This is a genomic window from Enterococcus sp. DIV1279b (assembly GCF_050531515.1).
GTDB lineage: Bacteria > Bacillota > Bacilli > Lactobacillales > Enterococcaceae > Enterococcus_D > Enterococcus_D casseliflavus.
Genome location: NZ_CP172891.1, coordinates 2,975,781 through 3,091,123 on the forward strand (window position 1 = coordinate 2,975,781; position 115,343 = coordinate 3,091,123).

At 41.8% G+C, this 115,343-nt stretch carries 109 protein-coding genes, 1 pseudogene and 3 other annotated features (1 of these 113 only partly in view); of the genes and pseudogenes, 31 read left to right on the forward strand and 79 right to left on the reverse strand.

The annotated features are described in order from the left end of the window. Positions 1–197: 197 nt before the first annotated feature. Together IGI71_RS14110 and IGI71_RS14115 are read right to left on the reverse strand one after the other, a co-directional pair. Positions 198–818, reverse strand: a complete 621-nt coding sequence (locus tag IGI71_RS14110) for a TIR domain-containing protein (protein WP_430615833.1) — start codon at positions 816–818, stop codon at positions 198–200. A gap of 18 nt (positions 819–836) precedes the next feature. Continuing rightward, on the reverse strand, positions 837–2,279 hold the full coding sequence (locus IGI71_RS14115; RefSeq protein ID WP_430615835.1) for an SIR2 family protein: 1,443 nt from the start codon (positions 2,277–2,279) through the stop codon (positions 837–839). Positions 2,280–3,026: 747 nt separating this feature from the next. Here IGI71_RS14115 and IGI71_RS14120 point away from each other — a divergent pair. The 6 genes from IGI71_RS14120 to IGI71_RS14145 all read left to right on the forward strand — a co-directional run bounded on the left by IGI71_RS14120 (position 3,027) and on the right by IGI71_RS14145 (position 7,180). Further along, positions 3,027–3,539 carry a hypothetical protein gene (locus IGI71_RS14120; RefSeq protein ID WP_430615836.1) on the forward strand — a complete coding sequence of 171 codons (513 nt, stop codon included), beginning with the start codon at positions 3,027–3,029 and terminating at the stop codon, positions 3,537–3,539. A gap of 86 nt (positions 3,540–3,625) precedes the next feature. After that, the gene (locus IGI71_RS14125) at positions 3,626–4,162 is read left to right on the forward strand and encodes a thioredoxin family protein (RefSeq protein WP_430615837.1); all 537 of its coding nucleotides are present in this window, start codon (positions 3,626–3,628) and stop codon (positions 4,160–4,162) included. A 204-nt stretch (positions 4,163–4,366) separates the two neighbouring features. Further along, positions 4,367–5,119: a LytR/AlgR family response regulator transcription factor gene (locus IGI71_RS14130; protein ID WP_430615838.1), complete on the forward strand. Its 753-nt coding sequence runs from the start codon at positions 4,367–4,369 to the stop codon at positions 5,117–5,119. Between the two features lie 14 nt (positions 5,120–5,133). After that, positions 5,134–5,712, forward strand: coding sequence for an accessory gene regulator B family protein (locus tag IGI71_RS14135; protein WP_430616355.1), 579 nt, complete (start codon positions 5,134–5,136; stop codon positions 5,710–5,712). Continuing rightward, positions 5,709–5,876 (forward strand): hypothetical protein, encoded by a 168-nt coding sequence (locus tag IGI71_RS14140; protein ID WP_430615840.1) that lies wholly within the window; start codon positions 5,709–5,711, stop codon positions 5,874–5,876. Before IGI71_RS14135 ends, IGI71_RS14140 begins: the two co-directional genes overlap by 4 nt. Then, positions 5,870–7,180, forward strand: a complete 1,311-nt coding sequence (locus IGI71_RS14145) for a GHKL domain-containing protein (protein WP_430615841.1) — start codon at positions 5,870–5,872, stop codon at positions 7,178–7,180. The genes IGI71_RS14140 and IGI71_RS14145 overlap by 7 nt, the downstream gene beginning before the upstream one ends. Before the next feature lie 186 nt (positions 7,181–7,366). On the opposite strand, the gene IGI71_RS14150 is transcribed toward IGI71_RS14145, so the two are convergent. Both IGI71_RS14150 and IGI71_RS14155 read right to left on the reverse strand, forming a co-directional pair. Beyond that, positions 7,367–7,504 (reverse strand): hypothetical protein, encoded by a 138-nt coding sequence (locus tag IGI71_RS14150; RefSeq protein WP_430615842.1) that lies wholly within the window; start codon positions 7,502–7,504, stop codon positions 7,367–7,369. 105 nt (positions 7,505–7,609) lie between these two features. After that, positions 7,610–8,473, reverse strand: coding sequence for a helix-turn-helix domain-containing protein (locus IGI71_RS14155; RefSeq protein WP_430615843.1), 864 nt, complete (start codon positions 8,471–8,473; stop codon positions 7,610–7,612). A 176-nt stretch (positions 8,474–8,649) separates the two neighbouring features. Between IGI71_RS14155 and IGI71_RS14160 the strand changes: the two genes are divergently transcribed. From IGI71_RS14160 to IGI71_RS14175, 4 genes are all read left to right on the forward strand, one after another. After that, entirely contained in the window at positions 8,650–9,000 is a 351-nt protein-coding gene (locus tag IGI71_RS14160) for a hypothetical protein (protein WP_430615844.1), read from the forward strand. 219 nt (positions 9,001–9,219) lie between these two features. Continuing rightward, positions 9,220–10,059, forward strand: coding sequence for a rolling circle replication-associated protein (locus IGI71_RS14165; RefSeq protein ID WP_430615846.1), 840 nt, complete (start codon positions 9,220–9,222; stop codon positions 10,057–10,059). Positions 10,060–10,104: 45 nt separating this feature from the next. Continuing rightward, positions 10,105–10,380 (forward strand): DNA-binding protein, encoded by a 276-nt coding sequence (locus IGI71_RS14170; RefSeq protein ID WP_430615848.1) that lies wholly within the window; start codon positions 10,105–10,107, stop codon positions 10,378–10,380. 94 nt (positions 10,381–10,474) lie between these two features. Continuing rightward, the gene (locus IGI71_RS14175; protein ID WP_430615849.1) at positions 10,475–11,713 is read left to right on the forward strand and encodes a tyrosine-type recombinase/integrase; all 1,239 of its coding nucleotides are present in this window, start codon (positions 10,475–10,477) and stop codon (positions 11,711–11,713) included. 16 nt (positions 11,714–11,729) lie between these two features. Here the strand turns inward: IGI71_RS14175 and IGI71_RS14180 are convergent, their stop codons facing one another. The 4 genes from IGI71_RS14180 to IGI71_RS14195 form a co-directional block, all read right to left on the reverse strand. After that, positions 11,730–11,993, reverse strand: a complete 264-nt coding sequence (locus IGI71_RS14180) for a type B 50S ribosomal protein L31 (RefSeq protein WP_005233979.1) — start codon at positions 11,991–11,993, stop codon at positions 11,730–11,732. A gap of 99 nt (positions 11,994–12,092) precedes the next feature. Further along, positions 12,093–13,388: a transcription termination factor Rho gene (gene rho / locus IGI71_RS14185; RefSeq protein ID WP_005228301.1), complete on the reverse strand. Its 1,296-nt coding sequence runs from the start codon at positions 13,386–13,388 to the stop codon at positions 12,093–12,095. 2 nt (positions 13,389–13,390) lie between these two features. After that, positions 13,391–14,650, reverse strand: coding sequence for a UDP-N-acetylglucosamine 1-carboxyvinyltransferase (locus IGI71_RS14190; RefSeq protein ID WP_060791464.1), 1,260 nt, complete (start codon positions 14,648–14,650; stop codon positions 13,391–13,393). 173 nt (positions 14,651–14,823) lie between these two features. Continuing rightward, entirely contained in the window at positions 14,824–15,693 is an 870-nt protein-coding gene (locus tag IGI71_RS14195) for a class II fructose-bisphosphate aldolase (RefSeq protein WP_005228297.1), read from the reverse strand. A 368-nt stretch (positions 15,694–16,061) separates the two neighbouring features. Between IGI71_RS14195 and IGI71_RS14200 the strand changes: the two genes are divergently transcribed. Further along, positions 16,062–16,517 carry a YehR family lipoprotein gene (locus tag IGI71_RS14200; protein ID WP_005233973.1) on the forward strand — a complete coding sequence of 152 codons (456 nt, stop codon included), beginning with the start codon at positions 16,062–16,064 and terminating at the stop codon, positions 16,515–16,517. Positions 16,518–16,780: 263 nt separating this feature from the next. On the opposite strand, the gene IGI71_RS14205 is transcribed toward IGI71_RS14200, so the two are convergent. The 5 genes from IGI71_RS14205 to lacG all read right to left on the reverse strand — a co-directional run bounded on the left by IGI71_RS14205 (position 16,781) and on the right by lacG (position 23,989). Continuing rightward, a complete protein-coding gene (locus tag IGI71_RS14205; protein WP_060791466.1) occupies positions 16,781–18,388 on the reverse strand; it encodes a CTP synthase in 1,608 nt (535 codons plus the stop codon). A 525-nt stretch (positions 18,389–18,913) separates the two neighbouring features. Beyond that, positions 18,914–20,545: a glycoside hydrolase family 53 protein gene (locus tag IGI71_RS14210; RefSeq protein WP_060791467.1), complete on the reverse strand. Its 1,632-nt coding sequence runs from the start codon at positions 20,543–20,545 to the stop codon at positions 18,914–18,916. Between the two features lie 15 nt (positions 20,546–20,560). Next, on the reverse strand, positions 20,561–22,234 hold the full coding sequence (locus IGI71_RS14215; RefSeq protein ID WP_010749966.1) for a PTS lactose transporter subunit IIBC: 1,674 nt from the start codon (positions 22,232–22,234) through the stop codon (positions 20,561–20,563). A 12-nt stretch (positions 22,235–22,246) separates the two neighbouring features. After that, positions 22,247–22,564: a PTS lactose/cellobiose transporter subunit IIA gene (locus IGI71_RS14220; protein WP_010749967.1), complete on the reverse strand. Its 318-nt coding sequence runs from the start codon at positions 22,562–22,564 to the stop codon at positions 22,247–22,249. 24 nt (positions 22,565–22,588) lie between these two features. Next, positions 22,589–23,989 carry a 6-phospho-beta-galactosidase gene (gene lacG, locus IGI71_RS14225; RefSeq protein ID WP_060791468.1) on the reverse strand — a complete coding sequence of 467 codons (1,401 nt, stop codon included), beginning with the start codon at positions 23,987–23,989 and terminating at the stop codon, positions 22,589–22,591. 238 nt (positions 23,990–24,227) lie between these two features. Here lacG and IGI71_RS14230 point away from each other — a divergent pair, with 238 nt between their 5' ends. Together IGI71_RS14230 and IGI71_RS14235 are read left to right on the forward strand one after the other, a co-directional pair. Further along, the gene (locus tag IGI71_RS14230; RefSeq protein ID WP_010749969.1) at positions 24,228–25,013 is read left to right on the forward strand and encodes a DeoR/GlpR family DNA-binding transcription regulator; all 786 of its coding nucleotides are present in this window, start codon (positions 24,228–24,230) and stop codon (positions 25,011–25,013) included. 2 nt (positions 25,014–25,015) lie between these two features. Next, positions 25,016–25,708, forward strand: a complete 693-nt coding sequence (locus tag IGI71_RS14235) for an HAD family hydrolase (RefSeq protein ID WP_010749970.1) — start codon at positions 25,016–25,018, stop codon at positions 25,706–25,708. A gap of 71 nt (positions 25,709–25,779) precedes the next feature. On the opposite strand, the gene IGI71_RS14240 is transcribed toward IGI71_RS14235, so the two are convergent. The 8 genes from IGI71_RS14240 to IGI71_RS14275 all read right to left on the reverse strand — a co-directional run bounded on the left by IGI71_RS14240 (position 25,780) and on the right by IGI71_RS14275 (position 33,372). Continuing rightward, a complete protein-coding gene (locus IGI71_RS14240) occupies positions 25,780–26,487 on the reverse strand; it encodes a zinc metallopeptidase (RefSeq protein WP_005228270.1) in 708 nt (235 codons plus the stop codon). Between the two features lie 94 nt (positions 26,488–26,581). Next, positions 26,582–26,914 carry a zinc ribbon domain-containing protein YjdM gene (locus IGI71_RS14245; protein WP_010749972.1) on the reverse strand — a complete coding sequence of 111 codons (333 nt, stop codon included), beginning with the start codon at positions 26,912–26,914 and terminating at the stop codon, positions 26,582–26,584. A gap of 183 nt (positions 26,915–27,097) precedes the next feature. Further along, positions 27,098–27,757, reverse strand: coding sequence for a methionine ABC transporter permease (locus IGI71_RS14250; RefSeq protein WP_016609383.1), 660 nt, complete (start codon positions 27,755–27,757; stop codon positions 27,098–27,100). Continuing rightward, a complete protein-coding gene (locus tag IGI71_RS14255; protein WP_060791469.1) occupies positions 27,750–28,775 on the reverse strand; it encodes a methionine ABC transporter ATP-binding protein in 1,026 nt (341 codons plus the stop codon). The genes IGI71_RS14250 and IGI71_RS14255 overlap by 8 nt, the downstream gene beginning before the upstream one ends. Before the next feature lie 14 nt (positions 28,776–28,789). Continuing rightward, complete coding sequence (locus IGI71_RS14260; RefSeq protein ID WP_060791470.1) at positions 28,790–29,647, reverse strand: MetQ/NlpA family ABC transporter substrate-binding protein; 858 nt, start codon at positions 29,645–29,647, stop codon at positions 28,790–28,792. A gap of 50 nt (positions 29,648–29,697) precedes the next feature. Next, positions 29,698–29,932: a binding site (T-box leader), on the reverse strand. Between the two features lie 92 nt (positions 29,933–30,024). After that, positions 30,025–30,858, reverse strand: a complete 834-nt coding sequence (dapF, locus tag IGI71_RS14265; protein ID WP_005228261.1) for a diaminopimelate epimerase — start codon at positions 30,856–30,858, stop codon at positions 30,025–30,027. Positions 30,859–30,881: 23 nt separating this feature from the next. Next, positions 30,882–32,198 carry a diaminopimelate decarboxylase gene (gene lysA, locus IGI71_RS14270; protein ID WP_010749977.1) on the reverse strand — a complete coding sequence of 439 codons (1,317 nt, stop codon included), beginning with the start codon at positions 32,196–32,198 and terminating at the stop codon, positions 30,882–30,884. 4 nt (positions 32,199–32,202) lie between these two features. Beyond that, positions 32,203–33,372: a M20 metallopeptidase family protein gene (locus IGI71_RS14275; RefSeq protein ID WP_008380505.1), complete on the reverse strand. Its 1,170-nt coding sequence runs from the start codon at positions 33,370–33,372 to the stop codon at positions 32,203–32,205. Positions 33,373–33,594: 222 nt separating this feature from the next. Between IGI71_RS14275 and dapA the strand changes: the two genes are divergently transcribed. The 3 genes from dapA to dapD are packed head-to-tail and all read left to right on the forward strand — an operon-like array spanning position 33,595 to position 35,971. After that, the gene (gene dapA / locus IGI71_RS14280; protein ID WP_008380503.1) at positions 33,595–34,476 is read left to right on the forward strand and encodes a 4-hydroxy-tetrahydrodipicolinate synthase; all 882 of its coding nucleotides are present in this window, start codon (positions 33,595–33,597) and stop codon (positions 34,474–34,476) included. 13 nt (positions 34,477–34,489) lie between these two features. Continuing rightward, positions 34,490–35,245: a 4-hydroxy-tetrahydrodipicolinate reductase gene (gene dapB / locus IGI71_RS14285; RefSeq protein ID WP_005233953.1), complete on the forward strand. Its 756-nt coding sequence runs from the start codon at positions 34,490–34,492 to the stop codon at positions 35,243–35,245. Positions 35,246–35,257: 12 nt separating this feature from the next. Beyond that, a complete protein-coding gene (dapD, locus tag IGI71_RS14290) occupies positions 35,258–35,971 on the forward strand; it encodes a 2,3,4,5-tetrahydropyridine-2,6-dicarboxylate N-acetyltransferase (protein WP_005233952.1) in 714 nt (237 codons plus the stop codon). Positions 35,972–36,115: 144 nt separating this feature from the next. Here dapD and IGI71_RS14295 read toward each other — a convergent pair whose 3' ends face one another. From IGI71_RS14295 to IGI71_RS14330, 8 genes are all read right to left on the reverse strand, one after another. Next, on the reverse strand, positions 36,116–37,069 hold the full coding sequence (locus tag IGI71_RS14295; protein WP_430615852.1) for a DHH family phosphoesterase: 954 nt from the start codon (positions 37,067–37,069) through the stop codon (positions 36,116–36,118). A gap of 54 nt (positions 37,070–37,123) precedes the next feature. After that, positions 37,124–38,455 carry a DRTGG domain-containing protein gene (locus tag IGI71_RS14300; protein ID WP_005228249.1) on the reverse strand — a complete coding sequence of 444 codons (1,332 nt, stop codon included), beginning with the start codon at positions 38,453–38,455 and terminating at the stop codon, positions 37,124–37,126. A gap of 37 nt (positions 38,456–38,492) precedes the next feature. Next, a complete protein-coding gene (locus IGI71_RS14305; protein ID WP_005228247.1) occupies positions 38,493–39,176 on the reverse strand; it encodes a metal-dependent hydrolase in 684 nt (227 codons plus the stop codon). 198 nt (positions 39,177–39,374) lie between these two features. Next, entirely contained in the window at positions 39,375–40,814 is a 1,440-nt protein-coding gene (locus IGI71_RS14310) for an MFS transporter (RefSeq protein ID WP_015510327.1), read from the reverse strand. A gap of 242 nt (positions 40,815–41,056) precedes the next feature. After that, on the reverse strand, positions 41,057–42,739 hold the full coding sequence (locus IGI71_RS14315; protein ID WP_005228243.1) for a ribonuclease J: 1,683 nt from the start codon (positions 42,737–42,739) through the stop codon (positions 41,057–41,059). Positions 42,740–42,861: 122 nt separating this feature from the next. Further along, positions 42,862–43,914: an aspartate-semialdehyde dehydrogenase gene (locus IGI71_RS14320; protein ID WP_060791473.1), complete on the reverse strand. Its 1,053-nt coding sequence runs from the start codon at positions 43,912–43,914 to the stop codon at positions 42,862–42,864. 304 nt (positions 43,915–44,218) lie between these two features. Further along, positions 44,219–46,006: a glycoside hydrolase family 13 protein gene (locus IGI71_RS14325; RefSeq protein WP_005228237.1), complete on the reverse strand. Its 1,788-nt coding sequence runs from the start codon at positions 46,004–46,006 to the stop codon at positions 44,219–44,221. Positions 46,007–46,166: 160 nt separating this feature from the next. Beyond that, positions 46,167–46,652: a MarR family winged helix-turn-helix transcriptional regulator gene (locus tag IGI71_RS14330; RefSeq protein WP_010749984.1), complete on the reverse strand. Its 486-nt coding sequence runs from the start codon at positions 46,650–46,652 to the stop codon at positions 46,167–46,169. A 138-nt stretch (positions 46,653–46,790) separates the two neighbouring features. On the opposite strand from IGI71_RS14330, the gene IGI71_RS14335 reads away from it, so the two are divergent. From IGI71_RS14335 to IGI71_RS14345, 3 genes are all read left to right on the forward strand, one after another. Then, the gene (locus IGI71_RS14335; protein WP_201688376.1) at positions 46,791–49,133 is read left to right on the forward strand and encodes an ABC transporter ATP-binding protein/permease; all 2,343 of its coding nucleotides are present in this window, start codon (positions 46,791–46,793) and stop codon (positions 49,131–49,133) included. Positions 49,134–49,291: 158 nt separating this feature from the next. Next, the gene (locus tag IGI71_RS14340; RefSeq protein WP_201688375.1) at positions 49,292–50,641 is read left to right on the forward strand and encodes an Nramp family divalent metal transporter; all 1,350 of its coding nucleotides are present in this window, start codon (positions 49,292–49,294) and stop codon (positions 50,639–50,641) included. A 149-nt stretch (positions 50,642–50,790) separates the two neighbouring features. Next, the gene (locus IGI71_RS14345) at positions 50,791–52,086 is read left to right on the forward strand and encodes an ISL3-like element ISEfa11 family transposase (protein WP_275851999.1); all 1,296 of its coding nucleotides are present in this window, start codon (positions 50,791–50,793) and stop codon (positions 52,084–52,086) included. A 120-nt stretch (positions 52,087–52,206) separates the two neighbouring features. Here the strand turns inward: IGI71_RS14345 and IGI71_RS14350 are convergent, their stop codons facing one another. The 9 genes from IGI71_RS14350 to IGI71_RS14390 form a co-directional block, all read right to left on the reverse strand. Beyond that, a complete protein-coding gene (locus IGI71_RS14350) occupies positions 52,207–53,430 on the reverse strand; it encodes a DUF1015 domain-containing protein (RefSeq protein ID WP_201688374.1) in 1,224 nt (407 codons plus the stop codon). Further along, on the reverse strand, positions 53,430–54,614 hold the full coding sequence (locus tag IGI71_RS14355) for a phosphoglycerate dehydrogenase (protein WP_016609459.1): 1,185 nt from the start codon (positions 54,612–54,614) through the stop codon (positions 53,430–53,432). The genes IGI71_RS14350 and IGI71_RS14355 overlap by 1 nt, the downstream gene beginning before the upstream one ends. Continuing rightward, positions 54,615–55,694: a 3-phosphoserine/phosphohydroxythreonine transaminase gene (gene serC, locus IGI71_RS14360; RefSeq protein ID WP_201688373.1), complete on the reverse strand. Its 1,080-nt coding sequence runs from the start codon at positions 55,692–55,694 to the stop codon at positions 54,615–54,617. A gap of 125 nt (positions 55,695–55,819) precedes the next feature. Then, positions 55,820–56,746, reverse strand: coding sequence for an alpha/beta fold hydrolase (locus IGI71_RS14365; RefSeq protein ID WP_430615854.1), 927 nt, complete (start codon positions 56,744–56,746; stop codon positions 55,820–55,822). Between the two features lie 205 nt (positions 56,747–56,951). Further along, entirely contained in the window at positions 56,952–58,358 is a 1,407-nt protein-coding gene (locus tag IGI71_RS14370; protein ID WP_201688370.1) for a glycoside hydrolase family 43 protein, read from the reverse strand. Positions 58,359–58,388: 30 nt separating this feature from the next. After that, the gene (locus IGI71_RS14375) at positions 58,389–60,182 is read right to left on the reverse strand and encodes a glycoside hydrolase family 2 protein (RefSeq protein ID WP_151195966.1); all 1,794 of its coding nucleotides are present in this window, start codon (positions 60,180–60,182) and stop codon (positions 58,389–58,391) included. An 18-nt stretch (positions 60,183–60,200) separates the two neighbouring features. Further along, a complete protein-coding gene (locus tag IGI71_RS14380; RefSeq protein ID WP_081117855.1) occupies positions 60,201–61,034 on the reverse strand; it encodes a carbohydrate ABC transporter permease in 834 nt (277 codons plus the stop codon). 11 nt (positions 61,035–61,045) lie between these two features. Beyond that, a complete protein-coding gene (locus IGI71_RS14385) occupies positions 61,046–61,921 on the reverse strand; it encodes a carbohydrate ABC transporter permease (RefSeq protein WP_016609464.1) in 876 nt (291 codons plus the stop codon). Between the two features lie 158 nt (positions 61,922–62,079). After that, on the reverse strand, positions 62,080–63,321 hold the full coding sequence (locus IGI71_RS14390) for an extracellular solute-binding protein (protein WP_430615855.1): 1,242 nt from the start codon (positions 63,319–63,321) through the stop codon (positions 62,080–62,082). Positions 63,322–63,567: 246 nt separating this feature from the next. On the opposite strand from IGI71_RS14390, the gene IGI71_RS14395 reads away from it, so the two are divergent. Then, entirely contained in the window at positions 63,568–64,476 is a 909-nt protein-coding gene (locus tag IGI71_RS14395) for an ArsR/SmtB family transcription factor (RefSeq protein ID WP_008380365.1), read from the forward strand. A 79-nt stretch (positions 64,477–64,555) separates the two neighbouring features. Here the strand turns inward: IGI71_RS14395 and IGI71_RS14400 are convergent, their stop codons facing one another. From IGI71_RS14400 to IGI71_RS14425, 6 genes are all read right to left on the reverse strand, one after another. Continuing rightward, the gene (locus tag IGI71_RS14400; protein ID WP_010749991.1) at positions 64,556–65,584 is read right to left on the reverse strand and encodes a Gfo/Idh/MocA family protein; all 1,029 of its coding nucleotides are present in this window, start codon (positions 65,582–65,584) and stop codon (positions 64,556–64,558) included. A 24-nt stretch (positions 65,585–65,608) separates the two neighbouring features. Beyond that, the gene (locus IGI71_RS14405) at positions 65,609–66,577 is read right to left on the reverse strand and encodes a sugar phosphate isomerase/epimerase family protein (RefSeq protein WP_005228209.1); all 969 of its coding nucleotides are present in this window, start codon (positions 66,575–66,577) and stop codon (positions 65,609–65,611) included. Next, positions 66,574–67,293 (reverse strand): ThuA domain-containing protein, encoded by a 720-nt coding sequence (locus IGI71_RS14410; RefSeq protein WP_005228207.1) that lies wholly within the window; start codon positions 67,291–67,293, stop codon positions 66,574–66,576. The genes IGI71_RS14405 and IGI71_RS14410 overlap by 4 nt, the downstream gene beginning before the upstream one ends. Beyond that, positions 67,290–68,042, reverse strand: coding sequence for a sugar phosphate isomerase/epimerase family protein (locus IGI71_RS14415; protein WP_333718748.1), 753 nt, complete (start codon positions 68,040–68,042; stop codon positions 67,290–67,292). The genes IGI71_RS14410 and IGI71_RS14415 overlap by 4 nt, the downstream gene beginning before the upstream one ends. Positions 68,043–68,072: 30 nt before the next feature. Beyond that, complete coding sequence (locus tag IGI71_RS14420) at positions 68,073–69,146, reverse strand: Gfo/Idh/MocA family protein (RefSeq protein WP_005228203.1); 1,074 nt, start codon at positions 69,144–69,146, stop codon at positions 68,073–68,075. A 234-nt stretch (positions 69,147–69,380) separates the two neighbouring features. After that, a complete protein-coding gene (locus IGI71_RS14425) occupies positions 69,381–70,247 on the reverse strand; it encodes an AraC family transcriptional regulator (protein WP_010749994.1) in 867 nt (288 codons plus the stop codon). A gap of 132 nt (positions 70,248–70,379) precedes the next feature. On the opposite strand from IGI71_RS14425, the gene IGI71_RS14430 reads away from it, so the two are divergent. Further along, positions 70,380–71,168: a PHP domain-containing protein gene (locus IGI71_RS14430; protein ID WP_015510339.1), complete on the forward strand. Its 789-nt coding sequence runs from the start codon at positions 70,380–70,382 to the stop codon at positions 71,166–71,168. Positions 71,169–71,281: 113 nt separating this feature from the next. On the opposite strand, the gene IGI71_RS14435 is transcribed toward IGI71_RS14430, so the two are convergent. From IGI71_RS14435 to pfkB, 12 genes are all read right to left on the reverse strand, one after another. Next, positions 71,282–71,932 (reverse strand): HAD family hydrolase, encoded by a 651-nt coding sequence (locus IGI71_RS14435; RefSeq protein WP_096741693.1) that lies wholly within the window; start codon positions 71,930–71,932, stop codon positions 71,282–71,284. Continuing rightward, positions 71,929–72,609, reverse strand: coding sequence for a fructose-6-phosphate aldolase (locus IGI71_RS14440; RefSeq protein ID WP_151195969.1), 681 nt, complete (start codon positions 72,607–72,609; stop codon positions 71,929–71,931). Before IGI71_RS14440 ends, IGI71_RS14435 begins: the two co-directional genes overlap by 4 nt. Before the next feature lie 42 nt (positions 72,610–72,651). Then, positions 72,652–73,008, reverse strand: coding sequence for a PTS glucitol/sorbitol transporter subunit IIA (locus IGI71_RS14445; RefSeq protein ID WP_151195970.1), 357 nt, complete (start codon positions 73,006–73,008; stop codon positions 72,652–72,654). 22 nt (positions 73,009–73,030) lie between these two features. Then, positions 73,031–74,029 (reverse strand): PTS glucitol/sorbitol transporter subunit IIB, encoded by a 999-nt coding sequence (gene srlE, locus IGI71_RS14450; protein ID WP_333718750.1) that lies wholly within the window; start codon positions 74,027–74,029, stop codon positions 73,031–73,033. A gap of 12 nt (positions 74,030–74,041) precedes the next feature. Next, entirely contained in the window at positions 74,042–74,596 is a 555-nt protein-coding gene (gene srlA, locus IGI71_RS14455; RefSeq protein WP_074934132.1) for a PTS glucitol/sorbitol transporter subunit IIC, read from the reverse strand. Continuing rightward, complete coding sequence (locus IGI71_RS14460) at positions 74,596–75,081, reverse strand: transcriptional regulator GutM (protein ID WP_430615857.1); 486 nt, start codon at positions 75,079–75,081, stop codon at positions 74,596–74,598. The genes srlA and IGI71_RS14460 overlap by 1 nt, the downstream gene beginning before the upstream one ends. Further along, positions 75,078–76,940, reverse strand: a complete 1,863-nt coding sequence (locus IGI71_RS14465; RefSeq protein ID WP_201705313.1) for a BglG family transcription antiterminator — start codon at positions 76,938–76,940, stop codon at positions 75,078–75,080. Before IGI71_RS14465 ends, IGI71_RS14460 begins: the two co-directional genes overlap by 4 nt. 15 nt (positions 76,941–76,955) lie before the next feature. Further along, complete coding sequence (locus IGI71_RS14470; RefSeq protein WP_086337875.1) at positions 76,956–77,756, reverse strand: SDR family oxidoreductase; 801 nt, start codon at positions 77,754–77,756, stop codon at positions 76,956–76,958. A 570-nt stretch (positions 77,757–78,326) separates the two neighbouring features. Then, the gene (gene lacD, locus IGI71_RS14475; RefSeq protein WP_201705314.1) at positions 78,327–79,304 is read right to left on the reverse strand and encodes a tagatose-bisphosphate aldolase; all 978 of its coding nucleotides are present in this window, start codon (positions 79,302–79,304) and stop codon (positions 78,327–78,329) included. 4 nt (positions 79,305–79,308) lie between these two features. Next, positions 79,309–79,758 (reverse strand): PTS sugar transporter subunit IIA, encoded by a 450-nt coding sequence (locus IGI71_RS14480; protein WP_201705315.1) that lies wholly within the window; start codon positions 79,756–79,758, stop codon positions 79,309–79,311. Next, entirely contained in the window at positions 79,755–81,161 is a 1,407-nt protein-coding gene (locus IGI71_RS14485; protein WP_144771069.1) for a PTS fructose transporter subunit IIC, read from the reverse strand. The genes IGI71_RS14480 and IGI71_RS14485 overlap by 4 nt, the downstream gene beginning before the upstream one ends. Continuing rightward, complete coding sequence (gene pfkB, locus IGI71_RS14490) at positions 81,158–82,096, reverse strand: 1-phosphofructokinase (protein ID WP_144771071.1); 939 nt, start codon at positions 82,094–82,096, stop codon at positions 81,158–81,160. Before pfkB ends, IGI71_RS14485 begins: the two co-directional genes overlap by 4 nt. A 154-nt stretch (positions 82,097–82,250) precedes the next feature. Between pfkB and IGI71_RS14495 the strand changes: the two genes are divergently transcribed. After that, the gene (locus IGI71_RS14495; protein WP_008380325.1) at positions 82,251–83,000 is read left to right on the forward strand and encodes a MurR/RpiR family transcriptional regulator; all 750 of its coding nucleotides are present in this window, start codon (positions 82,251–82,253) and stop codon (positions 82,998–83,000) included. A gap of 159 nt (positions 83,001–83,159) precedes the next feature. Here IGI71_RS14495 and IGI71_RS14500 read toward each other — a convergent pair whose 3' ends face one another. The 6 genes and pseudogenes from IGI71_RS14500 to IGI71_RS14525 form a co-directional block, all read right to left on the reverse strand. Beyond that, positions 83,160–84,098, reverse strand: coding sequence for a 2-dehydropantoate 2-reductase (locus IGI71_RS14500; RefSeq protein ID WP_005228196.1), 939 nt, complete (start codon positions 84,096–84,098; stop codon positions 83,160–83,162). A 266-nt stretch (positions 84,099–84,364) separates the two neighbouring features. Further along, the gene (locus IGI71_RS14505) at positions 84,365–85,327 is read right to left on the reverse strand and encodes a rhodanese-related sulfurtransferase (protein WP_201688363.1); all 963 of its coding nucleotides are present in this window, start codon (positions 85,325–85,327) and stop codon (positions 84,365–84,367) included. 107 nt (positions 85,328–85,434) lie between these two features. After that, a complete protein-coding gene (locus IGI71_RS14510; RefSeq protein WP_008379569.1) occupies positions 85,435–86,184 on the reverse strand; it encodes an alpha/beta fold hydrolase in 750 nt (249 codons plus the stop codon). A 97-nt stretch (positions 86,185–86,281) separates the two neighbouring features. Continuing rightward, positions 86,282–87,154 (reverse strand): fructokinase ScrK, encoded by an 873-nt coding sequence (gene scrK / locus IGI71_RS14515; RefSeq protein ID WP_002347415.1) that lies wholly within the window; start codon positions 87,152–87,154, stop codon positions 86,282–86,284. 20 nt (positions 87,155–87,174) lie between these two features. Continuing rightward, on the reverse strand, positions 87,175–87,672 hold the full coding sequence (locus tag IGI71_RS14520) for an LURP-one-related/scramblase family protein (RefSeq protein ID WP_005233908.1): 498 nt from the start codon (positions 87,670–87,672) through the stop codon (positions 87,175–87,177). A gap of 3 nt (positions 87,673–87,675) precedes the next feature. Beyond that, positions 87,676–88,550, reverse strand: a pseudogene (locus IGI71_RS14525) (SPFH domain-containing protein). 165 nt (positions 88,551–88,715) lie between these two features. Here IGI71_RS14525 and IGI71_RS14530 point away from each other — a divergent pair. Continuing rightward, positions 88,716–89,072 carry a hypothetical protein gene (locus IGI71_RS14530; RefSeq protein ID WP_005228172.1) on the forward strand — a complete coding sequence of 119 codons (357 nt, stop codon included), beginning with the start codon at positions 88,716–88,718 and terminating at the stop codon, positions 89,070–89,072. A gap of 39 nt (positions 89,073–89,111) precedes the next feature. Here the strand turns inward: IGI71_RS14530 and queG are convergent, their stop codons facing one another. After that, complete coding sequence (queG, locus tag IGI71_RS14535; protein WP_142437840.1) at positions 89,112–90,287, reverse strand: tRNA epoxyqueuosine(34) reductase QueG; 1,176 nt, start codon at positions 90,285–90,287, stop codon at positions 89,112–89,114. Between the two features lie 259 nt (positions 90,288–90,546). On the opposite strand from queG, the gene IGI71_RS14540 reads away from it, so the two are divergent. From IGI71_RS14540 to dhaL, 4 genes are all read left to right on the forward strand, one after another. Next, positions 90,547–92,871, forward strand: a complete 2,325-nt coding sequence (locus IGI71_RS14540; RefSeq protein WP_430615859.1) for an HAD-IC family P-type ATPase — start codon at positions 90,547–90,549, stop codon at positions 92,869–92,871. 204 nt (positions 92,872–93,075) lie between these two features. Continuing rightward, positions 93,076–93,480, forward strand: a complete 405-nt coding sequence (gene dhaM, locus IGI71_RS14545; protein ID WP_005228160.1) for a dihydroxyacetone kinase phosphoryl donor subunit DhaM — start codon at positions 93,076–93,078, stop codon at positions 93,478–93,480. After that, on the forward strand, positions 93,477–94,460 hold the full coding sequence (gene dhaK / locus IGI71_RS14550) for a dihydroxyacetone kinase subunit DhaK (protein ID WP_008379550.1): 984 nt from the start codon (positions 93,477–93,479) through the stop codon (positions 94,458–94,460). The genes dhaM and dhaK overlap by 4 nt, the downstream gene beginning before the upstream one ends. A 14-nt stretch (positions 94,461–94,474) precedes the next feature. Continuing rightward, complete coding sequence (dhaL, locus tag IGI71_RS14555; protein ID WP_005233893.1) at positions 94,475–95,080, forward strand: dihydroxyacetone kinase subunit DhaL; 606 nt, start codon at positions 94,475–94,477, stop codon at positions 95,078–95,080. A 78-nt stretch (positions 95,081–95,158) separates the two neighbouring features. Here dhaL and IGI71_RS14560 read toward each other — a convergent pair whose 3' ends face one another. The 4 genes from IGI71_RS14560 to hisS all read right to left on the reverse strand — a co-directional run bounded on the left by IGI71_RS14560 (position 95,159) and on the right by hisS (position 101,342). Continuing rightward, positions 95,159–97,027 carry an acyltransferase family protein gene (locus IGI71_RS14560; protein ID WP_194193441.1) on the reverse strand — a complete coding sequence of 623 codons (1,869 nt, stop codon included), beginning with the start codon at positions 97,025–97,027 and terminating at the stop codon, positions 95,159–95,161. Between the two features lie 198 nt (positions 97,028–97,225). Beyond that, positions 97,226–98,101: a YitT family protein gene (locus IGI71_RS14565; RefSeq protein WP_010750004.1), complete on the reverse strand. Its 876-nt coding sequence runs from the start codon at positions 98,099–98,101 to the stop codon at positions 97,226–97,228. A 155-nt stretch (positions 98,102–98,256) separates the two neighbouring features. After that, the gene (gene aspS, locus IGI71_RS14570; RefSeq protein WP_010750005.1) at positions 98,257–100,032 is read right to left on the reverse strand and encodes an aspartate--tRNA ligase; all 1,776 of its coding nucleotides are present in this window, start codon (positions 100,030–100,032) and stop codon (positions 98,257–98,259) included. 11 nt (positions 100,033–100,043) lie between these two features. Next, the gene (hisS, locus tag IGI71_RS14575) at positions 100,044–101,342 is read right to left on the reverse strand and encodes a histidine--tRNA ligase (RefSeq protein ID WP_060791494.1); all 1,299 of its coding nucleotides are present in this window, start codon (positions 101,340–101,342) and stop codon (positions 100,044–100,046) included. A gap of 363 nt (positions 101,343–101,705) precedes the next feature. Further along, positions 101,706–101,913: a binding site (T-box leader), on the reverse strand. A 189-nt stretch (positions 101,914–102,102) separates the two neighbouring features. Between hisS and IGI71_RS14580 the strand changes: the two genes are divergently transcribed. Both IGI71_RS14580 and IGI71_RS14585 read left to right on the forward strand, forming a co-directional pair. Next, positions 102,103–102,537, forward strand: coding sequence for an acyl-CoA thioesterase (locus IGI71_RS14580; RefSeq protein ID WP_008379539.1), 435 nt, complete (start codon positions 102,103–102,105; stop codon positions 102,535–102,537). 90 nt (positions 102,538–102,627) lie between these two features. Then, positions 102,628–102,798, forward strand: coding sequence for a hypothetical protein (locus IGI71_RS14585; protein WP_201688362.1), 171 nt, complete (start codon positions 102,628–102,630; stop codon positions 102,796–102,798). A gap of 68 nt (positions 102,799–102,866) precedes the next feature. Here the strand turns inward: IGI71_RS14585 and IGI71_RS14590 are convergent, their stop codons facing one another. The 6 genes from IGI71_RS14590 to IGI71_RS14615 form a co-directional block, all read right to left on the reverse strand. After that, the gene (locus IGI71_RS14590; protein WP_201688361.1) at positions 102,867–103,505 is read right to left on the reverse strand and encodes a PepSY domain-containing protein; all 639 of its coding nucleotides are present in this window, start codon (positions 103,503–103,505) and stop codon (positions 102,867–102,869) included. Positions 103,506–103,612: 107 nt separating this feature from the next. Then, entirely contained in the window at positions 103,613–104,971 is a 1,359-nt protein-coding gene (locus IGI71_RS14595) for a sensor histidine kinase (RefSeq protein ID WP_201691631.1), read from the reverse strand. Next, positions 104,961–105,668, reverse strand: coding sequence for a response regulator transcription factor (locus IGI71_RS14600; RefSeq protein WP_008379528.1), 708 nt, complete (start codon positions 105,666–105,668; stop codon positions 104,961–104,963). Before IGI71_RS14600 ends, IGI71_RS14595 begins: the two co-directional genes overlap by 11 nt. Positions 105,669–105,809: 141 nt before the next feature. Further along, complete coding sequence (locus IGI71_RS14605; protein WP_201691630.1) at positions 105,810–107,246, reverse strand: ABC transporter ATP-binding protein; 1,437 nt, start codon at positions 107,244–107,246, stop codon at positions 105,810–105,812. Further along, positions 107,243–107,944: an energy-coupling factor transporter transmembrane component T gene (locus IGI71_RS14610; RefSeq protein ID WP_201691629.1), complete on the reverse strand. Its 702-nt coding sequence runs from the start codon at positions 107,942–107,944 to the stop codon at positions 107,243–107,245. The genes IGI71_RS14605 and IGI71_RS14610 overlap by 4 nt, the downstream gene beginning before the upstream one ends. Next, positions 107,941–108,540, reverse strand: coding sequence for an MptD family putative ECF transporter S component (locus IGI71_RS14615; protein WP_142425041.1), 600 nt, complete (start codon positions 108,538–108,540; stop codon positions 107,941–107,943). The genes IGI71_RS14610 and IGI71_RS14615 overlap by 4 nt, the downstream gene beginning before the upstream one ends. 550 nt (positions 108,541–109,090) lie before the next feature. Between IGI71_RS14615 and IGI71_RS14620 the strand changes: the two genes are divergently transcribed. Next, on the forward strand, positions 109,091–109,666 hold the full coding sequence (locus IGI71_RS14620) for a helix-turn-helix transcriptional regulator (RefSeq protein ID WP_201691627.1): 576 nt from the start codon (positions 109,091–109,093) through the stop codon (positions 109,664–109,666). A 24-nt stretch (positions 109,667–109,690) separates the two neighbouring features. Here IGI71_RS14620 and IGI71_RS14625 read toward each other — a convergent pair whose 3' ends face one another. From IGI71_RS14625 to nox, 5 genes are all read right to left on the reverse strand, one after another. Continuing rightward, positions 109,691–111,310, reverse strand: coding sequence for an ABC transporter ATP-binding protein (locus IGI71_RS14625; protein ID WP_060791500.1), 1,620 nt, complete (start codon positions 111,308–111,310; stop codon positions 109,691–109,693). 193 nt (positions 111,311–111,503) lie between these two features. Beyond that, positions 111,504–111,863 carry a 50S ribosomal protein L20 gene (gene rplT, locus IGI71_RS14630; protein ID WP_003128653.1) on the reverse strand — a complete coding sequence of 120 codons (360 nt, stop codon included), beginning with the start codon at positions 111,861–111,863 and terminating at the stop codon, positions 111,504–111,506. Between the two features lie 63 nt (positions 111,864–111,926). Then, positions 111,927–112,127, reverse strand: a complete 201-nt coding sequence (gene rpmI, locus IGI71_RS14635; protein ID WP_003128650.1) for a 50S ribosomal protein L35 — start codon at positions 112,125–112,127, stop codon at positions 111,927–111,929. A gap of 60 nt (positions 112,128–112,187) precedes the next feature. Beyond that, positions 112,188–112,709, reverse strand: coding sequence for a translation initiation factor IF-3 (gene infC / locus IGI71_RS14640; RefSeq protein ID WP_005228103.1), 522 nt, complete (start codon positions 112,707–112,709; stop codon positions 112,188–112,190). Between the two features lie 47 nt (positions 112,710–112,756). Next, positions 112,757–112,880, reverse strand: a sequence feature (ribosomal protein L20 leader region). A gap of 99 nt (positions 112,881–112,979) precedes the next feature. Continuing rightward, complete coding sequence (gene nox, locus IGI71_RS14645) at positions 112,980–114,314, reverse strand: H2O-forming NADH oxidase (RefSeq protein WP_061053308.1); 1,335 nt, start codon at positions 114,312–114,314, stop codon at positions 112,980–112,982. A 333-nt stretch (positions 114,315–114,647) separates the two neighbouring features. Between nox and IGI71_RS14650 the strand changes: the two genes are divergently transcribed. Beyond that, positions 114,648–115,283, forward strand: a complete 636-nt coding sequence (locus IGI71_RS14650; RefSeq protein ID WP_010749132.1) for a pentapeptide repeat-containing protein — start codon at positions 114,648–114,650, stop codon at positions 115,281–115,283. Here IGI71_RS14650 and IGI71_RS14655 read toward each other — a convergent pair. Continuing rightward, a protein-coding gene (locus IGI71_RS14655; protein ID WP_060791518.1) for a magnesium transporter CorA family protein crosses the window boundary here: on the reverse strand, positions 115,280–115,343 show its 3' portion. It continues 842 nt past the right edge of the window; only the last 64 of its 906 coding nucleotides appear in the window; its start codon lies off the right edge, out of view — the gene reads right to left on this strand; its stop codon occupies positions 115,280–115,282. The genes IGI71_RS14650 and IGI71_RS14655 overlap by 4 nt on opposite strands.

A 115,343-nucleotide genomic window follows, 5' to 3' on the forward strand; every position in this document is an offset into this window, starting at 1 on the left:
TTGATAGAGATTGTTTTTCTAAAGTCTAAGTTGACTATTCCTGAATGCTTTTCTGAGTTAAATAACATTGTACTATCTTCATACTATACGATTAAGAAAAATTATTTCACTAGACTTTACTGAATTATAGGTATTCATTATAAAAATAAATTTTAAAAAGAGAATATTATGCAATTTTATGGCTATTACAATAAAAATCACATTCTTTTAATTAGATCAAACTCTTCTTTCCTATCTCTTTTATTTTTAGCATTTTCGATATACGACGTATAATCATTCTTAAAATCATCAATATGAACTAATGATATATAAGAATCATCGCTACTATCATACAACCCCTCACATAGATTAGATTTATAACCTTCTTTAATATTAAGCATATTTTTCCTAACCAAATTATCAAAATCTAAAATAGTAGTACAACTTTTCTCTTTACCACATACATCACATTTGTGAGTACTACTTTTTCTAATCAAGTCTTTACTTTCATCCGTGTAGACTGCAACAACACCATTTGTTCTATTATCTGCCCTATCCTCTAAGGAGTATCTCAACTCGTCGTATAGCCAATCATCATATGTTCCAAAGATATTTTTACGATAGTTGACAGCTTCAGCTGTTAATAACACTATGGTTACAGAAGTTTTTTTTAGCTTTTCATACAAATATTTCTGTATAGTTTCCTCACTCATTTCGCTACGATCCTTATCTTCTGATCTATTGTATACCTCTGTAGATGAATCAAATAATTCTGTTAATTCTTCTTTCAATTCCTTTCCATCACTAAATCGAAACGAAATAAATACATTTGTAGCCATAAAACATTCTCTCCCTCACTATATTTTTTGCATTTCAATAACAATATCAAGAATCAACCGCGCTAAGTTATTAACGTCGTCATAATCTTCAAATCTATGCGATCCCAATTCATTGATTTGCTCAATCAGTTTCTGATTTTTACCATAATATTCATTTGGATTTTGCATTACAGTGTCAAAAATTTGTTTGCTAGCGCCACCTGTACAGCCAACAGGAATAATCTTGATTCCTGCTTTATGTGCTAATTCAAACTCTTCAATCATTCCAGTTGATACTACGCATTCTCCTTTTTCAATCTTATTTCCGAAAAAGAAAATAGAAATACCAACATTTTCCAGCATTTTTTTTCGATATAAAGTCCAATTAGTATTGTTTGTTTGTGGAAAAGGATAGACTTTGAGGTGATCATCTAGTTTAAGCCAAGGATTCCTTGAAACAGCATTGATTACTGCATCTATTACCTGAGAACCTATACCTAATCCAAATCCTGAAGTAAGCATATTACCTTTATCTACAAACATTTCACTTGCTGTTGTTACTAGTTGATCTGCTAATCCATCTATCTTTGTATTTGTCACCTTTGCACCCGATATAAAAATATTATTTAGGTTTACCATTCTTTTTATAATTTTTAAAATTGGGGTAATATCAGCATAACTCTCTAGTGAAACTGCATTTATTCCATATCTTTTTAAATCTCTAATTTTTAGTTCTTGTTTTGTTTTACGCAAATCAAAATCCGGGGTACTTTCATTACTTTTCTGGTGTACCTTTTCAATAAAAAAGTAATGATTTGGTTTATGTTCTCCTACTAAAGCTCTTATTCTAGCAAGGATGTAATTTAAATTAGGATCATCAAAACTAAATCCGATAAATAAAAATTTTTTTTCAACTAAATCTCCCTTTAGTGCAGTGGTATATACTAAATGGGTATCATTGTATGTTTCATAATCGTTTTTAGTAATAATTGCCTGTGCAGGTTGCTGTAAATCACCGTGCATTTTATAAATTATTAGATCACTGCTTTTACCTTTCAGAGAAAAATCAGTTGGAGAACGCTTCACCAAAGCATTCTTGTATTCTTTCTTATAAGCTTGTTCTAAAAGATCATCGTAATTTGTGGTCCAAATAGTTTTTATTGGTAATTGTGCTATTAATTCCTGATTAATATTGGGGGTAATGTAATCCTCAAAACTTGACACAATTATTTCGGAAATTTCCGTTCGAGAGCCCTTAAGATTTTCATAATACTGCGCCATAGTTGCCATATCTGTTGTTGTATCATTAGATAGTTTTAATTCTTCCGCAACATCTTTCAATAAATCCGGCCAACTCATAGTTCCTGAAGGAATTGATAGCCCTGCACCGGCAAATATAGCTGCATTATCATTTTTGATAGCCTTTACAAAATCCTTAATAAACATTTTTTGATCATGCGTTAAAACCATTTGTCTTCCCATAAAATCCTCCTTTTTCAAACTGTATAGATACAATATAGTTTCCAAGATTATTATTTTTGTCCTATTAGTTAATTAACACTGATATTATAATCATTCATTTTCTTAATCAACGAGCTAGCAGTCTAATAAATAGTCCGTGCTTCATGCTGTGAAAAATTATTTTTGAAGAACGGGATATCATTTCCCTTCCGTTTTACCAATGAAGATAATTCACAAATATGAAGAAACTAATTCAATGTGATACAAGATCTATAAATAAGTAGAATATTTCTGAAAAAGCTTCAAAATAAACTTGGACTTGATTTAGTTACTTGGGCTTTATCAGTCATCTAAGACACCTTAATCATCAAATTCTCACCTTAATAAATTTTAACAGAGCAATTTTGAATACACTAGTAATATTCGTTTTTATCTATCAATACAATAATGCCACTATATTCTACTTTTGAAAAGGAGTTTTACTAATAAATTATTTTAATATGGCTATTCTAAAATAAATAAAATTTTATAAAACATCTATTTTTTTAAGTAGGATATACTTGTTAACCCATAAAAAAATTCATTTACTGTTTTTAGTTTGTATTTTTGCTAAATAGGGAAATAAACGACCCGTTTCGGGAATAAGATAGAGTTTTCAGACATTTTCCTGATACACTTAATATACAAACATATGACTATATTAATGTAATTTTTCAGCCGCGCGGATATGCCATTTGTTTGTAAATATAGGGAAGAGAGGATTTCATCATGAAAAAAATTATTGTTTTTCTTGTTGGTGTGCTGTGCTTATCCACTTTTGCTTTTACTGGAACGTCCGTTTATGCCGAAGTTAATGAAGAAAACGTTTCTACGCTCAATTCCGATCAAACTAAACAACTTGCCGAAGTTTTAACTGGACATTTGGGAAATCAATTTAATAACGGACAAAAAGAAGTAGTTATCATTGATGCGGATGGTTTGCAATTAGAGTTGGATAGCATTAGCTCACCTATCACTTATGAAGAGTTGGTGGATGTGGTAAATAACTTCAACTATTATATTAAAGCTGAAAATGGAGATGGTCCAATCTCTGACATAGTAAACACTCCTATCGTAAGAGCACGGGCTATTAATTGTTCTACTGTTATGGCAGCAATAGGTGCCATCCATGCCGGTTCATATGCTGTTGCAGCTTCACTTTTAGGAGTTACAGGTCCAGCAGCAGCTATTGTACCTGTAGTTGTTGGCTTGGCATATCAGCTTGGTTCTTTACTTTGCTAATCGCTATTACTCTATAATTTAGTAAATTTGGATTGAGGATGATTTATCTTTTCCAATTCATCCTCAATTTTTGGGAGGAATTTGATATGCAGAAAATCCAAAACCATAAAAATATATTTCTTTCACTTTTTATAGTTCTTCCAATAATGTTGTCTTTAATCGTATTAGTGTTTTATAATAAAGCTAAAGAAGAAGTCCATACTGATACTGACACTACCACAACCTCTGAAATTCAAGTTTCTGACCAAGATTCTCAAGTAAATACTACTCAAAAGAATAGATATTTAGAATACACCAAAAATTTTTCAACTATCGAACCAAATCAATTAAACGACATTATAGATAATGAATCTCCGTATGTTTATTTTGGAAGAGTGACCTGTTCTTATTGTCGTGCATTTGTGCCAGACTTAGCAAATATGTCAAGTCAGAAAAATATACTTATTTATTATATTGATACTGAAAATACCAATTCCGATCCTGACATACAAGCTATCCGTAAAAAATATTCTATAGATTCAGTTCCTTCGTTAATCAAAATTACACAGGGAAATTCAGATACTTTCATAAGTTATAATACTCAAGACGGTATCAATGAATTGGATAAATTTCTTTCGAATTAGAGGTGACTTCATTTTATGAAAAGCAACAAATATTTATTGTTACTGTACGCATTGCTCATAATGACTGCTGTTTTTTCTGTATTATCAACCAGCTTAATTGTTACAAAAATAGGGTTTATGATTTGTACTGTTATATTCTTCATACTTTTAAATTGGCCTCGAAGAAAAAAATAATTTTGATTTTCAGAAGGAGGTAGATTATTTGTGAGTATTTTTATTCTTGACGATCAACAACCTCACAGAGAAGGTTTAAAAGAATTAATAAATGATGCAATGCTTAAAAATAATTACGCTTTAGAACCAATCTATCAATTTAATAAAGGTAAAGAGTTAATTGAGTTGGCTAAAAGAACTCTTGAGTTGAATTTATTCTTTATAGATATTCAATTGAAGCATGACCGATATGGTGGTTTTGAAGTTGCTAAAAAAATTCGAGAAATTGATACTGAAAGCATAATTGTTTTTATATCCACTCATTCCGAATTAGCTATAGTTTCATATCAATATATGATTTCTGCTTTAGGATTTCTAGAGAAGAGTTTAGAAATCGAAAAACTAAAAAAAGAAATTATCAGAATTTTAGAAATTTTCTATTCAAAAAAACATCTTAATTCTAGTACTGAATTTTTTATTTTCAAGAACAAATCATTAGAATTGAAACTTCCATTAAAAGAAATCCTATACTTCTCTACTATATACGATCATAAGATAGATGTAGTTACTTTTAATCAACTCAAAGAGTTCTACGGTAGTTTAAAAGAGTTAGAAAAGATAAATCCTAAATTTATTAGGATACATCAATCATATCTAATAAATTTATATAACCTGAAGGGAATTGACAAGTCTTCTAAAAAAGCAGTTATGGCTAATAATGATATATTGCCAATTTCGAGAAAATTTTATAAAAAAATAATAGTAGCCTTTGAAACAGAAAAATTGAATTTATCTAGCAACTAAGGGAGGTAACTATCATCAATTCTTTTGTTAATTACATAAGTAAAGTCATTTTCCAATGTAAAGAAGACGATCAATCTTTACATTCTCAATGGGTTCGATATTATGTTGAAATATTTCTCGTTAGTTTGAGCAATTTTATTGGAGTTTTTTTATGTTCACTCTTATTGAAAACCCTACCTCTCACTATTATCTCTTATATGAGTTTTGCCTCTATAAGAATTTATGCTAAAGGCTGGCATGCTTCAACAAAATTACAATGTAATATAGAATCACTATTTTTCTTTTCCTTTATTCCTTACTTTGCTCAAAAAACAGTAATGGGATTTCAAATGAAATTACTGATCATAATTACGGTGTTTATCATATTGCTTTTATGCGCACCTCAAGAAAATTCTTCTACTGGGAAACAGAATATTTTTGTCGAAAAAATTCATAAATGGAAAGCTTTACGTTCCCTTTTTATTTTAACAATAGCTTGCTTTGCGACATCTTCTTGGTTAGCAACAGGTATTATAATTGGCATCGTTATTGAAGCAGTCATGGTACTACCATTTACTAATAAAATAATACAAGCAGGAGGAGTAAAACTATGAATACAATAAAACGGTATTTACAAGCAAAAATGAATAAAATGGTGGAAAAATCTATACTGGGACATGAGAAAATAATACAAGCAGTTAGATTTAGTCCTTCACTTTTTGGTGTTTGGTTTTATGAAGTCAAAAAACCAAATGAAAAAGAGCAGCATAAATGTTAGAGTTTTTTATAGCTACTCTATTAAATATTAGTGCGTTGTTTTATTTCACACTCAAACTTTTACGTATTTCGGAATTAATATCAAAAAGATTTATTATTCTTATGATTATCTTTTTGAGTTCTATCGTATTCGTTTTAGGATATACTACATTTCCTTGGCTACAATATATTTTAGTTTACCTTTTCATGTACTTTTTTATAGGTAAAGTTACCCATTTTTTTAGCAATAAAACAGTATCTTTCATTATATGCTTTTCAATATTATTGAATGTTGTTATAAATTATATTGAGAATTATGCCATTTTAGAGTTATCTAAATATTTCATCAATATTAATCCTATATATTATTATTTACTTGCTCAGATTATCCATGTCATCATTGTTTTCTCTATCTCTTCTGAAATATATGGAAATTTCAATCATTCAATTAGAAAAAATCAGTTTATAAGTACTGTATACCTTATTTCTATTGTACTCCTTCTTCAATTCATCTTATTTACACATTTTATGACTTTAGAAAATTTTAATTCAGAAATTATTAATTCTAGTAATCTAGTCATTCTATTAATCTTTGGATCTGCCGTTCTCTTTGCCTTATTAGGTTATGGTGCATATAAACAAAGTAAGGATACTCAGAAAGAAATAATATCCCGAATCAGCAATTATACGGAACAGGTTGAAAAATTGTATGGTGAGGTATCGACATTTAGACATGATTATCTTGGTATCCTTTACTCATTAAAATTAGCTATTGATAGAGAAGATATGAAAATGATTAAAGAAATTTATGCAAGAACTATAGAACCTACAGAAGAAATTCTGAATAATCAAAACTTCGAGATAGCTAAGTTAAACAAAATAGAAATTCCTGAGATTAAAAGTCTAGTTTACGCAAAGATAAACTCAGCATGTCTTCAAGGTATCAGCGTTTTTGTAGACATTCCCATTTGCATAAAAGAAATAAAAACAGAACCATATACAATGATGCGAATACTTTCTATTTTATTGGATAATGCAATTGAAGATTCAAGAGACTCTGAATTAAAAGAAATGAATGTTTCTCTCATATTAGATGAAGCAAACTTCACAATTATCATCTCCAATTCAACATCACAAGAAACTATAAATCTAAAAAAAATTTATCAGCATGGCTATTCAACTAAAAAAGATACTACTCATAACAAGCAAAGAGGATGGGGACTTTTTTCTTTGAAAGAGATCATTAATGAAATAAAAGGTGCAACAATACACACTACTTTCATTGAGCCTTATTTCAAACAAATCGTTGAACTACCTCAAGAATAACACAATGAGCCACCTACATACAGATTGCAGAAATTAAGCTCAAAGATAATTGGTGTTGTCTGGTGACTAAAATAGAAAAGCACTTAAACTAAAATGACAGTTACTACTCTGTAAGATTTTAGTTTAAGTGCTTTTATTAATTTCTGTAATTCTCTTATAGTATGAGTGTATTGATATCGACATCCACTAGTAAAACCTTTTTTCATCTCCGTAATTCGCCAACCAATCCGCAATTCCAACACTAAATGTTGTCTTCCCAAATCCGTTTTTCATGTTTTTAACAGATATAACCTTACCTTTTTTGTTTTCAAACGATTCATCCATAAAAAGTTTATCTCCTGTACATTCATCTTTACTACTTCTATAGTATCATGTTAGAAAACTTGATTAATGTTTTATCACTCTTTAAGATTAATAATTTCCAAACAATCATTCCTCAAACCAATCATTCAACTCATCTGGCATTTTGTCACGATACAACTTAATCAATGCTGGGCGTATTGATTGGAATATCTGCACCAACTCTTCCCCACCCCATTGAGTGGAAAAAGGCTTATTCGTAAACAACAGTGATAAGGAAGAAATAAACATTTCTGTATCTCCATCTGTGCCTAGAATATTAATCAGTTTGCCTATTAAATACTCTTCATTAAATTTCAAGTTATGTTTCGCATCAAAATTTTTTATCGCTTTTTTGACTAAATGAACGACTTTTTCTTTTTCACCATATTCAACTTCACCACTCTTATCAATATAATCATTGATTTCAGAAGAGATAATAACTATCACATCTTCTTTTTCCTTCTCCGATAGTTCAATTAATGATTTATCATTCAGAAGAGTGTCTCTTGTAATCTCCTCTACATAATCCCGCATGATTTTAGCGGAATACTCCGCAAAATAATTCTGAATAAAATCTTCCTCTGGATAACCTACTCCATTTTCCCAAACATGATTTTTAAAATCTTCATTATAAAATACATTCTCGATTTTATCAACTATTTCTGGATAATCTGCCACCAACTGTTCATAACCAATCAAGATTAAATAATCATGTATATATTCTTTGACACTACCAAAATAAAACCAGCCTACAGGTTTTCCACTGATACTGGACAATTGATTAATAACATTTTCAGGCGCTAGCGCATAACCTTGAACATAGGAGCTGATAGTTGGTTTCTTTAATCCCAAGCGGTTGCCTAACTCCGCAAAGGACAGCCCCATACTCTCTTTGATTTCCTTGATTCGCTGTCCTACCTTTACTTTATCAGGTTGTAATAAACCAAACATAGATGACTTCCTCCTTGTCATTTTTCATTATTATACCATTCGTATAAAGATTCGTATATATATTTTTTAACAAATCTCTTGACTTCGTATAAAAAAACGTATAAAATGCGAACTATAGACGGCCGTCTATTTTTTTAAATCAACCGTATAAAATATCGTATAAAAAGGAGACTGTTATGCCAATTAAAATCAATGATCTCACCCTACCAAAAGAAAAACTCGAAAAAGAATACCAAGTCGTCAATGTCACTCGCTGGCAAAAAGATGGGGAAATTCTAGGCTGGAGCTACGAATGCATCCTACCGAAACTACGCTACGAAAAAATCAGTGTCAAAGTCAAATCCGAACACCCTGTGATTACTCTTGAAAAGCTTAACCAACAAGGCTTAGCTATGGTTACTTTTACCAATTTGGAGATTACACCTTGGGGACGATCGAATGGTCAGTTCGTAAGCTATGGCTTGTCGGCAACGGCAGATGTGGCAACCTTGATTACGAAAAAGCAAGGTTCCACTGTACAAAACTAATTTCCCTATGGGTTCGTTGGGTGGTTAGGATAGAAACGGCGGGGCAACGCCCACAAGCCGTTTCTATCCGCTAAGACCGCCCAATAAACGCATAGGCGGGAAGGACTGCCAAGCAGGACTTCCTACTTAACTTGATTTATAGACCAACATCAGGAGAAAAAGATGCCTGATCTATTCTTGATCTTTGACAACTAAATAGGCACCAAGGAGTGATGATTTTTGAAGGCTTACAATCAAAAAATCATTGAAACTCCCACGTATACTGAAATTTATGACTATGAAACGATCATTACACCAAAACGAAATACTGATAAAAAAGAAGTGACTCTAGAACGAAAAAAACAACTTGCTTGGCTTTATGATGATGAAATAATTGAGAAAAGAAGAAACTTCGATGAATTATCCGCTAAAAAACAATACAGCAGCTTGAAACGAAAGCAACAATACTACAAAAATATGCGTTTCGACATTGCACGACTGGTGGATACAAATTTTGATAATAGAACTAAATTTTTAACACTTACTTTCAGAGAAAATGTTCAAGATATTGATTATGCAAATAACGAATTCAAAAAATTTATTAAACGACTAAACTATGCACTTTATCATACTAAAAAAGCAAAAATAAAATACCTTGCGACGTGGGAAAAGCAAAAACGTGGCGCTGTCCATTATCATATTATCTTATTTGATTTCCCTTACATTTCCGTGAACCACTTAACCACGATCTGGGGACATGGTTATGTCAAAATAAATCAGATTGATGTGGACAGTGTTGAAAATCGTGGGCGTTATATCAGCAAATATTTTGATAAAGAGTTGGATTTAAAAGAGCATAAGAAAAAAGCATTTTTTAAATCAAGAAATCTTAAGTTACCAAAAACAACTCACAAATTAGCTGAACAACCTTTCGATTCTAACAATCAAGACGTGTTATATACCAGTGAATATCTCGTAAGACGTCCAATTTTTTACAGTTCTCTCAATGAATCGGGACAACCAGAAATGAAGATGGATTTTCAAGAGAGTACTGTTCGTTACACCAAGATAAAAAAATGAATTCTAATTTAAATAGTCAATTTTTTGAAGGAAGTGTTAATAAAAATGAAAATACAAGTACCGTTAGAATTTGACGAGAAATTTGCGGAAACTGTCGCTCAATATATTCTTGATTCGCTTCAAGTACAACAAAATCAATTTCACTCTGTCATTGATTTGCCTCCATATCCAAATAGAAAACAAGTTAAAAAAATTTTAAAAATTGGAGATGAACGTTTGAATCAATGGATTGAGAATGGATTGAAGGTTATTCCATTTGGCAAGGAAGCTCGGTTTGATCGTAATGACATACGAAATTTTTTAAACCAACTCAAAACTTGAAATTGACTCGTTAATAAAAAAAGGGTAGCATTACCGACAAGAAAGGAGAAAAAAATTCCTTAATATACTGGCAAGTTATATAAGGAGAATTTACATGATAAAAAAATACAAAAAGAAAAATGGCACTACTGCTTATATGTACAAAGCATATCTGGGAGTTGATCCATCTACTGGAAAAAAACGTTATACTACCAAGCGCGGTTTTAATACTCAACGAGAAGCCAAACAAGCTTATAACCGGTTAAAAGTTCAAGTACAAGAAAAAGATGTGTTAACGGACTCTAATCGCTTATTCTCGGAATTAGCTAGCGAATGGATGGCACAATATAAGAACACTGTTAAAGAAAGCACCTATGTTGTACAACACTTAGCAATGGAAAAACACATTTTGCCACTCTTTGGACATCTTAAAATCTCAAAAATTACTATTCCCTATTGTCAAAAACAAGTCAATCATTGGTATTCTTACTACCGAAAATACTCTAATTTAATTGGTATGGTTTCATCTGTATTTAAATATGCAATCGGCCTACGACTCATTCGTAATAATCCGATGGATGGTGTCATTCGTCCAAAACGAAAGAAAAAAGTGGATGAACAGGCATATATAGCTCCCTATTATACCAAAGAAGAGTTGTTGGAATTTCTAGAAATTGCTAAGAAATATCCTGATCCAATTTATACGATATTTCGTATTTTAGCTTTTACAGGTCTGAGAAAAGGGGAATTACTTGGTCTTCGTTGGAAAGATATCGATTTTGAAAATTATACACTTTCAGTCAATCAAACGCTAGCAACTGTAGAAAACTGGCGATTAGAATTTCAAGTACCTAAGACAGAAAAAAGTTTACGAACAATCTCTCTGGATGATGAAACCATAAAAGTTATTAGACATTGGCAACTTAGACAAAGAGAATACTTTCTGAAATTTGGCATTCAAGCGACTAAGGGTGGTAAGCAGCTCCTATTTACTAACGAAGAAAACAAGCCTTATTATTTAGACTTTGTAAATCACAGCTTAAAACGCATTATAAAAGAGAATCAATTGAAATATATCACACCCCATGGCTTTCGCCATACCCATTGTAGTCTTCTATTTCAATCAGGAGCTTCCATCAAAGAAGTTCAGGTTCGCCTTGGGCATACTGATATTAAAACGACAATGGATATCTATGCCCATGTAAGTAAGAGACAAACCGAAGAAACTGCCAATCGTTTTGCGAACTTCATGGGTGATTCCAAAGAATATCAAGAATCAATTGGTATGGTCAAAAGTATGGTCAAAACACAAAAAAAGCAGACTCCAGCTAAAATGAAGTCTGCTAAACCTTGATTTAACAATGTTTTGATTATTCTGCAGCGTTTGTGTCTTTGAGACCGTATTTTTTGTTGAAACGGTCCACACGTCCGTCTGCTTGTGTGAATTTTTGACGTCCAGTGTAGAATGGATGTGAATCAGAAGTTACTTCGACACGGATCAATGGATACGTGTTGCCGTCTTCCCACTCAACAGTTTCTTGAGAATTCTTTGTAGAACCTGATAAGAATTTGAAACCAGTAGTTGAGTCCATGAATACAACTGGATGATAATCTGGATGGATATCTTGTTTCATTTCTTCTTCTCTCCTTTGCCCTGGCTCATTTGCTTCACCAGAGTTGATTTGTCGATTTTACAACATGACTATCTTACCATGTTTGGTTTTTAGATGCAATTATCTTTTTATATTTCTTTTTTGCCGTTTGTCTCCGAAATGGACATCATGAAAAGCCGCTAAAAATTCTTCATTGTTCTTCGTTTTACGCAAGAATTGAATGAATTGTTCTGTGAACTCCAAGGAATCCCCCAACATGTTGTTGCGTAAGCGCCAGGTTTCTTCCAATTGCTCGCTGCTCATCAGCAATTCCTCTTTACGGGTACCAGATTTCTTGATGTCGATCGCTGGGAAGATCCGACGTTCTGCTAAGCTGCGAGAAAGCTGCAGCTCCATATTGCCGGTTCCTTTAAACTCTTCATAGATGACATCATCCATGCGGCTGCCGGTATCCACCAGTGCGGTGGCAAGAATCGTCAAACTGCCGCCTTCTTCAATATTACGGGCAGCACCAAAAAATTTCTTTGGTTTGTACAAAGCAGCTGGATCGATCCCGCCGCTTAGTGTACGTCCGCTTGGCGGTACCACTAAGTTGTAGGCTCTTGCCAAACGAGTGATACTATCCATCAGAATCACGACATCACGCTTGTCTTCTACCAAACGCATCGCCCGTTCTAGTACCAATTCAGAAACACGGGTATGGTTGCTAGGCTGCAGGTCAAAGGTTGAAGAAACAACATCGCCTTTGACACTGCGTTCCAGATCAGTCACTTCTTCTGGGCGCTCGTCGATCAAAAGAACGATCAATTCCACCTCAGGATAGTTGTCAGTGATCCCATTGGCAATTTCTTTCAAGATGCTGGTTTTCCCAGCTTTAGGCGGAGCAACGATCAGTCCCCGTTGGCCAAAACCCACTGGCGACAGCATGTCGATCATCCGCGTAGAAAGGCGTCCTGACGTTGTTTCTAATTTTAAATGACGATTCGGATAAAGCGGCGTCAGCGCTGGAAAATGCGGACGCTCTTTGGCATCTTCTGGATCTTTGCCATTAACAGACTCAACGTGCATCAATCCATAATAGCGCTCAGATTCCTTGGGCGGGCGCGCCTTACCGGCGACTTTATCACCATTACGCAAACTAAACCGACGAATCTGTGATGAAGAAATATAGATATCTTCTGCACTCGGTCCGTAGTTGATTGGGCGTAAAAAACCGTAGCCTTCTTGGCCTACGATATCCAAGATTCCTTCCATATAAAAGAAGCCTTGTTTTTCCGCCTGCGCCCGTATCACAGCCAATGACAATTCTTTTTTATTCATCTGGCTGTAATAAGGAATTCGAAACTCTTTGGCAAAGGTGTAGATCTCTTTTAAGGTTTTGTTTTCCAACTCTGCCATCGTAAGATAATCGCTCATAATTACTCCTCTATCATTTGAATATCAGCTCCAAGAGCCGTTAGTTTTTCGATGATATGATCATAGCCGCGCAAAATATACTCGACATTAAAGACGCTGGTCGTGCCAGTCGCCATCAATCCGGCAATGACAAGACAAGCTCCTGCTCGCAAATCAGAAGCGACAACTTCTGCTCCGTGCAATTGGCTCGGTCCGCTAACAAAAATCATGTTGCCTTCTGTCGTTGCTTGTGCGCCCATCCGTGCTAATTCAGGAATATGGTTGACCCGTTTGGCGTAAATCGTGTCCATGATCTCCGACGTTCCTTTTGCTTTTAGCAATAATGGTGTGATCGGCTGTTGCAGGTCTGTGGCAAATCCTGGATAAGGATAAGTTTTCACAGTCGCTGGTTTCAAGTCTTTTGAGGGATGCACATAGATTTCATCTTCGCTGATATCCATTCGCACGCCGATTTCTTCCAATTTCGCAATGTAGCTTTCTAAATGCTCATAAATCACATTTTTGACAGTAATGCCTTCCCCCGCTGCTGCGGCTAAAGAAAGGTAGGTTCCTGCTTCGATCCGGTCTGGAATGATGGAATGACGACAACCGTGCAATTCTTCCACGCCTTCGATACGAATTTCATTGGTACCTGCACCTCTGATTTTCGCTCCCATATTATTTAAAAGGGTCGCAACATCAATGATCTCAGGTTCTCGTGCGGCATTTTCAATGATCGTTTTGCCTTTGGCTTTTACTGCTGCCAGCATCACATTGATGGTTGCTCCGATGGAGACCATATCTAGGAAGATACGTTCGCCAGTCAAGCCTTCTTCTTCGGTACGCAAATACATGGCACCATGTTCGTTGGTGACTTTTGCGCCAAGTGCTTCGAAGCCTTTAATATGCAAATCGATTGGTCGCGGACCTAAGAAGCAGCCGCCAGGCAACCCAACGACGCCTTCACCAAACTTCGCCAACAATGCCCCCATGAAATAGTAAGAAGCTCGTAGACTATTGATTTTTCCGTTAGGCATCGGGATCGAAACGATGTTTGTCGGATCGATTTCTAGCGTATTGTTTTCAAAATGGGTCTTCACACCCATGATTTCGATAATCTCAATTAATGAGTGCACGTCTTGAATGTCAGGCACTCCTTCTAAAATGACCGGTGAATCAGCTAAGATCGCTGCCGGGATCAATGCGACTGCACTGTTTTTTGCGCCGCTAATGGTGACTTCACCTTTTAAGGGACGATTGCCGTTGATGACAATTTTTTTCATGGAATTCCACCTATACTCTTTTTTAATTTATGTGTATCATTCCAATTTTAGCACAGATCACTCAAAGAAAAAAGATGCAGGATATTTTTGATCCCCGCATCAAGAATATTTTCTTGGAAAGCAAAAAAACTCTTAGAATCGGTGATTCTAAGAGTTTTGATCTTTGATTAAGATTAAGCTTTACCAGCTGAACCGAACCAGTCGATGTGTTCTTCTGCATCTTTAACGATTGCAGCAACACCTGGTGCTAATAATTTACGAGGGTCGAATCCTTTACCTTCTTTATCTTTGCCAGCTTCGATGTATTCACGAGTTGCTTTAGCAAATGATAATTGGAATTCAGTATTTACGTTTACTTTAGAAACACCCATTGAGATTGCTTTTTCGATTTGGTCTTGAGGAATACCAGAACCACCGTGTAATACTAATGGTACATCAGAACCTACTGCATCAGCGATTGCTTGTAAGTGGTCAAAAGCAAGGCCTTTCCAGTTTTCAGGGTATTGACCGTGAATGTTACCAATTCCGCAAGCTAGGTAATCAATACCAGTTGCAACCATTTGTTTACATTCTTCGATGTCAGCTAATTCGCCAGAACCGATGATTCCATCTTCTTCTCCGCCGATTGAACCAACTTCACACTCAACAGAAACGCCTTTTGCGTGTGCTTTTTCGACAACTTCTTTAGCCAATTTCAAGTTTTCTTCAAATGGTAAGTGAGAGCCATCAAACATAACAGAAGTGTAACCAACTTCGATACATTCCATTGCTGCATCATAATCACCGTGGTCTAAGTGGATTGCAACTGGAACAGTGATGTTCATTGAATCAACCAAGTTTGTAACGATGTCTTTAGCAACTTTGTATCCGCCCATATATTTGGCAGCACCCATTGAAGTTTGGATTAGAACTGGCGCTTTTTTCGCTTCAGCAGCTTTTAAAATCGCTTGTGTCCATTCTAAGTTGTTTGTGTTGAATCCGCCGACTGCATATCCGCCTTGACGAGCAGCTTTTAAGAATTCAGCTCCTGATACTACTGGCATAAAAAATTCCTCCTAAGTTTTGAAAAACTTTATTTGTTAAGCAATGCTTAACCGACAATGCTATTTTAGCAAAGATTTGCGGTATTTGCTACTAAAAAGAGGAATTTCTCTTTTCAAAAAAAGATTGCACAAATATAAAAATCCAGCATTTTCATCATCTTTTCTGAAAGTCTAGGATTCTGTAAGGTTTTGCTCTTCTGTCTGTGGTCGTTAGATAACAAATCGGCATGTGAAAATTCGAGAAAAATTTCACATATTTTTTCGTTATTTTATCATAATCTTCCAGCAAATCCTTTCTTCTTCTCTTTTGAGCATAAGAATAGCCTTGTGAAAGCGGCTATATTATTATGTAAAAAAGGAGGGATAAAATGAAAAAAGCGCTTATTGGATTTTTGGCAGTCATCGGAGTTCTTTTCTTGGCAAGCTGTAGCTCGGGGGCCAAGGAAGAAACCAAAACATTCACAATGGATCAAAATGGGGTTTCGATGGAACTGGTCTTCACTTATGAAGGCGATAAAGTAAAAACTCAGACTGCGAACAATGTCATGCCTTATTCAGCGATCGGGGTAACGACTAAAGAAGAAGCACAAACCGTGCTTGATCCGATTGCAGAACAGTATCAGCAAGTCAAAGGGTTGGACTATTCCCTCGACTATACAGATAGTGAAGCGACTGAATCATTGACCATCAATTATGATGAGTTGGATTATGATTCAGCGAAACAATTGCCTGGGGTTAGTTTCGAAGGAAACACCGAAAATGGGATCAGCATGGAACGTACAGAGGAAATGCTCTTAGATCAAGGGTATAAGCTAAAAGAATAATCCTCTCTAGGCACCAGCAAATCAACATGGGTTTCCCGCTGGCGGATTTCATTCAAACTGCTAGCGAAAAAAATAATGCATCAGCCAAAAACTTCCGGTCGTTTTGACGGAAGTTTTTTGTGTGCAGAAATGGATACCTTCTACCAACGCTCATGCAAGTTTCAACCTTTTACGGACTACTGGGATGGCGCAACTCAAAAAAACTCCCCATCTTGAGATGAGGAGTTTCGCACATTCATTGCTTGGTTTGCCGCTAGCGATTATTATGGTTGGCGGTTATCCAATGAAGCTCCAACAAAGGCTTTGATCAAGCGTTGTGGGCGAGTTGGACGAGAAATCAATTCTGGGTGGAATTGGCAACCCACGAAGAATTTGTTTTCTGGGATCTCAACGATCTCAACCAAACGATTGTCTGGTGATACACCTGAGAAAACCATCCCGTTTGCTTCAAAGATTTCACGGTATTTGTTGTTGAATTCATAACGATGACGGTGACGTTCTTGAACAACTTCTTCTCCGTCATAAGCTGCAGCTGTTTTGGTGCCTTTTTTCACTTTACATGGGTACAAGCCTAAGCGCAATGTCCCACCTAAGTTTTCGATGTTTTCTTGGTCAGCCATCAAATCAATGATGTTGTTGGCTGTTTCAGGATCGGTTTCTGCGGAATTGGCATTTTCCAAGCCAACGACATTGCGGGCATATTCCACACAAGCCATTTGCATCCCTAGACAAATCCCTAAGAATGGCACATCGTTTTCCCGAGCATATCGGATCGCTTCGATTTTTCCTTCAATCCCGCGATCACCGAATCCACCAGGAACGAGAATACCGTCTACTTCACCTAAGTAAGAATCCACGTTTTCTCGTGTGATTTCTTGGGCTTTGATCCAATCGATCTCGATGTCAGCATCAAAGGCAAAACCAGAATGTTTCAAAGCTTCGACAACTGATAGATAAGCATCTGGCAATTCCACGTATTTTCCGACTAATGCGATGCGTACTTTTTTCTTCAAATTCAGTACCTTTTCTTCCAATGCTTGCCACTCGGTCATGTCAGCAGCTGGTGCAGTCAGTTTCAAATGATCACACACGATTTGATCCATGCCTTGCGCTTGCAGTGCCAATGGGATCGAATAAAGGGTCTCAACGTCACGAGATTCGATCACGGCTTCTGGTGCCACGTCACAGAATTGTGCCAATTTGTTTTTCGTTGATTGTCCTACGGGTTGTTCTGTCCGAACGACCAAGATATTTGGTTGAATCCCTAAGCCGCGCAGTTCCTTCACACTATGTTGTGTCGGTTTGGTTTTCATTTCGCCTGCTGCTTTCAAATAAGGAATCAGCGTCGTATGGATGTACATCACATTGTCTGAACCTACGTCTGCTTTCATTTGACGCAAAGCTTCTAGAAATGGTAATGATTCAATATCCCCTACTGTACCGCCGACTTCTGTAATGATCACATCTGAATCAGTCATTTTGGCTGCCCGCATGATTTTTTCTTTGATCTCGTTGGTGATATGCGGGATCACTTGAACAGTCGCGCCTAAGTATTCTCCTTTACGCTCTTTCCGCAAAACTTCTGAATAGATTTTTCCAGTTGTTACATTTGAGTATTTGTTCAAATTGATATCGATAAAGCGTTCATAGTGACCTAAGTCTAAGTCGGTCTCTGCTCCATCATCGGTTACGAATACTTCACCATGTTGGTATGGGCTCATCGTTCCTGGATCGACGTTGATGTACGGATCGAATTTTTGAATCGTTACTTTCAAGCCGCGATTTTTCAACAGACGTCCTAATGATGCTGCTACGATCCCTTTACCAATAGAAGAAACCACACCGCCGGTTACAAAAATATATTTTGTCATAAACTGAAAAACTCCTTTAATCTATTTTACAGGAAAAGCATTTAGAAAATAATAAAAGCTCCCTATCCATAAATGAATAGGGAGCGAAAATTCTAAATCACTTTCTGACTCTTGTAAAGAGTGCCCAAACAGAATGATACATTCTCACCTAGCAAATGTCAAGAAAACTTTATTTGATTTTTTCAGAAAAAAACGAAGTTTCCAGACAAACCGCTTTACTTATTGATACAGCTGGTTCCTTCTTTTTCTCGACTAAATTCTATGGTTATTCTTTCTTAAACAACCTTCATGTTTTCTGCACAACTTTTTGCAAATTTTTCATTGCTTCTTACGAAATCGTTGAACTCTCTTTGGCATAATACAAAGTGTAGATGAAGTCTGGCGCTTTACTCGTTTTGGTAAAAATGATCGGAACGTATTTCTGGTTATTTTTGGCAAAGACGAGGTGCAGGTTCGATTCCTGCCTTCTACGCTAGTGATGCGGTTGAATGGGAGCTCTGAGGATCAATCGCAGCAATCCTTAGACTATTGTTTCACCAACGAAACAAAATCAACGTTCGTCCAAGCATTTGCTGAAGCCTTGCTATAAACCCCGATTTCACAAACACCTGTTGTAATTGGAATGTCTTTGATTGTAATTTTTGTCCATTCACTGGTTTTATCAACCGCAGTATTTAGTTCCGCTCCACCATAATTTTTGATATATAACTGATTGGTATCAAACTCTCCCCCAGACATTACGTAGGCACTCAATGTGTAAGTTCCATCGCTGATGCCACTAATATTTTGATAAGCTGATGCCTCGTAAGCTTGGTCCTTCCAAAAAGTTAATTTGTAGTCTCCAAAAAAAGTCCCTGCTTCCGTTTTGATCGTACCTTCAGCTGTTCCTTGTTGAAACCACGTTTGCCAATCGGAAGGACTGGTCGTTGGTCCATCGCTCTCGAAACTTGCATTTTTAACCAGATTTGTTTGCGTCCCTGCTTGTTTAAACGCACGCAAGCTTGGCAAGGCGTTTCCAGCAAAATCAAACATCGCCTGGTTGTCCCATTCGTTTCCCATAGTGGATTGAACACCGAGATAATTCATACCTGCTTGTGTTGCCCAACTCACGTTTCCGTTGTACCAAAGAGGTTCCCAGTAAAAGAAGCCCGCCCCGCGATCATTCGGCACCGCTTGAATACGATCGGCTAGATCCAGCAAATACTCTGCTTGTCCTGACGGCGTTGGTTCATATCCCCCCGCCGCTGCTTCGGCTTCGCCAAAGGCATTTGGCATAGTATCTGCATTCGCTGTTGTATGCCCATAAGCTGTTTCAACTACGATCACTTCTTTGCCATACCGTTGACTGATCGTATTCATATTGGTTTGAAGTTCATTCATTGAACCGTGCCAATACGGATAATACGATACTCCAATTAAATCAAATGACACACCCCGACTGGTGATTTCATCAAACCACCAAGTAAATGCTCCTGTATCGCCACCATCAGCTAAGTGGAGCATTACTGGAGTTGTTTTAGGTTGAGTGTCTCGAACAGCTTGGACACCAGACTTCAAAAAAGTAGCCAATCGATCAAACTCTCCCCCGTCTTCTCCCCAAGACTTGCCATAAGGCCAGAGCATGCCACTATTCAGTTCATTGCCGATCTGAACCATATCAGGATAAACGTCTAGCTGCTTCATTTCCGACAGAACGTTCTTTGTATAGTCATACAATGCCGTATTCATTTCTTCAAAGGTCAGATCTTGCCACGCTTTAGGAACATTCTGTTTCCCAGGATCAACCCAAAAATCACTGTAATGGAAATCTAGCAACACGTTGAGTCCAAGACTTTTTGCTCGTTTTGCAAGGGCAATCGTCGTTTCCAGATCATTTGTCCCTGCCCCATAACTTTCTCCGTTACTATTATAAGGATCCTGCCACAAACGCAGTCGAACATAGTTGACACCATTATTTTTTAGAATCTCTAAGGCATCTTTTGAAATACCATCTTCATAATATTTTGCACCAGATTTTTCCATATCTGACAAGATTGAAATATCTGCTCCGCGAATAAACTCGCTGGCAGATGCTTCAACTGTTTTTGAAACAGCCCCCAAAGTCCCTATCACAGCTGCAAATAAAGCGACTTTACGCAACCAAGCTCCCTTTTTCATTCATTTGCTCCTCCTTTATTGAAATTGGCTCAGAATAAATTGAACGGCTTTTTCAGGATCTCTCGTTAATCCGATATATTCTGCTCCTTTTGTCGCAACCAGCTTGATTCCTAAGCGATCGGTATCTTCTTTGATATCATCATAGTAAGAATTGACTTGCGGTGCTAAGACCACCATATCAAAATCCTTCAGCATTTCGTAATGAGAACCATAAGCACCCGCCATTGCACTGATCGGTGCTTTCGATTCAGATGCACCTTCTTTTAAAGCATTAGCTAACATCGCACTTGTCCCTGCTCCAGCACAAAGCACCAACACATTGATTTCTTTATTTGTATCGCTGATAATTTGTCTCGCTGCCACAGGTACTTCCTCACGTATAGCAGCAGAAGCACCTTCTTCGGTTGCGATCACTTCCGCTTTTTGTGCTTCTTGCTCTACTAAAACAGCATCGTATGCTTTACAAAATGGTAGATAGATCAGGAAGTCAACGACGATTAGAACCGCTGCTAAAACAAAGGCTAACACCCCCATGCCTGTTCCTAGAACCAAACCGATCGGTGCCGGAGTTGCCCAAGGTAAAACGTACATAAAACTGTTCATGCCTAGCACATCGACAAAAAACTTAAACAAGCAAACATTTACAACTGGTGTTAACAAAAACGGAATGAAAAAATAAGGATTCAAAATCATGGGTGCTGCAAACAACAATGGTTCATTGACAGCAAAACTTACTGGAATAAAGGAAGCTTTCCCGACTGCCTTCAATTGTTTAGACTTAGCAAAGAGTAAGAAGATAAAAGGAACGACCAATGTGGCCCCAGTTCCTCCCATAGTTCCTACAAAATTTCCTAAACCGACTGTCAGTACTTTTGAAGCTTGCTCACCGGAATTGAACAATTGCAGATTGGTTTCCACATTGGCATAGATAATTGCTGCAATTGCTGGTTCCACGATCGACGGTCCATGAACACCGACAAACCAAAATAGCGCCATCGCTCCCCAGATAATAGCGATTCCTAAATAACCGTCGGCTGCTGTGAATAATGGCTGCAGCACAGTAATGATTGCTTCTGCAAATGAGATTTGGAAAATTTGCCGAATACCTAAATCAATTAAAACGGCCGCAAATACTGAAAAAGAGAAAGGAAAAATATCTCGGAAGGTTTGCGAAATCGTACCAGGAACTTCTTTAGGCATCTTAATGGTAATATCTTTCAGCACACAAAACTTATATAAATTAACTGTTAAAAATGCAGCGACAAAGGACGCCAAAAGCCCCTTTGTCCCCATGTATTCCGTTGAAAATCCGCCTTCGATTGGAGAGACGCTTAACAACAGGAAACTTACCACAGAAGCCAGCATCACAGAAGTCGTGTTGATTACTTTGTTTTTCGGTAAGCGGCGATTCATCGAATCAGCCAAGCAGCGAGCAGTGGTTGCTGAAACAAGTAACCCTACAACCCCCATCGAATAATTATAGACTTTCCACAACCAAGTGGAGACAGCTTCAGGCCATTGGTAACCAAAAATCTCAGGAACCGCAGCAATCAAAATGAATATGCTTGAGAATAAAATAGCCGGCATCGCTGTTAAAAATCCGTCACGAACGGCTCCCAGATAACTATTGCGTGAGATTTTTTCAAAAAACGGTTTCCCTTTTTCGATTTGTTTAATGATTCCATCCATAGCGTTCTTCTCCTATCCTTGATTCTGCTTGTACAGTGCAATAAAGTCTTGAATCAGATCTCTCAGCAACAAAGTGGTCATTAAATGATCCTGTCCATGGATAAAAATGAATCCCATCTCCATCTCTTTTCCCGATGCTTCTTCCGCTAAAATTTTCGTTTGCGAATTGTGTGCAAGGGTTAAATTTTCGTCGGCTTCTTTCAGTGCTGAATCAACATGCTCAAAGTTCCCTTGTCTTACTTCTTTCAATAATTTCAATAATGTACTGCGAGCGTCCCCTGAATAAGCAACGATCTCAAAACCAAGCATTTGTAATTCCTCTTTATTCATCTTTTCTTCCTCCATTATTACTTATTAAATAATCGTTTTGGTTTCACTAACTAATTTGTACCAGTATGCTGACTCTTTCGGGTAACGCTTCTGGGTTTCAAAATCAACATAAAACAAGCCATACCTTTTGTTATACCCATTTGTCCATGAGAAAAGATCCATAAGCGACCACAAAAAATATCCCTTCACATTTACCCCAGCTGTTATCGCCTTGCTTAAGGATTCCAAATAGACTCTCAAATAGTCGATTCTCGGCTGATCCATAATGATGCCATCTTCAAACTGGTCTTTATACCCCATGCCGTTTTCAGTGATATAGATTTTGTTGTAATGCGGGTAATCGCTTTTAATTCGCAACAACAAGTCATAAAGCCCTTCTGGATAAATCAGCCAGTCCCAATCTGTTCGAGGAATTCCTTCTTTATAAATGCGTTCTCCGATCCCCTTCACTTTATAAACAGAGGTCCCTTTTTCACCCGTGCCATTATGATGGATCGCGTTTTCTCCATCGTAAGCTTTGACAAAATGGCATTGGTAGTGATTGATCCCTAAATAGTCATTACGCGTGGAGGCTTTTTTCAATTCGACAAAATCTTCTTCAGGAAAATGATAGCTGGCCTGATTTGCTTCACATATCTCATCAAGAGCAGTCAAGGTTTCAGTTGAATAGAAGCCTAAATAAGTAGCATCTAATAAGAAGCGGATCGACAATGCATCGTCTAAAAAGGCTGCATGCTTATCTTCTGGAGCATCTGTTGCCGCATATTTCGTCTCCAATGAGTGAACGACACCGATTTCGCCTGGAAGTTCGTTTTCTTTGAAATAGTTCACTACACGTGCATGGGCAACCATCATATTATGAAGACAGGCGATGATTTTTGTAAAATCATATTTGATTCCTGGCGGGAAAACGCCTAACAAATATTGATTGGTCGCAACAGGATAGATTTCATTAAAGGTACTCCACACTTTCACTTCTTTGAATTCATGAAAACAAAAAATGGCATAGGAAACGAATGCTTCTATTGTTTCTCGATTCAAAAAATCTCCCTGGTCAAACAAACGTTTAGGGGTATCAAAATGATGCAATGTCACAAACGGCGTTACGTTTCTTTTCGCACATTCTTCGAACACACGATGATAAAAAGCGATTCCTTCTGGGTTCGGTTCCCCATCACCATCAGGAAAAATTCGACTCCATGCAATGGATAATCTTAGCCCATTCACACCAAATCGTTCACACAATTCAATATCCTTTGCATATTGATGATAAAAATCACTTGCCGGATCGGGACTGAATCTACCCTGTTCCTCTAAAAAATCATCCCAAGCAACAGCGCCTTTGCCGCCTTCCTTAGTGGCTCCTTCAACCTGATAGGCTGCTGTGGCTCCACCAAAAATAAAATCTTCTGGTAATTTAAGCATGTACATCTCTCCTCAAATCTATAATCAGTTTCCACACTTTCTAACTGATTGAATTGTAATCGCATCCAAAACATTTGTCAACAAAAACAAACATAAATAATCACAAAAATCGAAGAAAAAATGATAAAAACCATTGAAATAAACATGTATCACGCAAATAATTGTTTGTTTTTGTTTGAAACAGATTGACTGTTATCCGATTATATGGTAGATTATCCTTAAATTAGAGGTGAAGACGATGCTGAAAAAAGAAAGATTGTTTACTATCGTAGAAATGGTCAATAAAAAAGGAATCCTTACCGTTAATGAAATCATCAATCAATTAGATGTTTCTGATATGACCGTTCGCAGAGATTTAGATGAATTAGAAAAATCGGGCAAGCTGCTACGTGTCCATGGAGGGGCGCAAAGTCTTTCCTACACTTTAGATCAAGAACTTTCTCACACCGAAAAAGCCACTCTGCAGATTCAAGAAAAAAAAGAAATTGCTGCCGCAGCAGCCTCCTCAATTCAAGAAGGCGAAACAATTTTTTTAGGACCAGGTACAACAATCGAACTTTTGGCGACCCATTTACTGAACAAGAAAATTCGGATTATTACAAACAATTACCCGGTTTTTGATATTCTTGCGCAAGCAGATGGACCAGAAATTTTACTAATTGGTGGTGATTTCCGTAAAAATACCGGCGCATTTGTTGGACCAATCACCAACGACAATTTAAGAAGACTAAAGTTTACAAAAGCATTTATCAGTTCAAATGGCGTTCACAACGAAGCAATTTCTACTTACAGTACAGAAGAAGGAGAAGCGCAGCAGATCGCATTAAATAATTCTCGCAAGAAATATCTGCTCGTTGATAACAAAAAGTTCAATCGGGATGATTTTTATGTGTTTTATAATTTACATGATTTCGATTTACTCATTACGGATCGCCAGATCTCGCGAGAGGTTCAAGAGCACTATGCACAATATGTCGATCTGCAAATTGCTGATTCAACCGAAAATACCACTATAGGAGCGTAACTATGAAAGGGATTATTTTTGATTTCAACGGAACAATGTTTTTGGACTCTCATCTACATGAAGCTGCTTGGCTGCACATGATTCATGATCATACAAAAGATGGTTTATCAGATGAGGATATTTTAAAAAATATCCATGGTCGAACGAATACGGAGATTTTAAAACATTTCATTTCAGAACATTTGACCGCCTCTGAGATCGCCGTATTGTCAGAAGAAAAAGAAAGCTATTATCGTATGCTTTGCTTGCAAAATAAGAACGATCTCCAATTGACAAAGGGGCTTGAAGCGACTCTTGATCAGCTGACTGACCAGCAGATTCCATTAACGATCGCCACCGCTACTGTTAAAGAGAATGTTGCTTTTTATTTTGATACTTTCGATTTAGCTCGCTGGTTTGATTGGGATAAGATCGTCTATGACGATGGCTCTTTTCCTGGAAAACCGCAACCGGATATTTTTCTTAAAGCGGCTGGCAAATTGGGCTTAGCTCCTGCAGATTGTCTTGTTATCGAAGATGCTTATTCAGGTTTGCTTGCTGCCAAGCGTGCTGGGATTGGAACAATTATCGCAATTGATCCATTCGGTAAGAATAAATCAGTATTTGAACAGGCACAGCTAAATAAAGATGGAACCATCAAAGATTTTACTGATTTTTGGACAGAGCACCTGTCAAAAGTTTTCGTTAAATCATAATATTCCATACAAAAAGCGGCTCAACCAAGAAATCTTGATTGAGCCACTTTGTTATTATTTGTTTCCATTTTCTAATTCCGACGGTTGTTATTACCGAATAAAATAATCAAACGTAAGAGCTGCAATAAGGTTGCTACGGCAGCTGCGACATACGTCAACGCTGCGGCAAAGAGCACTCTTCTTGCTTGTGGTACTTCATCTTCTGTTAACAAGCCACCATCTGCCAAAATACGGATCGCCCGTTTTGAGGCATCGAACTCGACTGGCAAGGTCACTAATTGGAAAATAAACGCCAATGAGAAAGCCAACAAGCCTAAGTTGATCAGAAACGATCCTCGTAATAGGACCCCAATCAAAATCAATGGGATCGAGATGCTGGTTCCGATATTAGCGATCGGTACGATCGCATGACGCAAACGCAAAGGAAAATAACCTTTGGCATCTTGGACTGCGTGTCCACACTCATGGGCCGCAACACCGATTGCTGCTACCGAAGTTGATTGTGCAGTGGATTGCGATAAACTCAGCATTTTGTTGCCAGAATTGTAATTATCCGTCAAATCACCAGCGATCGCTTGCACACCCACATTATTGATTCCTTGGCTTTGCAAGATGTACTGCGCCGCTTTTGTGCCGGTAATATTATTTTTACTTCTGACTTTGTCATATTTGTTAAAGGTACTTTTGACGTACGCTGACGCTGCTAGTGAAATCACCATACCGATAATTACAAGAATGAAAGTCGGGTCATAAAAAAAGCCGAACCCGTATCCGCCCATACCATACACGATAAAATTCCCCCTTTTAATCTTTGACCTTATTTTACCATTAAAGTGGTGAAAAAATTATGAAGATGACTGGAAGATTTTGTTTTTAACCTTTTTTTACAAATTCTGATTTTAGTTTCATTGCGCCGAAGCCATCGATCTTGCAATCAATGTTGTGGTCGCCTTCGACTAATTTGATGTTTTTCACTTTCGTTCCTTGTTTGATGGCGCCAGATGCGCCTTTGACTTTCAAGTCTTTGATGACCGTTACTGTATCGCCATCGACTAAAATATTGCCGTTGGCATCTTTATATACGGGTGCTTCTTCCATCGCTTGTTGCTCTTGCCATTCGTTTCCGCATTCAGGACAAACAAACAGCCCGCGGTCTTCATAAGCGTATTCAGATTGGCAATTTGGACAGTTAGGAATTTGAGTCATAGTGTTGCTCCTTTAAAATATAATTTTCGCTGTAAAAAAACAACTCACCATCAGCATACCGAAAAACCATTAGCGGTGCAACCAAAAATCAGTGACCTGTAAGTAAAAAAAATCGCTTCTGTAGAGTAATAACAGAAGCGATAACTCAAGTGTATTCGAAAAGGAACTACAAAGCGTTGGGTATTATTTTGAGAAATGATTCGCACAAGCATCGCCGACCCACTGGATGATTTGTACCAGAAGAATCAGCAGGAGAATCACCACAATCAAAATCGCCGTTTCATAGCGATAATAACCATACTGAATTGCTAAATCGCCAATGCCGCCTGCGCCAATTGTTCCCACCATCGCTGAGTAGCCTAAAAGACTGATCAAAGTTAGCACAAATCCGCGAATCAAAGCTGGCAGACTTTCTGGTAAAATCACTTCGCGAACGATCTGTCTCGTCGATGCTCCAGAAGCGACGCTGGCTTCAAGGACGCCATAGTCGATTTCGGCAAATGCGGATTCAGCGATTCGGGCGTAAAAAGGAATCGCGGCAATCGATAAAGCAATCGCACCACCCGCTGGGGTATAAGGATCACCGATCAGCATCGCTGATAACGGAATCAGCGTAATCAATAAGATCAAAAATGGCAGCGAACGGATTGCATTGACGACAAAATCGGCCAGATGATGCAAGAAAATATTTTTATGAAAAAGGTTACTGCCGACTAAAAACAGGACTAATCCAATCAATAAGCCGAAAACTACTCCTATAATTGCTGAGGTCCCCACCATAAAGAATGTTTCCCATAGTGCTTGAGGCAGGTTTGTTTTTAAAATCTCAATCGTTTCAGCCATTTTTCTCACCTATCTTTCTTAGAGAAAAGACGTTCGCAGCTAAGTGTTCTCGGGCTTTTGCTGCTTCTTCGTCGGGTCCCGTCAAATAGATATACAAAATACCGATCACATCTTTTTTGATATACTCAATTTTCCCATGGATGATATTGATCGACACATCGTAGGCTTTCGCTACAGTCGAAATCAGCGGTTCTAACGTATACTCACCTTGGTAGCGCAATTCCAGCAAGTCGCCTTGCGTGAAAGATGCTAGAATCTCTTCAGGAAGCGTCAGATCCAAGTAGCGGCCTACCAGTTTTTTTGTAATAGGCTGTTTAGGCTGACTGAACAAGCCATAGGTCGTTTGTTCTTCAACAATGCGCCCCTTTTCCATCACTGCCACCCGATCAAAAAACTTACGGGCAACATCCAATTCATGAGTGATAAAGACGATGGTGATGCCTGTCTGTTCCTTGATTCGGATCAACAATTTCAAAATTTCTTCAGTCGTTTCAACATCTAACGCACTGGTAGCTTCGTCACACAACAAAATCTCAGGTTCGTTGGCAATCGCTCGTGCAATGCCGATCCGTTGCTTTTCTCCCCCAGACAAATTATTCGGATACTCGTGAATTTTGTGAGGCAGATCCACCATTTCCAACAGTTCCTTGATCCTCGCTTCTTGCTGATCTTTCGGATAATCACCAGCGCGCAAAGCAAAGGCTAAATTTTCCTTGATGGTTCGATTATGGATCAGATTGAAATGCTGAAAGATCATCCCGATTTTTTGTCGTACTTCACGCAAGTGTTTGCCTTTGGCTTGCGTGATGTCTTGACCATCAATCAGAATTTGACCGCTAGAGGGCACCTGCAGTAGATTCAACGTACGAACCAAGGTACTTTTCCCAGCCCCGCTCAATCCGACGATCCCGTATACTTCTCCAGCTTGAACGGAAAAATCAACGGAATCCACTGCTTTTTTGATTTGTTTTTTATGAGTGAATGTCACTGATACTTGTTTTACTTCTATTTTTGCCATAAGGTATGCCCTTCTTACTCAGTCCAAAATTTCGGTTGATCAAAGTTGCTGAACGGTGATTCGGCAATCGCTTCTTTAAATGCGTCACTTTCTAATACTTCCGTAACTGCCTTAGCAAAATCACTGTCTTCTTCTTCGGTGGACACCACAAAGACATTTTTATATTCTTCTTTCAACGACTCCAACGCCAAAGCATCTGCAGGATCAAGAGAAGCCGCCCAAGCGAAGTTTCCTGGTACTAAAGCTAAATCGACTGTATCTAACGAACGAGCCAATTGGGCTGCGTCTAATTCTTTAAATGTCAGATTCTTCGGATTTTCTTCGATATCATTCACCGTTGCCTTCGTTTCGTCGATATTGTCTGCGATGGTGATCAACTCATTGGCAGCTAACAGTTGCAAGGTCCGAGCTAAATTTGAGGCATCATTGGCAATCGAAACAGTCGCCCCGTCTGCTAACTCATCCAAGCTGGACAGTTGCTTCGAATAGATGCCCATTCCCAATGTTGGCACTTTTTGTAATGCCGTAAGAGATAACTGGTTATCTGCCGAAAATTTTTCTAGATAGGCCGTATGCTGAAACAAATTGGCATCGATTTGTCCATTCGCCAAGGCATTGTTCGGCTGAATATAATCATTAAACACTTTGGTCGTTAGTTGATACCCTTTTTCTTCCAGTAATGGAGAGATCACCTCTGTCACCATATCCCCATATGGTCCAGGTGCCACTCCAACGACTTTTTCTTCCACTGCATCTACACTATTTTCACCAGACTGTGTATCCTCCGTGCTGCTAGTATTGCTACAAGCTGCCAATGTAATTAAGACAGCAGCAGCAACTAACCCAACGATTCCCTTTTTCAACTGTTTCATTTTTTAGTTCCCCCTTTTTATAATAAAAAAACGTCCTTTCTCCATCATAGAGAAAGGACGAAACAACCATGTTCGTGGTACCACCTTTAATTCATTGGCACAAGCTGCCAACCTTATCAGTTTATCAACTGCTTTGCTGTAACGGGCAATCCCGCTGCACGCTTGCTTTTGCTCACGTCCAAACGCTCCAAGGCCATCTTCAGTCAAACGGCTGTGCTCTTTCTCACCAATCCGAGCTCTCTGATCCAATCGAAACTGACTTACTCTTCTTATCATCGCGTGTTTTTAAGTTGTGTTTAACTATACGATAGCCTCAAATGAATGTCAATTCTTTTTTTCACGAAAAAACCATCTTTTTACAATGATTTTCACAGCGTTTATACAGTCAAATTCTCATCTAAAATCAAGCCTTCAGAGACCATAACCGCATCACCGATCAATTCTAATGCGCCCTGATCAACATCAACTTCTACCGTTAACTCGCCACCTAACACGTGCAGCAAGACATTCGCTGCCGCTTGCTGGTGACGTTTGGTCACGACATACGCAGTGGCACCAGAACCTGTGCCGCACGCATAGGTAAAACCTTCCACCCCTCGTTCATACGTGCGAACGATCAGATCACCCTTGTCATCTTCTTCATAGAAATTGACATTCGCCCCTTTGGGGAAAACCTCCCAATAGCGTATCTCTTTGGCAAGTTCAGCCAGCTGTTCCAACTCAGTTTCTGCCAGACCAGGATAGTGAACCACCGCATGAGGAATTCCTGGATCACCCAATTCCACATAGTCCACGAAAGAAACCATTGGATTCGGGTACGCTTGATCAAATGTAGTCACGGTCGGTGGATTCAAGGTTACTTTGTAGTGTTTTGCCGACAAGCGCCATGCGGGGACATCGCCAGCAACTGTTTCGATGGTCATCTGCTCGCCAGCAATTCCCTTCTCAAAGGCATAGCGGGCAATACAGCGAGCGCCGTTGCCGCACATTTCTGCTTCGGTCCCATCAGCATTGTAAAACCGCATCCGAAAATCAGCGGTTCCTGTGGGAAAATCCACTGCCATGACTGCATCCGCGCCAACAGAAAATTTCCGATGGCAAACCTGAGCAGCAAATTGCGACAGTTGTTCATGGGAGAATTTCAATGTGCGGTTATCGATTACGATAAAATCATTTCCTGCACCTTGCATTTTTGTATAAGGAATCGTCATGTTGTCACCTGCTTTTCAAAATTTTACTTGCTGGAAGCTCCCTCTTTTAGAAACGAAGGAACCACTTCATTTTGCAGCATTTGCTCGTAGGACTGGCGTTTAACGGCTAATTCCGCTTGGCCGTTTTCCACAAAGACGACTGCAGGAATCTGTAAATTATTGTAGCTGCTGGCCATCGAATAGCCATAAGCTCCTGTTGCGAACGTAGCAAACAGATCCCCAGTTTCAACGGGCGGTAATGCAAGATCTTTTACTAAGATGTCCGTGCTCTCACAAGCTTTGCCAGAAATGGTGATCTTTTGTGTCGCAGCTTCGGAAGCGCGGTTGGCTAAGATTCCAGTGTATGTTGCTTGATAAAGACCTGGACGAATATTGTCTGTCATGCCACCGTCAATGCTGGCGTATGTTCTGATTCCTGGCAATGTCTTGATACTGCCGATGGTGTGCAAACTGATACCTGCTTCTGCGACGATACTACGCCCAGGTTCAATAACGATGGTCGGACGTTCGCTCTGGTGCTGCGCATAAAAGGCGTCGATTTTTTCCATCACAGGATCTAAAAAGTAGCTGTAGGGTTGGCGAATATCTGCATCTGTGTATCGAACGCCAAAGCCGCCGCCAACATTTAGTTCTTTGATCCAATAATCAAAGCGTTCATGAATGGTTTGGACAAGGGCCAAAGCCGCATCAACTGCCGCTAGATGTGAGCGATTGTCCGACAATTGACTGCCGACATGAAAATGCAGGCCATAGAAATCCAATTCAGGTGCTTGAATCACTTCTTCCACTAACGGAAATAAGATTTCTTCATCTAAAGGAATCCCGAATTTCGAATCTTTTTGTCCGGTCGAGATAAATTGATGGGTGCTGACCGAAACCTCGGGTGTGATGCGCAACAAAATTTTAGCAACGACTTGCTTTTCTTGACATAACGCGCGGATCAAGCCGACTTCTTGAATGCCATCAACGATGATCCGTCCTACGCCATAATCAAGGGCGGCTGCTAATTCTTCAATCGATTTATTATTGCCGTTAAACTCGATGTGTTCTGCTGGAAAATCAGCTTGGATCGCTGTATACAGCTCTCCACCGCTAACCACGTCTAATGAGAGTCCTTCTGACTTGATCACTTGCAGCATTGCTGTGGTGCAGAAAGCTTTAGCGGCATAGGCTGCCCGTGTCTTGCTGTAGCGCGTCAAAAACTGCGCCTGAATCTTTTGGCATTCTTCGCGAATCTCCGAAACGGAATACACGTAAAGGGGGGTTCCGAAGGTTTTTGCCAGCTCAACGGTATCACAACCGTCAATGTATAAGTGATTGTTCTTGATTTCTTTTGCCATCGCTTTACTCCTTGTCTGTCGGCTCGTTCAACGCCTCGATCAAACGAACGTAGCATTCGATGCCTTGCAATAGATTTTTTTCGTCAAAATTCATTTTGCTGCTGTGTAAAGGGTGGACATAGCCTTTTTCTTCATTTCGGGTGCCGACAAAGAAAAAGACACCGGGGATTTCCTTTTGGTACATCGAAAAATCCTCTGCCAACATATATGGCGGTGTTTCTCGGTAGCTCTCCCCGACCACTTTTTCCAACACTTCCACCATCTCAGGATCATTGTCCACGACACGATAAAGGTGCTCGAATTCGACATCCGCCGTGCAATCATATCCTTTGGCGATTTCTTGTGCGACGGTGGTGATTCTGCGCGTCATCGTTTCATAGACTTCATCTTCAAACGCCCGCATCGTTCCTTTTAAAACGACCTTGCCGGGAATGATATTTTCCGCATCTCCCCCATGGATCTTCCCAAAAGTGATGACCCCAGCAGAAAGCGGGCTGATATTGCGTGAAATGATCGAATGCAATCCTTGAATAATCGCAGCCGCGGCTAAAATGGCATCATGTCCTTGATGAGGCTGGGCACCATGGGCACTCGTGCCGTTGATCGTTAGATTGATCTCGCCGTTACGGGCCATCATCGGACCTTTCCGACTCGCAATGACTCCTTCGGGAAAGTCTGGGAAGACATGCAGCCCCACGATTTTTTCCACGCCAAAATCTCGTAAGATGCCTTCATCGATCATCAGTTGAGCGCCACCGGGGCTTTCCTCGGCTGGTTGGAAAATCAAAACGATCGTTCCACGAATCACTTCAGGATGCGTCGCTAAGTATTTGGCAAACCCTAGCATCGTTGCCATATGGCCATCATGCCCGCAGGCGTGCATTTTTCCTTCATGTTTGGAAGCAAAAGAAACACCGGTCTCTTCTTTGATCGGTAGTGCATCGATATCCGTTCGAAAGGCCAGTGTCTTTCCTGGACGCTCACTGCGAAAGACAGCAATCAAGCCGGTTTCAATCACTGGATAGATTTCTTTGATCCCAAAGGATTGCAACTGACGCAGCAAGTATTCCTTTGTTTTGAACTCAGTTAACCCTAATTCAGGGATTGTATGTAATTCACGACGAAAACGAACCACGTCTTCGGTTAATTCTGTGACTGTTTGCGATACTTGCATGTTAAAACACCTTTCTATACATTCCTTTTAAAAATATCCATAAAAACCAGCGAATATTCAGTTTTTCATTGATATTGTTTAATATTATAGTATATAATTCGAATAATCTATAGTATAAATTGTCGAAATGTTTCGATTTTTATTGAAAATTTTACCCCTCGTTTTGGTACACTTATACGTAGAGTAACGAAAAATAAATTGGTTGAAAGGATGTGTCGTAGTTTGACAATATTCAAAGGTTCTGGCGTTGCGTTGATTACCCCTATGCTTCAAGATGGTTCGGTGGATTTCGATAAGCTGAAGGAGTTAGCGGAGTGGCATGTGCAGCAAGGAACGAATGCAATCATTGCATGCGGTACGACCGGTGAAGCATCCACGTTAGACGATGAAGAACATATCGCGGTGATCGAAGCGGTGGTAAAACAAGTTGCTGGTCGAATCCCCGTTATCGGAGGAACAGGCTCCAACAATACCCAACATGGGATCCATCTTTCAAAAGAAGCACAGCGCGTTGGTGCTGACGCATTATTGGTTGTAACACCTTACTACAACAAAGCGACCAAGAAAAGTTTAGTCGCTCACTATGAAGCAATCTGTCAAAGCGTTGAGCTGCCAGTGATCTTATACTCCGTCAGCTCAAGAACCGGCTTAAATTTAACACCTGAAGCCGTGGCAGAACTAAAAAAAATCCCTAATATCAAAGGCATCAAAGAGGCCAGCGGTGATATTTCGCAAATCGCAGAAATCGCTCGTCTTGCGGATGATGACTTTGCGATCTATTCAGGAAATGACGATCAAGTAACCCCAATTTTAGCTTTAGGTGGCTCTGGCGTGATTTCAACGATCGGCAATATCGCTCCGAAACAAACGGCACAACTCGTTGCTGATTTCTTAAATGGTGATGTAAAAGCAGCCATCAAAGAGCAGTTGCGACAAAAACCGTTGATCGATGCGATTTTCAGTGAAGTAAATCCTGTGCCGATCAAAGCAGCGGTCTCCTTGCTAGGCAAATGCGAATTGCATTATCGTTTGCCTTTGGGTGTCCCGGAAGATGCGACCCTCGTTCATTTAGAAGAAGAAATGACCAATTACGGATTGCTGTAAGGAGGAGTTTTTGGTGAAACAAATTTTATTAAGTGGTGCAAACGGTCGCATGGGCAAAGTGTTGCAAAGCCTGATCGCAAAGCACCCTCAGTTAGAAGTGGCCGCCGGCTTAGATCGTACCGAGCAATTAGATGGTCCTTTTCCAATCTATGATCGTCCAGAAAAAATCACGCAACCGATCGATTTGGTGATTGATTTTTCTCATTATAGCAATGTGCCTGCCTTGTTGAACTATTGTGTCGAACAGCAGCTGCCAATCGTGGTTGCTACAACTGGTTTGACGGAAGACACGCAGATGATGCTGCCGTTGGCTGCTAAAGTGATTCCGGTTTTCTATTCTGCCAATATGTCGTTGGGGATCAATGTACTGATCAAAGCACTACAAAGTATCACCCCCGCATTAGAAGCTGACTTTGACATTGAGATCATCGAAAAGCATCATAATCAAAAACTTGATGCACCAAGCGGTACAGCTTTGCTGTTGGCAGATAGTATCAATGACAGCTGCGAAACAAAAAAAGAGTATCTCTACGGGCGTGAAGGCAGTGATCTAGTAAATGACCGCAAGCAGATGGGCATCCATGCCGTTCGCGGCGGAACGATCCCTGGGGAACACATTGTCATCTATGCTGGGCAGGATGAAATCATTGAATTAAAACACACTGCGCTCTCCCGCGAAATCTTCGCCAATGGTGCACTAAAAGCAGCGGAATTTTTAGCCGATCAACCAGCCGGTTTTTATTCCATGCAAAATCTAATCGACAAGTAAAGGTGGTCTCTCATGACAGAATTACAATTTTCCGATCCTTATCAATTAGCAAAATATATCAAAGAAGCAAATAAACAAACACCTGTAAAAGTCTATATCAATGGAGATCTTGGCGACGTCCAAGCAGATGGCATCCAATTGTTTGGTAACGGCACCTTCTATTTCGTGGTTGGTGACAGTCAAAAAGTAGCTGAGTTTTTAACCGCGCACCAAGACAAAATCACCGATCACTATCTGGAAAATGATCGCCGCAACTCAGCGATTCCTTTGTTGGACTTGACGAAAGTCGATGCCCGTATCGAACCAGGTGCCTTTATCCGGGACCAAGCCATCATTGAAAAAAATGCCGTTATCATGATGGGGGCAGTGATCAACATTGGTGCTGTGGTTGGTGAAGAAACCATGATCGATATGGGGGCGATTTTAGGTGCCCGGGCAACCGTTGGGAAAAAAGCCCATATTGGCGCTGGTGCTGTCTTGGCTGGCGTTCTTGAGCCACCTTCAGCAAGCCCAGTCATCATTGAAGACAATGTTTTGATCGGCGCAAATGCCGTCGTCCTTGAAGGCGTCCGTGTCGGCGAAGGTGCAGTCGTTGCTGCCGGTTCTGTGGTGACGGAAGATGTCCCTGCTGGAGCAGTCGTTGCTGGCTCACCAGCTAAAGTCATCAAAATGAAAGACGAGAAAACGAAAAGCAAAACCGAATTTTTAGACGATCTACGGGGGTAAACTTCTTATTTTCTCGTAAATACGCAACAAAAAAACGCAGTGCCGGTTCAGTGATGAGCCTGCGCTGCGTTTTGTCTAAAAAAGGGCGTGCCGAAAGCTTTTGGCACGCCCTTTTTCTATTGGCAAATGTGCTTGTAAAAGTGTTTATTCTGCTTGAAATTCTTTGATCGCTGCTTGGATCTCTTGATAGATCACTGCAACTTCTTCAAGGTCTTTTGCATTTGCTCCACTGGCAAGGGGATGTCCGCCGCCATGATGGCGTTTGGCGATCTCATTGATCACTGGACCTTTCGAACGCATCCGCACCCGGTAATAGCCTTCTGGTTGTTCGACAAAGATCGCCCAAGCCATCACTTCGTCGATTTTCCCTGGTAAGGAAACGACTGCTGAGGTTTCCGAATCCACTACGCCAAAACGCTGCTGCAATTCTTGTGATAGGATCACTCTGCCAGCACCAATCTCATCGATCTCGATGTTTTCGTAGACATACCCTGAAAGGCGAGCAACACTGCGAGAGACTTGATCCAATTGCCGATTGATCTTCGGTGCATCAAAACCGTAATCCAATAGTTCAGCCGCTAAGCGCAGCGTTGTCGCTGTCGTTGACGGATATAAAAACCGTCCAGTATCACCAACAATGCCTGCATATAGCAGACGAGCCGCTTCTTGCGTCATCGTCAGCTCGTTTTGAAACATTTGCCAAAACGAAACGATCATCTCACTACAGCTGCTGGCTTTTGTATTGACCCAGACCAGCTCTCCGTAAGGCTCATCATTAGGGTGATGATCGATTTTGATCAATTTCGCCCCTTGATCATAGCGTTGGTCACTGACCCGTGGTGCATTGGCCGTATCTGTAACGATCACCAACGCTCCTTTATACAAATCATCAGGGATCGTCTGCATCAGCGCCAAGTAATCCAATCCTTCAACAGGTCCGCCGACTTGATAGATTTCTTTTTCGGGAAAACTAGCTCGTAAAATTTCTGCCAAACCCACTTGTGATCCTAATGCATCTGGATCAGGGCGCTGGTGCCGATGGATAATGATTCGGTCGAATGCTTTGATTGTTGCAAGTATTTCTTCTTGTACCTTCATGAATGGTCTCAACTTTCTCTCTAAAATTTTTCCATAAGTGCCGTTTTCGATGATTTATGGGCGTTCCATTACTTGGCATACCACGATCGCTTTTGCCACTAAGGAATTTTCGATCGATACTTCGATATCGATTTTCGCCGAACGTCGCCCCAGTTCTAGAATCTTCGGTTGAATGATGATCTCGCTTTCTAATTGGATCAAACGGAAGTAATGCAGATTGACTTGCTCGATCCAACTATTGCGCCGTTGATTCAACTGCATGGTACGTTTTGCCGTATTCGCGATCACTTCACTCAAGACACCAAAAGAGATCGTTCCGACTTCATTGACCATTTGAGGCGTCACCGCAAAGCTGAAATGCGGCTGCGGCAATTTGTTCCCTTCAAAATCTTGTTCGATGACTTGCATCTGTCCCGAGATTTGGTCTGAAATCGTATCTGAAATTTGTGTTTGTCGTTGGACCATCTGCATCGCTTTCATGATGTCTTGGCGTGTAACGATCCCAATCAAAGAAAGGTCATCTGCTACGACGGGCATCACTTCTAAGCCATCCCAAATCATCTGATGGCTGGCAGAGGCCACACTCATCTCTTTTTTTACGACCCGTGGTTCCCGGGTCATGATTCGTTCGATGATCTGCGTGTCAGGCTTTTCTAGGACATCTTTGGCTGTGATGATCCCAACGACCCGCATATTCTTGTTGACGACTGGATAGCGGGAGTGGTTGGTAGACTCCGAAAGCAGTTTGTAATCCTTGACCGTATCAAAGGTGTGCAGATACTTGGTTTTTTCCAATGGCATATAAATGTCACTCACCAGCATGATGTCCTTTTTGATCAGCTGGTCACTCAAGGCACGGTTGATCATCGTTGCCACGGTAAAGGTGTCATAGGTCGTTTGTAAAATCGGCAGCTCCAATTCGTCTGCTAAGCGACAGATTTCCTCTGAGGTTTCAAAGCCCCCCGTGATCAAGACGGCTGCGCCATCTTCCAGTGCCAACTTGTGGACTTCGTTACGGTTTCCGACGATCACTAAGGAACCAGGCGTGATGTAGCGTTCCATTGCCGATTCCTTCATGGCGCCGATAACAAATTTGTTCAAGTCTTTGTCTAAACCGGCTGCGCCGCCCAAAACATCGCCTTCAATGATTTGGACGACTTCGCCGAAAGTTAGTTTTTCAATGTGTTTCTTTAGTTTCCGTTCAATCCGAATGGTTCCCACACGTTGTATCGTTGAAACCAAGCCGATATTTTCCGCATCTTTGATCGCCCGATAGGCTGTTCCTTCACTGACATTCAAGTCTTTTGCGATTCCCCGCACCGAGATGCGATCGCCTACAGGCAGATTCTCGATATGCGCTAAAATCAAGTCGTGTTTTGTCGCCATAATTATCCCCTATTCCTACTACGAATCTTCCTGTTGCTTAAACTTCTAATGTCTCACCGACTGCAAGGATCTGGCCCACACCTGCCGGCAATAAATTCACGAAGGTTTGCGGATCTTGCTTGATCATTGGAAACGTATTGTAATGGATCGGTACTACTTTGCTCGCGTTTAAAAGCGCCGCTGCTGTTGCAGCATCTTGAACGCCCATCGTAAAATTATCCCCGATCGGTAAAAACGCCACATCGATATCGAAACGTTCACCGATCATCGCCATATCGCTAAAGAGGGCAGTATCGCCAGCGTGGTAGATGGTTTTGCCTTCTGCTTCTAAAATGATCCCCACTGGGTTGCCCATATAGATCATCGTTCCGTCTTCTTCAAGACCAGAGCTGTGTTTCGCTTCCACCATTGAGATTTTGCCAAACGGGAACTCAAAAGAGCCTCCCATATTCATGCCATGCGTCTCAGCAACGCCTTTGCGGGCTGCATAGCGGCAAATTTCAACGACACTGATCACTGGTGCTTCATTTCTTTTGGCGATCGGCACCATGTCCCCAATATGATCGCTATGACCATGCGTGATCAAAAGCCAATCGGTTTCCACTGTGTCTGCATCCAAATCAGTCAGAGCATTTCCAGTAATAAAAGGGTCAAACAACAATTTTTGGCCATCCGCTAATTGGATAGCAAGCACCGAGTGTCCGTGATACGTAAGTTTCATACAACATTCCCCTTTCCATCTAAGTAATACAGTCTAATATTTTTCATTATAACAGATAACGCCAGAAATCCAAAAGCACAAATTCTGGCAGCTTTATTACATCCGTCCTTTTTCTGGTTCTTATCAAGAAAAATAAAAAAACTGTTCTACCCTTTCTGAATAAGGAATAGAACAGTTCGACCTGATGACTTCAAGCGATCATAGCGTTTTCTTACGTCCACCTTGTTTATAGATGCGCCAGACTGTTAAGAATAACGCCGTGATACAAAGAAGGAACGCCCCAAAGAAGGTGATTTTCATGCCATAGGCAAAAATATCTGCCCGACCTGCGATATAGGTCGTCACATGCTTCCCATAGGCTTGACTCATTGCGGCATAAAGAATCGTCGTTGCTAAGGATATCCCTAAGACCATGCCCAAGTTACGGGCAAAGGAATTTAGACTACCTGCCACCCCAAGATTTTCTTTGGTGACGCTGCTCATCACCATCGTATTGTTGGGGGATTGGAACAACGAATTGCCTAACCCCATGATGGCAGTAGCGACGACATAGTACCAAATCGGCGTATGCTGATTCATAAACATATACATCAGCTGAGTGATGGACAGCAACGCTAAGCCAGCTAAGACCAAGATCTCCGGTCCTACACGGTCCGTCAGATAGCCGCTAAGTGGTGAACCGATGACCATCATCAAAGGAAAGACCATCATCAGCATTCCTGCCACACTCGGCGTTAAGCCTCGGGCACTTTGCAAGTAAAAGGGAATCACGACATTGACAAAAAAGTTTGCAGAAAAGATCAGCAACGCCGTGATCAGGCTCATGGTGAAAATTTTATTACGAAAGATCCCAAAGGTAATCAGCGGTTTGCTCACACGCGCTTCTACTCGCAAAAAGACGATGAATGCCACTAAGGCGATCCCCACCAACAGCAGCGGCAGCCACGTTAGAAAGCCACGCTCTTGTCCAAGAAAAATGCCGCCGAAGAAGCTGATAATTGCAATTGAAAACAGCACAAACCCGGTTTTATCGATGGAATCATGACTCATGGTGATATCTTTTGGCAACACCTTTTCTCCAGCAATCATTGTCAGAATACCGACTGGAACATTGATCCAAAAAATAAACGGCCAAGAAAAATGCGCCAAAATCACTCCGCCCAATCCAGGACCGGCGATGGAGCCTAACGAAACAAAGGCACCAATCATCCCTAAGGCGCGTCCTCGTTCACTCATAGGAAAGACTTCAGTAATGATTCCGGTATTCGTCGCCATCGTCATGCTGGCTCCGATCGCTTGCACGACTCGGGCAAATAGCAGAAATGCTAAGGAATGATTAAACCCGCATAACAGCGAACCGATAATAAAGATCAGCATCCCCAAGCGGAATACTTTGATCTTACCCCAACTATCCCCTACCTTACCGAATAACAAAAGGCAGGCACAAACGATCATCAAGTAGACGGATACGACCCATTCCGCTTGATTCATAGGGACACCCATATCTGCCGAGATCGTGGGCAAAGCGATATTTACGATACTCCCATCCAGTGTTGACATAAAGGTAAACATCGAAACAGCAATGAGAATCCACCACTTTCTCTGTTGTACTACGGGATTTTCTTGATAACTATTCACAAATCGACCATCCTCTCTTTGCTTGTTTTGTTCCTCTAGTCTTAGGGGGACAACTTTGTATTATTGATCGAAATCCATTCGCCGTCAATCCTTATCTGCTCATCACGACCAAAATAAGGGGCATTTTATAAAAAAAACGCCACCTGTTTTCTTACATAAAAAAAGACAAAAGCTTCGGTGAAAAGAAATCGGCCGTCAAACGGCTATTCTTTCACCTGCTTTTGTCAGTAGGTCAAAACGAATTATTTACGGTTGCGATTTCTTTGGCTTGATTCCATGATGACCGGCAAGATGACGGGACGGCGTTTGGTTTGTTCAAACAAGAAACGACTCAAACGATCACGGATATCTTGTTTCAATTTGCTCCATTCAAACTCTTCATCATGAAGGTGTTTTTCTACGATTTCTTCCACGATCTCGCCACTTTCACGAATCAGATCGCGGCTGGCTTTCACATAGACAAACCCGCGAGAAGTGATTTGTGGTGCAGAAATAATTTTCTTTTCGCGACGATTGATCGTCACTACCGCAACGAAGATTCCGTCTTCAGATAAGACTTTGCGGTCTCGCAGGACGATATTCCCAATGTCACCGACACCGATCCCATCGATCATGACGTTTTCAGCTGGAACCGCACCTGCGGCGATCATTTCGCCTTTTTTGTATTCTAACACATCTCCACGAGCAGTAATGAAGATATTTTTCATCGGAATCCCGACTTCTTGCGCCAAGTCCACATGGGCGGCTAATTGGCGGTACTCGCCTTGAATAGGGATAAAGTACTTCGGTTTCATCATATTCAACATCAGCTGCAGATCATTCGGGTTGGCATGACCAGAAACACGGAAATTATCCGAGATCTGTTTCACGGTACCGCCAGCGCGATAGATGATATCTTCCGTTTTCGCAACCACAGTTTCCATTGCCGTTGTCGGCGTTGTTGTGATGTAAACAAGATCTCCTTCTTTGATGCGCAGCGTCCGGTGAGAGCCGTTGGCCATTTTTTGCAACGCTTTGATTGGTTCACCCATACGACCTGTTTCTAAAATCAGCAACTGTTCGTCTGAGTATTTTTTCATTTCTTTTTGGGTGATCAGCAAGTCTTCGGCAGGTAATTTTAATTTCCCTAACTTCATGGCCGTTTTGATGATCCGACCAAAATCTTGCCCGGTCAAAACGACTTTGCGATCAGAACGAAACGCCGCATCTAATACTTGTTGCACCCGTTGCAAATTGCTGGCAACACTAGCGACGATGATCCGACCTTCCCAGTAACGGATATTGTCATAAACTTCATCTTGGATCGTCAATTCAGAAGCGATCGGCGTTGGATTTTCGGCATTTGAAGACGTGCTTAGCAATGCTAAGACGCCTTCTTTTCCAATTTCCGCTAAGCGGCCAAAATCGGTTTGATACATAGGGATCGCTGTTTGGTCAAACTTGAAATCTCCTGTATAAACGATATTGCCAGCTTCTGTTTTGACGCTGATCCCAACAGAATCAGGGATAGAATGGGTCGTACGGAAAAAGCTGATGGTCGCATGACCAAAGTCGATCTCCGAATGTTCATCGATCACATGAAAATCTTTGAAGCGCTTGGTAGCTTCATTTTTATTCACGGTCAATTTTGCTAGTTCGATCGTTAACTCGGTCCCAAAGACCGGTACTTGGATATTCTCCAAGAAATAAGGCAATGCACCAATCGCATCTGCATGCCCATGGGTCAAGAAGACACCCGCCACACGGTCGGCATTTTCTTCTAAATATGTGAAGTCTGGAATCACTGTATCGATCCCTAATAATTCATTTTCTGGATAACGGACACCGCAATCCAGCACAAATATATCCTCGCCAACTTCAGCAATGTACATGTTCTTTCCGTTTTCGCGTACACCGCCAAGAGGAATGATTTTTATCGTTTCCACTTTTATTCACCTCTTAATTTTTTTCTACTGTATTATTTCCCAAGCATAAGCCGTCCCTATTATTATACAACAAAAAAAAGAAAAGCGTGGCATTCACCACACTTTTCTGAAAAACTTATGGTTTACACATGAACTAATCCTTGCTGATGCAGGCTTTCGGCGATTTGAACGGAGTTCCATGCCGCCCCTTTCAGCAAATTATCAGAAACGACCCATAAATGCAAGCCGTTTTCGACATCCAAATCTTTGCGAATCCGACCAACAAAGGTTTCTGTTTTGTCCACACTGGTCAAAGCTTGCGGGTACACTTGTTGACTCGGATCATCTTGCAAGACAGCTCCTGGCGCTTCGCTGATCCACTGTCTGACTTCCTCAACACTAGCATGGTCTTTGGTCTCGATATAAATCGACTCCGAATGACCGCTAAACACAGGGATCCGCACACACGTAGCTGCTACTTTGATCTGCGTATCTTCCATGATCTTCTTCGTTTCATTGATCATTTTCCACTCTTCGTAAGTATAATCCTCTTCGGCAAAAACATCGATTTGCGGCAAGGCATTAAACGCGATCGGGTAGTGCTTCTTGTCGCTGCCTGCTGGTAAAATCTCAGGGTTTAGTTCATCAGCGGCTTTGCCAGCTAATAATTCTTGAGATTCACGAGTCAATTCAGCCAAGGCTTGGGCGCCAGCACCTGAAACTGCTTGATACGTCGAAACCAAGACCCTCGATAAACCGACTTTTTGACGAATTGGTTCTAACGCCACCATCATTTGAATCGTTGAACAATTCGGATTGGCAATGATTCCTTTATGTTGCGCTAATACATGAGGATTCACCTCAGGAACGACTAGAGGAACATTCGGGTCCATCCGAAAATGACTGGTATTGTCGATCACGACTGCACCGTGTTTGACTGCTTCTGGAGCAAATTGTTTTGAAATGCCGCCACCGGCACTGAACAATGCAATATCGACGCCTGCAAAGGAATCTGCGGTCAGCTCTTGAATAACGAGCGGTTCATTTTTGAACACAAGGGTCTTCCCAGCAGAACGTTTGGATGCCAACAACGTTATTTTTTTGATCGGCAACGTGGTCTTCTCCAACATCTCAATCATTTTTGTTCCTACTGCGCCGGTAGCCCCGACAACTGCTACGTGATACCCCGTACTCATCAAATCACTCCTCGAATAAAAATACATTTTTACTAGTTTATCATATCTTGTAAAAAAGAAAAGACCTTTCGTGGAAAGAAGCGCAAAAAGAAGGCAATACTGTCTAAATTTTCAATCTTTTTCCCCTTTGTAGAAAAATTCTACCTATATTTAAGGGTTATCATTTGTCACATTCAGGTGTTATAGGATATAATACCGACAGAAGGAATTTTGGGGAAGATTCTTTCCAACGTGCATGGGGAAATTAAAAATACCCAAAACATTGAATGAGGCAAGAATTGCATATGCAATTCTTGCCTCATTTTTATGCTTCATTCGATTCTTCGTTGTTTACTTTCACGATAGCAAAGCCTTTGTTATCAATAATCATCGTTTCATCTTCCAGTTGGACAAACTGTTCCATCAGGATCGAATCAGGACGAGAAAGAGTGATTTGGTCATCGCCCGTATTGAAAATACCGATGATCCGCTGTGCCCCTAACTCTCGTTCGAAAATGATCAGTCCATCCTCTTCCGAAACCCAGTTCCAACTCAAGGAACCTTCTGATAAGACTTTCTGGTTGTCTTTGCGAATGCTGATCAATGAGCGAGTGAAATGCAGGAGATCACGATCTTGCTTTTCTTCTTCCCAAATCATACATTTACGGCAATCCGGGTCCATATCGCCGGTCAAACCGATCTCATCACCGTAATACAGGCAAGGGACGCCTTGTTGCAGATACGTAAAGGCCATCACTTGGCGCATCAAGTCTTTGTCTCCTCGAGCCAAAGTTAACAAGCGCGGGGTATCATGAGAATCCAAGATATTGAACTGCACTTGATTGGTTTGCTCCCGATACAACATCAGCTGGTTATTTAATTCCGAGACCATTTTCGTCATGGAGATCTCGTCTTTGACAAAATATTCAATGATTGCATCCGTAAAGGCGTAATTCATTACTGCATGAAACTCGTCGCCTTGTAACCACCGTTGAGAAGAGTGCCAAATTTCCCCAAGGATATAAAAATCATCTTTGGCATCATCACACACTTGGCGGAATTTTTTCCAGAAGTGGTGACTGACTTCATTTGCAACGTCCAAGCGCCAAGCATCGATATCAAACTCTTCGATCCAATAACGAGCGATCTTCAACAAATAATCTTGCACGTCGGGATTTTCTGTATTGAGTTTTGGCATATGCGGCGTAAAGGCAAACACATCATAGGTGATGTCATAGGCATCTTCAAAGTTTTCCCCTTCTTTGTAGTTGACAGGAAACTCATTGATGTGGAACCAATCAGCAAAGGGCGAATCTTTGCCGTTTTTGATGACATCTAGCCATTGATGCGAAGTATCCCCCATATGATTGAACACAGCATCTAGCATGACTTTGATGCCGCGTTTGTGGCATTCCTCCACTAAGCGTTTAAAGGTGTCGTTATCCCCAAACGCTGGATCGATGGCTAAATAATCGATGGTATCATACTTGTGATTCGAATAGGCCTCAAAAATCGGACAGAAGTATATCCCATTGATGCCTAAATCGACGAGGTAATCCAAATGATCGATGACCCCTTGCAGATCCCCGCCGAAAAAGTCTTGGCGATCGGGATTTTTTGAGCCCCAAGGCAATACACCTTCTGGATCATTTGATGGGTCCCCATTTGCAAAGCGTTCAGGGAAGATTTGATACCAAACGGTTTCTTTTGCCCACTCAGGAATTTTGAAACGATCGGCTTCTTGGAAGTAAGGCATCCGAAAATAATTGTTGTTCATTTCTAAATATTGCTGCTCAAAAGGATAGACCCCGTGGTCTCCATAAAAGACATGCAACCCATCGTAACTTTCGATGGAAAAGCCGTAAGACAAACGGCGGAATTCTGCTCCGACCGATACTTGCCAATAATCATGCAAGTCCGTGGAAAGAATTTTTTTCATTTCAATTCTTTGCTGGTACCAAGCTTCTTTATACAGTGTGTAAGGATCGCCGCAAAGCAGCTGGACATGGCGGACGTCTTGACGGGCGGTACGTAAACGGATATGCATTTTATCCTTCTCGTACAAATACGCAAATTCACTTTCGGGACGATGATAAATGGCAGTAGTATTCATAGCAGACTCCTTTAACTTGTTTGATATACTCATTGTCGCACAAATCAGAAGTCAAAACAAGAGAAAAACGCAATCGGTTGCTTTATCTAAAAAGTCGATAATATAAGTTAATATGAAATTAATTCAGTAATTAAAAAGCAAACGATTGCTTCGCCCTTTTTTAATCAAACGGCGTATTTTTCTCACATTGATTGCCAGTCCGTAAAATGTCATATTTCCGCAAGATCCCCACTGCTTCCGTCAACGACTGACTCAACTGCTGGATATCTTCTGCAGCCATTTGAGCGGTTTTGGCATTCAAGCGGTCTTCCACTTGTTTTTTCTTTTGGACAAACAACTGCTTCCCAGCTTCTTCCAAATAAACATTGACGTTGCGGCGATTGACGCCGTTGGTTTTGCGGACCACAAAGCCAGCCTTTTCTAACCCCGAGATCGAACGACTGATTTGGACTTTTGACGTACCGATTTGCTGGGCCAACTCGGACATCGTGATTCCTTCATTACTAGAGATCACCACGAGTTCCAAGATTTCCATTTTGGTCAATTTTAAATCTTCCAGACCGATTTCTTCAAACAATATGTTTCCCATCAGCGAAAAGATTTCCGCAAATACCGCCATATTGAATGTTCCTAACGCTTTTTCCATACTCTCCCTCTTTTCTGTCTTTAGTTTAGTATAAATTATTTGTTTAAACAATGATAATCGTTGATTTTTGTTAACCATTATGATAGCGTGGTTACATAATGAAAATAATCGTGAAAACGGCAAGAAAAGAGTGACAGCATGTTAGAATTAAAAGATATCAAGAAGTATTATACGGTTGGCGCCAGTACTACAAAAGCCCTCGATGGTGTCTCCGTCGCCTTTCGTAAACAAGAGTTTGTTGCCATTTTAGGGCCAAGCGGCTCTGGGAAAACAACCATGTTGAACGTGATCGGCGGCTTAGACAATTACGATTCTGGTGATATGATCATCAACGGCAAATCAACGAAATCCTTTAAAGATCGTGACTGGGATGCGTATCGGAACAATTCGATCGGCTTTGTCTTCCAAAGCTACAATTTGATCAGTCATTTAGGCATCATCGACAACGTCGAGCTTGGGATGACCTTGAGCGGTGTGTCAAAAGAAGAAAAACGCGCAAAAGCAACCGATGCTTTGACGCGTGTGGGCTTAGCTGAGCATATGCACAAAAAACCAAATCAGCTTTCTGGTGGTCAAATGCAGCGGGTAGCGATCGCTCGTGCCTTAGCAAATGATCCTGATATCCTTCTTTGTGATGAACCAACAGGTGCCTTGGATTCAGAGACCAGTGTCCAAATCATGGAACTGATCCAAGAACTATCAAAAGAAAAATTGGTCATCATGGTTACCCATAATCCTGAATTGGCGCACAAATACGCTGGACGGATCATTGAGTTCAAAGACGGACGAATCATTAAAGATTCGAACCCTCATGTCGAAGGACAAAAGAAAGACCAATTCGAATTAAAGCACACAAAAATGAGTTTCATGACTGCCTTACGTTTGTCGTTTAACAATATCCGCACCAAAAAAGGGCGCACCTTCTTGACAGCCTTTGCTTCTAGTATCGGGATCATCGGAATCGCCATTGTTTTGTCACTGTCAACGGGATTCCAAAAACAAATCGACAATACCCAGTCAGAAACATTAGCTCGTTTTCCGATTACGATCTCGCAAGTAGCCACTGAACAAGATCCATCAGCGATGGGGACGCGGGATAAATCGGAAGATTTCCCTTCAGATAAAGAGGTCACTGCTAAATTAAGTGATGCGGATCGTGCAACCCATATCAACAAAATCGATCAAGAGTTTCTCGATTACATCAACGACATTGATCCTGAATTAAGCAACAATATCGGCTACACTCGTTCCACTTCCTTGAACCTTTTCCGTAAGATCGATGATACTGTGGAACAAGTCAGCTTCTCCAATGCATCACCTGACAATGAACAGACCAATGCCATGATGTCTGCCATGAGTGCCTCCACCGGGATTGGGGTTTCGACTTTCCCCGAGCAGTTATCAGAGGATAACGGCAATTTCTTAAAAGACAACTATGACCTTTTAGAAGGCAGCTACCCAAGTGCTAGCACAGATGTCGTTTTGATCGTCGATGAAAACAACGTAACGAATGTCAATGCATTGATCAATCTCGGTTTTGACATTGAAGATGGCGACAAGGTGTCCTTCGACGATATCGTGGGAACAAAAATCACATTGGCGTCTAATGATGCCTTTTACACCGAATTACCAACTGGAAACTTCATTCCAAATCAAGATTTAAATGACGTTTTCGATAACAGTAACAACAAAGAATTAACGATCAGCGGAATCTTACGTATCAAGCAAAACTCTACGATGAACTTGCTGTCAACTGGCATTGCCTACAGTGATGCCCTCGCGCAAGAAGTCATCAAAGAAAACCAAGACTCAGTGATCGTCCAAGCCCAAAAAGACAGCGACACCAACGTGATGACGAATGAACCCGTTGACGAAAGTGCTAAAGATTCATTGATCGCTTATCTTGGCGGCAGTGATTTACCAAACAGCATTATGATCTATCCGAATGATTTCAGTGCCAAAGAAAAAATCCTTGATTACTTGGATGACTTCAACAAAGGCAAAGACAAAGAAGACCAAATCGTTTATTCCGATTTAGCGGGTACGATGACTCAATTGACTGGTGGCTTGATGGATGCCATCACTTACGTCTTGATCGCTTTTGCAGGGATCTCCTTGGTAACTAGCATGATCATGATCGGTATCATCACTTATACCTCTGTACTTGAACGTACGAAAGAAATTGGGGTCTTAAAAGCATTAGGTGCTCGCAAGAAAGACATCACCCGCGTCTTTGATGCCGAAACCTGTATTTTAGGGATCGCTTCAGGAGCTTTAGGTGTCCTGATTGCTTGGTTAGCCACATTCCCGATCAACGCAATCTTATATAGTATGACTGATCTCGAAAATGTTGCTCAATTAAATCCGGTCCACGGCCTGATCTTGATTGCTGTCAGCACCGTCCTAACGATGATCGGCGGCCACATTCCAGCTCGAATGGCAGCGAAAAAAGATGCAGCGATCGCTTTACGCGCCGACTAATTTTATAAGAAAACCCAACAGACAGCAGCCATTCCTTTGGCTGCTGTTTTTTTTGTCCTTTCCTTCCGACTTCCAAAAGGTTTCTCTTGAAAAATCCATAAATGAGGAATACAATAGATTTGTTTTTAGGTATACCTAAAAAGATGGGACGTGAAACGATGAATGAAGAAAAAAAATTGATCCAAGCGGCCAACGGTCCTAGCTTGGAAGAAATAAATAATACAGTTGCCATTCCAAAAAACGGCAGCTTTTGGCGCAATCTCTTAACGTTTTCTGGTCCTGGGGCATTGGTAGCCGTGGGCTATATGGACCCAGGAAACTGGATCACCTCGATCGGTGGCGGTGCTGAATATGGCTATCTCTTACTTTCTGTGATCTTGATTTCCAGTTTGATCGCTATGCTGCTGCAATACATGGCAGCCAAGCTAGGGATCGTGACCCAGATGGACCTTGCGCAAGCAACTCGTAAACACACCAGCAAAGGCTTAGGCTTTGTCTTGTGGATCGTCACCGAATTGGCTATCATGGCAACGGATATCGCGGAAGTGATCGGAGGAGCGATCGCTCTCAATCTACTATTTGGCTTACCTTTATTAGTTGGGGTCATCTTAACGATTTTCGATGTACTGCTTCTGCTCTTTTTAATGAAATTGGGTTTCCGAAAAATCGAAGCGATCGTCATGACACTGATTTTGGTCATTATGCTGGTCTTTTGTTACGAAGTCATTATTGCTCAACCAAATTTGCCTGCTGTCTTGCAAGGCTTTATTCCCCAAAAGCAAGTCTTGAACCATGGGCAGCTGACAATGGCGTTGGGGATCGTTGGTGCGACTGTGATGCCGCATAATCTCTATCTGCATTCTTCGATCTCCCAGTCACGAAAAATCGATCGCAGCGATACCCAAGAAGTGGCAACGGCCGTGCGGTTCGCTACTTGGGATTCCAACATCCAGTTATCCGCTGCGTTTTTGGTCAATTGCCTGCTTTTGATCTTAGGAAGCGCCTTGTTCTTTGGTCATAGTGAAGAAGTCGGCACCTTCTCCGCGCTGTTTGATGCTTTGCAAGATTCCTCCATTGCTGGTGCTGTCGCCAGTCCAGTCTTGAGCGTTCTGTTTGCCGTGGCGCTCTTGGCATCTGGTCAAAATTCAACGATCACTGGGACACTGACGGGGCAAGTCGTGATGGAAGGATTTATCCATATGAAGATCCCTACTTGGGCGCGACGTCTGATCACCCGTGGCTTATCGGTGATCCCCGTCTTGCTTTGTACGATTTACTTTGGCGGCAACGAACAAGCCTTGGACGATTTGCTGATTTATTCGCAAGTCTTTTTAAGCATCGCCTTACCCGTTTCGATGATTCCGTTGGTTCTTTTTACCAGCTCAAAAAAAATCATGGGGGAACGCTTCAAGAATCCGCTATGGGTCTCTACCTTAGGCTGGATCTGTGCCATTGCACTGACGGTCTTGAATGTCCGCTTGATCATCGAAACACTCGGCAACTTCTAATAGCGAAAAAAGCGGCTCTATAATTTATGGGACTGATGAATCAGAATTGATTCTTCAGCCCCATTTTCATTTTAGGTATTAAAAAACATATCGTTCTCTAGTATGATTAAATCACCACAAAATAAACAACTGAGAGGACGATATGCTATATGAATGATTCTATCAAAAAAATGCTGAGAATAATAGAGAAAGATTTGATGATTACAGAGGTCTCTTACGAGACCCTTCAGAAGAAAAAGACGTTGGTCGTCGATGCTGTTCTCTCGCCTACTCCTCGTGCTTGTAGAAGTTGTGGTTCTACTGTGGTAGATGGAAACGGGAAAGCAATTATAGTGAAAAATGGGAAGAAGGAAACGATTGTCCGTTTTGAACAATACAATCATATGCCTTTGATTATGCGCCTAAAAAAGCAGCGCTATACCTGTAAAAACTGTCGCACCCATTGGACTGCTCAAAGTTATTTTGTCCAACCCAGACATTCAATCGCAAATCATGTTAGATATAAAATTGCTTCTTTACTGACTGAAAAAGTATCTTTATCTTTTATTGCGAAAAGCTGTCAGGTATCTTTGACCACCGTTATTCGTACATTGAAAGAGTTTAAAAGCTATTTACCAAAGCAATCTAAGAAGATTCTCCCAAGAGTATTGATGGTTGATGAATTTCGTTCGCATGCTTCCATAGAAGATAAAATGAGCTTTATTTGCGCAGATGGCGAAACAGGAAAACTAATAGATGTTTTGCCTACGCGTAAATTACCCCGATTAACAAGTTATTTTTTAGGTTGTACCAATCCGGAAGAAGTAGAATTCTTGGTGACAGACATGAACGCCGCCTACTTCCAGCTCACCAAACGTGTTCTGCCAAATGCGAAAGTAGTGATTGATCGGTTTCATATTGTCAAACACATGAATCAAGCGTTCAATGAGTTGCGTATCCGTGAAATGAATGAACTTCGTAAAGCCGGACAGAAAAGCCAGGCAGAAAAACTGAAAAAGAACTGGCGCTTTTTGCTAAAAAATCGTGCAAACATCAACCATTATGAATACAAAACATGGAAAAGTTTCCGAGCACCAAAATACCCATTTCTTACTGAAGCAATGATGATTGATCGATTGCTTGAGTTTTCTCCGCCCCTAAAGGAGGCGTATCCCTTTTTTCATGAATTAGTTGAAGCCTTTCGAGACAAAGACCCTGACTTATTTTTCTCCTTATTGGCAGAACTTCCCGAAACGTTAGATGACAGCTTTCGGGAAAAGCTTCAAAACCTTCTTACTCATGAAGAAGGCATCACCAACGCAATGATCTATCCTTATTCCAATGGAAAAATAGAAGCGAAGAATACCCACATAAAGACAATGAAACGAGTATCCTACGGATTTAAATCATTCGAGAACATGAGAATTAGAATCTTTTTGATCAATCAATTAATCAATGTAAGATAACAAAAAATCTGAGCCAGAATGTGGTTCATTCTGACCCAGATTTGATTTTGCACAACTCATCAGTCCTTATTGACAAAGAGCCAAAAAAGCTTACGAGCTAGCCTCGTAAGCTTTTTTTGGTTAATTCGTTTCTAAATCATGTAAAAACAGACCGCTCAACAGTTTTGGTTCAAACCAAGTTGATTTTGGCGGCATAATTTCTCCCGCATCAGCTACTGCCAAAAGATCGGCCATTTGCGTTGGATACATGGAAAAGGCCAATGTCCATTCTCCGCTATCTACCAAACGTTCCAATTCTTCTGGACCACGAATTCCGCCGACAAAATCAATGCGTTTGTCTGTCCGCACATCTTGGATCGCGAAAATATCAGCCAGCACGTATTGTTGTAAAAGCGACACATCCAGCTGTCCTACCGCATCTTGCGACACAGCTTCCGGTTTGATGGTCAACTCCCACCACGCATGGTTTAGGTACAGATGAATCGAACCACGTTGCGCTGGTTTCTTCCTTGTAGTTTCTCGAATCGTAAAATGTTGGGCTGCCTGCTCAAAAAAGGTATCTGGCACTGGTACCCGCAAAACCCGATTGTATTCCCAAATCGCCAATTCATTTTCTGGGAATAAGATCGCTAAAAAGCGGTCGCTTTCTTGACTGCTTTGGCCATCGGCTCGCTTTTGCAAGCCGACTTTGACTGCTGACTCTGTGCGGTGATGCCCATCCGCAATATAAAGGGCATCTACAGCTTGAAACTGCTGGGCAAAAGAGGCGACTAGCGCTGGATCATCGATCAGCCAAACACGATGTTGCACCTCATGATAGCTGACAAAATCATAGATTGGCGCATGCTCTGCTTGCCACGCATCGATCGCTTCTTTGACTGCTGCTGGTTGGCGATAGCTCAAGAAAATCGGACTTGTATTGGCATCACATGCCAGAATATGATTGATCCGGTCGATTTCTTTTTCTGGACGGGTAAACTCGTGTTTCTTGATTTTCCCAGCGACATAATCATCGATCGAGGTACAGGCGACAAGCCCCGTTTGGCTTCTACCAGCCATCGTCAATTCATACAAATAATATGCGGGCGCCGTTTCTTGAATCAACCAGCCTTCTTCTTGAAAAGATGCAAGATTTTCCGCCGCTTTTTGATACACCTGTGGATCATAAGGATCGATTCCTGGCAAGTCGATCTCCGAACGGTCGATGTGGAAATAGCTGTAAGGATTGCCTTGCGCAAACGCTGCGGCTTCTTGTGAATTGACCACGTCATACGGTAGCTCGGCCACTTTTTCTGCCAATGAGGCTTCTGGACGAATGGCTTTAAACGGAAATACTTGAACCATTAATACCCAACCTCCTGATTCTTGATGACCCGTACACGAACGATATTTTCGTTCTCCCGTAATTTATCGGCTAATTGATTCAATAAGGCTTCATCTTCAGAAGCGACATCGGCTAGGGTGTAAGCAAAGTCTTCCCGTCCACGATTCAGCATATTGTCGATATTGATCCCAGATTCCGCAATGATCGATGAAATCTGACCTAACATATTCGGTACATTGCGATTGATGATCGTCAGACGATAAGGCGAATGAAAAGCCATCTCAACAGTTGGAAAATTCACTGAGCGCTTGATGGTTCCAAATTCCAAGAATTTTTTCAATGTTCGGGCTGCCATCTTGGCACAGTTGACTTCGGCTTCTTCTGTTGATGCACCTAAATGCGGCAAGACGAGGACTTTTTCATTGTGCAGCAATTGTTCATCCGCAAAATCAGTCGTATAGCCCGCTAAACGGTCGGCTTTTAACGCACGTAAAACGGCATCTGTATCGACGATTTCTTTACGAGAAAAGTTGAATAGCTTCGTTGTTGGTTTCATTTTCGCAAGTTCGGCTTCCCCGACGAGATGATGCGTGTTTTCCATTAGCGGCACATGAACCGTAATAAAATCACAGGTTGAAAAGACTTCCGCAATATCATTGGCACGCTTGACCCGACGAGAGATCGTCCAAGCAGTATCCACTGACACGTAAGGATCATAACCGACTACTTCCATCCCTAGACGATAAGCATCGTTGGCGACCATCGCTCCAATAGAACCAAGGCCGATGATTCCTAACTTTTTGCCTTCTAACTCTGTTCCAGCAAATTGACTTTTTTGCGCTTCTGCTTGTTCTTCCACATTATCACCGCTCAAGGTTTGGACCCATTGGGCACCTCGTAAAATCGGACGGACACTTAAGAGCAGACTAGCGATCACTAATTCTTTGACCGCATTGGCATTGGCGCCTGGCGTATTAAAGACGACGATCCCTTTTTCAGTACATGCTTTGACGGGAATGTTGTTGGTCCCAGCCCCTGCACGGGCAATACCTAAGACACTTTCAGGAAAAGCGTAATCGTGCAATTTCTGGCTGCGCAGCAAAATTCCTTGCGGTTGGTCGCTTTCGTTGATGGCATACTTTTCTTTTTCTAAACGCTGTAATCCTTCTGGTGCGATCGCATTGAATGTTTTAATTTGGAACATTTATTTGACCTCCGCTTCAAATGATTTCATAAAGTCGACTAGCGCTTGAACGCCAGCTAATGGAAAGGCATTGTACAAGCTTGCTCGCATTCCTCCAACGGAACGATGCCCTTTCAAGTTCTCAAAGCCAGCTTTGACAGCTTCTTCATTGAAGCGCTGATCTAATGCTTTATCCCCTGTCACAAAAGGAATATTCGTTAGTGAGCGGCTGTCAACAGCCACAGGACTACTGTAAAGAGCAGAGGCGTCGATCGTTTCGTATAAAAGCGCCGCTTTTTGGCGGTCTTGTTCTAAAATGGCAGGAATGCCGCCTAATTCTTCCAACCATTCAAACACCAATTTAGCAATATAGATAGCATACGTTGGTGGTGTATTGTACAATGAGTCATTTTTAGCCTGGAGACGATAATCCAGCATTGGAGCGAAGACAGCATCATCATTGAGTAAATCTTCTCGGATGATCACTACCGTCAACCCTGCAGGACCAATATTCTTTTGGGCCCCAGCATAAATCACACCAAAGTCTTCTACGCGATAGTCATTGGCTAAAATATTTGAGGACATATCCGCTACGATCGGCACGTCGCCAGCCTGCGGAATCGTTTGAAAGGCCGTCCCTTCAATGGTGTTGTTCGTGGTGATATGCAAATAAGCCGCTTCTTGATCGATCGCATCTTCTGAAATTTCTGGAATATAGGTAAAGTTTTGATCCTCACTAGAGGCAACAACTTCCACCGTCACGTTTCCAAGCGCTTTTGCTGCTTCAATAGCTTTTTTCGACCAAGAACCGGTATTTACGTATAAGGCTTTTTTGTTTTGTGCAAGATTTAAAGGGATCATACTGAATTGGAGACTCGCGCCGCCTTGTAAAAACAGTACCTGATAGTTTTCAGGAATTCCCATTAATTTTCGTAAAAGTGCTTCTGCATCTTTAATGATCTCTTCAAACAAGGAGGACCGATGACTCAGCTCCATAACGGACATCCCACTTCCGCGGTAATTCAAAAGTTCGGATTGTGCTTTCTCCAATACGGGACGGGGCAATACGGCAGGACCAGCTGAAAAGTTATAAACTGTCATACAAAAAATCTCTCCTTTATGTTAGATGTGAAAATCATTATAACAGATAGCCGAAAATGAAAAAAGCCTTAAAAGAGAAAATAATTTTGAATTTTCAGAAAAGACTACCAATTTCTTAACGTTCGTCATTTCGGCATTTTTTCAAACAGCCAGCGAGAAATTTCATTGTAAACGATCTCGCGGTTGCGCTCATTCAAAATCTCATGCCGGCCCTGTTCAAGCAAATACATCGTCACGTCAGCATTTTGCTTCAGTTGCTGAGCCAATTGGCGGACGCTTTTGCCATAGTGCCCCACAGGATCGTCTGCACCTGAAATCAAGAGCAGCGGCAATTCTGGGTCAATCCTGCGCAGTTGATCCGGATCACTGGCAGCTTGCGTCAATGTAAAGAGATCCTTGTAAGCCGCTAAGGAAAAATGAAATTGCGTGTAAGGGTCCTTCAAGTAGCGATCCACTTGTTGCGGATCACTGGTCAACCAATCCTTGGCGGTCCGATTGGGACGAAAACGCCGGTTGTGCTGGCCAAAAACCAGCTGTTCCATTACGTGATAAGGCCATTGCTGAGCGGCAAACGGGCGCAACAAGTTCGTGACAAGTTTGCCTCCTTGCATCAGCACGGCTTTTTCCATCGTGGTGCCCATGATGATTGCTCCTGACAATGGATGTGGCTGACTAAACAAATAATTTCGCAACACCAGCGACCCCATACTGTGCCCTAAGATAAAGTATGGTCGGTCTGGGTAGCAAGCAGCTGCGTACTGATGGACCACTCCCACATCTGCCACTAAATAGTTGGCGCCCTCTTTTTCACCAAAATGCCCATAGGTCTGTGTTTCTTTCACGGATTGCCCATGCCCTAAGTGATCATGACCGACCACCGCATAGCCTTGCGCAGTCAAACATTCCGCAAACTCGTGGTAACGTTCAATGTGTTCGATCATTCCGTGAACGATTTGCACGACTGCTTTCGGCTGTTCTTCTGGCAGCCACGTTTTGACAAAAAGCTGATCCTTCCCATTTGATGAAGTCAGCTTTTCTTGATTCATCCTCATAGTTCGCACCTCTTTTGCTTTTTCTTTTCCCTTCGCCAAATAAAACGGTCGTTTTCTTTATTATACATGGAATTTTAGGCTATGGCGGTAGGAGTTGGGAATTTTCAAGGATAAAAAAATCCTGCCACATTGTCTAAAGACAAAGTAGCAGGAGTCAAACGATCATCACCCATCGCTTGGATTAAAAAAACTTCCTCATTATTCTTTATTGGAATTTGACGATTTCTAAACGATCAATACTTAGCGTGTCAACCCCAATCTCAGACGAAAGGGTGATTTCCTGCGATCCTTTCGGTAACTTCATGCGGACTTGTAGCGGTTGATAATATTCGGAAGGATAGACATCCACCACGTGACTTGCTTGTTTCGTTTCAATCTTGACCTGAATTGGGTCATTTAAGGAGAGATAATCAGTGGTTTTGACATAGGCAATCACCAGAAATTCATCTGATTCTTCAATCTGAGGGGTAAAGATAATTTTGTCAGTCGTTGATTCAAAGCCTTGGACGACTTTCTTAGAGAGTGCTGCCTCATCTTCGACAAGCGCTAAATCGCCTTCCAACAAAGCACGGCTAGCAGTTAATCGCAGTCGATTCGGCTCAGCTTTTGGCAACGCTTGAACATGCCACTCATCCAAAGGAGCTTCCAGTAGGACTTTATCCTCTTGATCCCAACCAAACTTTTGCAAGCGGATCGAACGGTCCCAGCCCGAATGATCCCACCGAGCAGCGTGATAAATCAACCAGTCTTCAGAACCATCTTTTGATTTGGCAAATCCATTATGACCAGGTCCATAGACAGTGTTTGTCTGTTGGAAAATCGGCTCTGGTTCCTTTTGCCAATTCGCTCTTTCTAGGGGATCATCAGCTACATCTAGGGTCATAAGACCAAGAGCGTAATCATTGTCCCAGCTTCCACTGGCAGAGTATACCAAATTGACTGTTTCGTCTTTGATAATCACTTGAGGGGCTTCATTGATCAATGGTGTTTGCCGCATTTCCCATTCATATTCTGGTTCTGAGATAAGCCGTTTCTCCCCAATCACTTCCGTAGGGGAGACCATTTCCGCTACATAAAGATTTTGCGCAACATTTTCATACCCTTCCCAGCCCGACCAAAGGAAATAGCGTTTGTCATTGATCTCTAAAACTGTTCCATCAATCGCAAATTTATCATCCATCCCTTTGATCTCTTCCAATTGCCACTCACCCATGTAAGGATCTTTTTGATGATTGACTAATGCGTACATACGATGCGTTTCTGAAGGACGATTAGCCGCGAAATACATCACCCAGCGATCATCTAAGTAATGAAGCTCGGGTGCCCAGATACTTTCAAATTCTGCTGGCATTTCCCAGATGACCTTTTTTTCACCAGCAGCAACGTGAGAGAGGTTTTCAGCACGCCAAAGCGTTAAATTATTCCCAGTCGTTTTGGTATAATAAAAGAACGCTTCCGTTTGCAAGATCCAAGGATCTGCCCCATCATTATCGATAATTGAAGTAAAATCGGACACTTCTTCCCCTGGATCAGTTCCAGTGCTACAACCGGTTATCATAAGCGCAGCAATCAAGATACTTACTCCACTGAGCCAAGCTGCTGATTTCCCCATCGGACATCGCCCCTTTCCTTACCAATCATTTTATTCTATCTGTGGTGGATGAAACTGCTCATTGATCTCTTTAATCGCTGCCAAATCAACTTTTGGTTGGCGGTCATAGGTCAGCAATCCATTGATTTCTTGTTCAACATCTGTCAACTGAGTGTAGCAATAGCCCCAGAGTCCGACAGAATCATAAACAGCTGTCATGATTCGCTGATAATCCTTCAAGAAATCTTGTTGATTTTCCACTGAGGTATAGCCCCAACCGGGTTGCCCCGAAACATCGAAGCCAATACCGCCAAACTCGGTCAATAAAATAGGCTGATCCTGATAAGAAAATCCTCCAGCGAAAATCGGCCATGGGGTCGATACTCGATTCACCAATTTTTCTCTCGTGCTGAGACTGTCTTTGAAGTATAGATATTTTTGCCGTTCAGATTCTTGCCCATGCGCATAATTATGAATCGCACAAATATCTGTCTCCGTCATCGCCCAACCATCATTTGAAATAACCAACCGTTGCTGGTCTAGCGAATGGATAAAGTGATACATTGCTTGAGAAAAATGCTGTTGCTGACGATCAAATGATATTTTTGGCACACCCCAGCTCTCATTGATTGGTACCCAAGTAACGATCGAAGGGTGACTATAGTCCCGAGTGATGATCTCTGCCCACTCTTGCATCAAACGCATCACAGAACGATCGGTATAGATTGCCGGCGCCGCACACTCTCCCCAAACAAGAAATCCTAATTTATCTGCCCAGTATAAAAAGCGTGGGTCTTCTGTTTTTTGGTGTTTTCGGCAACCATTAAATCCCATTTCTTTGGCCAATAAGATGTCTTGTTTAAAGTCCTCATCTGTTGGTGCAGTTAACAAGCCGCTCGGCCAATAGCCTTGATCGAGAACCAACTTCTGGTAGTAAGGCTTGTTATTTAAGTAAATCATACCGTTTTCTGTATGTATTTTACGCATACCAAAATAACTTTTTAGCTGATCGATGGCATTCCCTGCTTCTCTAAGCGTCAATTCAACATCAAATAATTGCGGCTTTTCAGGTGTCCAAGACCAGCCTTCGTGGTGAAAATTCGTCCGAAAAATTTCTTGCTGGAAAATATCAACTGCAAAACTCAACTTAGAAGTGATAAAGTCTGCCTTTCCGCTGGTAACTAAAGCATCTTTAAAATAGATTTGATATTCTAAGACTACTTGCGGCTGTAACTGGTTCAGTTCTACATCGATCTTCACGGCACCAGCATCAAAATCACTCGTAAATTTCACCTGTTGCAGATGGGTTTCAGCAACTACTTCAAGCCAGACTGGCTGCCAGATCCCTGTTGAGTTTGTGTACCAGATTCCTGCTGATTCTTCTTCCCAAAATTGTTTCCCCCGTGGAATGCTTTCATCAAAATGCGGGTCAAATGCTCGCACACTTAGTATTTGCTCTTGTCCAGATACTAGAGCATCCGTGATGTCTATAGCAAACGAGGTATGCCCTCCGCAATGATTTTTCACATGATTTCCATTGACAAACACATCTGCTTCATAGTCCACCGCCCCAAAATGCAAAAGCACACGACTTTTTTCAGGGACTTGCACATCGAAGGTCCGATAATACCATACAACGTCGTGCACTTCTCGATGATCAATGCCGCTCAATGCACTTTGATAGACAAAGGGAACATTGATCTTGTACGGATAGTTTGCTTCGTTTGTGTACCACTTTTCTTTTAAACCAAGATTTTGGTCATCAAAGGCAAATTGCCATTCACCATTTAAGCTTAACCAATTCTCTCTCTCAAATTGCGGTCTCGGGTATTCTTCTCTACTCATATTTCCTCCAAAAACAAATTATTTTATGCCACTTTGCAACGACATTGACGCCATAAAGCTTTTTTGCGCCACCAAATACAATAAAAAGGTAGGGATCAAGGCTAAGATTGCTCCAGCAGTTCCAATTCCCGGATAGGTCATGTATTGCCCTTGTAGCAATTGCAGCCCCGGTGTAATTGGCAATTTATCAATATCGTTTATCACGATCGATGGCCACAAGAAGTCATTCCATGAGCCAGTAAAACTAAATAACGCAACCACCGTCAATACAGGTTTGATCAACGGTAAAATGATATGATAAAAGATTTGAAACTCGTTGGCCCCATCGATCACAGCCGATTCATCCAATTCTTTAGGAATCCCTAAAATGAACTGCCGAACGAGAAAAATGTTATAAACACCTGCTGCTCCAGGAACGATGACTGCCAGAAATGTATTGGTCCAACCTAACGTATCAACGATTTTAAAATTCGGGATCAAATTGACCACCCCGGGAAACATCATCGTTCCTAACAATAAGGCAAAAATCAAATCTCTCCCCTTAAAGGTGAGTCGTGTATAGCCATAAGCCGCAAACGAGACGATCACCATAACTAACAGCGTATGTGAAGTTGAAATAATCATTGAATTCACAAACCAGCGGAACACAGGAGAAGAATCATTGCCTTGTAACAAGCCCAAAAAGTTAGCCAGCGTCCAATCTTGCGGAATCAAACTGAACCCAACCTTTTGAATCTCTGCCTCCGATTTAAACGAGGTAAAAATTGCCCATATCAAAGGAAAGATCCAAATCACACAGACGATCGCTAGCAAAATAAAGGCAATTCTTTTCCCTAGTTTGTTTTCTCGCATCTTCATCCCTCCTATCTTTCCATTTTTTTGATGACCATAAATTGCACAATCGAAACTGCCATGATTACAAAACCTAGTAGAATGGCCATCGCTGAAGAAATTCCTGCAACCGAGGTACTACTACCAAAGGCATTTTCTTGGATGTACATCATCAACACGCGAGTAGAATTGTTGGGTCCGCCTCCCGTCAGCATTAGTGGCTGACCATAAATATTAAACTGAGCGATGGTCGTCATGACCGTGGTAAAAACAAGCTGGTTGCGAATACTCGGCAAAGAAATACGAAAAAATTTCGTGATACTATTCGCACCATCTAATTCTGCTGCTTCTAACTGCTCTTTGGAGACGCCATTTAATGCAGCAACATAAATAATTAGATTCCCACCTAATGTCCACCAAATCGTCACGATCAAAATAGCGATCCATGCCCATGGTTGCGTGCCTACAAAATTGATGTCGATACCGAATACTTCTTTGATCGGTCCAAAAGATTTGCTCAAAAGGAACCCCCAAATAATCATGACGGCAGAGATTGCAAATAATGTTGGCAGGTAGAGAATCGATTGAAAAAAACGCATCATTTTTGGTTTAGCAGATAATGCAACCGCTAGCAACAAGGGAATTACAATACATAACGGAACGGAGATTGCCGCAAAAAACAGCGTATTTTTCATTCCATTAAAAAATTGCGTATGATACAACGAGTCTTGATCAAACAAAATCGTTTTAAAATTATCAAACCCGACAAAAATCGGTGTACTGAACAGATCCCATTCAGTAAAAGAAACATAGATCCCAATCACTGCAGGAACTAAAAAGAATAAAAGAAAAAGGAGCATATGCGGACCAATAAAAACGATTGGCCAGCCATTTAACCTTTTTTTCATCAATACCCATCCTTCCTTGTATTTCTAGTGCAGCTATCAACAAGAAACGACTGTGACAGCCCTTTAAGCCTCCCCATCAGAATTCCTACCCTATCAAAAAATGGACTGAATTCTTTTATGGTCGCTCTTCCTTCTGCCACAGCCTCCACGTGAGAAGATTATTTCATCTTTTCTTCTACAACTTTTTGGATCTCACCAAAAGTCGTTTGAATATCTGCTTTTCCTGTGATCATGTCCCATGAACGATTATCATATTCACCAAAGATATACGATAAGCCATCAACTGCGTTAACAGAAATTGCCGCTTGTCCTTTTTCTGTCTTCAATAAGAAGGATTGTGGCATCTCAACATATTCTTCATTGTCTAGCATTGCTAAGGAAGTAGGATTTGCACCTGATTTGACCCACTCTAATTGGTTTGCTTGTAACCAAGTCAGAAAGTCGACCATGCCACTTTTCTTTTCATCGGAACGTTCCTCGTTCGTTTTGAACATCGCAAACTGATCGACGCCTGAACCCTGAATGATATGTTCCGCATTCCATTGAGGAGTAAATGTTTGACCCCAAGTGAAGTCACTGATTTCTTCCATATTACTTAGCATCCATGTTCCTTCTGGAAGAAAAATCAGCTGCTGGTTTGCAAAAAGTTTATTTGCATCTTCACCATCTGGGACCATGTAGCCGGCATCGTATAGATCCTTAAACTCTTGAACGGCATTGTAAGAAAACTCATTATCGATATTGATGTTTCCTTGTGCATCTTGCCATTCCCCACCCATTTGTTGGTAGAGATTCGAATAATTCTGCATGCCCCATGTATAGCCAAAACTATAGATACCATCTGCTTTTGCTTTTTCCCCAGCTTGTCTGATTTCTTCATACGTCACTAGGCCATCATCCAACGCTCCTGGAACATATTTATCCACCAAATCTTGGTTGTAATACATCACCCACGAACCCATGGTTGCCGGAATCCCATATTGACTATCATCCACTACACCAGTGTCCCAAGCAGCTTCTACGTAGTTTTCCCGTGCCAATTCTGTCCCATCGATCATGTCATCCCAAGTTTCAAGCATGTCTTGGTGTTTATACGTAGGCAAAGCTTCTGAGGCGATCAAAGCCAAATCAGGGACACCTTTCCCCGATTTCCCCGCAGTCGTCAACTTTGAAGTAAAGGTGTCACCTTGCATGCTTACTAACTTCACTTTAAAGTCTGGGTCTGTTTCATTGTATTGATCAATCGTTTTTTTGATTTTTTCACCGTCCGGTCCTGTTGTCGAAGACCAAAGCAAAATTTCTGAATTATTACTTGAGCTACCACTTCCGCCACAAGCAGCTAACAACACTGTACATAATAAGCTTGTCCCTACTAAAACAATTGATTTACTTACTTTCATTTTTTACACTCCTTTTAATTTAACTAAAAAGTAAAATGACATCCAGTTATCAATAAACATAATCGTTAGACTATCGTCGAATAATGTTTACACCGTAAAGTTACTATAAATATAAAGCGCTGTCAACATTATTTTAACAAGGGATAGCTAAAAAAATCATCATTTTACTATTTGGTAAATTCACAAGGTTGTGTTATAATTAAACCATCTTTTCATTAAACATTTTAGTATAACGAGGTGATTGCTATGGAATTGGATCTAACAAACGCATCTTTACCGATCTACGAAGCACTGGCAAATGAAACTCGCTTAGCGATTTTAAGAGAATTAGGCGATAAGAAGAAAAGCATCAGTGAAATTGGACAAAAATTAGCAATCAGCAATGCTTTGATGACCAAACATATCCGTAAACTCGAAGAAGCTCAGTTGATCAAAACAGAAAAAGGATCGGGGCAAGACTGGAAGAAAAAATATTTATCTCTAAAAACTGATTTCATCAATATCAATTTCCCAGCAAAAGTGTTTCCAGAAATGAATCTAACCTCCCAATCCGTGAAAATTGGCCACTTCACCGATTTTAAAGCTGAGCCTTCTTGTGGAATGGCGACCAAAGACCGCTTGATTGGCGCCTTAGATGATCCAAAATCTTTTCTGGATCAAGAACGTGTTGATGCAAGTATCATCTGGCTAAATAACGGTTTTTTAGAATACAAAATCCCAAATCCCTTGAAAAATGGTGAAAAAATCGAATTACTAGAAATTAGTATGGAGATCGCTTCAGAGTTCCCCATTTCGAATAACTATTGGCCCAGCGATCTTTCCTTTTACTTAAACAATCACTGCATCGGTAGCTATACCGTACCAGGAAACTTTTCGGATGTCAGAGGTTCTCTGACTCCGCAATGGTGGATCGATGAGTTCAGTCAATATGGATTACTTAAGCATTTACGCATCAATCGCTATGATACTTCCCTCGATGGAGAAAAATTAACCGATCACAACCTGAATGAAATCGACTTAGACCACAGTGATTTTTTCACCTTTAAAATTGCTGCACCTGCAACTGCCGAAAATGCTGGTGGTTTGACCATCTTCGGCGATCGATGGGGAAATTATCCTCAAGATTTATTGTTCAATTTTTACGTATCGGAGTAACTGTTATCGTTTCATTACACAAAAAAAGCACGTAGCGAAAAGAGATCACTCCCTCAGCTAGTGCTTTTTTTCTATTCTCTTACGCTGTGGCAAAAATGCGTTCGATCAACTGCATCACTGCTCGGACTTCTTCGTTTTTAACGATAGGTTCGGCACCGTTGCGTACAACGTTGTAAAAATTCTTGTAGAAAGGTTCAAAATCCGCTTCGGCTTTCGGGAAAGGAATTTCTTTGGCTGCCAATTCCGATGGGGGTGCCATCGTTTTCGTCAAGCCGACGCCTGCTTGGACTGGTTTTGGTGCTGCCACATCTTCGCGACCTGTTGCTTGCACCATTTCCCCATTTAAATCCCAATCGGTGATGGTGGCTGTTCCTTCTGTTCCTTTGATGTACCAGCGAGGCAATTGCGTGTAATTGGAGGTTCCAACTTCCACGATTGCTTTGACCCCATTTTCAAAGGTAATCAAAGCGAAGAACCCATCATCGACTTCTTCCCCCAACACAAAACTAAGATCCGCTTTAACATCTTTCACTGGACTGTCGATCAGCCATAGCATTTGATCCAGCAAGTGAACGCCCCAGTCTAAAAGCATTCCCCCACCTTGTTTTTTCACATGGCGCCAGTCTCCTGGGATGCCGTTTGCCCCTTGGACCCGTGACTCTAATTGGAACAAATCACCGATCTGTCCATTACGGTACAGTTCGCGTACAAGTAGAAAATCAGGATCCCAACGGCGGTTTTGGTGAACCATAAAGGTATTGCCAGTTTCTTGGGCAACCGCCACGATCTCATCTAGTTCCGCAGTATTCAGCGCAACAGGCTTCTCGCAAACAACATGTTTGCCTGCTTTCAACGCAGCGATCGATAACTCTTTGTGCAAGTCATTAGGTGTGGCGATCAATACTGCTTCGATCGTCTCATCGGCTAAGACTTCATCATAGCTTTTAAAGATCTTATGGCCTTTTTCTTGGGAGATCGCTTGACGTTCTTCATTGATATCGTAAGTTCCTACGATGTGGATTCGTTCGTTTTCATTTGGTAAGATATTGTGGACATGGTACGCACCCATGCCGCCATATCCGATTACTGCAAAATTGATTGCACTCATGTCTGACACTCCTCGGTTTTCTTCTTATGCCCACCACATGGATGAAGCTTCTTCACGGATCATAATCGTCTTCAAGTTGCTGATGGCACGAGTCAGTCCTTCATCAATGGACATGATTGGATCTTCATGTTCAATACTCAAGACATAATCATACCCATAAATTCTAAGCGCAGAAATAATATCTGACCAGACTTGTAAGCTGTGGCCGCAACCGACTGAACGGAAGGTCCAAGCTCGGGTTTTGACATTGCTATATGGCTGCATGTCCGTCAAGCCATGCATGTTGATATTGTCTTGGTCCAAATACGTATCTTTGGCATGGAAGTGATGGATCGCATCGGCTTCCCCTAAGATTTTGACCGCTGCCACTGGGTCGATCCCTTGCCACCATAAATGACTTGGATCCAAGTTACAGCCGATGGCTTTCCCCGCAGCATCCCGCAGTTTCAACATCGTATAAGGGGTATGTGCCAAAAAGCCGCCATGAAGTTCGATCCCGATTTTCACACCAGCCGCTTCCGCTTCCGTGTTGATGCCTTTCCAATAAGGAATCAGTTTTTGTTCCCATTGATAATTATAATTGTCATCGTATTCCGTTGGCCATGGCAATACTGGCCAGTTGACTTGCGTATCTGTTGCATTTCCGCCTGAAACGCCTGAAAATCCATTCACAACAGGTACATTCATTAAGCTGGCTAATTTGATGGTTTTGCGCAAAAGTTCATCGGCTTCTTGCGCTTCTGCTTTTAATGGAGAGATTGGGTTGTTGTGACAGCTCAAAGCTGAGATTTCCAATCCTTTATCAGCTAATTTCGCTAAGTATTCTTTTCGCTCTGCTTCACTTGCTAGTAAACGGTCAATGTCTAAGTGGGCATTGCCTGGAGAACCACCGGTACCGATCTCGACGGTTTGCAGCCCTTTTTTCGCTACTTCATCGATCATTTCTTCAAAGCTAAGTTGATTGAATAACGGGGTAAAAACACCTAATTTCATTTTCTTTCCTCCTCAATTGCTTGAAAATGCCCATATGTTGGGTAACGATTTTCTGTTGGTGCACACCAGCGAGCCGCATTTTGGATCACTTTTTGCACTTTGGGATTGTAATAGCTTGGGAATGTCTCATGACCAGGCTGGAAATAGAAGATCTTGCCATTCCCACGGCGGAATGTACAGCCGCTGCGGAAAACTTCACCACCGGGGAACCAGCTGACAAAGATCAATTCATCCGGCGCTGGAATATCAAAGTGCTCGCCATACATTTCCTCTTGCTCTAGTTCGATCCATTCGCCGACTCCTTCAACGATTGGGTGGCTTGGATTAACATTCCAGATCCGCGCATGCTGATCGTCTACTCGCCATTTTAAATCGCACGACGTTCCCATCAAGGTTTTAAAGATTTTCGAAAAGTGGCCAGAATGCAAGACGATCAGTCCCATTCCTTCCCATACACGCTGCTGCACACGAGCAACGATAGCATCATCGACTTCTTCGTGCGCCATATGGCCCCACCAAACCAACACATCCGTGTCAGCCAATACTTGCTCCGTCAACCCGTGTTCTGGTTCATCAAGGGTCGCCGTTCGCACTTGGAAATCATCCTCTTCTAAAAACTTGGCAATTTGACCATGGATTCCTTCTGGATACATTTTTTGGACGGTCTCATTCGTTTTTTCATGACGAAACTCGTTCCATACCGTAACGTGGATCATTGGTAGACCTCCTCTACGATGTTTTTTAATTGCAGATAATCAATCCCGCTGGCTTCTAAAGAAGCGAATTTTTGAAACGCTTCCTGCTCGACGATCAACCATGGTAGTTCTAATGCTTTAGCTGCTTCTACATACGACTTGATTGGTAAAATCCCATTGCCGATCTCGGTGCTTTCCTGCGACTGCTCTTGCATATCTTTGATATGAACCAAGCCGACCTTCGTTTCGCGTTCCTTTAGCCAAGGTAAAACAGCCACGTTTGCAAAGGCTAACCAGTAAAGGTCGGCTTCCAAACGCAGTTGCGGATTGTCTTTGATCAGTTCATCGATCATAGATTCTCCAGCAACTTCAGTAAATTCATGGGCATGGTTGTGGTAGTAGCAAGTCAGCCCTTCTGCTTGCAACTTTTGGGTGATCTGGGTCAGCTCCGCAGCAAAGGCTTGCCATTTTTCCAAAGAATCAAAACTGGCATACGGAATGACGATCCGTTGATTGCCAATCGTTTTTTCAAAAGTGACGGTTTCTTCAAAACGATCTTGCAATGCTTCAAACGGGATATGGGAAGCCGCGACCGCCAAATCCAATTGCTCCAGCATTTCTTTGATCTGAGCAGCACTGTGTCCATGATAACCGGCAAATTCAACACCGTCATAGCCGTTTTGTTTAACTGTTTTCAACGCTTCAAAAAGATCTGTCTTGCAATCCTCTTGAATACTCCAAAGCTGTAAAGCGATTTTCGGTTTTGTCATTTATGCTCGCTCCTTTTCTTCCAGCAGTTCTTATAGGTAGACTGGCTCACCGGTTTGCGATGATTTGTAGATCGCTTCTAAAATCTCCGTCACGACCATTGCTTCTTCAGGTTTGACCACTGGTTCGGTATCGTTGATGATCGCATGGATCCACGATTGTGCTTCTAAAATTTCTGGCGTCTCGCCGTTTCCTTCATAAAAATCAACGCCGCCTGTTTCAAGTTCGATATTTTTTTCATACAGCAAGCTGTGGTCTTCTCCGTTGATGGTCAAACCGTTGTTCATATCCGCACCCGCTTTGCTGCCCATCAGTGTCGTTTTGGCTTCTTTCACATCCAAGCTGTTGAGCGCCCAGCTAGCTTCTAAGAAAATCGTTGCCCCATCTTCCATGACCACAAAACCAAAGGCCGAATCTTCTACTGAGAATTTCTCTGGATCCCAAGGGCCCCAAGCATTTGCGGCATTTTTGGTTTGCGACAACTCATGATACGCTTTTCCGACAACAAATTTTGGTTTGTAATTGTTCATCATCCATAAGGTCAGATCCAATGCGTGGGTACCGATATCGATCAACGGACCGCCGCCTTGCGCTTCTTCATCAAGGAAAACACCCCAAGTTGGCACAGCCCGACGACGGATCGCATGAGCTTTCCCAAAATAAATGTTTCCTAATTGTCCTTCGGCGCACACTTCATGAAGATAACGAGAATCTTTTCTAAAACGGTTTTGGTAGCCGATCGTGAGTTTTTTCCCTGTTCTATTGGCTGCTTCGATCATTGCTTTGGCTTCTGCCGCTGTTTTTGCCATTGGTTTTTCACACATGACATGACAATCCGCTTCTAGTGCGGCAATCGTCAACTCAGCATGTGAGGCGTTTGGTGTACACACATGGATCACATCTAGATCAGCTTGTGCTAACATTTCTTGATAATCGCTGAATACTTGGGCATCTTCGGTCCCAAATGCTGATTTCGCTTCAACTGCACGTTCAACTAGCAGATCACAAAAGGCAACCATTTCTACTTCTTCTACTTGAGACAAGGCAGGCATGTGCTTGCCGTTTGCGATCCCACCGCACCCAATGATTCCAACTTTAACTGTCATATCTTTCCTCCTGAAAACGCTTATTATTTTCTACCTCCTCATTATAGCGAAACATCGAAAGCAGTTCTTCCCAGTTTCCATTGAAAAAATTCCCGAAAATTATCTTATGAAACTTTAACAAAAAGAACCACTCCACAATTTATGAAAAGCGCTTAAAAAAACACTATCGAGAAAAAAATAGTGCCAAATTGACAAAAAAACAGTCGACAAGCAAAGGCTCATCGGCTGTTTCTATCAATTTTGATTCAGTTGTTTCTGGTACTGCAACGGTGATTGACCAACGGCTTCCTTAAAGACATGGTGAAATGTTTTGACACTGGCAAAACCTGCTTTTTCAGCGACTTCTGCCATGGGGATCTTTTCATTGGCCAAGATAAATTTGGCTTGATTGATGCGATATTCCGTCAAAAACTGCATGAAGGTCTTGCCAGTATTGGTTTTAAAGAAACGCGTGAAATAATGTGGACTAAACCCTACATGTCTTGCGGTGTCCTCCATCGTCAAGACTTCTTGGTAATGAGATTCGATGTACTCAAAGACATCATTCAGACGCTGCAAGGTTTCTTTGTATTGTGCGGCCGTTCGTTTTAGCGGATTGACGGCTTGTTTGCGCTTAGGCAAACTTTGATAGCACTCCCCAATCAACTGGTAAAGCAGCCCGAGAGTCAAATAACGCTTCCCAACAACATTTTCCTCTTCCAACTGATACAACTCGATCAAGAGACCTGTTATTTTTTCCGTAAAACTCGTTGGCCAATTTTTGCTGTGAGGCTCCCCTTCTTCAAAGAGTGTCATCAAGGATACTTCATTTTCTCGAAGCAACGGCTCTTCAAAAAGCTTCATATCAAATTGATAGACATAGCGTTCACTCTCAGGCGATGCTAGAAAATAGTGGGGTTGCCCGCTGGAAAAAAGATACAGATCCCCTTCCTCCAACTCAATGATCATATCGTCAACACCAATATTGACCGTGCCGCGCTTAGCGTAAATGATCTCGATTTCTTTATGGACATGGGGGTAAACGATGGTCAACCCATCATTTAGAAACGTTCGAAAACGAAATTCACTTTCAAATTCAGGAATTTCAAGGTACATACTCATGGCTGACCGACTCCTTCGCTCTATTCTTATTTATTATAAGCGAAAAATTGTCCAAGAGAAAACCTTTTCTCAGCCAATCATAGTTTCTTCTGCTTTTTTGTGGTATCGTATTCAAGAAAAGGAGTCTTGTTTATGAATTATTATGATCAACATCTGCATACATTTTTGTCTTTTGATTCAGATGAACAGTTTGAGAATTATCTTGCTTACCAGCCTGCCTACTTCGTTGCGACAGATCATTTCGATTTGAAGAACCCCTATTCGGGATTCCGTGATGATATTCCTGACTATGAATTACTAGTAAATACCCACCAGAAGCTGCAAGAGACCACAGCGACGAAACTCTTAAAAGGCATTGAGATTGGTGTCGTGCCTGGTCAAGAACAAGAAATCTTGCGCTATCTTGAAAGCCATCCCTATGACTTGAAATTGATCAGTATCCATCAAAACGGTACCTTTGATTATATGGACGATGCCGTGTTGAACAAGGACAAATTTGCAGTCGCCAAACAATACTTTGACCAAATGGCCCACGTGTTGGACTCGTTTTCTGACGGGCACATCGTGACCCACTTTGATTATGGCTTGCGTCGTTTCCAATTTACAGCTGAGGAATTGGCCGCCCATTTTGAAACAGAGTTAACGACGATCTTCAAAAAAATCGTTGCCCGTGACTTAGCGATGGAAATCAACGCGAAGAGCTTTGGCCCCTATCAAAATGCCCACCTTTATCAATATGCAATCCCGCTGTATCAAAGTGTCGGTGGTAAATTGTTCACCCTCGGCTCTGATGCCCATAAAGCCAGTGACTATCGGTTAGATTTTGCAGCGATGAGCGATCTATTGCGTTCCTTTGGTGTCAATCAATTAGCAGTCTTTCAAGGTAGCGAACGGTTTATGGCGGATCTGCCGACAGAATAAGCTTATTCTTTGACTATCATGCAAAAAAATTAAAAATGACCAGCCAAGGAAAGGAGGATTCCAGCTTCATTAGCAGTTATCCTTTCCTAGGTTGGTCATTTTAGTTGTGCGTATTATTTGATGGTTTTCAATTCTTGCACATTCAGGTCACGAAAATCAATAATCGTTTGATCCGCTGGCAGACCTTGCACAGGGAATGCTGGATTCGCAAAGCCAATACAGTACATACCCGCAGCTTTGGCAGCTTTACAGCCATTGATCGTATCTTCAATGACGATACATTGCTGAGGGTTCGCGCTCAACAACGACGCTGCTTTCAAGAATACGTCAGGAAAAGGCTTCGAGCGTGCTACCTCTTCACTACTGACGATCTCAGTAAAATAGTTTCGCAACTGCAATTGATCCAGGTTCTCCTCAATCTCTTTTTTAGGAGAAGAGGAAGCAACACCAAGCTGAAAGTTCGCTTCTGCTAACTGCCGAATCAATGTTTGCACATGAGGAATCGCTTTGACGCCATCACGTGTTATCAACGCTTTTCTTCTGCGATTCATTTCTTCAATGTACGCTGAAACAGATTTTTGTAACTGTAATTCTTCCTTCATTTTTTCCCACATAAATTCTGCAGTGGTCCCCATGAACTGATAGTGATATGACTCATCTACAAGGTGTCCTTCACTATGAAGCATCGCTGTTTTTGATTCTAAAAACGTATACTCAGAATCTACGATAACCCCATCCATATCAAAAATTACCGTTGTCGTCATTGGCATAACCCCTGAATCGATGGCGACTTAAACGTCTCGACCCAGTCATTGTGAAAGTCCGTTACTGCTTTTTGAATGGAAGGCATGGCTAATCCTTGTCGATAGATGTCTGGATCAGCAGTGAGCGCATGTGCCCCTGCACGAATCGCGCGATTCATTTGCGTAGTGTTCTTAAAGCTTGCGGCAAGGATCTTACTTTGTGCTTGAGTGGTACGAATCGCTTGTGCCAATGATTCAATGACTGTTGGTGCATCAACATTAATATTTTCCATACGGTTATAGTATGGCGCCAAATAATCGACTCCAGCACCAATCGCTAAGAACCCCTGCAATTCGGTATAAATGGCTGTAGCTGTTAAGTTGAATTCACGCTCTTTTAAGCGTTTGATGGCTTCTAACCCATTTTCATTGACAGGGATTTTGACATAGACTTCTTTTCCCAGCTTATTGATAATCGTTTCTGCATCTAGGATCATCTCATCGACGGTTTCCCCAACCACTTGAACATGTAAGGATGCTTCTCCGATTCGTTCTTTCACTGCTTGCAAATGAGTAAAAAAGTCGATGTTCCCCGCAGCTTTCAAAATCGTGGGGTTTGAGGTTACTCCTGCCAGCGGGAGTACCTTTTGATAGTGGGTGATTTCCTCAAGATTTACTGTATCCAAAAAGAATTCCATTGCTTACACTCCTTCAATCTTACGTTTTACTAGACAGTTTCCTTACTTAATGCTGATTTTCGTTCCTTTATCAATCACAGGGATCGTTTTTGCTTCTACATAAAGTGTGCCTGGTAATTCAGAGGTCGAACTGCCGTCAAATTTAATCGTGATGTGTCCTAATTCTTGTAAATTTCTTGATACCACATCGCCTACCGAGGTAATTTGATAGCTTTGATCATCGATCCATAATTTTTGTTCAGATGTAATCGTGCCATTCATTGGCTGTACTTCAATATTGTAACAATAGTCAGCTAACGCTGCCGGTGCATCTTTGCCAAAAAGAATGATCATATTTTCTTGGCGAAATAATTCCGCCTCCACACCGATTGAAAGAACTGTCGTAGTAAAAACTGCCATTTCTGCTTCCTCCTATACTGATTTAACTATAAAGTCCAAAACTTGCAAGCCATGCTACGAAGACCCGTGGTACACCATTTAAGAAACGAGAATAAAGAACAGAAGGTACCCCAACCTCAACCGTTTCCGCTTCTGCCTCTTCTAATCCTAACCCAACTGGAATAAAATCACAGGCATTTTGAGTATTGATCGCAAATAATGCAGGTAGAGCAAGTTGTGGTGGAATCGTTCCTTTGCCGATCTCGACCCCAATCAGTGTCCCGATCACTTGACTGATCACTGCCCCTGGTCCAAGTAACGGGGAGAGAAATGGCAAGGAACAAATAAAGCCGATGATCATCAATCCCCAAATATTGCCAGCCAATGGCGCCATCACATTCGCAAAGAAATTTCCAACGCCTGACCCTTGAATGATTCCAATCAACAGGGAAACAAATGCCATGAAGGGAATGACGGTATTGATCATCGTCTGAACCCCGTCTCGTGCAGATTGGTTAAAGGTCGCAACGACTTTCCCGGCGCCCATCCCGATCTTGGCAATAAAATTTTGCTGCTCGGCTTTTTGCTCTGTGATTTTTTTCGAAGTATCGTAGGTGAATTCCCGCTTAGGAGCTGTTGCTTCATTGGCGGCGGTGGTTGCTTCTTGCTCTTCACTTAATGAAATTTGGTCGACCCCAACCGCCGAAACATAGATCTGTTCATTGATATATTGTGCTAATGGCCCACTTTTCCCCGTTGCGACGACATTGATCGTCGGAATCCCTTTTTTGGGATAAATACCGCAACGTAGCGTGCCACCACAGTCAATGATCGCTAATGCAATTTCATCATCGGGAATCGATGTTTTAAAGCCATTGACTGCTTCCATTCCCGTTAATTCAACAATTTTATCAACGATTGCAGGTCGCTCACCACCACCAGTAATGTAAATAAATTTATGTCTTTCTTCTGTCGGCGTGATCACTAAGGGACCGCCATAACCGCCACTGCCTTTGACTACTCGTATACTTTTGTACGTCATCTTGATTCCTCCTTATTCTGCCGCTAGTTTGACTGTTTTACTCAAAGTGATGCCTTGCTGCTTACACACGTAAGCAGTCGTAAAGTCGGTGACCCAACCGCCAATAAAGTTCATGATCATACCGACCAATAGATAACGAATCGCCAGCTCCATCGAGTTTAAGCCTAATGTTGTGATTCCTTGGGCAATACCTAACCATACAAAGAGTTCTCCAGGATTGATATGAGGAAATACCCCATTACTGGTGTGACAAAATTGCGCTTGTGAGGCATAATAGCTAGGCTTATAGTATTCAGGTAAAAAGCGAGCCATAGTAAACGACATTGGGTTTCCTAACATAAAGGCCGATAGGAAAGGTAAAAGCAAATAGCGAGTGAAAGGATTTTTTGAAGATAAACGTGCCACTTTGGTCACGCGTTCTTCTCCTAAGAAAGCAATCAACGTATTCATGGCGACCATCAGCATTAGCACCACTGGAACGATACCTGTCATCCATGAGATAAATGTCTCTGCTCCGGTTTGAAAAAGGCTCATAAAACCTTCAGCAAATTTTGTAATATACTCCATTATTTTGCACTCCTTTTTTCTTTCATATATATTTTTTCTTTCCATGTTTGTATTTGTATTTTCAACAGTGTTACAGGCGACACTCCCTGACTTTCGGTATAGTTCCCGGCTTCTGTGCGCAAATAGATTTCTCTGGCATTTTCCATTGCTTGAATCGTCAACTTGTTTTCTTTTTGCACTTTGGGATGGTACTTATCGATATAATGAATATCTTCTCCTAGATAGACCGACAGCTCTTTAAACTTCGCCAACACGGTTACCCCTTGCATCTTTCTGGCATCAAGAATGATTCCTGCTGGATCGACCGCAAGTAAAACGATCGTTCCTGCTTTTATTTTCCCAGCTCTGCGTCCAATCGCTACCTTGCCTTTTTTGCGCAGTTGCTGATAGTTTTGATTAAAGTGTTTGATCTGTTTCAACCCAAAAAGAATTTGTAACAAATAGGCGCCTAAGGCAAAAATACCAAATAGATAAACAAAACTCATATAATCAACTCCTTCTGATAAAGCCATTCTTTCAATGCCAATAGATTTTCTTGGGCACTGATTTCTTCTCTGAAATCCGCATTGCCAGCAATCGCAAATAATTCATCATAAATACGCAACAAGTCTTGTTCGTTTTTCCCTGTCAATTCACTTGGAATCCCTAACAAAAAAATCAGTTTGATATTACCCTCAGGAGTAACCAATTTCCTTTTGAACACACCTATCGACAGAACGATTTTATCTGTTTGATCATTGATCGCATGGGGAAAGCCAATCTCAGAATCAAAAATCGTGGCATGTTTTTCCTCTCTTTGTCTGATTCGTTCCAAAAAGCACTCATCTACCATATGCTCCTTTGTTAATTCGGCGATCATTGACTCGACATTCTTTTGATAGGTCAAGTCAGGATCTAAGTGGTTAAAGTGTAAGAGGATCGACTGCTTCCCTACTGACTGCAAGCGTTCGGCTTTTTCCCACTCATTGCGCAACCAATGATCGTCAAATAAGTTGGTCAATTTAATGATTGGACTTTTCACTTGCTCTAAATGTTTTAATGGAATCGTCGTAAAAATGGCGAAGTAATCGGTCAGATTTTCCTGATGATAGGCTTCCTCTGATAAATGGGTGATGCGAATATCATTGCCTAAGACTCGTTCCAATTGACGACGTATGATCATCGCCGTACCTCTGCCACTGTGACAAACTACAGCAATTTGCTTTTTGGCTGGTTCGTTTTGTTGGCTTTTCAAAGCAAGTTCAAAATAAAGTGCTAGATAACTGATTTCGACTGTGGGTATGGTTCGACCAACCACTTCTTCAATCTCTTGTAGACCGACTTTGGCTAATTCATAGGCAAAGGGATATTGTCGCTCGATTTCGCCGTAAAACAAATCGCTTAATTTTGCTTGGACCACGATTCGGTTGATCATATACTTTAAGTGTTCTTTCATTTCTAAAAACAAAACTTTCTCATTGATATCCAAAACGAGCGTGCGATGGATTCGCTTTAGCATCGCTTTAAAGTACTGTTCGACTGCTGTCGGGACAACCGTACGCTCAATTAAGGAATTTGCAGATAAATTTAACGGGAACCAGAGAAAGTCCTGTTCTGTTTGACTTAAAGTCACTCGGTATTTGGTCTCTAGATGATAGATCAACTGCTCGATTTGTTCTTCTTCTTTGATGAAATTTGTATAACAATTCGGTATCGTCTCTAAATAATTCCCTTCAATGATCCTTTTCATGGAAATAGAAATCACTTTATACAGTAAACGACCATAATACTGCGGAATCCCTGAGAGAGAAATGATTTTTTGGATCATTGCTCGTGTATCGTTTTCTAAATAATTTTCATAAAAATAATCTTGTACATAATAGATGTAAAGCAAACGCAGATTAAATTCACTTCCTTTAATCTGAATCCCTCTATTTGGCGTTCCAACTACTTCTGTATCAAAAGGCTTGAGTAGCTTTTTTAGCATCCGAAAATCATTATAGACAGTACTCCTACTGATCCCTAGCGCTTCAGACAGATCGTCAATTAAAATAAATGACTTTTCCTCGATCAATTGTTTTAGGATAAATGCTACCCGCTTACTTGCTGAGTTAAAATCGGTTTCTTTTTTTAACTTTCCAGCCAAAATGAGTTCAAATTCTTCAGCATCTTCTACCTCAATCGAATAGCTCTTTTTCCTTTGCACGATTTTCGCAATACCAATTAGTTCTTCATTAAGCAGATCAATACTACTCTTTACTGTTTTTGAACTACTGCTCAACTTTTTCTGTAAATCAATGATTGAAATATCCTTATGGGTTATTAACAAGTCTAAGATTTGATACCATCGATTTACGAATGCCATTTTATCCCCCTATTTCTATCCCCTAGTTTTTCCTCCCGCTACATTTGTTGTCACTCCTGTAATATAACTGGATCGGTCAGACAGGTAATAGCAGACCAAGTCAGCTACTTCTGTCAATTTGCCACTCCGACCTAGAGGAATTGTACTCGTTTTTGTGTATCCTTCTCGCAGTTTTTCAACTGTCGTCCCTCTTGTGTAAGCCAGTGCCTCCTCATAGGCAGACGTTCTCAAGCCCGTTTCTTCCATGATGCCCGGTGCAATACCCACCACTCGAACATTTGATTTTCCTAATTCTTTTGCCCAGGATCTTGTATAGCTATTGAGTGCCGCTTTGGTAGCAGCATATGCACTTTGCCCTTCAGATCCTTCAAGCCCTGATTCTGATGACATATTGATGATGACTCCAGATTTTTTATTGACCAATTCTCGGGCTACTGTTTGCGTCATTAGGAAAACGCCCTTTTGATTGATTGCACTCATCTTGTCAAAAATAGGATCTGATAATTCATATTTCCCATGAGGGTCTTTCTTATCTACTAAAAGACGTGGAATATTGATCCCTGCATTGTTCACTAAACCATCGACAGTTCCAAACCGCTCAATGACTTTTTCTACACCTGACTCCACCTCTTCCCTTACTGAAATATCCGTTTCAACAAACAACAAATTGTCATGTTGTTGCGTAGCTTCTGTAAGGTCAAAATTTGCCACATTCACCCCTTGCTCTAATAAACTTTCAACGATCCTCTTTCCGATTCCTGAAGAACCCCCTGTTACGATCACGGTTTTTCCAGCTATATTTAACCAGTCTTTCATACGTTCCCTCCTACAATTTGATTACGCTTTCAGTATAAGCGTTGACCAATAATAATTAAGACAGGATTTTTTCAAAGATCTGGAAAAAAAGTGTACGAATTTCACTGAATAATCTTCAGACCGTTTGCCTTAAAAAACAATGCAATTTTATTTTGCAACCGAAAGAATCATGTTGAAGCGACTTCTATTCTATCCTATCTTCTCCTTAGATGGAGTCATCCGCTCTTTTTTTAAAGGACGGTTTGTGAATGCGACTTAATTAATTGCTCTCGATTTTTCCACAACAAAGCCACTTCTAATAACATGCAGTAAAAGAAAGAAAAACTCCCACCTTTTTCTTCCACAAAAAAAGCTTAGGAAAGATTCCCTAAGCTTTTTGAAACGATTAAATTAGAGTGTATTAAAAAGGCAGAGATTGGTTGGTACGCTCCTTAAGAATGACCCAACTCGTTGACTTTTCCAAATAAAGACTTCGGCGAAAGTCAATCTCAGATATCCGTTTAACCGTCTGGAAGCCAGCACATGTTGACACCTTATTTCCCTAAGTTCAGATATTCCCATTGAAAGAAATCATTCAGTTGTTGCCTGACAAGAAGAAGCTGTTTCCATTAGCACCTCATTCAATGTTTCGATGTTTTTTCTACCGTCTGTTTGCATCCATTGTCTTGCAGCAGCTTCTCCTTTAGTGGCAAATACCTTAACACCATCTGCCCAAGTTGCTCGCCCGCATAATACACCATTGAAGGTTGAACCAGCTGCTTTGGCAAAGCGGAGGGTTTCTTGAAAAAGCTCTGCACTGACGCCTCCGCTAAGAAAAATAAATGGACAAGTAGCCATCTGGCTTTGTTCTTTAAAGAATGCTGCAGCCTCTTTTTGTGTATAGACAACCTCATTCCCTAACCCTTCAACAAACTTCATATTGACAGGAACTTCTACTTTCAAAACAGCTACGTTATAGCGCGACTCTGCAAAAACCTTCATCATTTGATTGACTTTATGTGGTTTGACCGTTGCGTATTCTTTCGATGTGTTATCCGAAATGGTCGCATCATAGGAGACTAGCTCTAAGAAAAAGGGCAGCCCTTCCGCCAGACATTCAGAACCGATTCGTTCTATATAAGCTTTCTTTTGATCGTTGATCGCATCGCTTTCGTCTACATCATAGTAGAGTAAAAACTTACAGGCATCTGCTCCTTCCTCTTTGAGCTTTTTGACTGACCAATAATTTAACGAGTCTGGGAGTCTCCCTGGCGTCGTTGCGTCATACCCCGTTTTTTCATAAGCCATCAATAGACCAGTATGCTGAGCACGTTGTTTTGCTGCCGGAAGTCCGTATTCTGGATCCAATAAAATAGCCGATGCATAGGGTGTTAGTTCTTCAGAGACGATGGTTTTAAATTGCTCGATCGCTGCATCCGACACATCTTTTTTATATTGACTTAGCATCCGCTTTAATGCGCCTCTTTGATCGATCGCCAATGCACTGATGATTCCTTTTGAATTACAAAGTTTTGTTACTGATATCGTTTGCTTCATTGTCGTAGTCATTTTTTCAATTCCCTTCTAGATACTGATTCATTACTTGTAGTAAAGCTGTTTTAGAAGTAGCTGCTTGGATCGCTTTTTTAAACCCTTCTTTCATCAGCATCCTTGCCACTTGAGACAAAATCGTAAGGTGGGTGGTCCCAGCTTCATTCTCTGGTATAAACATAGCGATGATCGTATGGATTTTTTGTCCGTCTAAACTGTCCCAATCGATTGCTTCTCTAAGTTTGATTACACTAATAAATGGTCGTCTAATAACACTGCTCTTCGCATGAGGAATGGCAAAGCCATCCATCATGCCTGTAGAGCCTTGTTCTTCTCGAAGGATAAATGCTGCTTCCACTTCTGAAACATTCGTAGCATCGCCTTGCCTCTTACTTTCTTTTGCTAGAAAAGATAGAGCTTCTGCTTTATTCTTTAGGAGGGAATCGACAAAAATATATTCTTCCGTAATCATGCTTTCACGTCCATTCTCTGTTTGGCAACTTTTCTTTTTTGAACCAATCCTAGCAACAACCCACCTGCGATCGATCCTGCCAAAATCGCACTTACCCATAAAAGACCATGAGTAACAACGGGTAATACTAGAAAGCCACCATGGGGTGCAGGAACTTGCACTTTGAAGAGATAGGTCAGTACAGCAGCAATCGAAGAACCTAACATCATGATCGGTAACACCCTCAGCGGGTCTTTCGCCGCAAAAGGAATCGCTCCTTCTGTAATATGTGTTGAGCCTAAGATAAAATTGACTAATCCAGCATTTTTTTCATTTGCATCAAAATACTTCCCAAAGAATAAAACGGCAAAACCTGTGATCAACGGTGGGGCAATGCACGCTGCGGATACTCCTGCCATGAAACTAGTATTTCCTTGTGCCAATAAAGCAGTACCTGTTACATAAGCTGCTTTATTGATTGGTCCTCCCATATCGAATGCGCACATACAGCCAACAATAATGCCTAATACAAAGGGACTAGAATTTTCGAAACCAGCTAAGAAGGACATCATTGCTTCGTTGATCGTTGCCATCGGTCCTGACACAAAGTCCATAATCAGTCCTGTAATCAAGACTCCTAAAACAGGATAAAGAAAAATTGCTTTCAAACCATCTAATGATTTAGGTAAAAGAACCAATGCCTTCATCAGCCCTAGCACGACATAACCGGCTAAGAAACCTGAAACGATCCCACCTAAGAAGCCAGTTCCGCCATCTGCCGCGATCAAGCCCCCAACAAACCCAACCACTAGTCCTGGTCGTTTCGCGATACTCTCCGCAATAAATGCTGATAGGATCGGGACCATCATACTCATAGCAAAACCACCGATTCCATTGAGTCGTGCAGCAAATTCGTTGTACTGAGCGTTAGTTGGATCCGCCGAATAAATCCCCCAAAGAAATGAAATAGCAATCAAGACTCCCCCACTGACCACAAACGGTAACATATGAGAGACACCATTCATTAAGTTTTTGTAGATCGTATGTCCAATCCCACTGACGGCTACTTCTTCTTTATCAGTCGGAACAGATTGCTTCGACTGTTTGATTCTCCCTGCACCATCTAAGGCATCAGCGATCAATTGATCCGCATTTCGAATTCCTGAGGCTACTGGGACATCAATGATTTTTTTGCCTACAAAACGTTCGGCTTGAACATCTTTATCAGCCGCGATAATGACTGCGTCGGCAGCTTCGATCTCTTCAGCAGTCAACGCATTTTCGATCCCAATCTGTCCATGAGTTTCTACTTTGATCGAAATGCCTCGCTTCTTAGCGGCTTGCTCTAATGCTTCTTGTGCCATATACGTATGCGCGATCCCCGTCGGACATCCCGTCGCAGCTACTATCTGAAATTTTGTCATTTATGGACTTCCTTTCTATGAACATGTATTTGCGCTTCCAATTCAGGGATATCTAAAAAGTCAGTCAATCCCTTTTTAAAAGCAGTTGAACTTCCCGCAGCAATACTTCTTTTCAATGTATGAGAAACCTCCTCCTTGCGAACCATCCCAGCAATAAAGGTCCCTAATAAGCTATCTCCCGCACAGGCTGTATTTACCACTTTACCTTTTGGGGCATTAGCGATCAGACAAGTTGCTTCATTTAAAAAAATCCCCCCCTCACTTCCTAAAGACAGCAACACATTTTGCGCTCCTTCTGCAATTAACATTTGACCGTATTTCTGATAATCTTCGGGTGCGATCGTGGCGACATCAAACAGTGTCGCTAACTCATCTTCATTTGGTTTGATCAAGTAAGGACGATACTGCAAACACTCCCGAACTTCCTTATAACTACTATCAATAATCAGCTTGACTTCTCGTTCCTGACAGATTTTACTGATCTCAATCAAAACCGTCGGTTGAACACCTTTTGGTAAACTCCCAGAAACACAAAGAAAATCACCTGGAACAAGAGTCTTGATTTTTGCTAACAATCGCTCCACATTTTCTGGACTGATCGCTGGCCCTTGATTGACCAATTTATATTCTTTGTTTTCTTCGTTGACTTGTGTAAAGACATTTATTCTGGTCATTCCATTAACCGCTACAAAATCGGTCTTGATGTGCTTTTCGCTTAAAAAATCTTCAATATATTTTCCTGTAAAGCCACCGCTAAATCCTAAAGCAGTGCTGGGAATGCCTAGCATCTTCAAAATAAGAGAAACGTTCACCCCTTTGCCATTGGCTTGGATCTCATCATCTAGTGTACGATTGACAACTTGAGGCAAAAGCTGTTCTGTTTCGATAAATAAGTCAATCGCTAAATTCATCGTGCATGTGTAAATCGTTCCCATAATTGTTCCTCCTTGCTGTACCTTAAGTATGCACTGTTTCTGAATGTACATGTTTTCTAAAACGATCCATTCTGTTGAAAACATTTTCAATCTTGTTTGATTCCATTTGATTTTCAGATACAATCACACTAAAATAGCGTTAAGAGGTGGCAAGATGGACAACAAATTAAGTGAAGCAGAACTATTTTTATGGAATTACATTACGCAAAACCTTTCAGAAATTCCGAGCCTTTCGATTATCAAACTAAGTGAACTGGCAAATGTTTCAACGACAACGATCGTCCGAACCATGAAGAAAAAGGGCTATGAGGGCTACACCTCTTTTAAACATCATTTAAAAGAGCAATCGAATATGACCTTGAATTTTTCAAACGTGGAAATGGTGGATGAAGAGATCCGTCGCTCCATTATTAAAAATGAACAAGAAGTCATTCGTACCTTAAATATGCTAGATACGGGCACTATTGAAGATGCGATCCAAAAAATATACAACGCGAAACGAATCGTTATTTTTGCACGGGGCTTTTCAGAATTGATTGGGGAAGAAATGAAGACAAAATTTCAGCTGGTGGATAAATATTGTGAGTTGTACACTGATCCCAATATTATCACTACGATCAGTAAGCGTTTACGCAAAGAAGATACTGTGATTTTTGTTTCATTAAATGGGGAGACCGAAGAATTAGTCATCGCGGCTCAAAATTGTTACGATAAAGAAATCGGATCGCTTTTGATCACCGCCTCAAAAGAAAGCCGCTTGCTGGAATTAGTCGAGCTTTCTTTGATTGGCTTCAAATCAGAAATTTCCTTTTTCCCAGATTATGAAGTCCGCTCACGACTGCCCTTATCGGTCATTGCTCGAATCTTGCTGGATTCTTATGCGATTCGCATCAAGAAAAAATAAGCAGACTCACTCGAAATCAATAAAAAAAGTCTTTTCGCCCTCATAGTGTTTCTTCTATGAGTGAGCGAAAAGACTTTTTTGCTGAATGATTTGGATGCAGTCTCTTGATATCGCTACTGACTGCTAGCGATTTTACGAGTTATTACCTTCGCAGAAGTGTTATTCCGCTGCTAAAATATCTTCCTTAGCATGGATCATTTGAGTCAAAAAGTCACAATAAGGCGTTGGCACTTGGTACTTGCGGCCTTTTCGCGAGATTGCGCCATTGATATAATCGATCTCGGTTTTGCGATGATTATTGATCAAATCTTGATACATGGATGGATAGTGCATTCCGATGCCTTCTGGATCATAGGTTTCTTCAATATGGTGGACTACTTCGGATACATCCAGTTCAACAGATTCATGGGCAGCAACTGCCGCAAATTCTTCCACGATCGTTTGGACCATCGCACGCGCCGTTGAGGTTTGTCCGAATTGGGCAATATTCACATTTAAAATCGAACACAAGCCATTTAGGGTGCCGTTGACACAGGCTTTGCGATAGATGGAGTAACGGATGTTCTCAGAATAAGACGCATTCAACCCAGCATCAGCCAAGACTGCCGCCAATTGACGGGCATCTTCTTCTTTCCCCGGTTCGATGTTTTGCAGTTCTACAGAACCATCCCCAAACAAGCGAACATTACCAGGACCAATCAAGTCCGCCGTCCAAATGGTATTTCCTAAAAAGATTTTATCCGTGCTGACATATTTTTCAATCGTGTCCTCATGACCGATCCCGTTTAATAAGCATAAGACTTTCGTTTGCTCTCCGATCATCGGTTTGATCGTTTGCATCATTTGATCCAGTTGCATCGCTTTAGTAAAGACCAGGATCAAGTCTGCTTGTACAGTCGTTGGGATCTCATTTTGCGAATAGATCGAAAAAGGGACTGCGATCTCTTCACCGTTTAAGTTCGCTCGTAATCCGTGTTCACGGATCGCTTCGATATGCGCAGGCCAGCCGTCGATTAACGTGACGTCATTTCCGCCTCTTTTTAGCATAATAGCAAAACGGCTGCCCATAGCACCTGCACCAGCAATAACAATTTTCATCTGAATTCCTCTTTCCTCTTCCACAATTAGGTATAGTTTACTCTAAAATCGTGAAATATGCGAGAGCCTTGCGTTTTTTCTCGATAGGAAAGAAAAAAGAACAATTGGAATAGTTAGATTTTTCAGATAATTAAAAAACAATCGTTTCCAATTCTGTCCATTCAAAAAAGCCGCACGGAAGGTGGAAAAACTGACTGAGCTAAGCCAGTTTTCGGACTCACGTGCAACTCTTTTAATCCTTCATTTCCTGTGAAACAGTTGTCGGTTTAGGCAGTGACTGTTTCATTTTTTGTTGCAAAGTTTTTTAACCGTTCAGCTTTTTCTGCTTCTGTGATTCCATGTTGCTCCACGTAACGGTTGTGTTCGTGGATGGCACAATCATAGCTGCAGGCACCTAAATGGGCAGCCTGATTTTCCTCAGAAGTTAAGAATTGGCGATTGCATTCTGGGTTGGCACAGTTTACATAGCGCTCGCAAGGTGTGCCATCAAACCAGTCGCGACCGATAACTTTTTTATCCACATGATTGATTTCCACACTAATGCGTTCATCAAAGACGTACATTTTGCCATCCCAAAGCTCGCCTTGAACTTCTGGGTCATTCCCATAAGCAAAGATACCACCATGAAGTTGGGCCACATCATCAAAGCCTTCTCGCAGCAACCAGCCTGAGAATTTTTCACAACGGATACCACCAGTACAATAAGTAACGACTTTTTTATCCATAAATTTTTCTTTATTATCGATGATCCATTGCGGCAACTCACGGAAGCTGCGGATATCGGGACGAACGGCTCCCCGGAAATGGCCTAAGTCATATTCATAATCGTTACGGGCATCGATCACTACGGTATCTTCATCTAACAAAGCTTCTTTGAACGCTTTAGGATCTAAATATTTTCCAGTCATTTCTAATGGATCGATGTCATCTTCCAGGTTCAATGAAACCAATTCTTTGCGCGGACGAACGAATAGCTTTTTAAACGCATGTTCTTCTACTTCATCGATTTTATAAAAAATCCCTTTAAAACGGGGATCAGCTTCCATTTTTTCCATATAGCGATTTGTTGCTTCAACCGTTCCAGAAAGCGTGCCATTGATCCCTTCATTGGCTACTAAAATACGGCCCTTGATGCCAATTTCTTTTCCAAATGCTAAATGCTCCTTGGCGAAGCTTTCCGGATCTTCAATTGTTGTATATTTATAAAATAATAAAACGCGGTATGTCAAACCAATTCCTCCTTTTTTTGCACCCTACAGTATAGGTTATCGCGTGACAAAAAACGAGTTTTATGCTTGTACCTTTTCACACAATCTTTTTCTTTGAGCAAACCGTGTCATGGATTGGTTTTATTGAGCTCTGCCACGAAAAAAGCTGTGACTTGATCCATCGTTTCTCCACGCACCAGATGGCGTTCTTCTCGCGAGATAAACTGCAGATTTGCTTCTGGATTTTCTGCCACAAAGGCTTCCACATCAGCATAAGGAATTTTCTCATCTTGGGTACCATGCCAAAATAAAAGGGGACGCTGTCCTAATTTCTCTGGTTGAGAAGACAGATCGTAAGCATCCATCCAGCTTAAAAGCTGACCATAATCCTCGGGTACAAAGAACCCAGCAGCGCCGGCGTGCATTTGGATGCGGTCACGGTATTTCAACATGGAAGGAGAACCCATGATACAAGCTGCCGCTGTGATTTCTGGATGCTGGCATAATAAACCACACGTGGTCATCCCTCCCATGGAGACACCGCCAACTGCGATCTGACCGTTGACCAAACCAAGGTTTTCAAAAAAATCGACTAAGTAAGAAAACTCAAATAGATTGGTTTGGATACTTTGCCAAAAAGTTAAAGAAGGAATCTCCGATAGCTGGGTCTTGCGCTCCCCATGATTGGCTGCATCTGGCAAGACCACCCGAAAACCTTCTCTAGCCAACTTTCTGCCTTGTGTCAACACTAATTCTTTACTCGTCTGCCAGCCATGATAGTAAATAATCAATGGCAGCGGCTCATAAATCATTTCTTCTGGTACGACTTCTAAGACCGGAATATTCCCGATTTTTCTTTTTCGAACAGCTAATTTCATTCTTTTCCACCTCAGCTTAAGTATACAAAAAGTCGCCAAAAGCGCCACTGATACGCTGCAAAAAAAGACCATACCCAAAGAGTATGATCTTTTTTATTTATGAATGTAAGACCGCTTCTCGAGCCAATGCCAAACAACCGAGGGTTCCAGCGTTGTCTTCCAATGCTGGGGTCACGATATATTTGCTTAACTCAGGCGTTTCGACATACCCATTGACCAATTTTGCAAATGCGTCGTGGACGTTTTGCAGCATATGGCGCTGTTTCATCACTCCACCGCCAAAAATGATCACATCTGGAGAAAACATCAAGGTTGTATTGTAGGCACATTGAGCAATATAGGAGGCTTCGATCTCCCAATAAGGATCATCTTCTGCAACCTCTTGTCCTTTTTTCCCTAAGCGTTTTTCGATGGCTGGTCCAGCGGCCATCCCTTCTAAACAGTTGCCATGAAATGGACAGCTGCCAGCAAAGTCATCTTTTGGATGAGGGACGACCAGCATATGCCCCATTTCTGGATGACTAAATCCTTCGATAAAGCGCCCTTCTTGTAAGGCACCGCCGCCAACACCTGTACCGATCGTGTAGTAAACGACACTACTCAATCCTTTGCCACTGCCGAAGACATACTCACCATAGGCAGCCGCATTGACATCTGTTGTCCAAGAAATAGGGATCGGAAATTCTTTTTTCATGGTACCGATGAAATCAAAATTTTGCCATGCCAATTTCGGGGTTGAGGTAATGTACCCATAAGTGGCAGAATCGCGATGGATATCGATGGGCCCAAATGAGCCAATCCCAATCCCTGCTAAATCTGCTTGGTATTGTTTGAAGAAATCAATGACTAAAGGCATTGTTTCCTCAGGTGTCGTTGTCGGAAAGCTCACTCTTTCCTTGATCGTCATTTCTTCATCGCCAATGGCACACACAAATTTTGTGCCGCCTGCTTCAATCGAACCGTATAACATGCACATCGCTCCTTTTTTTTCTAACTACTTGCTGAACTTGACGCTGCGGCATCATCTGCTTTGACGCGATCGATGGCTACCACTAATGCAATGATCAGGTCATCTAGATCTTCTTCATAGATCACGACTTCATAGGTATCGCCCCAAGAGATCCATTTTTTGTGGATCTCTGCGATTCGCTTACCGTTGCGGTTGACCACAAAATCCATATCCCACCAATTGCCGTCCACATCGATTCCTTCTGCACTGATGGAATAGCGGGCTTTAAAAAATGTGAAATGTTTTTCTAAAACGATCGCTTCTTGGCCGTGGACTTCCACAAAAAATTTTGGTAATAAACTGAACACTTTTTTGGTGATCTCCGCGATCGGTCGCTGCTGCTCATTGAAGATCGTAAAACTTTTCGGGATCTTAAAAAAACTGCCTTCGACATAATAGCGAGGGTTTTGTAAGTCATCGGTCACGGTAAATTTTTCGCCGATGCTGAAAACCTTCTGTTTGATGTAAAGTTTCTTCAAATGCTACACTCCTTTCTCTTTAACATCGCCCGTATTGATCACCGGCTGCGTGCCTTTATCGGTAATGATCGACACCAATAAATTATTGATCAGTTGGACTTTGCGGTCATCTGTGAAATTGATGTCCTGTCCGTCTTCGATTTGTTCTAACGCCATTTGTGTCATGGAGACGGCCCCTTCAACAATGATTTGCCGTGCAGATAAAATCGCTTTGGCTTGTTGGCGCTGCAGCATCGCACTAGCGATCTCAGTCGCATACGCCAAATGGTTTAAGCGAGTCTCCAAGACTTCGACCCCAGCAACAGCCAATCGTTCTTGCAATTCTTTTGCCAGCTCCTCCGAGACTTCACTTGTATTGCCTCGCAACGTCAGATCATCGTCATTGAACGTGTCATACGGGTATTGCGTCGCAATATGACGAATCGCTGTTTCACTTTGGATCTCAATGAAATCTTGGTAATAATCGACATCAAACAATGCTTTCGCCGTATCTACGACTTTAAAAACCACCACCGCCGAGATCTCGATCGGGTTTCCGTCTGAATCATTGACCTTCAACAGCGAACTGTTAAAGTTGCGGACTTTCAATGAAACATTGATTTTTTGGGTTAATGGGGTTGTCACGAACAAGCCGTTGTCTTTAATGGTCCCTAAATATTGCCCAAAAAAGAGGATCGCTTTGGCTTGATTGGGTTGTACGATCGTTAACGAACTAAGGAAAAGAAACGAAACGATCCATAAAAGAATGCTGAGAACGATTTCGAGAACGCTCTCATTTACGAACCCATGATAAAACAATAACCGCCGCCAACCAATAACCCGATCAGCACAACCAGTGCTAAATACCCATTCACATGAAATGTCTGTTTTTCTGTCATTTTTATTCCTTCCCTTCTTGCTCTTATCTTACCTTGGTTAAAGCCGCTGTGCAAATGTTCTTGCGCATATCAGCGACGATTCCCAATCAAGCTATTTTGTTTTCTGCAACTTTCCCGTTACAATTAAGGTAGGACAAAATTTTTCTCAAAAAAGGGGTAATTCTTATGGCACAAAAAATTGACTTAGAAACGAGTAAATGGTCGTTGGAATCGATCATTAAAACGGTCGGCACCGATCTTTCCTCTGTTGTGGAGGTACAAAACAAAGACGGCATTGACGTTGTAGTGATCTCGAAAGACGAGTGGCAACATCTTTTGGAATTACTCGATGCGCGTCATGCAGAAGGCTATCGGTTAGAACAAGAGCTTCCTGAAGAAATTTTAGTTGACGTTGCCGATACCGACAACCAATACACCGAAGAAGGCGAGTTAGAAATGGAGCTGCCTGAGCGTGTGCATCCAGCACCTGATTTTGAACTGGATTCAGAAGAAATCGTTGAAAGTGATGACGTACTAGATTAAATAAAAAAGCAAAACGGCCCCGGGCTCGTTTTGCTTTTTTTATAGCTCTTTTTCTTGCCTTTTGGTAATGACTGCTTGCAATCGTTCGATGGCAGGCTGCAATTCTTGTAGCGCCTCTTCTTCGGGTTCTAACTCTGCACACCGTTGCAGTCGCTCTAACCACATTTCTGGTTCTTTGACGCCCAACTGGCCAATGGCCCAATAAGCCGTTCCTCGAATCACTGGGCGCACGTCTTCTGTCGCACAGCGCCAAATCGCTGGCAAGGCACTGCGATCCCCTACATTGGCTAAGGCGATGATGGCATTACGCTGCAACGGTTTTTTCCCCCGCCAAGAGCCAGATAGATGGCCAAATTGTGCCTTGAAGGCTTTGTTTGATAAAGACAGCATCGGTTGCAGTTTTGGATAAACGGTATCGACTTCAGGCTCCATCTCTTGATGAAAATGGAAGTCTTTCCCCCGATTATAAGGGCAGACCAGCTGACAAATATCGCAGCCGTAAATCACGTTATGCATCTTTTTGCGGTACTCTTCTGGCATCATGCCCTTCGTCTGGGTTTGATAGGACAAACAGCGCTGGGCATTCATTCGACCATCGCCCAATAACGCTTTGGTGGGGCAAGCCGTCACACAACGCATGCAATCCCCACAACCAAACGGGACTTCTTCATCTGGTTCAAGAGAGATATTAGTGACGATCTCCCCTAGATAAACAAACGAACCAAATTCTTCCGTAATCAGCAAGCCATTACGACCGATAAAGCCAAGACCCGCCCGCTGCGCTGCCGCCACATCCACCAATTCCCCTGTATCGACTTGCGGTGCGAAACGCCATTCGACTTGTTCTTCCATCGTTTGCGCTTGTTCTTTGATAAAGGCGATCAAGCGATCCAATCGTTCTCGCAAAATATCATGGTAATCGATGCCCCACGAGGCACGGGCAAACATGCCGCGTTTTTCATCCCGCGGGACTTTCTCTTTGATTTTTGTCGGATAAGCTAAAGCGATCGCAATGATCGTTTGCGGATTTTCAAATGTCCGTTCAGGATAGATACGCTCTTCGATCACGGGATGCTCAAAACCAGAGGTATGGCCTTTGGCTTTTTGTTCCCGCAAGGAAGGCTCCAATGCCAAAAACGGCTCCGCTGAAGCAAACCCGATCTTGTCAATGCCAAGCCGCTTGCTTTCTGCAATAATTTTTTCTTTTAAAGACATGCTCGCTACCCTCTTTTGTCCGCTAAGCATCTGCTTCTCGGCTTTTTCTCTTCCCCTATTATACGTAAGCACCTGAAAAAAGTCGATGGTGCGGTTTGTTCCCCCAGTTTTTTTCTTTCTTTAAAAGAACACGTGTTGATTGTTTAAGATTTTAATTAATTTTATCGTTATTTTCCTCGCAACGATTGCATTGCCTTTTTCGAATGCTAGACTAGATAAAGGAATTAGAAAGAAATGAACAAATGAAATGGAGATGCTTATGACTCAATTACCCACCGGCTTGACTGCAGGAGAAGTCGCCAAGAAAACCCAAGAGGGGTTGCACAATGATTATGAAACAAAAAGCAGTAAATCAACTGCTGCGATCATCAAAGACAATTTACTGACATTATTCAATTTTCTCAATCTATTGATTGGCGTTTTTTTATTTGCCGTAGGCGCCTATTCCAACATGTTCTACTTAGCGATTATTTTTGTGAATATCACCATTGGGATCAGCCAAGAATTGCACGCGCGTAATTTAGTAAAAAAACTCTCACTTGTTTCACCGCAAACGGTACGAGTGATTCGAGATGACCAAATCCATGAGATTTCAGCCAAAGAATTGGTCTTAGAGGACGTAGTTATTCTTGGTGCTGGGGACCAAATCCCCGCTGATATGACGGTGCTTTCTGGACTAGTCGAAGTCAATGAAGCGATGCTGACTGGTGAAGCCGATCTGGTTGTCAAAGAAGCAGGTGCTTCCTTACTCTCAGGGAGTTTCATCGTCAGCGGTGAAATGACAGGAACAGTCCTTCATGTCGGTGCAGAAAACTACGCAGCGAAACTAAGCAATGAGGCAAAGGTCCACAAACCGATCCGCTCTGAGCTGCTTGCTTCGATCCGTAGTGTATCCAAATTCACCAGCTATGTAATCGTTCCTTTAGGGGTGATTTTGTTCTTCCAAGCCTTTATGATGCGAGATGCTGGGATCAAGGAATCCGTCGTCGTTTCTGCCGCTGCCTTATTAGGAATGTTACCAAAAGGACTTGTCCTGCTGATCAGTATCGCCTTGACGACAGGTGTCATTAAATTGGCAAAAAAACGGATTTTGGTCCAAGACATGTATGCCGTTGAAACCTTAGCGCATGTCGATACCCTTTGTCTGGATAAGACGGGGACGTTGACGGAAGGCCATATGGTTCTCGAATCGATCGTTCCTCTCCAAGCCGACAGCGACCCTAACATGCTCTTAGGGAATTATTTGGCAGCCAGTACGGATAACAATTTGACGATGCAAGCATTGCGTCAAGGCTGTCCTGAGCTAACGGATCATCAGCCGATCGACGTCGCTGCCTTTTCTTCACAGCGCAAATGGGGTGCTGTGGCTTTTGAACATCTAGGAAATGTCTATCTTGGTGCACCTGAAAAAGTCGCCGGCTCTGCTGCCTTGCCGCAAGTCATAGAAGCGCAAGAAGCTGGTCTACGGGTGTTGATTTTAGCCGTAGAAACTGATCCAAAAACGCCGACATCCTTTGACCCAACCAACGCACAAGCGGTGGCTGTCTTGATTTTATCCGATATCATCCGCCAAAACGCAGAAGAAACCTTGGCTTACTTAGCGGATCAAGGCATCGATCTAAAAGTGATCTCTGGCGATAATCCAATAGCTGTCGCAGCGATCGCCCATCGTGCAGGCCTAGCGAATGCCGATCAAGCCATCGATCTTTCTACCTTAACGACCGAAGCAGAAGTCCGAGAAGCTGCGACACGCTATACGGTCTTTGGTCGTGTGACTCCTGAACAAAAGAAACTACTCGTTCAAGAATTAAAAGCCAATCAACGGACCGTTGCCATGACGGGTGATGGCGTCAACGATGTGTTGGCACTACGGGAAGCCGACGTCAGCATTGCAATGGCTGCTGGCGACAGTGCGGCTCGTCAAATCGCTAACTTTGTCTTATTGGATTCTGACTTTACTACGTTGCCAGATGTTTTATTTGAAGGACGCCGCGTCGTCAATAACGTGACCAAAGCGTCGGGAATCTTCTTTATCAAGACGATTTACAGCTTCTTGCTCTCTTTGGTTTGTATCCTGACATCCAGCGCCTTTCCGTTCTTGCCGATCCAAATCACATTGATCGACTTAGCAATTGAAGGTTATCCATCTTTCTTCCTTTCCTTTGAAGAAAACAAAGCACCGATCAAAGGTCGTTACTTGCCGACAGTCTTGCTCAATGCGTTGCCAAATGCCTTGTTGGTGTTAGTCAATTACTTTGCGATCCGCTTTTTACAAACCGACTACGGTTGGTCGCAATTTGATACGACGACCTTGTTGTACTATTTGTTGATCGGGATCAGCTGTATCGCTGTGATTCGCGCTTGCTTGCCATTAAATCCATTGCGATTGTTCTTAGCGATTACCACTACCGTGGGGATCTATGTTGCAGCAATGCTCTTCCACGGTCTGCTGGAAGTCGGTTTCTTGACCGCTGTGACCTTGCCTTATTTCCTTGGCATGATGGCATTGAACATCTGCCTGTACGTGGGGCTTTCTTTCCTAACGAAGCGCTTTTCAGCCAAAGTGCTCGTTAAACAATCCTAATTGATTTTGCAGCATCGCTCTTTCTTGCTTTGTCCAGAAAGACGATGCTGTTTTTTTGTCCTCTCCATAGGTGCAACCATACAAGAAGAAAGAAATTTGGTATACTGAACCTGTAGGCGGTTTCAACAAGGACGGTGTTTCTTTGGAAAAGGCAACCCCCTTGTCAAACAGCCAAATTTAATCAGAAAGTGTTGGTGAAATTGGATGAAAAAAAGTATTTTACTCGTTTCTCACAGTCAGCAACTCACCGAAGGATTAAAACAGATGATCGAAGAAATGGCTGACGGCGAGTCAGTCACGATCTATTCTTTAGGCGGGACAGCAGAAGGAGAGCTGGGTTCTGACGCCACGAAAATCGTGGATGCCGTCAACGAATCCGCAGACGCTGAACTGATCTTAGTCTTTGCCGATCTAGGCAGTGCCGTTTTGAATGCCGAACTTGCATACGACATGCTGGAACCTCAGCAACAAGAACGCTATCACCTGATCGACGCGCCGCTGGTGGAAGGTGCCTTTGCTGCAGCGATCACCGCTGGTTTCAGTGATGATTTGGCACAAATCGTTGCAGAAGCAAAAAAAGCAGCCGAGAAAGGATGGCATGAAGCATGAAAAAAATCATTAATGATCCCTCAATGATCGTAGAAGAAATGTTGGCTGGTATCGTAGGCAGTTATCCTGAACTGGTCCATCAAGTCGCAGACTCACGGGTGATCGCTAAGAATAATCAAAAAGAACAAGTCGGTCTTGTTTCTGGCGGTGGGAGCGGACATGAGCCGGCCCATGCTGGCTTTGTCGGTGATGGGATGCTTAGCGCCGCCGTTTTAGGCGATGTCTTCACCTCCCCTACCCCCGACCAGATTTTGACGGCTATCCAAGATTCTGATCAAGGACAAGGCGTCTTGTTGATCGTCAAAAACTATACTGGCGATATCTTGAACTTTGAGATGGCCAAAGATATGGCAGAAATGGAAGAGATCACAACGGAGATCGTGGTCGTTGATGATGATATCGCTGTTGAAAATAGCACCTATACTGCTGGGAAACGAGGAGTTGCCGGTACGGTCTTAGTCCACAAGATTTTAGGCGCAGCTGCTCGTAATGGTGCCAGCTTAAGTGAATTAAAAACACTGGGCGATGCCTTGGTTGCATCGATCAAAACCATTGGGGTCGCATTAAAAGCGGCAACAGTTCCTGAAGTTGGGAAACCAGGTTTTGACTTAGCCGATGATGAGATCGAGTATGGCGTGGGTATCCACGGCGAACCTGGTTACCGTCGAGAAAAACTGAAACCCTCACGTGAACTAGCAAAAGAGTTGGTGGAAAAAATCTTGGCGGATTATGAAAAGACCCCAGAAAAAGTCGGTGTCTTGATCAACGGTATGGGTGGTACGCCGCAAATGGAGTTATTCGTTTTTGCCAATGATGTCGCGAAATTACTCGCAGAAAAAGACATCCCTGTCTCCTTCCATAAAGTCGGCAATTTCATGACTTCCATCGATATGCAGGGACTTTCACTGACCTTGATCGACTTCAGCGAAACGGATCACACCGATGCGTTAAATGAAGCCGTCACAACAATAGCCTGGTAAAGGAGCGAATAGAGATGCAATTGACAACAGAAACGGTGCAAGCATGGTTAGATACCTTCACGAAAGAAATCGAAGCAAACAAGGCCTATTTAAGCGATTTAGATACACCGATCGGCGACGGTGACCATGGCAACAATATGGCACGCGGCGTAGCCGCTTATCAAGAAGCTTATGCCAAACAACAGCCAACGACGATCAGTGATACCTTTAAAGTCTTCTCGATGGCAATGATCTCAAAAGTCGGCGGCGCTTCGGGTCCCCTTTATGGTTCGGCGTTTATGAATATGACCAAAGCAACGAAGGAACTAGAAACAATCGACTCCTTTGAACAATTAGGTACGATCGTTGAAGAAGGCTTGACCGGCATCAAAATGCGGGGAAAAGCTGAGTTTGAAGACAAAACGATGGTCGATGTGTGGCAACCTGTCGCAGAAGCCTTGAAAAAAGGTGAATTGACCAAAGACACGATCGAAGCAGCGAAAGAGCATACCAAAGAACTAGTGGCTAAAAAAGGCCGTGCCTCTTATGTTGGTGAACGTGCCATCGGTCATATCGATCCCGGATCGGCTTCTAGTGCGATTTTATTTGAGTCTTTGTTAACGGTGATAGAAAAGGATTAAAAAAACGATGCTCTTACAAAATACCGTTTAAGACAAAAGACAAACCTTATGATTGCATAAGGTTTGTCTTTTTCTTGTTTATTCCTCTTGTAAAATCGTTTGGGCAACTAGCTTCACGTATTGATCCATGCCATCTGGATTTGGATGGACCCGATCTTCATAGAACCATGACTCTTGGTCATTACTCAAATCATACCAATCGATCAAGGTCATATTGTCGTATTTTTCCGCCATGCGCTCCAACATCCGATTGACTTCATTTTGCCAACGCTGTGTCGGTACTCGCACATTGATCCAGTAGACTTTGCGATCACCGATCTCATTCATAAAGCTGTCAAATTGGGCTTCTGTAAAGGAACCATTCGTCCCTAGCCCCACAAGGACGGTATCCCGCAAAAGATTTTTTTCTTTCAAGCCTTTGATCAATTCAGGACTCGCATACAGCTGGCGCCCAACATCCCCATCAACTACCGCTTGGGTAAAGACTTCTTTCAAGTCAGCCGTTGCATCCAGCATCACAGAATCACCAAAAGCCGTGATTTCAAGAGATTCTGCTTTTTTCACTTGGGCTGCTGTTAGATCATACTTTTCCATGATATTTTTTTCATCTTCACTCGTGCTCGCCTCATCGTCTGCTTCATTACCTTCAGCATTCGCATTCTTCTGCGATTGCTCTGCCGCTTTTTTATTGGCCGCAATGTTGTCTTTCAACTGCTGCTGCTGGGCATCGACATAATTCGTCGGTGCAGTCACGACGCCAAACAAAGCAACGAGGGTAATCAGTAAGCTGGGCACTAACCACGGTTTTTTCCAACTAAAAATCGGTTTGCTGAACCAGCCGCGGACCGTTCTGAATGTATCTTTGTACTGGAATTTACGCATTGGGTTTTCGATAAATCGATAGGACAATTCACTGATAAACAAGATCAAGAATAGCTCCACTAACGTGTGCATCAGCACGTTCTCCCCGATATTTCCCACTTTTGCTTCGTAAAAAATCATCACTGGAAATTGATACAAATAGATCCCATAACTACGCTTGCCGATATAACTGAAAATCGGATTACTCAATACCCGGTTCAAGCTGGCTCCGGGATGAGCGGTGACTGCCACAAGAATCGTACATAGGATACTGATCAAGAACATGCCGCCATAATAGACAAAGGTCAAATGATCATCTAAGAAAAAGAACGCTGCGATCAGACCAGCCAAGGAAGCAAAGCCAGAGATATTCAAGACCCGTTTGGCTTTTTGCGGTATCTCTTTCTTCAAATGGGTACTTGGCCAAATGAATGCTAAGGCACTCCCCATCCAGATCGAAAAGAGCCGCGTATCCGTTCCATAATAGACCCGTGTCGGATCAGCGCCAGGTGTGTAAAGGACTGCTAACAGAATTGCCGACAAAATCGTGACTGCGGCAGTAAATTTAAAGGCGCGATGCCTCTGCTTGCCGATTTTCATCAGCAAAATAAACACTAAAGGCCAAATCAGATAGTTCTGTCCCTCCACAGCCAGCGACCACAGATGGGTAAAGGGGGATTCATTACCGAACCGATCAAAATAGGATAACCCATGATTGATCTGCCACCAGTTGTTGTAATACAGCAACGAGCTAACAAAAACCCCGCGCAAATTATTCAGCAGATTTCGCTGGAACAACGTGATATACGCTGCTGAGATAAGCAGCATCACCACCATTCCTGGATAGAGCCGTTTCATTCGCCGAACATAAAAATCTTTGACTTTGATTTTGCCGTTTTGATCCCACTCTTGCCTCAGCAAGTCAGTGATTAAATAACCTGATACGACAAAGAATACTGGAACTCCTAAATACCCGCCTCGCATATGAGTAGGTAGTAAATGATATAAAATAACGCCGATGACTGCCAAGGTTCGAATTCCGTCAAACCCGGTAATATAGCGGCTTGTGCTTAAACGTTTATTCATTTTTCAACCACTTTTCTCTAATTGATCCAATTGTTTCATAAAAAAACAATTTCAGCATGAACGCTATTGATTCCATACTCTCATAATTTACCAGAAATCCCCCATATAAAGCTAGCAACATCTGCTATATTTCAAAAAAATTAATTTTTGGCGAAAAAAAAGTACTTCTATAAAGAAATACTTTTTTCAACTCCTTTTTCACAGTTCTTCTTCATAAAAGCGACCCAAAATCTGGACATTTTCTGCAATACTGACAAAGGCTTTTGGATCGGCTTCTTTCATGGCACTGCGCAGCATCGGCAGTTCAAAGCGTGTCACTACCGTCAGCAAAACCGTTTGTTTGTCATGCTTGTACGCCCCTTCGGCTTCATTGATGATGGTAATCCCTCGCCGCATATGTTTTTGGATCGTTTGAATGACTTCTTCTGGGTTGCGGGTGATGATCGTCACCTGCATTTTCTTTTGCTTCGTAAAGACCGCATCCGTCACTTTTCCACTGACAAAAATCGCGATCGCACTATACAACGCATATTGCCAGCCAAACAAGATCCCTGCGGCGAACAAAATAACAATGTTAAAGAAAATCGATATCGAGCCGATCGTCTTCCCTGTCCGTTTGCGGATGGCAATGCTGACAAAATCCAGCCCTCCTGAAGAAAGACCATTCTTCAAAGCATAGCCGATCCCCACCCCGTTGATGGCACCACCGAAAATCGCACAGATCATCGGGTCCGTCGTAACGGTTTCTTCGGGTAAAATTTGCACGAATAAGGAGGTGAGTAAAACAGTAATTCCAGTAAAAATCGTAAACTTGTGGCCGATCTTAAACCAACCTAGAAAAAATAATGGCACATTCAACAATAATAGCGCAAGGGATAAGGGGATATAAAACCCGAGCCCTTCTCTTGAGATCGTGGTGATGATCTGAGCGACACCCGTAATGCCGCTGGAATAAATATTACCTGGTTGATAGAAGAAATTGACCGCAATCGATGCCAGCAGCGCATAGACGATCGAAAACGAAAGTTTGTTGGCGTATTCTGGATGAGGGAGCCATTTAAACAGAGGAGTCATTGCATTTCATAGCCTCACTTTTTTGATTTGCCTTTATTATACTTCAGCTCATAAAAAAAGAAACGAGCAATGAAAGAAATGGGTGAATTCTCATGAACTTTTTTCATTCATTCACCAATTTCTATTTCATCACTCATTTCATCATGGTTTAACGCTTATTCGTTTTCTTCAACCGTTGTTACATCGATGTTCAAGTCAAACAATTGCATTGGCGAAACGGTACTTGGCGCTTGAGACATTGGATCAGCTGCTTTCCCATTTTTAGGGAAAGCAATGACTTCGCGAATGTTTTCTTCACCAGCCAAGAGCATCACTAACCGGTCTAACCCAAGGGCGATGCCGCCATGTGGTGGGAACCCATAATCCAAAGCATCCAATAAGAAGCCAAATTGATTTTGCATCTCGCGACGTGAGAAGCCTAGCGCTTCAAACATTTGCTCTTGCACTTCCCGTGTATGGATACGCAATGATCCGCCACCTAGCTCGTAACCGTTTAGCACGATATCGTAGGCTTGCGCATAGACTTTTGAAGGGTCTGTCGTTAACAACGGCAGATCGCTTTCTTTTGGCAATGTGAATGGATGGTGAGCAGAAACGTAGCGGCCTGCTTCTTCATCGTATTCAAATTGCGGCCAATCAGTGACCCATAGAAAGTTGAATTTGCTCTCGTCGATCAAGCCTAATTCTTTTCCTAATTTATTACGGATCGCACCTAACGTTGCTGAAACGATCTCAAAGGAATCGGCACCAAACATCAGAATATCACCAACTTCCGCATTGGCTGCTGCAATGATCGCGTCGGTCGCTTCCGTCAAGAATTTAGCGATCGGTCCTTTCAATCCATCTTCTTCAACTTTGACCCATGCCAATCCTTTGGCACCAAATTGGCCAGCGTAATGACCTAGATTGTCCATGTCTTTTCTGGAGTATTTGTCTGCAGCCCCTTTGGCGTTTAAGACTTTCACAACGCCGCCTTTTTCAAGAGCCATTTGGAAGACTTTAAAATCAACGTCTTTCACAACTTCTGATAAGTCGATAAGCTCCATGTCAAACCGTGTATCTGGTTTGTCACTGCCGTAGCGTCCCATTGCCTCATCATAGGTCATCCGTGGGAATGGCAAGGTAACTTCGATGCCTTTGACTTCTCGCATCACTTTTGCCAATAGCTCTTCCGTATAGGTTTGAATTTCTTCTGCCGTCAAGAAAGAGGTTTCGATATCGACTTGGGTAAATTCAGGTTGACGGTCGCCCCGCAAATCTTCGTCACGGAAGCAACGTACGATTTGATAGTAGCGATCGAAGCCAGCACCCATCAATAACTGTTTAAAAATTTGTGGTGATTGCGGCAACGCATAGAAATGACCTGGATAGATCCGTGAAGGAACCAAATAATCCCGCGCGCCCTCTGGTGTTGATTTTCCTAGATAAGGTGTTTCAATATCTAAGAAGTCGTTCGTGTCTAAGAAATTGCGGATCGCTTGCGTCGTTTTCGCCCGCATCACGATGTTGTTCGTCATTTTTGGACGTCGCAAGTCTAAATAACGGTATTTCATGCGAATCTCGTCGCCAACGGTTTGATCATCTTCAATCAAAAAGGCTGGTGTTTTTGCAGTGTTTAAAATCGTGATTTCGCTGATCATCACTTCATAGGCACCTGTCACCATTTTCGGATTGATGGCTTCTGGTGCACGATTGATGACTTGACCCGTTACTTCTAATACATATTCGCTGCGGCATTTGTCCGCGATTTCCCAGGCCTCTTTCGAAACCTCAGGATTGAAGACGATTTGCACGATCCCTTCTCGGTCGCGCAAGTCAATAAAGATCACGCCCCCTAAGTCACGGCGCTTTTGCACCCAGCCTTTTAGAGTTACTGTCTGGTTTAAATGGGTCTCATTTACTAACCCGCAATATACTGTACGTTTTGTCATTCTTTTTCTCCTCACTCAAACATTTTGGTTGTCATTTCATCGTAGATCTCATCGAAGCGGGCATAAAGATCCGCTAACGGAAATTGTTTTTCTTCACGGCTTGCCATGGATTTGATATTGATCACTTGTTCTGCTAATTCTGTTTCGCCTAGAGTCAGAACCAACCGTGCTCCTTGTTTATCAGCAGATTTAAACTGGGCTTTGGCTTTACGATCCATGAAATCACGATCGGCAGAAAAACCGAAATTACGAATCGCTTGCACGACTTTCAACGCTTCTAAATTGGTTTCTTGTCCCAAACCAACCACATACGCATCTAACTCATTCAAAGCAGGAATCACAACTTCTTCGGCTTCCATAGTGATCAATAAACGTTCGATCCCTAAAGCAAAACCAAAACCAGGTGTTTCTGGTCCGCCTAGCTCTTCCACTAAATGATTGTAACGACCGCCGGCACAGATGGTGGCTTGCGCCCCCATTTTTGGTGCCTCACTCATGATCTCAAAAATCGTGTGGGTATAATAATCCAAACCGCGCACCATATTTGAATCGATCTCATAAGGGATCTCCAACGCATCCAGCATACTCGTTACGGTTTCAAAATGTGCCTTGGCATCTGGTGTTAAGTAGTCTAGGATCGATGGTGCATCCGCCACGAATTTTTGGTCACGCTTATCTTTACTGTCAAGGACCCGCAAAGGATTTTCATGCAAGCGGCGTTTTGAATCCTCACTAAGCTCCGCTTCATGGGGCGCTAGATAATCGATCAACGCTTGCCGATAGTTTTGGCGTGTTTCTTTATCGCCTAATGAATTGATGACCAAGCGCAATTGACTCAGTCCTAATTGACGATAAAAATCCATTGCCATCGCCATTGTCTCAACATCGGTCGCTGGATTTGCTGAACCGAAAACTTCGACACCGATTTGGTGGAATTGACGCAAACGGCCTTTTTGCGGACGTTCATAGCGGAACATAGGGCCCATGTAAAACACTTTATACGGCTTCGTATGTTCTGGTCCGAATAGTTTGTTTTCGACATAAGAACGAGCAATCGGTGCAGTGCCTTCTGGACGCAACGTCACATGACGCTCTCCTTTATCGTAGAAATCATACATTTCTTTTGAAACGATATCCGTTGTGTCCCCGACACTGCGGGCGATCACTTCAAAGTGCTCAAAAATCGGTGTCCGAATTTCGTTGAATTGGTAATCGCGAAACACTAAACGTGCTGTTTCTTCCACAAATTGCCATTTTTCGGATTCTCCTGGCAAAATATCGTTGGTTCCTTTTGGACGTTGGTAACTCATCGTATGCATCCTCCTATTTGTTTCATGGTTGCCCATGTTCTTTGCTTTCATTGCTTGTTTGCTTATTCACCTATTGTTTGTTGCTCATTGATGTGGGTGGGTTGTTCTCGTGTTTGACTTTTGGGTTATTGCGCTATTTGCCGTTGATTGCTGGTCATCATTTCGTTGGCTTCGACTGCAATTGAACGAAGCAAAAAATGCCAAGTACAGCTTTCATGTCTCACTTCCTGCGTCAATCATAGTGATTCCTAGTTCGGTTACTACGCTCCCTATGGTCGCCTAGTACTGTTCATCATCTGCTCTGTTCCGCTTTGCGGACCAGTCGCAGTGATTCACAGCAAAAAACTCGCCCTTGTTTTTTTATACAAGGACGAGTTTTGATTACACGCGGTACCACCTAAATTCGAGAAATGTTCTTCTCCTTCGCTCGATTAACGCTCGGTCACGGAACAGCTTTTCTTCTGTTCATCTCCAGATTGTCTTTCCTTTACACGTCCTAAACTGCTTTCAGCCGGGGCAGTTTTCTCTTTTAAGGAATAGAATAAAGTACTCGATCCTTCACTGATTTTTGATATTATCTATAAACTACAAGAAAGCTATGAAAAAGTCAAGGTGTTTCACTGTCTTTTTCACTCCGCTGCTCTCTAGTAGCATTTTCTCAAGTGTTCAACACAAAGAAGCTCTCCTTCTGTTTGCTTTTCTTCCTTTTTGCGTTATGCTGAATAACGAAGGTTTTGTTTCTATGAAAGGAGCTGTTTTTATGTCTTTATATTCAGGCTATATCCGTCAACCACACTACTATGAGACCGATCAAATGGCGATCATTCATCACGCCAATTATATCCGCTGGTTTGAAGAGGCCCGCGTGGAATTACTCGCGTTTTTGGATTTACCGTATCATACCATCGAAGAAGCGGGCTTGATCGTTCCCGTGCTGGAAGTCAGTGCGCAATACAAAACGATGATTCGTTACGAAGATGAGGTGCGAATCGATGTTTTGGTCGACAAATATACGGGCACGCGTTTGGATTTTCGCTATGAGATCTACAAAACTAGTGATGGTCAGTTGGCAACGACGGGGACTTCAAAGCATTGTTTTTTAGCAAAAGAGACCAATCGCATCGTGCAGCTGAAGCGTAGTTTTCCTGAAATCCATCAACGATTTGCTGATTATGCTGCCCTGTCAGGGGAATAATCAATTCTGATCACTCATTTAAGTCAAAATCCTTGCTTTTTGAAACGGCTTTCGTATAATCAAAAGTAATTTCAGGGAAGGATGATGGCGATGTACGTGATTAAAGTTTTGCATGGTTACATTGGCAAAGATGGTCGTCGCACTCGTGAAAAAGTTCCAGACAAGTTATGGGTCTTTGAAGATCGGAAGCAGTCCGAAGCATTTGCAGATAAAATTGGTGGTCGCGTCAAACCGTTAACTGAAGTCAAACAGCATACGTAAAAAAATAAGCCGTTATCGTCTTTTGCGCATAGACGATAGCGGCTTATCTTTTTTACTGCGAAACAGGATTAGTCATCCAATTCGGTTTCTAGTACTTCACCTGTTTGGGCATTGATTTTCACATCTGTTTGTTTGTTGCCATCTTCTACTTTTACTTCCCAATAGGTTACATTCATTTCTTTGTCTAATGACCAATCTGTTGCTTGACCACCGCCAGCTTCTTTCACGGCGATATCAGAAATTTCTTCCAATGAAAGCAAGTTGGTTAGGTCCAATTGATCGGCATCTTTTTTGACACCGTTTTGTTCATCGGCATCCAATTTTTCCGTTCTTTCTTCAGAAGTTTCTTTGGTTTCTGCATCGATCTTTAATTCAAACTCATTCGTGTCATCCACGCCATCTACTTGGTAGAAGTAATTGCCAAAAGAAGTATCCAAATCAATCGAAGTGATCGCTGCATCTGGGTATTTGTCTTGGAATATTTGGATCGCTTCTTCTACGGTCACCGTAGGTAAGCCGCCATTGGCGATCGCTGCACTGCTTGAAGAGCTGTCTGTTGCTTGTGACGACGTTGTTTCACTTGATGAGGCAACTGCTGTGCTTGAGCTGCTGTTTTGCGCAGGTTCTGAATTTCCAGTGTTGTTTTGTGTACATCCTGCCAATAATCCTAAAGCGGCAATTCCGAATAAAATAGTTGTTTTTTTCATGTTTCATTCCTCCAATTGTTTGTGTATTCCTTTTTTCTATATATTTAGAATAACAAGTTCCCAAAGAAAAAGAATCAAAATTGCTTGAAGAAAATCTAAAAAAATCTTCATCTTTCTCTTTCATTTGGAAAGGCCAGCTTAAAGATACTGCCTTGCGGTTGATTGTCTGTCACGGTGATTTTGGCATGATATTTGTCTGCCAGCTGTTTTACCAGTGAAAGCCCAATGCCTGAACCGGCAATCTGGCTAGAACGAGAATCTTCTACCCGATAGAACCGTTCAAAAATCAAGGCTTTCTTATCATCGGGAATCCCAATGCCAAAATCGGCGACGGTTAAAGACAACTGCCTTTGCTCTTGTGTCAAGGTCACATGAATCGGCTGATCAACAGGCGAATACTTCGCGGCATTTTCTAACAGGTTTTGGATGATTTGCTGGAAGTCACGTTTATGCCCACGTTTCATACATTGGTTCTCCACAAAATATTCAATCGATTGCGGAACGATCGTCGCTTGTTTTTCACACTCTTCTCGGACGATCTGGGAAACATCAACAAGGGTCATTTCATCTTGGGATTGATTTTTTTCTAGGTCCAACAATTGATTGCTCAATGTTTCCAAACGCTTCGACTCTTTGTCGATAAACGCCATTGAGGAAGGAATGACTTCGGGATGTTTGGTTCCACGCCGCTGGATCAATTGGACATGTCCGCGAATCGCAGCTAAAGGTGTTCGCAGCTCATGGGAAGCATCGGCAACGAACCGTTTTTCCCGTTCGATCGTCTCTCGCTGTTCTTTCAATAATTTATTAAAGGCCAATGCCACCGAACGAATCTCGATGGGCTCTTCAGAAACCGTCAGTTCTCCTGTTCGACTTTGTTCAATGGCAGTAATTTCTTGCGCCATACCAGTAAGCTTCTGACTCCATTTCCCGACACTCCAATAAATCAGCAGACTGCCCACGACAACAGCGATCAGATTCAAGAAACTGCTGATCATAAAGAGGCCATAGGCTAATTCCACACTATCCTCCCCATTGATAGCGATCGTCACCTGATCCCCATCGACTTCTTGGGTTTTCGTGTAATAGATGCCCTCCTCTGTAAAAACGATGTCTTCGAGAAAAGGAATCACTCGCCCTTGATTGATATCGGCAAAAATCTCTTCCGCATCTTCTGATGAAACGACACTGCCATCGGCTAAGATCACTTGCAGGGCGTCTTCTTCATCTGCCGAGACATAGGCATTGACGAGAAAGTCCCAGGCATCCCCTGATGCCTCACCTTTTTCGATGGCTTCAAGGATGTTGCTGGCACGATTTTCGATATGTTCAAACAAATAACCTACGGATAATAAAATAAACAGCAGATTGAAGAGAATCAGCAGACCAAAGAGTATCAAGGAAAAGCGGCTCGTCAATTGAAATTGGGCTGTTTTTCTACGTTGGTTGGCTGATTTATTCTTCATGATCGGTCCTCAAGACATAGCCTAATCCACGAACGGTTGCGATCATTTTGCCTTTGCCGCAAACATCCAGCTTGTTCCGCAGTGTGCGGATATAGACATCTACAACATTCGTTTGGCCGTCGTATTCATAGCCCCAAATCTCATTCAATAGGTCATCTCTCGTTTTGACGACCTCAGGTTCTTTCATCAATTCATATAAAATGCCAAACTCTTTGGGCGTCAACTCAATGGTTTCACCGGCAACCTGAACTAAGTGCTTGGCGATGTCCATCATCAGCTCCCCCGCCACTAATTGGTTTTGCTGGTTCTTTTGTTGTTTGGCTTCTCGTTGCAACCGCCGCTCGATCACCCGAATTCTGGCAAACAGTTCTTCGATTTCAAAAGGTTTCGTTAAATAATCATCTAATCCGACATCAAGCCCCGTCACCACATCGGCGGTTTGATTTCTGGCGGTCATCATCAAAATCGGGATGTCGCTTTCTTTACGTATCCGCCGCGCCACTGTGATGCCGTCATAGATTGGCAGCATCCAATCCAATAAAATCAGATCAAAAGCATTTGCTTGCTGATTGAACAAGGTCAATGCCTCTTGCCCATCTTTGGCCCAGACCGTGTCATATCCCTCAAAAGTCAATTCGGTCTGAATAAAACTGGCTAAACTTTCTTCGTCTTCTACTAGCAAGATCTTCAAGGCCATATGCGCTCCTCCTCCTGTTTTGCTTCTATCATAACGGATTTTTTCGAAACTTCCTAACTGATTGAAAGAAAAAAATCATGAAGATTTTTTCATGTTCGAACAAAAAAGACGGCATGAACCAAGGTCCACTCCGTCTTTCATTTATTCCATATTTTTTGCTAGCTGATACGTGCCAACGAGTTCCCCTTGTTGGAGTTGAAGCACGTAAGGACATGTTTCAGCCAAAAACTCGCGATCATGACTGATCACCGCTAATAAATCAACTTCTTTAGCAACTGTTCGCAACAGTTTTGCGACTTCTTCCATTTGCTGCAAATCTAATCCACTCGTTGGTTCATCGAAAAACAACAAACGTTTGCCAGAAAGCAAGGCACTGCCAATCGCAACTCGTTGTTTTTCCCCACCCGACAAGCTTTGCGGATGTCGGGCAAGGAGTGGTTTTAAGTGCAACAATGAGACAATTTCTTCAAAACGAGCTGGGTTTTGGGCTTTGATCAGCAGCTCTTTTTCCACCGTTTCAAAAAACAGCTGCAAGTTAACATCCTGCATCACAAGAAAGCTTTCCTGCAGCAGCTGCTTTTGGGTCCGCTTTTGTCCATTGATGGCAAATACTGCTTCTGGGCATTTTTTCAATCCTGACAGGACTTGCACCAACGTACTTTTGCCAGCACCATTTGGTCCAACGATCCCCACAGCTTGCTTCGTCGGCAATTGTAGTTCAGGCAAGTTAAGCGCCCAATTTCTGCTGTTTGCTGAGCGTTTCGATTGCTTGATCTGCAGATGCGTTGCCCTTAATCCAGACTTTTCTGGCAAAGATTCTCGGCAGTGCTGATTTTCCAATGCCGCCTCGCCTACTTTTCGCAATCCCAACTCGTGAATTGCCTCCTCGGGCAGTGACAAAAGCTGAGCTGCTGGATAAGACGCCCGCAATCGTCCTGCTTCTAATAGACAGAAGCGATCTGCCAGTGGCGCCAAATACGCCAAGCGGTGTTCGGCGATCACAATGGTTTTCCCTTGTTGTTTTAAAGAAGCCAATCCTTGAGTCAACTTTTGGATCGCTTCTTGATCCAAATTACTGGAAGGCTCATCCAATAAGAACACATCATGGGGCAGCATCGTGGCTGCAGCGAGAGCAATCAGCTGCTTCTCCCCACCAGATAGATCAAAGACACTAGCATCAAGCAACGGGGTCAGGGAAAACTGCTGTGCTACTTCGGTGATTCGCTGCCGAATGTTTTCTGGTGCGACGCCCGCATTTTCCATCGAAAAAGCTAACTCCGAATAGACATCCGTGGTGAAAAATTGAGTCTTGGGGTTTTGAAAGACGACGCCAATCGTCTGGGCATAATGGGAGAAATCGGCAACTGGCAAGTCTGTTTCTCCGACACGGATCTTTCCTTGCACTTCGGCGGGATACAGCTCAGGGATCAAGCCATTCAAAACATTGAGCAAGGTCGATTTTCCGCTGCCGCTAGCGCCGCACAAAACGATAACTTCCCCAGCTGCGACTGTCAAAGAAAGCTCAGATAATACGGTTCGATTTTCTCGTTTCACTGACACTTGTTCTAGTGTGATCATCCAAGCCACATCCTTTTCACGATAAAGCCGCCTAATGCTAAAAAGACCAAGCCATCCCACCAGCGCAGCTTCAGTTCGTGGACGGTGGTATGGGGAGTTTCTGATGCTAGCCCGCGAACGAGGGCCGTAGCCGACAGTTCGGTTGCGGTCTTTTCAGCCGACATCAGTAATGGGATCAAAAAATACTCCGCACTTTGCAGTGGATGAAGCAAGATCGATCCTGCCGACAGCGAGATGCCGCGAAAGCGCATCGCTTGGCGAATACTTTTGAAATCTTGTACCAATGTGGGAAAAAAACGAAATAAGACTGCCAGCGGGACTAATAATACGTTGGGCATGTGCATTTTTTGCAGCGCAGCCATCCATTCACTGTTTTTCGTTCCGCTAATGGCAAAAGCCGCCGCCATGATCGTTGGCAATAAGCGGCGATAACCGACGGAAAAGAAATCCAGCAACACGATTAGTATGTGGTTGCCTTGGCGAAACAAAAAACTATCTGCCAGTGTCAGCAAGACAAACACGCCATAGAGCAGCAAGCCTTTTTTCCAAAAGCCGCTGACTATAAATAGCAGCAGTAAGAAAGTGACAAAGGCAAACTCATCGATCCAGCTGATGGTCACCATCATAGTAAAACTAGCAAAGAGAATCACCGCTAATTTGCTGCGGGGATCAAACCTTGTTTTCGACACATTCCTCACCCTTTATGCGATTGGATCGTTGGTTGAAAATGTTTTTCCATCAAGCGACTGCCGATACCTAAACCAGCCACCGCACCAATCAAAACCGCCAGTGCACAAAGCCCTAACATCAAATTGGAGGTATGAGCAAACACGCCGGCAATGTAGGTTTCATCTTTTCCGCGAGCCACTAATGAATCGATGTAGGCATTTTTCATAAACCATAGGGGTAAGATCGGACCCATCAAGCCAAAACTAAAGACGATATAACTCGCCAGTACGCGAACGTTCTCTTTGAGCTTTGTTTTGTATTGGATCAAATCAGCTGCTAAGGCACAAAGCATATTGGGCAAAAAGGCCAATGGAAAATGTCCTGAAATCAAAAAAAAGAGCCCTACCACGGTACCCATAATGGTGATTGCGCCAAATTTCGGTACTTTATTCAATAAAATCAGATAGATAATGCCAGAAAACAAAGCGGTGACTGCTGGAATAAATAAATTATGAAAACCTGGGATCACAAAACGCAAAATCAATAGACAGACGCTCATTAAAAGAAAATAGATCGCTGTATAGATCCCCACTGCAATTAAATCTTGAACCTTTAGTTTTTTCACTGCGTATACGCTCCTTCTTGCAAGCAATCAATGAAAAAACCGTTGCTGCTTGCTTGTACAAACTTATTTTTACAAAGCCTCAGTATAGCACAAAGCAGACGTTTTTATGGGGTGATATGCTTATCAACAGTCGATTTTCTTCTAGAACAGAACCAACAAACAGACGTCACTTCTGAATGGCTCCATTTCAACACACAGGGACCTTTAAAAATCCACTAATGGAAAAATGATGCTTTCACACGCTTAGTTGTTTTCTCCTCTTCCCATCTTTGCGAAATTAATGAATAATAGATAAAGACAAACATTAAAAATCAGCACAGACTCTTCATCATTTTCTTTATTAAGAAACCAGCAGGTGCTTCTATAAAAAAACAATAAGAAAGCTGACTGTCGCTTATTCGTTGAAGAAAATCAACGCTGTACTGCTGTGTAAACAGCATAAACCCAACTGTAAAAACATTTTGACACTTGATTTCAAGGCATTGTCAAAGACATTTGATCGTTAGAATGCAGACATTGGCCTAAACTAATGGTAGAAGGAGCGGATAAAATGAACTTAAGCAAACAAATAAAAAAACATCGGGAACGATTAAGTCTCTCTCAGGAAGGGCTGGCAGAAAAACTCTATGTCTCCCGACAAACGATCTCCAATTGGGAGAATGAAAAAAGCTATCCTGATGTTCACAATTTATTATTGCTCAGTGTTCTATTTGATGTTTCTTTAGATGAATTAGTCAAAGGGGATGTTGAACAAATGAAAGAAACGATTGAGAAAACAGAAATGGATCGTTACACAAAAATGATGCTGCTTTTTATACTATTGACCGCACTCTCTGTTGGGCCTGCTCTTTATTTACCCGGATACTGGTGGATTGTCCCGCCTCTATGTTTTTGGCTCGTCTCCATGTATGCCGCATTAAAGATCGAAAAAATCAAGAAAACCCAAAATATCAAAACGTATAAAGAGATCGTTGCCTTCATGGAAAATCAAGACCTCGATGCCATTAGAAAAAAGCGCGACGTCAAAAAAGATTTCCTTTCAACAGCATTCATCGTCGTGGTCTTTACCTTGATCGTCGGCATCATCGCATGGCTTAGTACACTGCCGCATTTACTGATGCGCTGATCAAAACACAGGTTGAAGCTGCTTTTATGATGAAGCCGCTACAACCTGTGTTTTTTTCAATTCAATGATCTCATCTACATAAATCAAATTTTTCGGGCGATGGGTGATCATAATGACTAGTTTATTTTTCAATTGGTCTTTGATCGCTGCAAAAAGCTTTTCTTCTGTTGTTACGTCTAAAGCAGATGTGGCTTCATCAAGAACAATGACTTCTGCGTCTGAGAAAAACAATCGGGCAAAAGCGATTCGCTGTTTTTCCCCACCAGAAAGGTTGGCTCCTTTTTCTCCAATTTCAGCAGATAGTCCTCCCTTGAGTACCTGATAGAATGCGCCTAATTGACATTTTTCTAATACCGCTATGATTTCCTCGTCTGCGATTTCCTTATCAAAAATAATATTCTCTTTCAGCGTTCCTTGGAAGATTGGGGCATCTTGCGATAGATAAAAGATATGCTCATAGAAATCATTTAAGTTATAAGCAGCTAAATTTTTGTGATTGATCAGGATCGCACCGGTCGTCGGCTGATACAAGCCTAAAATCGTTTTGACCAGCGTTGATTTTCCCGCGCCGCTTTCTCCTACTAACCCATAAATTGCTCCCCGCTTCAGCTCCAGTGTGCTATTGGTTAAGATTTGCTTTTCTTGAAGTGTGACGGATAGATCCTTAACTGTGATGCAGTTGATGGTCTCAGACAATGCATCGCCTTGTGTTAATGCTTTGTCCTCTGACAGATAGAAAAATTCGTTTAACCGTGCAAAGGCAACTTTATCTAAGTTGTATTGAACAAAAATCACGTTAAATATTGCAACAGGCGTGTAGATTCGATCCACATAAATAATCAATGCTGCTAAACCGCCCAAGCTGACCGTAATCTGATTTGTAAATGCCAATACCACAATTGCGACTTTGATCAATGCGACTAAGACTGCAAAAAAACCAAAGAAAAACTCATGGATCATCGTCATTTTCGTCAAACGTTCTGTTGTGTCAGCAGCCATGTTTTTATATTGTGCGATCTCTTTTTCAAACCGTTTATTGATTCGAAACGTAACCATTTCCGTTAGTCCGCGAATAAAGGTGCTATTCATGGTTTCTTCTGAAACTAGCGCACGTTCTTTGAGAGAGCGTAAAACTTTCAAAAGCAGATTGGTCACGATAAACACCACTAGATAGCCCACAAGGATCGCTGGAATCAATCTTTTATCGATCATAGCAATAAAAGCTAAGTTAAACAGTGTTTCGGGAAGCAATTCTTTAAACAAGCGTCCATAAAAATTCAAATGGATATTTCTGCCAGCCGCTGCTCCCGCTTCGGTTTTCTGTAAGAGTGCTCCAGAGCCGATCTGCAAGTACTCGGAATAGGCAATCTTGCTGATTTTTACTAAAGCTTGTTCTTTGAGATAGAAATACATGCTGTTGTACAATGTTGTTTTTGGTTTCTGCTCGAGATAGGACAAAAGCGGTACCAGTACTAGCGTTAACCCATAGATAAAAACAACTGGCCAATCAAGTGTCTTGCCAAATGAATCGAGTAGTTTTTGAAAATAAAAAACATTCGCGGCACTCAAAAATGAGACCGCAATTCCAATCCCAACATATACCGTCAATCCTTTTTTAAAATGCCGCCATAAATCAATTGCCATCGTATGCTCCTTTTGCTGCGGTGTTCGTGGAAAAATCGTAAGATAAATAAAACAAACGTTTTCAAAAGTATAATCTATTTTTCGCTTAATGGAAAGAAACATATGAAAGATAGTGAGAAACCATTCTTCGGTCATCGAGAAAAAACAAAAAACCCCGCTCAAGAGCGGGGCTAACGTTGTTGCCAACGATGGATTATTTGTTTAAAGCGTCTTTTGCTTGGTCAGCTAATGCAGTAAATGCTGTTGCATCGTTTACAGCCAAGTCAGCTAACATTTTGCGGTTGATGTCGATTTCAGCTAATTTCAAGCCGTGCATCAATTTTGAGTAGCTTAAGCCATTCATACGAGCCGCTGCGTTGATACGAGCGATCCACAATTTGCGGAAGTCGCGTTTCTTTTGACGACGATCGCGGTATGCGTAGTTGTATGAATTCATTACTTGTTCTTTTGCTGTTTTAAATAGAGTGTGTTTAGAACCGTAGTAACCTTTTGCTAATTTAAGCACTTTTTTACGACGTTTACGAGTTACTGTTCCACCTTTAACACGTGCCATGTATAATTCCTCCTAATATGAAAATCGATAATTGTTTGTATACGTGAAGCTTGGGTTACGCAATTATTTCATGCGTGCTAGTTGTTGACGGATACGTTTGTAATCGCCAGCTGAAACCATTGAAGCTTTACGCAATTGACGACGTTGTTTTTTTGTTTTGCCGTGGAAACGGTGACTGGTAAAGGCACGGAAGCGTTTCAATCCGCCGCCGCCAGTGCGTTTTACGCGTTTTGCTAATCCGCGGTGTGTTTTTTGTTTTGGCATAACTAATTTCCTCCTCAAAATCTTTCGTTATCTGACTTTAAACTGAAACTCAGTGAGTCATTATTTATCGTTTTTTGGTGCTAATACTAAGAACATACTGCGGCCATCCATTTTTGGCTTTTGCTCAACAGTTGCCAAATCAGCAGTTTCTTCCGCCAAACGATCTAACACTTTCTGACCAATTTCTTTATGGGTAATGGCACGGCCTTTGAAACGGATCGAAGCTTTCACTTTGTCCCCTTTTTCAAGGAATTTACGTGCATTACGCAATTTTGTGTTGAAATCATTGACGTCGATCGTTGGACTTAAACGAACCTCTTTAATGTTGATTACTTTTTGTTTCTTACGAGCTTCACGGTCTTTTTTCTGTTGCTCAAAGCGGAATTTCCCGTAATCCATAATTCTTGCTACTGGCGGCTTAGCATTTGGTGCCACCAATACCACATCAAGGTTTGCTCGTTCTGCAATTTGCAATGCTTCAGCTTTACTTTTTACACCAAGTTGTTCGCCGTTTTGATCAATCAAACGCAATTCACGTGCACGAATGCCGTCGTTTACCATCATATCCTTTGCTATGGTCATTCACCTCCGAGTTTTTTGAGAGAAAGAAAAGCTTGTCGATTCGAAATCAGACAATAAAAAAACGAGTTCTTCACGAACCCGCACGTACTCCACACAAATAAATGGTAGGAATCCTATTCTGCCCAGCGATATCTTCACTCAGGCGAGAAGCGGGTGCTTCTGCTTTTATTTCTCAACTTTTATAGTATACTGCTTTTTTCTCTTATTGTCAACAGTTTTCATGATTGTTTCAAAAAAAAGCCGGAGCATACGCTCCGACTTTCGTGTTTCTTATTCTGCTTTCAATGCAGCCATCGTGATGTAGTTGTATGGTTGGTTGAAGTGAGGCAAGAAGAAGATATCTAATAGCTTCATCTTGTCGATCGTTACGCCTTCTTCGATCGCTAGTGAGAACATGTGGATGCCCATTGCGATTTCAGATGTTCGTGATGCCATTTGTGCACCAACGATGCGGCGTGATTCTTCTTCATAGACGATGCGGATTTTAACCGTCGCATTTTCTTTCATGAAGCCTGGTTTTTGGGTATCTTCGTAATCAGAGTATTTCACTTTCATGCCATTACGTTCGGCAGCTTCGACTGACAAGCCAGTTGAAACCATGTTGTAGCCGAAGATCGAAATCCCGTTTGATCCTTGAACACCTGTTGATTCTAGAGACGTTCCGCCGATATTATGGGCAGCGACGATCCCTGAACGTACGGCATTCGTTGCTAATGCGATATACGTTGTTTGTTGCAAAGCATTTGAGTACACCGTTGCACAGTCACCGACTGCGTAAACATCTGCATCGCTTGTCCGTTGATGGCGATCCACTAAGTACGCGCCGTTAGCAAACAATTCCAAATGATCTTTGCCTAACTCGTTATTTGGTAAGAAACCGATCGCGTTGATCACTAGATCAACTGGGTATTCGCCGTTGTCTGTTACAACTGCTTCTACTTTCTCTGTTCCTTTGTATTCACGTGCTAATTCACCGAAATGCAATTCAATGCCATTGTCAGCTAAGTTTTTGTCCATATCTTCTGTAAACCATTTGTCATAGTAGTTTGGCAATGCCCGTGTCGCTGCATCAAAAAGCAACACATTTTTACCACGGCGTTTTGCTGCTTCAGCAATTTCAACACCGATGTAACCAGCACCGATAACGGCAACGTTTTTCACGTCTTCTGATGCTAACTCTTTATCAACCGTTTGTCCGTCTTGGAATTTTTTCAAGAAATGGATGTTTTTCAAGTCACGTCCAGGTACTTTTGGTGAAATCGGTACCGAACCAGTTGCGATGACAACTTTATCATAAGATTCAACGATCGTTTCACCGTCATTGGTTACAGCGTGCACTTCTTTTTTCTCAAAATCGATATGGTCAACAACTGTTTCCATATGGATTTTTGCACCTTTTGCTTCAAAATCTTCACGTTTTGTATAGAACAAGCCTTCGTATGAATCGATTTGACGTCCAACCCATAAAGCAGTCCCACAACCTAGGTAGCTTAAGTTTGTATTACGGTCGATCATTACGACCTCTTGGTCTTTGTAGTTATCTAATAGTGTATTGGCAGCAGCAATCCCCGCGTGGTTTGCACCGATAATAACTGTTTTTGTCATGGAAAATTTCCTCCTTTTGTTTACATTGTCATTATAGCTCGCTTGTGAATTTGAAAACTATCAACTTTTTCGCGATTTTAAAAATTTATGACAGTTTTTCGTTGATATACGTCACTTTCAGCGGGTTAAGTTTCTATATCAAAATTATTTTCGTCTTGCAAGCAAAAAGATTGTGAAAAATTATGTATTTAAACCTAAGGATTTTCCTTGTTATAAAAGCATTCTGCAAACCGATTGAATAAATTTCACAATATTCTACCGCTTTTTCGTACCTGTTGCGGCAGCGATTCGCCGTGTTATACTGAAGAGAAAAACAGATAGGATGGGATCTTGATGAAGAAAAAAATCGTATTGCCACTACCGCCCTTATTGTCGGCATTAGAGCCACAGGATTTTTATTTAGAAGAAGAACTGCTTTTCGAAGGTGCTTTCTTCGAAGGCGGTGACTATAGCTATGATGCTTGCAAAAATCTCATCTTGAAGCAATGTCATTTCAAGAAAGTGACGATGCAAAAAACACGCTTGAGTCAATGGGAATGCCAAAACGTTCTTTTTGAGAATTGCGATTTTTCTAATCTGGAATGTTTTGGCGCCAGCTTTCATCGGGTTCACTTTAAACAATGCAAATTGACTGGCACCAATTTTGCGGAAAGCTATTTCCGTGACTGCACCTTTGAAGATTGCGTGGCGAACTTCGCTTCTTTTAGCAACACCAATTTACGGACGATGCTGTTTCGTCAGTGTCAACTAAACGACAGTGAGTTTTATGAGATGGATTGGAAACACTTGACGCTACAAGAAAACCAGTTGAACAATAGCAACTGGTTTCACACAAAATTAGCAACTTTAGATTTTCGGACCAATCAATTTCAAAAGATCGCGTTGTCCTTTGAACAATTGCGGGGACTAACGGTCGATCAAGAACAAGCCTTGGTCATCGCCGCCGGTCTAGGTTTGGTGATCGATTAACGAATTCTGCGCCATAAAGCAATCAACATCCAGATGGATAACACTAAACTGATCAATAAG

Coding starts and splice junctions, on each gene's coding strand:
- IGI71_RS14110 (WP_430615833.1), bottom strand. CDS start 818: ATGGCTACAAATGTATTTATTTCGTTTCGATTTAGTGATGGAAAGGAA.
- IGI71_RS14115 (WP_430615835.1), bottom strand. CDS start 2,279: ATGGGAAGACAAATGGTTTTAACGCATGATCAAAAAATGTTTATTAAG.
- IGI71_RS14120 (WP_430615836.1), top strand. CDS start 3,027: ATGAAAAAAATTATTGTTTTTCTTGTTGGTGTGCTGTGCTTATCCACT.
- IGI71_RS14125 (WP_430615837.1), top strand. CDS start 3,626: ATGCAGAAAATCCAAAACCATAAAAATATATTTCTTTCACTTTTTATA.
- IGI71_RS14140 (WP_430615840.1), top strand. CDS start 5,709: ATGAATACAATAAAACGGTATTTACAAGCAAAAATGAATAAAATGGTG.
- IGI71_RS14145 (WP_430615841.1), top strand. CDS start 5,870: ATGTTAGAGTTTTTTATAGCTACTCTATTAAATATTAGTGCGTTGTTT.
- IGI71_RS14150 (WP_430615842.1), bottom strand. CDS start 7,504: ATGGATGAATCGTTTGAAAACAAAAAAGGTAAGGTTATATCTGTTAAA.
- IGI71_RS14155 (WP_430615843.1), bottom strand. CDS start 8,473: ATGTTTGGTTTATTACAACCTGATAAAGTAAAGGTAGGACAGCGAATC.
- IGI71_RS14160 (WP_430615844.1), top strand. CDS start 8,650: ATGCCAATTAAAATCAATGATCTCACCCTACCAAAAGAAAAACTCGAA.
- IGI71_RS14170 (WP_430615848.1), top strand. CDS start 10,105: ATGAAAATACAAGTACCGTTAGAATTTGACGAGAAATTTGCGGAAACT.
- IGI71_RS14175 (WP_430615849.1), top strand. CDS start 10,475: ATGATAAAAAAATACAAAAAGAAAAATGGCACTACTGCTTATATGTAC.
- IGI71_RS14180 (WP_005233979.1), bottom strand. CDS start 11,993: ATGAAACAAGATATCCATCCAGATTATCATCCAGTTGTATTCATGGAC.
- rho (WP_005228301.1), bottom strand. CDS start 13,388: ATGAGCGATTATCTTACGATGGCAGAGTTGGAAAACAAAACCTTAAAA.
- IGI71_RS14190 (WP_060791464.1), bottom strand. CDS start 14,650: ATGAAAAAAATTGTCATCAACGGCAATCGTCCCTTAAAAGGTGAAGTC.
- IGI71_RS14195 (WP_005228297.1), bottom strand. CDS start 15,693: ATGCCAGTAGTATCAGGAGCTGAATTCTTAAAAGCTGCTCGTCAAGGC.
- IGI71_RS14200 (WP_005233973.1), top strand. CDS start 16,062: ATGAAAAAAGCGCTTATTGGATTTTTGGCAGTCATCGGAGTTCTTTTC.
- IGI71_RS14205 (WP_060791466.1), bottom strand. CDS start 18,388: ATGACAAAATATATTTTTGTAACCGGCGGTGTGGTTTCTTCTATTGGT.
- IGI71_RS14210 (WP_060791467.1), bottom strand. CDS start 20,545: ATGAAAAAGGGAGCTTGGTTGCGTAAAGTCGCTTTATTTGCAGCTGTG.
- IGI71_RS14215 (WP_010749966.1), bottom strand. CDS start 22,234: ATGGATGGAATCATTAAACAAATCGAAAAAGGGAAACCGTTTTTTGAA.
- IGI71_RS14220 (WP_010749967.1), bottom strand. CDS start 22,564: ATGAATAAAGAGGAATTACAAATGCTTGGTTTTGAGATCGTTGCTTAT.
- lacG (WP_060791468.1), bottom strand. CDS start 23,989: ATGCTTAAATTACCAGAAGATTTTATTTTTGGTGGAGCCACAGCAGCC.
- IGI71_RS14230 (WP_010749969.1), top strand. CDS start 24,228: ATGCTGAAAAAAGAAAGATTGTTTACTATCGTAGAAATGGTCAATAAA.
- IGI71_RS14235 (WP_010749970.1), top strand. CDS start 25,016: ATGAAAGGGATTATTTTTGATTTCAACGGAACAATGTTTTTGGACTCT.
- IGI71_RS14240 (WP_005228270.1), bottom strand. CDS start 26,487: ATGGGCGGATACGGGTTCGGCTTTTTTTATGACCCGACTTTCATTCTT.
- IGI71_RS14245 (WP_010749972.1), bottom strand. CDS start 26,914: ATGACTCAAATTCCTAACTGTCCAAATTGCCAATCTGAATACGCTTAT.
- IGI71_RS14250 (WP_016609383.1), bottom strand. CDS start 27,757: ATGGCTGAAACGATTGAGATTTTAAAAACAAACCTGCCTCAAGCACTA.
- IGI71_RS14255 (WP_060791469.1), bottom strand. CDS start 28,775: ATGGCAAAAATAGAAGTAAAACAAGTATCAGTGACATTCACTCATAAA.
- IGI71_RS14260 (WP_060791470.1), bottom strand. CDS start 29,647: ATGAAACAGTTGAAAAAGGGAATCGTTGGGTTAGTTGCTGCTGCTGTC.
- dapF (WP_005228261.1), bottom strand. CDS start 30,858: ATGACGATTCCTTATACAAAAATGCAAGGTGCAGGAAATGATTTTATC.
- lysA (WP_010749977.1), bottom strand. CDS start 32,198: ATGGCAAAAGAAATCAAGAACAATCACTTATACATTGACGGTTGTGAT.
- IGI71_RS14275 (WP_008380505.1), bottom strand. CDS start 33,372: ATGCAAGTATCGCAAACAGTCACAGAATTAACCGAAGACGTGGTTCGT.
- dapD (WP_005233952.1), top strand. CDS start 35,258: ATGACAGAATTACAATTTTCCGATCCTTATCAATTAGCAAAATATATC.
- IGI71_RS14295 (WP_430615852.1), bottom strand. CDS start 37,069: ATGAAGGTACAAGAAGAAATACTTGCAACAATCAAAGCATTCGACCGA.
- IGI71_RS14300 (WP_005228249.1), bottom strand. CDS start 38,455: ATGGCGACAAAACACGACTTGATTTTAGCGCATATCGAGAATCTGCCT.
- IGI71_RS14305 (WP_005228247.1), bottom strand. CDS start 39,176: ATGAAACTTACGTATCACGGACACTCGGTGCTTGCTATCCAATTAGCG.
- IGI71_RS14320 (WP_060791473.1), bottom strand. CDS start 43,914: ATGAGTACGGGGTATCACGTAGCAGTTGTCGGGGCTACCGGCGCAGTA.
- IGI71_RS14325 (WP_005228237.1), bottom strand. CDS start 46,006: ATGAATACTACTGCCATTTATCATCGTCCCGAAAGTGAATTTGCGTAT.
- IGI71_RS14330 (WP_010749984.1), bottom strand. CDS start 46,652: ATGGAAAAAGCGTTAGGAACATTCAATATGGCGGTATTTGCGGAAATC.
- IGI71_RS14335 (WP_201688376.1), top strand. CDS start 46,791: ATGTTAGAATTAAAAGATATCAAGAAGTATTATACGGTTGGCGCCAGT.
- IGI71_RS14340 (WP_201688375.1), top strand. CDS start 49,292: ATGAATGAAGAAAAAAAATTGATCCAAGCGGCCAACGGTCCTAGCTTG.
- IGI71_RS14345 (WP_275851999.1), top strand. CDS start 50,791: ATGAATGATTCTATCAAAAAAATGCTGAGAATAATAGAGAAAGATTTG.
- IGI71_RS14350 (WP_201688374.1), bottom strand. CDS start 53,430: ATGGTTCAAGTATTTCCGTTTAAAGCCATTCGTCCAGAAGCCTCATTG.
- IGI71_RS14355 (WP_016609459.1), bottom strand. CDS start 54,614: ATGTTCCAAATTAAAACATTCAATGCGATCGCACCAGAAGGATTACAG.
- serC (WP_201688373.1), bottom strand. CDS start 55,694: ATGACAGTTTATAACTTTTCAGCTGGTCCTGCCGTATTGCCCCGTCCC.
- IGI71_RS14365 (WP_430615854.1), bottom strand. CDS start 56,746: ATGAGGATGAATCAAGAAAAGCTGACTTCATCAAATGGGAAGGATCAG.
- IGI71_RS14370 (WP_201688370.1), bottom strand. CDS start 58,358: ATGGGGAAATCAGCAGCTTGGCTCAGTGGAGTAAGTATCTTGATTGCT.
- IGI71_RS14375 (WP_151195966.1), bottom strand. CDS start 60,182: ATGAGTAGAGAAGAATACCCGAGACCGCAATTTGAGAGAGAGAATTGG.
- IGI71_RS14380 (WP_081117855.1), bottom strand. CDS start 61,034: ATGCGAGAAAACAAACTAGGGAAAAGAATTGCCTTTATTTTGCTAGCG.
- IGI71_RS14385 (WP_016609464.1), bottom strand. CDS start 61,921: ATGAAAAAAAGGTTAAATGGCTGGCCAATCGTTTTTATTGGTCCGCAT.
- IGI71_RS14390 (WP_430615855.1), bottom strand. CDS start 63,321: ATGAAAGTAAGTAAATCAATTGTTTTAGTAGGGACAAGCTTATTATGT.
- IGI71_RS14395 (WP_008380365.1), top strand. CDS start 63,568: ATGGAATTGGATCTAACAAACGCATCTTTACCGATCTACGAAGCACTG.
- IGI71_RS14400 (WP_010749991.1), bottom strand. CDS start 65,584: ATGAGTGCAATCAATTTTGCAGTAATCGGATATGGCGGCATGGGTGCG.
- IGI71_RS14405 (WP_005228209.1), bottom strand. CDS start 66,577: ATGAAATTAGGTGTTTTTACCCCGTTATTCAATCAACTTAGCTTTGAA.
- IGI71_RS14410 (WP_005228207.1), bottom strand. CDS start 67,293: ATGATCCACGTTACGGTATGGAACGAGTTTCGTCATGAAAAAACGAAT.
- IGI71_RS14415 (WP_333718748.1), bottom strand. CDS start 68,042: ATGACAAAACCGAAAATCGCTTTACAGCTTTGGAGTATTCAAGAGGAT.
- IGI71_RS14420 (WP_005228203.1), bottom strand. CDS start 69,146: ATGACAGTTAAAGTTGGAATCATTGGGTGCGGTGGGATCGCAAACGGC.
- IGI71_RS14425 (WP_010749994.1), bottom strand. CDS start 70,247: ATGAGTATGTACCTTGAAATTCCTGAATTTGAAAGTGAATTTCGTTTT.
- IGI71_RS14430 (WP_015510339.1), top strand. CDS start 70,380: ATGAATTATTATGATCAACATCTGCATACATTTTTGTCTTTTGATTCA.
- IGI71_RS14435 (WP_096741693.1), bottom strand. CDS start 71,932: ATGACGACAACGGTAATTTTTGATATGGATGGGGTTATCGTAGATTCT.
- IGI71_RS14440 (WP_151195969.1), bottom strand. CDS start 72,609: ATGGAATTCTTTTTGGATACAGTAAATCTTGAGGAAATCACCCACTAT.
- IGI71_RS14445 (WP_151195970.1), bottom strand. CDS start 73,008: ATGGCAGTTTTTACTACGACAGTTCTTTCAATCGGTGTGGAGGCGGAA.
- srlE (WP_333718750.1), bottom strand. CDS start 74,029: ATGACGTACAAAAGTATACGAGTAGTCAAAGGCAGTGGCGGTTATGGC.
- srlA (WP_074934132.1), bottom strand. CDS start 74,596: ATGGAGTATATTACAAAATTTGCTGAAGGTTTTATGAGCCTTTTTCAA.
- IGI71_RS14460 (WP_430615857.1), bottom strand. CDS start 75,081: ATGAGTTTTGTTTATCTATTTGGTATTTTTGCCTTAGGCGCCTATTTG.
- IGI71_RS14465 (WP_201705313.1), bottom strand. CDS start 76,940: ATGGCATTCGTAAATCGATGGTATCAAATCTTAGACTTGTTAATAACC.
- IGI71_RS14470 (WP_086337875.1), bottom strand. CDS start 77,756: ATGAAAGACTGGTTAAATATAGCTGGAAAAACCGTGATCGTAACAGGG.
- lacD (WP_201705314.1), bottom strand. CDS start 79,304: ATGACTACGACAATGAAGCAAACGATATCAGTAACAAAACTTTGTAAT.
- IGI71_RS14480 (WP_201705315.1), bottom strand. CDS start 79,758: ATGATTACGGAAGAATATATTTTTGTCGATTCCCTCCTAAAGAATAAA.
- IGI71_RS14485 (WP_144771069.1), bottom strand. CDS start 81,161: ATGACAAAATTTCAGATAGTAGCTGCGACGGGATGTCCGACGGGGATC.
- pfkB (WP_144771071.1), bottom strand. CDS start 82,096: ATGGGAACGATTTACACATGCACGATGAATTTAGCGATTGACTTATTT.
- IGI71_RS14495 (WP_008380325.1), top strand. CDS start 82,251: ATGGACAACAAATTAAGTGAAGCAGAACTATTTTTATGGAATTACATT.
- IGI71_RS14500 (WP_005228196.1), bottom strand. CDS start 84,098: ATGAAAATTGTTATTGCTGGTGCAGGTGCTATGGGCAGCCGTTTTGCT.
- IGI71_RS14510 (WP_008379569.1), bottom strand. CDS start 86,184: ATGAAATTAGCTGTTCGAAAAAGAAAAATCGGGAATATTCCGGTCTTA.
- scrK (WP_002347415.1), bottom strand. CDS start 87,154: ATGTTATACGGTTCGATTGAAGCAGGCGGCACAAAATTTGTGTGTGCC.
- IGI71_RS14530 (WP_005228172.1), top strand. CDS start 88,716: ATGGCACAAAAAATTGACTTAGAAACGAGTAAATGGTCGTTGGAATCG.
- queG (WP_142437840.1), bottom strand. CDS start 90,287: ATGTCTTTAAAAGAAAAAATTATTGCAGAAAGCAAGCGGCTTGGCATT.
- IGI71_RS14540 (WP_430615859.1), top strand. CDS start 90,547: ATGACTCAATTACCCACCGGCTTGACTGCAGGAGAAGTCGCCAAGAAA.
- dhaM (WP_005228160.1), top strand. CDS start 93,076: ATGAAAAAAAGTATTTTACTCGTTTCTCACAGTCAGCAACTCACCGAA.
- dhaK (WP_008379550.1), top strand. CDS start 93,477: ATGAAAAAAATCATTAATGATCCCTCAATGATCGTAGAAGAAATGTTG.
- dhaL (WP_005233893.1), top strand. CDS start 94,475: ATGCAATTGACAACAGAAACGGTGCAAGCATGGTTAGATACCTTCACG.
- IGI71_RS14560 (WP_194193441.1), bottom strand. CDS start 97,027: ATGAATAAACGTTTAAGCACAAGCCGCTATATTACCGGGTTTGACGGA.
- IGI71_RS14565 (WP_010750004.1), bottom strand. CDS start 98,101: ATGACTCCTCTGTTTAAATGGCTCCCTCATCCAGAATACGCCAACAAA.
- aspS (WP_010750005.1), bottom strand. CDS start 100,032: ATGACAAAACGTACAGTATATTGCGGGTTAGTAAATGAGACCCATTTA.
- hisS (WP_060791494.1), bottom strand. CDS start 101,342: ATGAGTTACCAACGTCCAAAAGGAACCAACGATATTTTGCCAGGAGAA.
- IGI71_RS14580 (WP_008379539.1), top strand. CDS start 102,103: ATGTCTTTATATTCAGGCTATATCCGTCAACCACACTACTATGAGACC.
- IGI71_RS14585 (WP_201688362.1), top strand. CDS start 102,628: ATGTACGTGATTAAAGTTTTGCATGGTTACATTGGCAAAGATGGTCGT.
- IGI71_RS14590 (WP_201688361.1), bottom strand. CDS start 103,505: ATGAAAAAAACAACTATTTTATTCGGAATTGCCGCTTTAGGATTATTG.
- IGI71_RS14595 (WP_201691631.1), bottom strand. CDS start 104,971: ATGAAGAATAAATCAGCCAACCAACGTAGAAAAACAGCCCAATTTCAA.
- IGI71_RS14600 (WP_008379528.1), bottom strand. CDS start 105,668: ATGGCCTTGAAGATCTTGCTAGTAGAAGACGAAGAAAGTTTAGCCAGT.
- IGI71_RS14605 (WP_201691630.1), bottom strand. CDS start 107,246: ATGATCACACTAGAACAAGTGTCAGTGAAACGAGAAAATCGAACCGTA.
- IGI71_RS14620 (WP_201691627.1), top strand. CDS start 109,091: ATGAACTTAAGCAAACAAATAAAAAAACATCGGGAACGATTAAGTCTC.
- IGI71_RS14625 (WP_060791500.1), bottom strand. CDS start 111,310: ATGGCAATTGATTTATGGCGGCATTTTAAAAAAGGATTGACGGTATAT.
- rplT (WP_003128653.1), bottom strand. CDS start 111,863: ATGGCACGTGTTAAAGGTGGAACAGTAACTCGTAAACGTCGTAAAAAA.
- rpmI (WP_003128650.1), bottom strand. CDS start 112,127: ATGCCAAAACAAAAAACACACCGCGGATTAGCAAAACGCGTAAAACGC.
- infC (WP_005228103.1), bottom strand. CDS start 112,709: ATGACCATAGCAAAGGATATGATGGTAAACGACGGCATTCGTGCACGT.
- nox (WP_061053308.1), bottom strand. CDS start 114,314: ATGACAAAAACAGTTATTATCGGTGCAAACCACGCGGGGATTGCTGCT.
- IGI71_RS14650 (WP_010749132.1), top strand. CDS start 114,648: ATGAAGAAAAAAATCGTATTGCCACTACCGCCCTTATTGTCGGCATTA.